A 113,436-nucleotide genomic window follows, 5' to 3' on the forward strand; every position below is an offset into this window, starting at 1 on the left:
AGCGCAAAACCGGAGGCGATCCAGAAGGTGATATTGGGGTCAATACCGAACAAAATGCCGGTGATGGACGCGCAGAGCGCCCAGCCGATGCATCCCGCCACGCGAACCTTGCCGTATTCAAAGCGGTTGGCGCGACTGACGCGTTCAATATAGGCCTCGACCGCGCCGGAACCGCTGGAAAATACGATTCCGAGATAGAGCCCGCCCACCAGCGCCCCGACGAAAATATTCAGCTGCAACAGCGGCGAGAAGACAAATATAAAGAACGGGGCGAAGAGCATTAATAAGACGGTAATGACCCACAGCAGATGTTTGCGCAGACCTAGCTTATCGGAAAGCAGGCCGAATATCGGCTGGCAGATAATAGCGAACAGTGAGATAGCAGAAAAAACAATCCCGGTTTCCGTTTTGCTTAAATGGTTAACGTCCGCCAGCCAGACCGGGAAAAAGGGGAAATAGGCTGACATAATGAAGTAGTAGAAGAAAAAGAACAGCAGGAAATAGACAAAATTATGCCGTTCGCGTGGCGCAAGTTCAGAGAATTTCATAGAGATGTTCCATTGTTATTATACTCGCCATTATTCCCGCCGCTTTGCAGCGGGCGACCTGTCGCTTCCCTGCGTGACGCCATCCGTGTGGCGGGACGGTACCCGTTGCCGCCGCGATGTATCCCGGCTAAGCGCTAAGCGGGGAACGCCGTTTGGGATGGGGGACATCCGCCCCCCGATTATTTATTGCAGATGAAGGGATATCTGATACTGCCATTGCGTATCGAGCAGCAGCCATTGCGGCAATACGCTTGGCGTCCAGGAATCATCGCCGCCGACGCCCATATGCTGGCTATCAAGGGTTATCCAGACGCCGTTTTCTGGTTTCATCCGGTGCCAGTGATCGGTCTCCATCAGCTGGGCGGTACCGTAGGGTTGTACCGAGAAGTGGAAATGGCCGGTTACATGCCAGCGGCCCCAGTCCAGCGCGGTGTTATCGCAACGCAGGCCGTTTTCGGTGGGGAAAATGTACGGCGTACTCATCTCGGCCAGCGGCAGCTGCCAGCGGGCGAAACAGGCGCTGCTCCTGCGATCGGGATAGTTTTCATGCGGACCCAAACCAAGCCAGGCAACGTCGGCATGCTGATCGGGAACCTGGAAATGGAGGCCCACTCGCGGCAGCGGCGGCAGGGTGCTCGCCCGCTCGCCGTTTACCGCCAGATGCAGACGGCCTGCGCTATCAAAGGTCATCCGCCAGCGGCTGACGATCATCACCTCGTCGCCGCGCAGGTAGTGCCAGTGGCTGTCGACGATCGTCTCATGGGCCAGGCGTTGCGCCACGCAGTGAACGCAGCGCGCTTCGAGCGTATAGTGCCCGGCGCTCTTCCAGCGCTCAACCCAGGCGTTGGGATCGATACGTTCGACTTCGCTGACCCCGATATCGTTATCCAGCGGGGCGCGGATGAACTGGTCGCGCAGCGGGGTCAGCAGCTGTTCCACGCCGTCCACCCGCCACTGGCTTAATAAACCGCTGCGCCGATCGATCGTCCACTCCTGCGGCCCCAGGCTGATACTGTAGGTTCGTTCGTCGCTGGTCAACGCTGGCGCCGGGCCGGGGGCGCTGTACGCCGGTAAGGCCAGGGGGGCGGCGAGGGCGAACTGTTCCCAGGCCACGCGGTGCCCGGCGTCTGACCACGCCGTGGCCTGCGGCTGGATAACCTCCAGCGTCAGCCAGACCTCCTTCGCGCCGGCAGGTAACGCCAGGCGATCGCAAAGCGTCAGTTCAGCGTGGCCTTGCGCCGCGAGGTTCAGCGCGACGCTCCCGCTGGCACAGGTTTCGCCGCCGGATTGCACCTGCCAGTTCAGCACTTCGTTGTCGGTGGCGCGGAACAGGTATTCGCTGCTGATGTGGATGCACAGCGGAGATTGTTCCAGCAGGGAGAACTGAAAATATTGCTGGGCATGTTTGGCTTCGAATAGCGAAGGGTGCGGGCGGCGATCCGGGAACACCAGCCCGTTCATGCAGAACTGGCGATCGTTAGGTTTATCGCCGAAATCTCCGCCGTAGGCCCAGCCCGTGCTGCCGTCAGCAAACGTCTTTTCGAGGGCCTGATCGGCCCAGTCCCAGATAAAACCGCCCTGTAGTCGGGGATATTCACGGAATGCCTGCCAGTAATCGGCAAAGTTGCCGAGGCTGTTGCCCATGGCGTGCGCATATTCACAGAGGATCAGCGGACGCTGTTCACCGGGCATGCCGATCCATTTTTTAATTCCCCATTTCGGCACGGCAGGAATGCGTTGATCGCGCTCGACGCGAGCGTACATCGGGCAGATGATATCGGTGGCGGTTGTATCGGCGCCGCCGCCTTCGTACTGGACCGGGCGCGAAGGATCCTGACGCTTCAGCCAGTGATACAGGGCTTCATGGTTGGCGCCGCCGCCGGACTCATTGCCCAGCGACCAGATAATTATCGACGGATGATTGCGGTTGGTTTGCACCATCCGCGTCACGCGGGCGCTGAACGCCGGGAGCCATGCCGGATCGTCGGAAAGGCGGTTCATCGGCACCATACCGTGGGTTTCGATGTTGGCTTCATCGACCACGTACAGGCCATAGCGGTTGCAGAGCTCATACCAGCGCGACGCGTTCGGATAGTGCGAGCAGCGCACGGCGTTGAAGTTATTCTGCTTCATCAGCAGAATGTCCTGCAGCATATCCTCTTCGGTCACCACCTGACCGCGCTGATGATGGTGCTCGTGGCGGTTCACTCCGCGGATCAGCAGCGGCTTACCGTTGAGCAGCAGCAGACCGTTGCCGATCTCGACCCGGCGGAAGCCAATATCCCAGGCTTCAGCTTCCAGCAGCGTATCCCCGCGCCACAACGCGACCACCGCCCGGTAGCAGTGCGGCGTTTCCGCGCTCCACTGCGCGGGCCGCTCCACCGGCAGGGTGATGCTGGCGCGTTCGGCGTAGTTGCCGCGCTCATCGATCGCCGGCGAGCCTGGGCGCTGACGCTGGCGGGCTATCTCCCGCTCGCCGTCCCACAGGCTGACTTCGGCCGTCAGCTCAGCCAGGCCGTCGGCGGGGGCGGCAAGGGTCAGGTTAACCTGGAGCTCACCATCGCGATACAGCGTGTCCAGCTGCGGGGTGAGCTGGACATCGCTCAGGTGTTGCGCCGGTTTATTCAGCAGCCACACCGAGCGGAAAATACCGCTCATGCGCCACATATCCTGGTCCTCAAGCCAGCTGCCCGCGCTCCAGCGCATGACCATCACGCACAGGCGGTTGTCGCCAGCCCGCAGGTGCGGAGTGAGATCGAATGCGGCGGGCAGACGGCTATCCTGGGAGTAACCCACCCATACGCCGTTGCACCACAGGTGGAAGGCGGAATTGACGCCGTCGAAAATAATCCGCGTCTGGCCTTCGGTTAGCCAGCAGCGATCGACGGAAAAGTTCAGCGAGTAGCAGCCGGTCGGGTTCTCTTCCGGCACCCGCGGCGGCGTGGTTTCGATCGGATAACGGACGTTGGTGTAAATCGGGGCGTCGTAGCCCTCCATCTGCCAGTTCGAGGGAACGGGCGTGCCGCGGCTGTCGGCAAGATCGTGGTCGAGCCAGCGGGCGTCTACCGCGAACGGACTGTGGGCATACGAGAACTGCCATTGCCCGTCCAGCGCGCGGCGCCGGTCGGAGGCGCGGTTATCCCGGGCATCGGCCAGCTTGCGCCAGCTGGCAAACGTCGGGTGCGCAGCCAGGCGATTGACGTGGGTAATGCTCTGATTTTGCCAGTCTTCGCGGGCCAGGACGTCGTGAAACGTTAACGCGCGGGCTGAGGATGAGTGAGATTGTTGCATTCGCATACCTGACGGATAAGTGAGAGAAATGTCATTCGCTAGACAAGAATGATTTCGTTATCAGATATTTTTATCCGTCCCGCAATATCGGTGAAAATGAAACCGACCCACGATCACGAAACGCCGCAATCCGAGCAGATTTTTGTCGTGAATTAGACATAAAATGTTAGCGAACGACATTTAACGGCCAGGGCTCAGTTTTAGCCGACAGGAGATAAGCATGCAGCGCCATTCGGCAACATTAGATGATGTGGCCCGTGAGGCCGGGGTTTCTCAGCAGACGGTTTCCCGGGTGCTTAATCGTCCTGAGGTGGTGTCGGCGCGAACCCGTGAGAAAGTGATTCGCGCCATGCAGGCGCTGCATTATGTCCCCAACCGCTCGGCGCAGCTGCTGGCGGGCAAAGCGGCGCCCTCGATAGGGCTGATTACCGCCTCGTTGACGCTGCATGCGCCTTCGCAAATCGCCGCGGCGGTGAAAAGTCATGCCGCTCGCCATCAGCTGGAAGTGTCTATCGCGATGCCGGAGCGTACCGACTACGCCGCCTTGCAGGCGCGGCTGGATGAGTTTCGCGCTCAGCATATTCGTGGCGCGATTGTTGGCCTGCCGCTGGAGAGCGACATCGCGGAACGCCTGGTCAGGGAAAACCCCGATATCGCCTGTCTGTTTCTTGATGTTTCGCCGGAGACGGATGTCTCCTGCGTCCGGTTCGACCATCGCGACGGCTGCGGGGCCTGCGTGCGGCATCTTTGGCAACTGGGACACCGGGAGTTTGGCCTGCTGGCCGGCCCGGAAAGCTCCGTTTCCGCCCGCATGCGGCTGGGTAGCTGGCGAGAGGCGCTGCACAGCCTGGGGGTCAGTAATGGGGTGACGGTTTTTGGCGACTGGAGCGCCGCCAGCGGCTGGCGTAAAACCTTCGAGCTGCTGCATCTCCAGCCGCGGATCAGCGCCATCGTAGTGGCTAACGACCAGATGGCCTTAGGGGTACTCAGCGCCCTGGCGCAGCTCAACCGCAGCGGCAGCCGCGCGATCTCGGTGACCGGCTACGACGATACGGCGGATAGCCTCTACTTCCAGCCCCCGTTGACCACCGTTGCGCAAAACTTCGATCTGCTGGGCAAAAGGGCGGTGGAACGGCTGGCTCAGCAGATGGCGGCGCCGCAGGTACGTATCCGCGAACTGTTGCCCACCGAACTGATCGTCCGTCAGTCAACCTGGCCGCATGAGGGCGAAGACACCCGTGGCCCCTTGATTGCCGAGCTAAAAGCGCTGGTCGATAAGCTGTAAGCCGGTTTCGGTTTAGCTTTCATTGAAGAAGAGTGTGCTAGCGTAGGGAAAGACGTAGAGGAGGCTGGAAGCCGTCTTTATGTACAATGCAAAACACAATCTATCCATGCAAGCATTTGTTCACCGCCAGCTATCTGGCGGTTTTTTTTTGCCTGCGGTGCGCAAAAAAATCGAAAATTTATTTAATTCTTTAGTATGGGGGGATTTTAACCTTTATTAAGAATAAACGATCTGTTTTTAGCGCTTATGGTGTCGCCGTCCTCGGGGGTTATCGTTTATTAACCAGCATAATATACTGGAAGACCTTCAGGGGAGGGAGTCCTGTTCCGGCTATGCTGAAAGCGACAATGCGGGAGTCAAAGGTAACGTGATAATGCGGCTGGAAGGTAGAGAGAGTCTGGATAAAGTGAACTGGCAAGCTGTGGCAGATCTCATCGCCGCCGCGGGCCTCAATCAACGTGAGATTGGCCTGGTTGAGCAAGCTTTTCGTCATAGCGCCTTCTGTTGGTTTGGCTATGAAAAAGATCGGCTGATTGCGGTCGCCCGGGCCATCAGCGATCTTACCTGGTGCAGCTACCTCGCCGATGTTGCAGTGCTCCCACATCAGCAGGGTAAGGGCTATGGCCAGCAGCTGATGCAGGCGGTACAGAATGAACTGCTGCCGTTTGGCAAAATTTTTATCTATGCGGTTGCGGATAAAATGGATTTTTACCGTCGGTTTGGTTTTGAAACGTTGGCGACCGGAATGGTTTGCGCCAGCGATGAAAGCTTATTACGCATGCGAGAACAGGGGTATATCCGTTAATCTGGCGCGAGAAAACGCCATCCCTTCGTGCCGGAGCTCAGCGCCGCCAGAACTCTCTTTTGTCAGGAGAGGCGCGCATCCCTCTTTAGCCGCCATATGCAGCGCCGGCGACTGTCAGAGGCACTACGCAGGAACAACGCCTTGCATTGCCAAACGTCGTCCACTGGCCATAATTACAGTCTATTTATAGTAGCGGCTATGGCCAAAAAGTGTGATCTTGATCAACATGAGCGGCGCCATCTTTATGAAATATGAACATGCGAAATGAATATTAATATATTGGTGGTGTTTTTATGGCAATTAAGGATTTTTTTATCCGGACAGATCCGGCAAGGAGACGTTACGGCGTTGCATTATTTGTAGGGGCCATTGCCGGAATTATGTCGGCATTTGTGAAGTGGGGGGCTGAAGTACCTTTACCGCCGCGCACATTTTCAGGCGGCAGGGATGAGTTCAATCCGCCATATCTTTTTTTACGCGACTATCTTGGGATCGATCCAACCCATACCGTATATACTTTTTCAGAGCACGTCATTAATCCGGTGATGGTCACTCATATCATATTCTCACTGGTGTTTGCGATTGGCTATTGCGTCGTCGCGGAGGTTTTTCCGAAAGTAAAATTATGGCAGGGAGTATGGGCGGGGATCGTGGCGACAATTGCCGTCCACTGGATTTCATTTCCTTTGCTGGGTCTCACGCCCTCATTATTTCATATTCCGGCCGATGAATATATTTCTGAGCTGGTCGGGCATATATTCTGGTTCTGGGCAATTGAGATGATCCGTCGCGACCTCAGAAACCGGCTGACGCGGCAACCTGATGCCGAAATCCCTCTTAGTTCTCCGTTCAGATAACGTCGGGAGTGAATAAACCGCCGATCGGCGGTTTATTCATGCATCAGACGGCAGCGAACGATAGCCTAAATCGGCCAAAGACCTTTCTCGAGGGGATACCAGCGGTTGCTGGACGCTCACTTCTTTTTGCGGGAAATGACGAAATGGTCCTCATTTCGGGTTAATTTTGAGCCGTTCGTGCAGTATTCAATCGCAAAGTTGAAAAACTCGTCGGAGTCGAGTTCGAAAGCCAGCTCGACTTTATTGGCTTCGCCGGAGTCAAGAAGCTGTTTAGCTTGCGCTAAGTTGTTAGCTTTTATTGTACCCATCACGATATCTCCTGACAGAATGATGTGGTTGTGAGTGACCGAACACAGAATATCTACCGACATATGTCAACAGCATGACAAACTAAAAAAAGGGCGGATTAACGCGGTTCCGTCATTGCGCGGGCAAACCGCGGGCATGCTCAAAGCGGTATTTGATGATTTCCAGGCGCAGCTGGCCGCCACCTCAGCGATAAGGCGTGGCGGCCGGGGGGTGGACGCTTGTCAGCATATGCATTCAGCTGACGGCCAGGCGCAGGCCTAAAGACTCAGGATAAGGGTTAAGATAGTTTTGCGTTTGCAGGTAGCGATCCGGGTGTTCAGCCAGATAGTGTTTCAGCAGCGTGAGGGGGGCGAGTATCGGCAGCAGGCCGGCGCGATAGTGCAGAATAACGTCGCGAAGCTCGCCGCGCTGACGGGGGGTCAGCTGGTGGCGGAAGTAGCCCTGAATGTGCATCAGCACGTTGGTATGATTTTTCCGCGAGGCGGGTTGCTTCAGAATGGCCATCAGTTTTTCGCGGTAAGCCACGAAGAAAGCCTCAAGGTCTTGCCATTTGTGCAGCGAAGCCACGAACGGGCCGATTTCCCGATAGCCCGCCTGGTGGTGCGCCAGCAGTTGCAGTTTGTACTGGCTGTGGAAATTCAGCAGCGCGCGGCGGGTGAGACCTTGCGCCCGCACGGTGTTCAGGGCGTGCAGGGCGAAGACGCGCTCGATAAAGCTTTCCCGCAGCAGCGGATCGTGCAGACGACCATCCTCTTCAACGGGCAACCAGGGATATTTTTCCAGCAACGCCCGCGTAAAGAGGCCACTTCCTTCTTTGTGCCCGCGGTTACCGTTTTCATCGTACAGCCGCACCCGTTCCATACCGCAGCTCGGTGATTTGGCGCAGACGATAAAACCTGACAGATTGCTCAACCCGGGGAGAGACGACGCGGTGAATTCGGTCATTTTTTCCGTTATATCGTCGTGCGGCATCTGGCTAAAGCGCAGCCGGGTATGGCCATCGGTGGTCTGAACCAGGCGCAGGGCCGGGCGGGGAACGGGCAGGCCGATGGCCATCTCCGGGCAGACGGGCTTAAAGGTCACCCACTGCGCCAGCGCATCCATGACGAAGCCCATGCGTTTATGCCCGCCGTCAAAGCGCACTGCCGAACCGGTTAAACATCCACTGATCCCGATCGTTGGTTGAGTCTTCATGATGCGAGCCTCTTTGCTGTTAAGAAGAATACGACCTGCCGCCGCCAGGCGCAGATCGAGGTGGTATCTTCGTCTAATTAAAACTTACACAAGTATTGAAGTTTGTCCATGTATGGGCGAGTATGTTTTTTATTAGTGCTGTGATTCAGCAGGTTACGTTTTTTGTTCTGTACAGACTATTTTGTGTTTTTTGCAAGGGGATGAAAAAGCGGCCGCCAAAACATTAGCGGCTGGCGGCCCGGTGGGGACATTGACGGGGTTATAAAGTGATGACCTCGAGGGAAACAACCTGCTGCTGCCAACGTGCGATCTGCTTTTTGCGCGCGACGGTGAGTTTGCCGCTGCTGACCAGCAGCCAGTTGCGATCCGGGAAGATTTCCGGCGCCAGGGTGGCGGGCGGCATCGCAAGGACGTCGATACGATGCCCCTGACCGGTGCGCTTGAGCGCTTCAAGCCAGATTTCACAAGGGTCGCTGAGGTGCCAGCCCGTAAGCAGAGAGTTATCGCCCGGCGCTTTTTTATCGCCTTCAAGGCAAAATGCGGTATAGGCGATGATAACGCCGTCGAGAATTTCACGCAGGGTCATCATTGCCGGAATATTTGCCGACACCTGGCTGCGCAGCGGGCGCAACACCTCCGTAACCAGTTCAGCACGAGGATATTCGCGGCCGGAGTCGTAAATCAGCTGGCGCAGGGCGGTGATTTTTCCCTCTTTCAGCCGCTGGAGCATGTTCTCCTGCAGGGTGAACCAGTTGTCGTTGCGACGCGCGCCGGGGCGAGCCAGCAGGGTCTTAACCTGGCTGATGGCGACCCCTTTTTTCACCCAGTCGAGAATTTTGAGCGCCTGTTGCACATCGTCGTCACTGTACAGGCGGTGCCCGCCATCGGTACGCTTCGGTTGGAGCAGGCCGTAACGCCGCTGCCAGGCGCGAAGCGTGGTCGCGTTTATCCCGCACAGCCGGGAAAATTCACCGATGGAGTAAGACATGGGGTACACCTGATGACAAAAGAGATACCCAATATACTACGAATAATTGTGGGTTGAATGAAGTGCTGGATCGCTGCACGACACGTTATTCCCTGCTGCGCAGATAGAAGGAGTTTTCATGAAAGTATGGCCCGTGGTAACCGGTGTGGCCGTCGCGTTGGCCCTGGTTGCCTGTAAGTCCCCCATGCCGCCGAAGGGCGTGCAGCCGATCGCAGGCTTTGATGGCCGCCGCTATCTGGGCAAATGGTACGAAATCGCCCGCCTGGAAAACCGCTTCGAACGCGGGCTTGAGCAGGTGACCGCCACCTACAGCACGCGTAGCGACGGGGGCATCGGGGTACTCAATCGTGGTTATGATCCGCTGAAAAATCAGTGGCAAGAGAGCCTGGGGAAAGCGTACTTCACCGGCGCGCCCAGCATCGCGGCGCTGAAGGTCTCGTTCTTTGGCCCATTTTATGGTGGCTATAACGTGATCAAGCTTGATGAGGACTATCAGTACGCGCTGGTCAGCGGCCCTGACCGCGACTATCTATGGCTCCTCGCGCGTACGCCCACCATTCCAGAAACGGTGAAACAGGATTACCTTCAAGCCGCCCGCGCGCTGGGCTTCCGGGTCGATCGGCTGGTGTGGATAAAACAGTAACATCCTGCCGGGGAGGTCCAGGCGCTGGCAACCCGGTTACCGAATACCCGCTGCCCGGCCATTCCAACGTTCAGGGGGCGATAAATGAAGCGCTTCCTGCAACCTCACACCAGCGACATCGCCGCGGCAATTTCCCTCACTCCGCCGCCAACCACATATCCGCCTCTTCGAACATCTCCTGGACCGTGCGGCTGATCTGTTCTTTTTCGTGCTTGCTGGCATCCGTATTGATGGCGGGGAGGGTCATCATGGGTTTCACGCGCACATCGGCATCAGGAAAGATCCGCTGAATGCGTTTTGTTAATTCCGCCGCAATCGTCTCTTTCGCCCCGGTCAGCCCCTCAAAATTGCGCTTGTCATAAATCAGTTCTACAAACATCCGTCATCTCCTTAAGATAATCGCTGGAGGTACTTATACTGTATCCATGTACAGTGTCAAGCGATGTCCTGAGTGTGTGCATAGATGGGATGCTGTGATGAGTGTGTTTGATGATATCTGGAGATACAGTCAGCGTAGAAGGGAATACATCAGCACAGGTAAGAAGGATAGAATTTATCTATGTGGGGTGGTCAAGGTCACCCGGTCAGGAGGGCGGCGTTAAAGCATGAATGCAATCATGAACAATTATTGTCAGATTTATGGTAATTTAGCTTACATAAAACGGCTATCAATAGTGATAGCCGTTTTACTGATTTAAACTTGTCTCATGTAAACATCTGTGACGCGCAAATCGAAATTATATGACATCTGTGAAATATCTATCAGGATGAATGCATGAGTGGCCCAATCTGGTGCTCTGTCAACACTCGGCGATTGAGCATTGTCTCCTTGCATCTGACCGGGAATGATAACTGATTTTAGTATTGAATCGCTGCCGGTAAAATTATGAGAATAGGTGTGCCCATCTTGCTGCAGCACTATCCTCGGTTCTTTATCCTGGGATGGACCATATTCAATAAGTTTTGCCCAGACGACTTTTACCTGACACTTTTGGCCCGTGCCTGCATAGGTATTGGCTTTAATATGGTGTATTACGCTGCCATAGCTTTTCAATTTTATCGTTCCAACAATTGCCTGGAATACCCCTTCTCCTGCAACGCTATTTCGGCCTATAGATATGTAGCTATTATTCCTTATAATGCTAAAGTTGGTGCTGGCATCCGTACCCCAACCATACCTTGATTTTCTAACGGTGTTAGCGCCCCCTGGAGGTAATATCCAGACCTCTTCTGTCCAGTAATATCATTAACACCATCACCTTTAGCACCGAACATATAAGGCGAAATAGTACCTGATCTTTCCAGAGAACGTATCCATATCCAATTTATTGCCGGGCGGATAGCGATAGCTCCATCATCTGCTATAGTGGAATCCTGTTGAGCTATAAATAACCCACCACCTTGTGCGGGAAGCTGACCTGAATAGTAAGACGTTACATAAATAACATCACCAGTAGAGCCTGGAGTGATGGTTCGAAGTGTTGTAATATCGGAGCAGATATCCAAGTGGCACCTCCATTATTTGATTGTCAGTAAATAGTACTTGTTGATTTGTTTGAGTTTTACGATCTTCGATTATTTAAATGTTACGTGAGTTGCAAGTGCTGAGTGATTGTTTACCTTTAAATTTCTTTTTCATCTGGTCGCCGTCATCCCATCTAAAAATCACTAAGATACGATGCGCCGGTTAATGTTAAATAGAGAGTGGTGGGTGAAGTTGTTAAAACAATGGGTGTACTGTTATCAGGCCATGTTACGGTAAATGAATTTGAACCACTATATACAGCTTCTTCAACTGTAATTACGGGTGAAGATGTGGGGTTGAGCTTAATTAGTCTACACATCATTGCGCCAATAGATGAGGAAATGTAAAGGCGATATGAACCAGTTTTACCTGCGTAATCAGGGTAAAATGTGTGAGATGAACCGCCAGCTAATTGAATACTGTAAGATGTTACACCTGTTTGGGTTGCTTTTGGTGGTCTTTCATTATAAGCAATTCCATACGTGTTCACGCTTCCAGAAACTAAAGCTGCGTATTCCAGTGTAATTGTTGAACCGGAATTACCAGCTGAGATCTTAATGTCGTGATAACGTGCTCCGGTTGCGATATAGATTGTGCAGTAGTATTTTCCGCCTTTTCTGACCCAGCTTCCTGATGATGTGGTTACGATACCATCCGCTGCTGTACTATATATTGTCACGCCACTACTTGAGGCGATTGAGGTGGCTGTGAAAATATAAGTACGGCTTCCGGTATCTTGACGAAAAGACGTACCGAATACAGCATCACTTCCTGTAGCTGTTACGCGGCGAGATATTAAAACCTCAAATGTGCAATTAGTGAAGGTCCAGCCGCGTGGCTGGCTGTGACTTGGATGACGCCAGGACCAGCTTGCGTTCGGAATTAAGTTTTCTCTGATTGGTTGAGCTGTATGACTGGTCGCAGCAGCAGTTACCGTACCATTGATTGTACAGAATACCCCTGCGCCATTATCTGTAGGCTGAGAGCATTCTACATCAGAGATGTTGATGGTATAACCCTGATTGGCCTGAAAATTAATGGCATACAATGGATGTGCAGTTTTTGGTGAGGCTGCAAGATTAAATCGGCAGTTACTAAGCGTTACTGAAGCAATGGATGTCAACGATTGTTTTCTCAATACAATGAATGCGGAATCAATTGGTGGTGTCGAGGATCCAAAATCTGCCGCTGACCCTCCTACCGCAAAGACATCATTAATGATTACAGCTCCGGAACCTGTTGGGTTATTATCGAGAACAATTCCTACTTGATCAAACGAAGCGACGTTAAGAAGAACATGACCGATATAGTTTGCCGCAGCTGCATTTTTGATGGCAATTTTTTTTGCGAAAGTAAGACAATTTTGAATATGAGTACCATCATGATTTTCAAGACTGACGAAAATACTATTATCATCGATTATACAATTGGCCAGGGCTGATTTTGCACGAATAACGCCAGGAGTACTATAGCAATTTATTATTTGATTAATATCGCGTGATTCTTTTATTTTATAATCACATTCATAGGCAAAACCAACATTTTCCTTAAAAATCTGTGTTTGCCCTGTGGCTTCTATGAAGTTACGCATTCCGTAGTATACACATGAAAGGATATTGGTATTTGTTTTGCTTTTGATGGCAGTACCATAGTCAATAAGTTGCGCTTTACTGGTAGCAGACCAATTCTGTAAAGGAGCACCTAATACTATGCCATCAAATGTAACCTGATTTTCACAATTAAACCAGGTCGTGTCAGTTGGCCCGTACCACAGAAATGCTGAGTCTTTCGGGTATGCAGGATCTATTGGAATCACAGGGCCATAACTGGTAGAACCATGTTGGAAATGTCCTGTGCGGTCGCCTAAGAAAGTTATGTTGTCTGGTACTGAATGGGATTTATAGAGAGGGTATCGTCCTCCCGATGCTAGTTTTATTACATTGCAATTATGAGTTGAACAATATGAAATTGCGAGATCTAGTGCATCATCAACATTGTTTTCTGTTTCACTCATGAAGTTTTCGATTGATGTAAAATAAATATTTTCCATTGCGTGACCTTTTTATTGGGAGGTTTCGGAATGTTTTGAAAACAATGACCTGACAAAATCTCGTTATCTTAAAATTAAAATAGAGGCCAATTTTATATGTTAAGAGTAAAAACGGGTGTTTATTCACATCCAGAACACATACTTAGCTATCCTTCCAGGTATACTGCGTATCAATATAGTGTCAAGGTCGTTTTACGAAATTGATGAAGATTTACTTTCGACGAAATGATATTGCAGGTAGAAACCTAATGTGAGTAAACGTGGGATGATGGTTGGCAATTATGCTGTATCAAGAAGATATGGATGGGTCTTGAGTTGAGATACCTCAAGTTGTCGAGCGTGGTTGCCGTATGCAGGAGAGCGGTGCAACCAGGCAGTAAGTAGCAGATGTGACAGGGTTGGAGGAAGGTTATTTATAAATATTTCCATGCAGGGTAAGGAGGCTCACCTGTGAGTTGTGTGCAGGAGCTGGCAGATGAGCAAGTTGATATCGGGCAGCGCAACAGCCACAAAACGGTGCCCTCGCACTGCTGGCTAAACCACTTATTTAGTTAAGTCTTGAAATGACTTTTGGGCCCGTCTCAGGCAATGCAGCGGCATGTTAAGCCAGTGTTATATATTAGTTGAGTGTGATATTTTTAATGGCGAGATGGTGACCGGCAACTATACTGAAATTAGATCGTATTAATACTGGTTAAAGCTAATTTAAAATAAGGTGCCATCGATATGTCATTACAGTCTACTACTATCCCTGGGAATTCAGAAAACAGTGTTTTTGATAATATCGAAAGTTTTGTGACTCCAGAAAAATTTGGTGCTGTGGGAGATGGTGTCGTAGATGATAGTTCTGCTTTTACATCTGCTTGTGCCACAGGTAAAAACATCATATGCAATTCTCAGGGGAAATATCTATTGAATAGTCAGGTAGTATTTCCAATTGGTAAAACAAAACAGATTATAGATGGTAATGGTTGCGTCATTATTTGGAATGGCGGGAATGAACAACCATTTAATCAGAGAGGAGAGGGCAATGCTCTGATAGGTTATACAAAATATAAGTCTTATCAGAATATGAAAATTATGGGTCCGGTGAAAACGACTTCCAGATTTTCATCCTTCTCTAATTGTCATGCTATAAATTTTTCGGATGGATATGTAAGGAATATTAAATTCGATGGATGGACCAACTGTTTGAGAGCTTTCGGTAATACGATGTCCACAGAAATAATTGCGGACAATGTTAGAAATGCTATTTGGTCAGAACGTAATAATAACAACCATATATCTAATGTGAAAGGAGGATGGATCGCTGGAGATGTATTAGTATTTTATAGTCAATTTTCTTCCGCGCATAATATAAATGTGGAATATGCAGGGATTATACCTGAAAATTCAGAGGAAACTGGTGGCCCGAGGTCCGGGTGGGGGTGTCTTGTTAGCACAGGGCAAGATGGTTATGCTGATGAGACAAAGTATATCAATATTTCTGACGTGATTTGTAAATACCACGGTGGTGGGGGAATCATTATAGGGGGGGAGTTCATTAATGTTCAAGGAGTTATTAATGTCGGTGATGCTTATCAACCAAGCTTTGCAAATAGACAGTGGGCTGTATGGGTTAGTGGAACTGATAATAATATAGGAGATATCCATATTGGTCAGACACAAGGTGCATGCCTGGTTCAATCTGGTTCCACCCGTTGCAGTATTGGCAGAGTTTTTGTTAGTAAACCTCTTGTTGGCATCCGGCCCTTTATATTATCCGCATATGATGATGCCGGCGCAGGGACGAAGATTGCTGAATGCCGCATTGAAGGTATTTTTATGGAAGGGCATCTTACAACAGACAATGCGATTGTTCTTTCAACAGATGGGCTTTTGATTGGTGAGATTTTTATTAGAAGTAATGGTAATCAAGGTAGTTTAAGAACTCTGTTGATAAGGGGTGGGGCAAATGTTGGGGTCTTTCGCTCTTACAATATTTCTATGTCAGCAGGTACAGCCAATGTGGTGGAACTACAGTCTAAGGATGATCGGCATCCTATAATAGGCGTAACTGAAGTACATGGGCATTTTGGTGTCTGTATCTATATAACTTCCGGTTGCATTCCTTTATTAGGCGATATCAGACTACGCATGGTAAGAAATGGAGGTCTTTCCCCAATAGTTATTGAAAACGATGGCTCAGGAAATTTTTTCTTTGGGAATGTAACAATTAATGGGGCGTTAGGGGCTCCTCCTAAGATGAATGGGACGCTGTCTTGCGCGGGATTTTATAGTCCCGCAGAGTGGCGAAAAAAAGATCCAGCACTGCCAGGTATTGTTCGGTATCCTGATCTGATAGCACACACTCTAACCTGACAATGTTTGCATATTCTCAATTGGCCGCAGATGTTATCGGAGGAGGGTATTATAAATATCTCCCATTTGGATAAGGATGTTCAGCCATGCGTCATACGCAAAAATAGCCGGGTGGGGAAGTCGCTATGGCGGTGGCATCATAGGCAGATAGTTTTTCCTCAAAAAAGCATTAGTCAGTTAGTTAGGTATAACAATCAATTCAGGATGTACATTACTTAATACATCGAAAGTTACATATGAAACCCACCCGGCAACTTTTGCATGCGGTTGCCGAGAGGGTTACTAAGCAGCAATTTTACTCATTCAGAAAGTCAGTAGATACTATTCGACAACTTATAAATAAATTACAGAGTTTTTTAAGGTGTAGGCATAACTTTGTCTTGCATTAAAATAAAATAGATAAGGTTTAGGTTAATATAAATGTTTGTTTCGGCGGAAATATAACAACGCCTGAGATTGTTTCTACCGTGCGTTTCCAGTCATTTCCGGAGTAACCCTCCATAGTAAGTGAGCCGGATATTCTTGGATTTGCTACTGAGGGGCCAGATAACGTCACATTACCCCATTGATGATTTGCGGAACCTGTACCATTTATAATAATTGGTGGTTTTGTTCCTTGCTTATTTGCCAGGGATATGCGATCGAGTTTTGGTACTATATCATTTGCAATAGTAATAGCTGTACCAAATACTCTTTCAATATATATATTTTGCACTCTAGCCGGAGCCAAAAAATGGATGATATTGCTGGTCACGGCGGATGTGGTGGAAATTAATGAAATGTTATTGATTGTTGCGGCTTTTGCAATAGTTACAGAGTCACCACCTTCTTGATTATTCATCTGGGCTACGTAAATTGAATCAATGACAACCCCCGCGGTATTTACATAAATGTCATTGTTTATTGCACTCTCACCAAAAAGATTTAAATTTCCAACATATCCTCGACTGATTTTAGTGTCTGTCGAATCACCGATTGAGAAAAATGGATGCTGGCTTATATTATACTTGCTTCTTGCAGAGAATGAACTGATATAAAAGTCTGAGCATCCTGGATTGATGCCCAGTCCGGTAAATATGTTTTCGCATTTGATATCACCAATCAGAGCATTTGTGACATTTAACCATACAGCAGCTGAACTTAGTTCTGCTTTGAAGTTTTCGGGGTAGTAGCTACCCAAATTAATCCCACCAGAAATCGTTACTTCTGAAGCGTTTATGTTTAGCGCCCCAGATCCATAAAACTCCCCAGCAATATTGTTAATTACAACAGATGAAGCTGGAACCTCATCTGCACCTGCTGAAATCGCCACGCCGCGCGTGGCATTACTTCCGTCCTTGTTATTCGCTGTAATGCATCCAGCATACTTATAATAAAACCCATCGACATATATATCACTTCCTTTAAGGATAAGCCCGTCACCGGAACACCAGTTTACAGAAGCATTAAATAATTTGTTATTTCCTCTGGATGCATCTTTTGGGTACGGGTAGCATGAATACAATGCATTGCGTAATTCATCTCCATATATGTCTTTAGTTAGGGTCTCTCCATATGCCCGTATAACATTGCATAACCCTAGACCATTAATGTTGTAAGCCTTTCCAAATCCATAGGATATTCCATGAGCCCCATTGACAGCATTATAAGAAGAGTCTTTGTTGGCAAATCCTTCAATAGAAAGATCGAAGAAATTCCATCCATAGACAATAGCACTTAAAGAAGTGTTTGTGCCGTTCGTATATTGATTGAAAGGGCTATATGCACCTGTTGTTTTTAACTTTGCGTCATTGCCATAAATAGACCTACGCTCTCCTGCCTCATAGTTTGTAATAAAAGGCAGTGCACAAGGTGATGTTAAAAGATATGTTTTTCCCGGAGTCAAATACAAATTCTTGCCAGTATTAGCAGCCTGACTAAATGCACTACTATCGTCATCCAAACCGTTTCCTTTGGCTCCATACCATTCAGGCCTAACAATATTAATACTTTGTTGAACATTCCCACCCTGTTCCAGAGCAACTAACGATGCCCCCTTACCAGAAGCGTTAGAGGACAGATCGTCGCGCAGGTTATCGTCAGTAGCTAAAGATGCCATAAATCATTCTCCTATGATGTTCTGTAATTTTAGTTATACTGTATATATAAACAGTGTCAAGGTAAAAGGATCATATTGCGACAATCAGACATACGGGCACCTTGCTACGTGCAGGTTAACGTGCTCCCGGATACCCCGGAATTGTTGGCAGTAGAAAATTTTCAATGCAGACCTTGAAAATTTTCGCGAAGGTATTATTTTATTTTACGGACAAGCAATGCTTGCCTCTATGTTGAGCTTTTGAATTGAAATTCAGGAGGTTAATTATGGCACTCAGAACCTTGTCAGCACTCCCTGTATTTGCTGATTCAATTTTTTCAGACCGCTTTAATCGTATCGACAGGTTGTTTAGTCAGTTAACGGGTGATTCGCCAGTTGGGACTCTTCCTGCTTATGACCTGAAAAGAGTGGACGAGAGCAACTATCTTTTGAGTGTAAGTGTGGCTGGCTGGAAAGATGATGAGCTCGAAATAGAGACCGTCGGTGGTAACCTGCATATATCGGGTAAACGTTCTGAGAATGAGTCGCAGAATAACCAGGACTGGATATATAAAGGAATACACCGTGCGGATTTTAATCTGAGCTTCTCACTGCCTGAGCACGCTAAAATCAAAAGCGCGAAGCTGGAGAATGGACTCTTACAAATCTCGATTCATCAGGAGATACCGGAGAGCGAAAAACCACATAAAATCGCCATTGAAAATAATCACAGAGTGATAGAGCATAAAGTTTGAGCTATACGCTGTGAGTTGATCTGCACCAGGCCCGCCTTTGCGGGCCTTTTTCGTAGAGGGCTCATGACCTGACTGGCGACATATAACTGTAAGTACCCCGCAAAAACGCAGCATTCATTTTTAGTGATTTTTCGGGATATTGTTTATGTCCCTGAGAAGGAGCAGAAGATCTTCGTTGAAATCGGGACGGCAGGCCGAACGGTGGGCTATTGTATCTACACGCGAGACATAACGGCACGATCAGGAAGCCAAAAGCAGAACGCCCCCTGGTGCAATCAGCAGCAGGGGGCGCTTACGGGTGGGGATTATCGTCGTTCATCAGTCATCCCATTTATGGCTTAGATACGCGGCAAGAAAACCAAAGAACAGAATAGTTCCCAGTACTGCCATGAATACATGCATATTTCCCAGCATGATTAACCTCCATGAGTTTTTTGGTGTGCGCTAAGTCGTCCTTATTGAACAGGGTTTACGGTTGTTGAATGAATCATAACCAGGTCAATCTAAACAATTAATTAACAAGGTAAACTTTTTCATCTGTAAATAAAGAATCGCCAGGGACCGTACGGCAAGCGACGGGCATGGTGCGGCCAGACGACCAGAATCGCGGCATGGGTTTTTCGGCCAGCAACGCTACCGCGCGGTTGGCGATGTTTTTTCAACCGCGGTGCTGGAAAACTGCTTCCGGTACTGCGACGGGCTGAGGGCGAACTGCTGGCGAAAGTGGTGCCGCAGGGTGCTGGCATCGGCAAAACCGCTGAGTTCGGCGATTTTCTCCACGCTGATGCGGCTGTGGGTAAGATGCTGTCTCGCGCGCTGCAGGCGTTCATCCAGTAGCCAGCGGGCAGGGGTTTTGCCGGTGGCGGCCTGAAAGCGGCGTAAAAAGGTGCGCGGACTCATTCCCGCCCGCTGGGCCAGAGACGCCACGGTATGGCTGGCGGCAAGGTGCTGGTGCAGAAAATCGAACACCAGCCCCAGCCGCTGGCTTTCCCGCGCCTGAGCGACGGGGCGGACAACCTGCTGCGCCTGCGCGCCATCGCGGTGGGGGGAAACCACCAGGCGTCTGGCTACCGTATTCGCGGCCTCAATGCCATAATCTTCGCGTACCAGATGCAGGCATAAATCGATCCCGGCGGCGCTGCCTGCGGAGGTCATCACTCCGTCTGCGCCGACATACAGTACATCGGCGACCACCTCGACCCCTGGAAAGCGCTGGCGCAGCTGGTCGGTATAGCGCCAGTGGGTTGTCGCCCGGCGGCCATTGAGTAACCCCGCCGCCGCCAACACAAATACGCCGGAGCAGATGGAAATAATCCGGCAGCCGCGGGCATGGGCCGCGATTAACGCGGCGCACAGGGCGGGGGGAACCGGGGAGTCAATCCCGCGCCAGCCGGGCACCACAATGGTGTCTGCTTCACTAAGCAAATCCATACCGCCATCGGTCACCAGGCGGATCCCGCCGGTGGCCCGCAGCTCGCCCCCATCCACCGCGGCTACCGCGAACCGATACCAGCGCTCGCCCATCTCCGGGCGGGTCAGGCCGAAGACCTCCACCGCAATACCAAACTCAAAGGTACATAAGCCGTCATAGGCCAGGGCAACGACGCGGTGGCCTTTTTGTGACACCGTCACGGAGTGGTTTGTCAGGATTTCAGCGTTTTCTGTCATGGTTGTCGGCAGATGAGAGGTCAGCGGATTCAGTAAATTAGTGGTACCACAGACAAGGAGAATACGCCATGAGTGTTGTAACCGCATTTGCCCCCGCCGCTGCAAATCAAGCCGCCGCCTGGTTTCGGCAAAAACTGAGTTTTGAAACCGACTGCGCGGATGTCTATAGCGCAATGCGCGACGGCGAGGTCGATTTTGTTCTGCTGCACGTTGTCGGTAGCGCGGAAACCTTTGCCCGACGCCATCTCCCCGGGGCGCTGCATCTGCCCCATCGCCAGATCGATGCCGCCAGAATGGCGCACTGGCCGCAAGAAACGCTGTTCGTGGTTTACTGCGCGGGGCCGCATTGCAACGGCGCGGACATCGCCGCTTTAAAACTGGCCGGGCTGGGGAGACCGGTGAAAATGATGCTGGGCGGTCTGACCGGCTGGCAGGATGAGGGGCTGCCGTTCGCCGAATAAGCCAACAAGCGATCGGTTTGCCGCGGGCGAGCCGATCGCTACATGAATTTATTTCACATCCCATGAATTATTCTCGTTTGCTGACCGCGCCGCCGCATGCCAGTATCTGGACATATAGACATCCAGAAGTCCAAGCATTCAAATAATGAACTATCACGGTAGGCAACTAACCCTGCTTCCCGCTAAGGAGACCCCATGCAACGTCAACAGGCCCCGTTCCGCGCGGATATCGTCGGCAGTTTTTTACGTCCGGATGCGATCAAACTCGCGCGCCAGCAGCTGGCCGAAGGCGCCATCGATGCGCAGCAGCTGCGGCAGATCGAAAATGAGGCGATCCGCCAGTTGGTACAGCAGCAGTGCGACTGCGGCCTGCACGTGGTCACCGATGGCGAGTTTCGCCGCGCGTGGTGGCACTTTGATTTCTTTGATGGTTTACAGGGCGTAGAGCGCTACGATTCCGATAAAGGCATCCAGTTCAACGGCGTGCAGACGAAAGCCCACGGCATTCGCGTCACCGGGAGGCTGGCCTTTGGCGATCACCCGATGCTGGAAGATTTCCGCTACCTGAAAAGCATCAGCGGCGACGCCCAGCCGAAAATGACCATCCCGAGCCCAAGCGTGCTGCACTTCCGCGGCGGGCGCAAAGATATTGACGCCACGGTTTACCCGGATCTGACGGACTATTTCGACGATCTGGCGACCACCTGGCGCGATGCGATCCGCGCCTTCTACGATGCCGGTTGCCGCTACCTGCAACTGGACGATACCGTCTGGGCCTATCTGTGTTCCGATGAGCAGCGCCAGCAGGTACGCGAACGCGGCGACGACCCGGACGAGCTGGCGCGGACCTATGCCCGGGTGCTGAATAAGGCTCTGGAAGGGAAGCCGGATGATTTAACCATCGGCCTGCACGTCTGTCGCGGTAACTTCCGCTCCACCTGGATCTCGGAAGGGGGTTACGAGCCGGTGGCGGAAGTCTTGTTCGGCGGCGTTAACGTCGATGCCTTCTTCCTGGAATATGATAACGACCGCTCCGGCGACTTCGCGCCGCTGCGCTTTATCCGCCCGGGCAAGCAGCAGGTGGTGCTGGGACTGATCACCACCAAAAACGGCGAACTGGAAAACCCGCAGGGGGTGAAAGCGCGTCTGCAGGAGGCGGCGCAATATGTCTCGCTGCAGCAGATCTGCCTCAGCCCGCAGTGCGGCTTTGCCTCGACGGAAGAAGGTAACGCCCTGACCGAAGCCCAGCAGTGGGATAAAGTCCGCCTGGTCACCGGGATCGCCGCCCAGGTCTGGTAACCGCTCTTCATAGCGCAGCGTTGCACCTTTTTGAGGCAACGCTGCCTGCCGGTATTTTCTCTCCTGCGCCACGCCGCGCCTTCCCGCCGCCAGACAACCTGGCACCGTTTTTGCCTTATCACTTCCGGCTAGTCGTTAATTCATTTTTTGTTTTTGCGATATTCAGGAGTGAATCATGCAGCGTCGAACATTATTAAAAGCTTTCGCACTCTCCGCCTCTGTCATCAGCATGGGCTACTCGTTCCAGGTTTACGCCGCCGACACCATTAAGGTCGGCATTATGCATTCGCTCTCCGGGACGATGGCGATCTCCGAAACGCCGTTGAAAGACGTTGCGCTGATGGCGATTGACGACATTAACGCCAGCGGCGGCGTGCTGGGGAAAAAACTCGAACCGGTGGTGGTCGACCCGGCGTCAAACTGGCCGCTGTTCGCGGAAAAGGCGCGTCAGCTGCTGACCCAGGACAAAGTGGCGGCGGTTTTTGGCTGCTGGACGTCGGTCTCGCGCAAGTCGGTCCTGCCGGTATTTGAAGAGCTCAACGGTCTGCTGTTCTATCCGGTGCAGTATGAAGGCGAAGAGATGTCGCCGAACGTCTTTTACACCGGCGCGGCACCCAACCAGCAGGCGATCCCGGCGGTGGAATATCTGCTGAGCGAAGATGGCGGCGGGGCGAAGCGTTTCTTCCTGCTGGGCACCGACTATGTCTATCCGCGTACCACCAATAAGATCCTGCGCGCCTTCCTGCATGCGAAAGGGATTCAGGATAAAGATATCGAAGAGGTGTACACCCCCTTCGGCTACAGCGACTACCAGACTATCGTCGCCAATATTAAGAAATTCTCGGCCGGCGGCAAAACCGCGGTGGTCTCCACCATCAACGGCGATTCCAACGTGCCGTTCTATAAAGAGCTGGCAAACCAGGGCCTGAAGGCGACCGATGTGCCGGTCGTGGCCTTCTCGGTGGGCGAAGAGGAGCTGCGCGGTATCGATACCAAACCGCTGGTAGGCAACCTTGCGGCGTGGAACTACTTTGAATCGGTTGATAACCCGACGAATAAACAGTTCGTTGCCGACTATCGCGCCTATGCCAAAGCCCATAAGCTGCCGAACGCCGACACCGTGGTGACCAACGATCCGATGGAAGCGACCTGGGTGGGGCTGCATATGTGGGCCCAGGCGGTGACCAAAGCCGGTACCACGGATGTTGATAAGGTGCGGGATGCGATGGCCGGGCAAACCTTCAACGCGCCGTCAGGTTTCACCCTGACGATGGACGCCACCAACCACCATCTGCATAAGCCGGTGATGATTGGTGAAATTGAAGGCAACGGCCAGTTTAACGTCGTCTGGCAGACCGATGAGCCGGTACGTGCCCAGCCGTGGAGTCCGTGGATCGCCGGTAACGATAAGAAGCCCGATCATCCGGTGAAAACCGCCGCCAATTAAGCGCATTTCTCCCGGGCGCGGCGTGAGCGCCTTGCCCGGGCTGCATCACCGTAGCCCCGGTCAGCACGACCGGGGATGTCCCGGATCCCCGCGCTATCTTCGTCAGCGTTAACGGGGAGATGACACACACAAGGAGAGACTCATGAGCACATGGCGCATGTTGGGTTATTACCTCGCGCTACTGGTGTTGATAGTGCCGTGGCGGGCGCAGGCAGCGGACGCGGATGATTTTGTGGCGGCCAACCGCACTCAGCAGGCGCGCCTGCTGGAGCAGTGGGCCGCCGCGCCGGACGCGCAGCGGCTGCCGCTGCTGCGGGCGCTGAAAGCGGAAACCCTGGTGGCGGACGAAGGCGGCCACGCCTTCAGCCAGCAGCAGGCGCTGGGGGCCGCCCCGGCGCCACAGGGCAGCACAAAACCGGTGCGTCTCACCAACCGCTTGCGTAATCTGGTCGCCGGCGCGCTGGCGACGCATCTGCTGGTCAGTGACAGTGTCACTGAAAGGGCGGCGGCGGCGAAAACATTGCAGCGGGAAGCCACCCCGGAAATGGACGGACTATTGCAGCAACGGCTGACGGTAGAAACCGACGAGGGGGTCAAAAGCCAGCTGGAAATTGCGCTGGCCCGTCTGCAGCTTGCCAGTCCGGACAGCGCCCGGCGGCTGGCCGCCGTTGAACGACTCGGGCACTCGGTGGACCCGGAAACCCAGGCTCTGCTGATCCCCTATACCGATCTGCACCATGAGCCCGATGCCCGGGTGCGCGAGGCGGCGGCGAAAAGTCTGAGCCAGATTAAACAGCGCCTGCTGCTTGGCGATATTCTCGGTCAGGCTTTTATGGGGCTATCGCTGGGTTCGGTGCTGCTGCTGGCGGCGCTGGGGCTGGCCATTACCTACGGGCTGCTGGGGGTGATCAATATGGCGCATGGCGAAATGCTGATGATCGGCGCCTACAGCTGCTGGCTGGTGCAGCAGGCGCTCGCCCAGCTGGCGCCGCAGTGGCTGGCTTTTTATCCGCTGATTGCGCTGCCGGTGGCATTTTTGGTTACCGGCGGTATCGGCATGGCGCTCGAGCGCACCATTATCCGCCACCTTTATGGTCGTCCGCTCGAGACCTTGCTGGCGACATGGGGCATCAGCCTGATGCTGATCCAGCTGGTGCGCATGCTGTTCGGCGCTCAGAACCTTGAAGTGGCGAACCCGGCGTGGCTCTCCGGCGGCCTGCAGGTTCTGCCGAACCTGATCCTGCCGTGGAACCGCCTGGCGGTACTGGGATTCGTGCTGCTGGTGCTGTTCTTTACCTGGCTGATTCTGAATAAAACCCGACTGGGGATGAACGTGCGGGCGGTGACGCAGAACCGGGCGATGGCGGCCTGCTGCGGCGTGCCGACCGGGCGCGTGGATATGCTGGCGTTTGGCCTCGGTTCCGGGATCGCCGGGCTGGGGGGCGTGGCGCTGTCGCAGCTTGGCAACGTCGGGCCGGAACTCGGCCAGGGCTATATTATCGACTCCTTCCTGGTGGTGGTGCTCGGCGGCGTTGGCCAGCTGGCGGGGAGCGTGGTGGCCGCCTTTGGCCTCGGCATCTTCAATAAAATCCTCGAACCGCAGCTGGGAGCGGTATTGGGCAAGATCCTGATCCTGGTGCTGATCATCCTGTTTATTCAGAAACGTCCGCAGGGCCTGTTTGCCTTAAAAGGGAGGGTTATTGACTGATGAGCCAACCAATTACCTTAACATTGGCGCGTAAGGCGCCGCGACCGCTGCAATGGCTCGGCGTACTCCTGGTGCTGGGGTTGTTAAGTATGCCGTTTCTGGCGCTGCTGCCGCAGTCGCATCCGCTGGCGGTCTCAAGCTGGCTGTTGACCCTCACCGGAAAGATCCTCTGCTATGCCATCGTGGCGGTGGCGCTGGACCTGGTCTGGGGCTACGCCGGGATGCTGTCGCTGGGCCACGGTATTTTCTTCGCCCTCGGCGGCTATGCGATGGGGATGTATCTGATGCGCCAGGCGGCGGGGGACGGCCTGCCGGCGTTTATGTCTTTTCTGTCATGGGATGCGCTGCCGTGGTTCTGGTGGGGGACGCAACATTTTGCCTGGGCGATGCTGCTGGTGGTGCTGGTGCCGGGGCTGCTGGCGCTGGTGTTCGGCTGGTTTGCCTTTCGCTCGAAAATCAAAGGGGTCTATTTCTCCATCATGACCCAGGCATTGACCTATGCCGGGATGCTGCTCTTCTTCCGTAACGAAACCGGCTTTGGCGGTAACAACGGTTTTACCGGATTCACCACGCTGCTCGGCTTTTCCATCACCGCCACCAGCACCCGCGCGGCGCTGTTTATGGCGACGGTGCTGCTGCTGTTGCTGACGTTATGGATCGGCTATCTGCTGGCGAAGAGTAAATTTGGCCGTATTTTAACCGCGGTGCGCGACGCGGAGAACCGTCTGATGTTCTGCGGTTACGACCCGCGCGGGTTCAAGCTGCTGGTGTGGACGCTGTCGGCGGTGCTGTGCGGACTGGCGGGGGCGCTGTACGTCCCGCAGGTCGGGATCATCAACCCCAGCGAGATGTCGCCGACTAACTCGATCGAAGCGGCAATCTGGGTAGCGCTCGGCGGTCGCGGCACCTTAATCGGCCCGGTGCTGGGCGCCGGTCTGGTCAACGGCGCGAAGAGCCTGTTTACCGTCGCCATGCCGGAGTACTGGCAACTGTTCCTCGGGCTGATTTTTATCATCGTCACGCTATTTTTACCGCGCGGGGTGATCGGCCTGCTGCGCAAAGGAGACCGCTGATGCAACCGGATGAAGGTTTGTTTACCCGCCAGCAGCCGACGGACCGCTTTCGCGAGCAGACCGACCCGGTGCTGCAACTGGAGAAGATCAACGTTAATTTCGACGGTTTTCAGGCGCTGACGGACCTCTCGCTGGAGATTGGTGTTGGCGAGCTGCGGTGCGTGATCGGGCCGAACGGCGCCGGGAAAACCACCCTGATGGATGTGATCACCGGCAAAACTCGCCCGCAGAGCGGCCGGGCGTTGTACGACCAGTCGATAGATTTAATCGCGCTGGACCCCATCGCCATCGCCCGCCAGGGGATCGGGCGTAAATTTCAGAAGCCGACGGTGTTTGAAGCGCTCAGCGTGGCGGAAAACCTCGAACTGGCGCTGAAAGGCGATAAATCGGTCTGGGCCAGCCTGCGGGCGCGGCTGAACGGCGAGCAGGAGGATCGCATCAGCGAAATCCTGCGCCTGCTGCGGCTGGATGCCGAACGCGCCCGGCCGGCGGGGCTGCTTTCGCACGGGCAAAAGCAGTTTCTCGAGATCGGCATGCTGCTGGTGCAGGAGCCGCATCTGCTGCTGCTGGACGAACCTGCCGCCGGGATGACCGATGCCGAAACCGAGTACACCGCCGAGCTGTTTCGTACCCTTGCCGGACAGCACTCCCTGATGGTGGTGGAACACGATATGGGCTTTGTTGAAACCATCGCCGACCGGGTGACGGTGCTGCATCAGGGGCAGGTGCTGGCGGAGGGTTCGCTGCGCGAGGTGCAGGCCAACGAGCAGGTGATTGAAGTTTATCTCGGGCGTTAAGGAGCGCGGATGCTACAGGTTAATGAGTTACATCAATATTATGGCGGCAGCCATATTCTGCGCGGGGTGAACTTTGCGGCTCGGCAGGGGGAAATTACCTGCCTGCTGGGGCGCAACGGAGTGGGGAAAACCACTTTACTGAAGTGCCTGATGGGGCTGCTGCCGGCGCGCAGCGGCGAGGTCATCTGGCAGGATAAACCGATCACCCAGCGTAAACCCCACCAGCGCGTCCAGGCCGGGATCGCCTACGTCCCGCAAGGGCGTGAGATCTTTCCCCGTCTGACGGTGGAAGAGAACCTGCTGATGGGCCTGTCGCGTTTTCCGGCCAAAGAGGCCAGCCAGGTACCGGAGGAGATTTACCAGCTATTTCCGGTACTGAAAACCATGAAGCAGCGCCGCGGCGGCGATCTCTCCGGCGGCCAGCAGCAGCAGTTGGCTATTGGCCGCGCGCTGGCCAGCCGCCCGCAGTTGCTGATTCTTGATGAGCCCACGGAAGGTATTCAGCCCTCGGTGATCAAAGAGATTGGCGAGGTGATTCGTCAGCTGGCGAACCGTGGCGATATGGCGATTCTGCTGGTCGAGCAGTTCTACGATTTTGCCGCCGAGCTGGCGGACCGCTATCTGGTGATGTCGCGCGGGGCGATTATTCAGCAGGGAAAGGGCGCGGATATGGAAGCGGAAGGGGTGCGCGGCATGGTGACAATCTAAAGCGCCGGAAAGCTACGGGCTTTGCCGCGGTGGCTGGCCCGTATTCCGCTGAAAAACGCATCGTTCTCCCTGGCAGCGCGGCCTGTTCGCCATGGATGCCGCAGCAGGCAAAAGACAGAATGTTTCCTTTTCGTCGGGTTAATGTCGGGTTAATCCGCTTTTCAGTCTCCCTTGCTCGGGTGACGGCACCGAGCCCTCTCTGTGTTATATCCTCGAATCTCTGGCAATAAAGCAGATTTACGTACTGCTATTGAATCTTCCAAAGTTATTTCATGCTGTTTGATGATCTTTTTCTGGTTAATTAAAAGAGGGATGATGCTATTTGGGGATTACTTTTTTAGGAATTTTCATGGTTTCGATTATTTGTTATTTATATGTGTGTTTGGCATCAATATCTCCCATATATTGTAAGCGATAAATCACTTATCCGCTCAAAGAAAGGATAGTTATGCTGCGAATTCAGGATCGAAATCAGCGCTAAATGCTGAATGTGATTTTTATCGAAAGCAATGGTTGCTGAGTTGTTTGTTTATTATGAAAACACCCGGTGCAAATAATTTCTCATCCCGGCAGCATTACGCTAAAAATATCGCTACGGAACGCCTGATTTATAAGTGATTAATGCATCTTCCTCTTTTTTCTTTGGCGCAAACGATCGGTTAAAACGATCGTTATTTGTTAAGTGATAGCTTTAAGCTATTAAGTGGCTTCAAATCGATCGATTATAAATATTAGCTGACAGCAGAATGTTCAGGCTATTCTTCTGTCGCCCGGGAATATCAATGAACGAAAGATTAATTCTTTTTGTGAATATATCTAGGGTGACATATAAATTTAAATATTGAATGATGGTTAAATAAGGAAACTGGTAATGCTAAATCGTGTTTATGATAAATATCTGGCTGCCTATACCTGTGTTGCTGGATGCATTCATGATTTCAAACGTAATGAAAAAGGCGTCACCGCCGTTGAGTACGCGATTGTCATCGCAGGCGTGGCCGCCGTTGTTGCCGTTGTTTTCGGTTCGGGCGGAACCGTAGAGACAATGTTGACCGATATTTTTGATAGTATCAAAACTAAGGTTGATAACTCTATGGCTGGCACTACCCCTGCGCCATAAGCCTTTGCACGTTCATTAGTGGTTTTAATACGGGCATAGCAGGACGCGATGTCCGTATTTGTGAATTCCGGATACATGGATACTGTCAACGCAAAGTGGAAAACAATGAATATGAAAAGAGGCGGTCTGCTGGTTTATGTGGTGATGATCGTTGTCGGTATTCTGGGGCTGTTTTTCTATTTTAACCAATCCCGCACGGCGGCCCTTCCGCAGGTCAATCAGCCAGAAAAAAAACCGCAGCAGACCATCAGCGTGGCGGTGGCCACCCGTGATTTAGATGCCAGCACGGTACTGCGGGCCGGGGACTTTCAGATTAAAACTGTGACGGTTGAGGTCGGCAGTAGCGACGCCCAGTTTAATCTCGCCGGTAAAAGCCTCGATAACTGGGCGATAAAAAGCGCGGTGTCAGCGAATTCATGGATTTTGCCAGGTTTACTGGTGCAACCGGGCAGCGATGAATACCTGACCCTGTTTTTACAGCCGGGAAATATTCTCTATACCTTCGAGCTGAATAAATCAGACAACTATTTATTGAACAACGTCAAGGCCGGGCAGGGCGTGGATATTTATCTCTCCTATCGCCGGATATACCCCAAACATGAAGATACCCTGGAAGTGGGCGCCGACCAGTCCCGGGAAAAAAATCAGCTTTATAACCGTCTGAAACCGCTGATGGGCAATAAGCGGGTGCTGGCGATTCGCCCGGCCAAAACGGTGGTCAATAACGGCGTCAGCGTGGTGGAAAAGGGTAGCCAGCTGGTTGTGGAGTTGCAGGACCGCGAGGTCAAGATGCTGAAAGGGCTGGGTGGCGAGCTGGCGAATGTTCTCCTGTTCCCGGCGGCAACCTCCCCGGAGGGGAAATCGACCATTGCGCTCCCATCGCTGGAGGCGACATGGCCGGTCAGTGACGATGTGATTTTTAATCTACCTCCCGTTCCTGCAAAGCTCGCCAGCGAAATTAACGAGCTGCGAGGTTAAACCGTCGCCTGACCTCGGGCGGCTTATATGCACCATGGAACCCCGGATACAGGGATATTTTAAAACATGACTCAACGTTTGTTCTGCATTAAAAGGCTGTTTGTGCTGCTGGTGTTTTGCGCGTTTTCCCTGGGGGTGAAGGCTGAGGTGGTCAATCTCAAACCCGGGCAATCGAAAACGCTGCGCTTTGGCAGCGCCGTTAATACGGTGTTTGTGTCAGACCCGACCGTTGCCGATTACAAAATCGTCAACGATAAAAATATCGTGCTGTATGCCCGCAAGCTGGGCAGCACCGAACTGGTGGTCTATGGCGCGCAGGCGAAAATCCTGATGAATCTCAGCGTGGATGTCGACCCTTTTCTGAGCGACATTCGCCAGCGCGTGGCGCGTGAATACCCCGGCAGTACGGTGGAGGTGAAACGCTTCCAGAATGCCGATAAAGCCACGTGGATCCTGAGCGGCACGGTGCCCGATGAAGAGACCCGCGACGGGGTCTATCAGCTGGTCGGCAGCCTGGTGGGATCCGGAGATGGCGGCGGGAAAAGCAACGGCGGCAGCGACAGCACTAAAAGCGCCCGTTTTGCGGTGGTGAAAGTCTACGACAACGTGATTAACCGCTTACAGCTCCCGTCCTCGAACCAGGTCAACGTCAAGCTGACCGTGGTGGAGGTCAGCAAAGAGTTTACCGATAACCTGGGCATCGAGTGGAGCAGCCTGACGCTGGACAGCATCATCAACGGCGGCAGCAGCGTGAATAGCCCCGGCATGTTCAACCTGCTAGGTTTCCGCCGCGGTTTTGACGCCGGAAACATCAGCACCCTGATTAACGCCGTCAAAAATGACGCTATCGCCCGGGTGCTGGCGCAGCCGAACCTCACCGTGCTCTCCGGAGAGTCCGCCAGCTTCCTGGTCGGCGGTGAAATTCCGATTATGGTGAAAGATCAGGACTCGGTCACCGTGCAGTATAAAGAGTACGGTATTCGCCTGAATATCACCGCTAAGGTCGAAAAACGGCAGAAGATACGCCTGTATGTCTCCAACGAATTAAGCAGCGTCACCGGCTCATACGCCTATAACGACTATCAGATCCCCACCATGCGCACCCGGCGTTCCAGCTCAACCATCGAGCTGGCGGATGGCGACAGTTTCGTGATCGGCGGCTTGTTAAGCGAGGCGGATAAAGAGTCGCTCACCAAAGTGCCGTTTATCGGCGATATCCCGGTTCTGGGAGCGCTGGCCCGCAGCTCCATGACCGAAAGAAGCAAAAGCGAACTGGTGGTGTTCGCCACGGTGAACCTGGTGAAGCCGCAGCCCGAAGCGACGGCCCGCAAGATGTCGCTGCCGTCCTTTCGCCGCAGCTCGGTGGAAAAACTGTTCTTCAACGTCGGTGTCGACCAGAAAATACGCGAAGAGCGTTTAAATAGTGATGCCGGACGTTTTCTGGAACAGGGCGGCTTTGCCCGCTAACCGCCTCGCGTTAGTAGAATATTCTGGAGTGAAAGATGAAGTTGTTTTCGGATCTTAAAAAGAAAAGCGAGCCAGAAGTCGCGCATAAAGCGAAAAAGGGGGCCGCACAGTCAATTATGGTCATCTCCCCCGATAAAGAGATTCTTTCTGATATTAGCAGTTTGTTATTAATCAATAACTTTAATAACGTTATTAGCCACCCGTTTGATTTTTTTGCGCTGCAGGACGACAGCATTTTACGCGGCGCCGCGACGGTGATTATTGATATCGGCAACTGCAATGACGTCACGCTGATATGTGAAACGGCTACGCTGCTGATTCCTGCCAGCGCACGTCAGGTCTTTTTAGGCCACAACGACTCCATCGCTTTCGCTCAGGCGCTGATGAGCGCCGGCGTCTGCTACCTGCATATCCAGTCCCAGCTGGCGCAGCTGGCCGGGCAGCTTCAGCAGCCTGACAGCGTGCTGGCGCCGCGCAGCATGATGAAAATCAGCCTGCTGGGCTGTAAAGGCGGCGCGGGCACCACTACCGTAGCCTGGCAGCTGTTTCAGGCCATCGGTATGCAGACATCGATCCCGTCTCTGCTGGTGCAGGGCGCCAGCGGCAGCCGGGATCTTGATTTAATGACCTCCCGCACGTTGCCCAGAGACGGGGCGATCACGGCGATGGGGCCCCATCAATCCGCGCGAATTGAACCGCTGGATGCTGCCTGGACCTATGAGGATAGTCACTTTAATCCTTTCAATCTGGTGATGTTCGATCACGGCGTCTATGCCCAACCCTATGAACACCTTGAGACGGTCTTTACGCACTCCAGCACCTTGATTCTGGTGGTCAACCGCGATCTGAGCGCGCTGCGGGTGGCGAAGTATCTGCTGGATGAGAAACAGCGTGTTGACCTGTCGCGCGGCGGCAAAGAAATGCGGGTCTTCATCTGTCTCAATGAGAATCACCCCGCGCACGGCGATGAGCTACGCAATGAAGATATTGAGCAGTATCTGGGGTACCCGCTGGCGGTAATGAATCCGTGGAACGTTAAGAAAAACCAACCGTTGTCGGCCACCCCGCTCTGGCGTTTTGCCGCGCAGAGCCTGCTGGGTAAAGCCGAACCTGAGGTGGCAAAGAGGAGGCTATTTTCATCGTTATTCACATTACGTCCCGACCGTAAGTCATAGCGGATGGCGGACTTCGCCGCACGGCGGGGACATAACTTTTAAGGATAACGAAGGCGATGGATACGGAGAGCTTTGAATCACTGCTCTATTTTCGCGAGCAGGTGCTGAAGAGCGTCGATTTGGAACGGGTTGACGCGCTGCGTCACGACCGCGAGGCGTTGTTTCGTGAGATCGGTGATGTGATAACGCGGCAGGTGACTAGCAGCGGCAGGTATTTATCCACGCGCGCCAGCCACGATCTGTGTGAGCTGGTTACCGATGAGATAACCGGCTACGGCCCGCTGCGAGAACTAATGGAAGACGACACCATCAGCGATATTTTGGTTAATGGTCCGGATCGCATTTTTGTCGAGCGCTTCGGCAAACTTGAACAGGTTGATAAACATTTTCTCAACAACGATCAGCTCACCGATATCGCCCGGCGGCTGGTGTCCAGAGTGGGGCGTCGGGTGGATGATTCCCAGCCGCTGGTGGACGCAAGGATGCCGGACGGCAGCCGTCTGAACGTGGTGATTGCGCCGGTGGCGCTGGACGGCGCGTCGATCTCCATTCGTAAGTTTGGCAAGGGAAAGAAATCGCTGGCGGACCTGGCGGAGTACGGCAGCATGAACGAAATGATGGCTAATTTTTTGGTCATCGCCAGCCGCTGCCGGGTCAACATTATCGTCTCCGGGGGGACGGGGTCGGGGAAGACCACGCTGCTTAACGCGATGTCGCAGTACATCAATGAAGACGAGCGGGTGCTAACCCTGGAGGATGCCGCGGAGCTGCGTTTGCAGCAGCCGCACGTGGTTCGCCTTGAGACGCGGATGGCCGGTTCAGAAAACCAGGGCGTGGTGAATATGCGCCATCTGGTGGTGAACGCGCTGCGTATGCGCCCGGACCGGATCATCGTCGGCGAATGCCGCGGCGAGGAGGCGTTTGAGATGCTGCAGGCCATGAACACCGGTCACGACGGTTCAATGTCCACCCTGCATGCCAACTCGCCGCGCGACGCGCTGGCGCGTCTGGAAAGCATGATCATGATGTCCAGCGCCTCGCTGCCGCTGGCGGCTATACGCCGCAATATCGCCTCGGCGGTCAACATCATCGTCCAGGTATCGCGCCTGCCGGATGGTTCGCGCAAGGTTATCAATATCGCCGAGGTGATGGGCATGGAAGGGGACAATATTATCCTGCAGGACATTTTCAGCTTCGGCGCCGAAGCGGATCGCAACGAGTACGGGAAGATTCAGGGGACGTTTACCTGTTTTGGGCTGCTGCAGCGTTCGGCGGTTTACCGGCAGGCGCTGGTACACGGCCTGCTTGAGCCTTTAAAACAACTGTTCGGGAACCGGATGCCATGATGATGATCATTTTTAGCTTTCTGCTGCTGGCAGGGGTTATCCAGCTGGGGCTGTGGTATCGCCAGCAGAAGCGCATGCAGCGTTTGCAGCAGGCAGACGCTGCCCGTAACCGGGTGGAACTGACGAGGCGGCTGCTGCGCCATCCGCTGGGCGGCTGGTTATCGCGCATTATAGGCGATATGCGTCTTCATCTGCTGGGCAAGCAGCGCAGTACCGCCTTGCGCCACGGGCTGATTCTGCTGCTGGTTCAGGCCGTCAGCCTGTACATTAACCAGAATTACCTGAACCTGAGTCCGGCCATTATCCATCCCGCATTCCTGGTACTGACGCTGTACGCCCTCTATCTCAGCAGCAAGAAAAAAATGCGCCTGCAATTTGATACGCAGTTTTCGGAAGCGCTGAATATTATTAACAGCTCAATCCGCGCCGGCAACTCCGTTATTCAGGGGATTGAGCAGTGCGGGCAAAAGATTGACGGCGCGCTCGGCGATGAATTCAGACAGATAGCGCAACGCCAGGAAATTGGTGAAGATGCGGAAAGCGTTTTTATGGCCTCGTGGCGGCGCCTGCCGTTTAGTGAATACTACTTTTTCATCATTACCGTACAGCTGAACATGAAAGGCGGGGGGCAGGTCAAAGAGGTGATGTCGCGTCTGGGCACGCTGATCTCGAACGCCCGGGTGCTGGAGAAGAAAAAGTATGCCATGACGTCGGAAGTCCGCATGTCGATTAAGATCCTGACGGCTATTCCCATTTTTTTCTTTTTCTTCCTGAAATATCAGTCGCCGGCTAATTTCGACATTTTACTGCACCACCCGACGGGCCAGCTGATGCTCTATTACGCCATTTGCAGCATTTTGCTGGGGCTGCTGATTGTCTGGATGATGATGAATAAAATATAGGTGGCATATGTTTTATATAATTGCGCTGACGCTGCTGGTTTTGGGCGCCGGAGGGTTAACGCGGGCCTGGCTGCTAAAACGGCGCCGGGAGCGTCTTTATCACCTGCTCGAGCAGAGTAGCCAGCAGTTCGCTTTTATCCCGCCGGATAATACGACACCCGTTGAGCGAATAATGAGGAAAACCAGTCGTCTGGTCTCCTGGACCGCGATGCTGGATAAGAACATTGTCGCTAAAGTATTAACCGTCGTCGGCGCGACGTTACTGCTGGTGTTAATTGATGCGTCCGGGATATATATATTTTCCCGCGAGGTTCTATTTCTCTGCATTTTAGCCTGTGTGGTGGTGGTTATTTTGTTACCGAATCTGGTAAAGGAAATGACTATTAAAAAGCATATGAAAAGGATTTCTGACGACCTGCCGTTTGTTATCGATATGCTGGCGGTTTGCGTACAGTCCGGAATGACCATTGAAAAAGCCTTACGCTATATCGCCGATAATACCTATGCCATTAATCCCAATATCGCCACCCTGTTCGACAGGGCGATGCTCAAAACGGAGGTGAACGGTATTAACGCCGCCCTCGAGCAGCTCTATGAGGAGGTGCCGGGGACCGAAGTCAGAATGCTGTGCTCGACCTTACAGCAGAGTATTAAATACGGCTCTTCGATATATCAGGTACTGATCGCTCTCTCTAAAGAGATGCGCGAGCTGCAACTGCTGAATACGGAGGAGAAGGTGGCCAGCCTCTCGGCAAAAATGACGTTGCCGATGATCGCTTTCATCATGTTTCCACTGTTGGTCATCGTTGCGGGACCAGGGTTTATAGGGATGGTGTCAATGTGGTCAAATTAATCTATCGTGCGGCGTTTCTGGCGCTCTTTGTGCTGAGCGGCTGCCAGAATCAAACCGGCAGCGGCGAACTGAATGATAGTCAGCGTGAATATATTCTCAGTAAGGTCAATAACTATAACGGCTTGATCAAGCTCTACCGTGAAAAGCTCAGCCGCAAGGAAGATCAGGATACCCGTTACCGGCTGGCGGAATACTATTATCTGGCGGAAGATTTCGACTCTTCCCGCCAGTATCTGCAGCCGCTCATCGCTAACAATCCTGATGAGCGGGCGTTATTGCTGGAAAGTAAAAATCTGATGGAGCTCGGGAGTTATAGCGAAGCGCAGGCGGTGGTCTCCCGTGTGATCGGGCAGAACCCTAAAAGCGGTGAAGCCTGGAATATGCAGGGTATCCTGTTGGCGCAGGATGGCGATTTTACCGGCGCCGCCCGGGCGTTTAATCAAGCGCGGCAGCGCTTTGTTGATGACGATATCGTGATTAACAATCTGGCGATGCTGGCCATCATGCAAAACGATTACGCCACTGCCAGAGATTATCTTTTTTCTCTCTATAGCAGGGGGCATGCGAGCCAGAAAGTTCTGCATAACCTCGTCTACGTGCTGGTGAAGCTCCAGGATTTCAATGCTGCCGAAAGTATCCTGCAGCAGGAAAAGATGGCCGACCGTAGCGAAGGGCTGATGGAAGCCCTGGCGAAAGTGAATCCGCGTCCGCAGGTGCGGTCCGCTGCGCCGTCGACCCCAGCCCCGGTGTCGGTAGCGAAAAGCGCTGCGCTGCCGCTGAAGACTGCCGCGCAGACTGCTTTCGTGCCGTCGCCGGCGCGCATGACGGGCGCTGAACGTACGCCGGTCCCCGCTGAGGATGAGATCGCCCGGCTGCTGAATAATCAGCCGGCGGCGAAGCCGGCAGGGCTGCCGGAAAAGGCCTCCCTGTCGTTAACCCGCGGTCTGAAAGACGTTTCTGCGGTTCGCTCCGGGCGCCATCCCGGCTATTTCCGCCTGACGCTGGAGTCGCGGCAGGCGATTAATTTCCGCGAGCTGCCCAGCGCGGATAAAAATAAGCGTATTTTTGAATTACACAATGTCAGACTGGGGCCCGCGTTGCTGCGGGCGGCTAATGATATTCCCAGAGAATATCCTGACATCAATAAATTGACGTTTTATCAGAACCAGGCGGATGCTGTTTTAATTGAGTTTGAATTCACCCATTCGCTGGCAAAAACGAAAGTATTCCGCCTGGCCGCCAACAGGGTCCCCGGGGAACGACTGATATTTGATATTTATTATGGCTGAACCGCGTAGCCTGTTTTTATACGGAAATCATTATTATGAAAATTTATGAATACCAGAATCTGCTGGTGCAGGTACCGGCGGGCGTTTCGCATCTGATGATTGGCGCGGACGGCGTGCTGCGCGGCTACCGCACCAGGCCGGATACGTCGCTATCCCGGCCGTGGGAGAGCGGTGAAAGTATTATTCCGGCCGTGCTTAACTGGGAGAAATCACTCTCTGAGATTGCCGCGCTGCGGGAATATTCGCCGATTATTATCCACGAGTTTGCGCCGCCCGGTACCGAACGTTTCCGCGCCGGCGATAAATATACGCTGCATGCGGCCATCAATGAAGAACTCTGTTTAACCTCAGAGGTTCATGCGGTGGTCAGCTGCTATACGCCGGGCATGAAGCCGTGGTGCCAGATATTAAAACTGAAAGTCGAAGGGCTCTCTATCGACAATATCTTACTGGCAAATGTTAAAGAAGTTCTTCATGACCTGAAAGTCACAGATAAATCATAACGGGATAAAACCACAGGAGAAAATAATGGCTGAAATGGAAAAGTTGCTGGATGGGCTGGTCAACCTCGATGGCGCGCTGGGGGCCGCGCTGGTGGATGCGCGTAATGGCATGCTGTTGCACGGCGTGGGTTCCGCCGGTCTGGATATCGAAATTGCCGCGGCGGCCATTACCGATGTCCTGCGTGCCAATATCAAAATGCTGAAGTTAATGGCCAGCGGGGATGAGGTGGAAGACGTCCTGATTACGCTGGGCAAGCAGTATCACATACTGCGGCCGGTGAAGGCGGTGGACGGCGTGTTCGTTTATACCATTCTCGATCGCCGCAATGGCAATCTGGCGCTGGCCAGACGCAAAGTGACGGATGTCGAAGAGGCGATCGTCATTTTATAAGTCGCTCCGCCTGCGCCAAGCGGGCGGAGGAGATAAGGTTCGGGATGATGAAAGACTATAAGGTGATCCTGGTAGGGCGCAGCGGTTCGGGTAAGACCACGGCTATCCGCAGCGTCAGTGAAATCAACGTCGTGTCAACGGACGTGCGGGCAACCGACCGCATCGTCACGGCGAAAGAAACCACCACCGTGGGGTTTGACTACGGCGAGCTGACTATTCCCGGAGGGCAAAACCGGATGCGGCTTTATGGCGCCCCGGGGCAGGAACGCTTCACGTTTATGCGCGAGATCCTCGAACGTGGCAGCGTGGGTATCCTGCTGCTGGCCGATAATCAGCGGCCAGCAGCGCTGGAAGAGACTCGCGGCTGGCTGCGGGCGCTGAAATCCGGCCCGCTGGCGGGGAATGCGACCGTGCTGCTGGGCATTGTGAAGTGTGATTTATCCCCTTTACCCGATATTGAACAATACCAGCGGCTGCTGCGGGAAGAGGGGCTGCGCTTTCCCGTCGCTACGCTGGATGCACGCAGCCCGGAAAGGGTCTTACTCCTGCTGAAGGTGCTGTTTTGCCAGCTTGAGCGTGCCAGAAATAATGAAGAGGTGTATTCCTGATGACAAGCATACTTCCTTTTGCCATTGAAGATGCCGGTACCCTGTCTACTGAACTCAGTCAGCGAATTCAGCAACTGCTGCTGGAGTTTGCCCAGGCCCATCCCATCATGGGGGAGCTGCTGGTGGCGACCGCCGATGGTTACGAAGTCGCGGCGGTTCTCAAAGAAGAGGATCCCGGGCGGCTACATAAAATCGCGGCGATGACCAGCTCTCTGCTGGGGGTTGGCGCCGCCATGCTGAATGAAATTGACGCCGGGGAGCAGAAGGCCATTACCATCGAGGGTGCGCGGGACAATATTCTGCTCTGGCAGCTTGCCACGCAGCATTTTCCCTTGTGTCTGACCGTCGTGGCCTCCGCGCAGGAGCCCCTCGGGCAGCTTTTCTGGCTGCTGCGTCAGCTGGCGGCGGGCATTGCTGACATTTGCCAGACGCAGCCAGATCGCCAGCCGCCACAGGAATATTATTATGAGTGATCCGTTAACGATGTCCCTGGCCGTCAGATTATGTTGTGCGGATATGAGCTGTGGGTTTATTTCCGTTGCGCCGGTGCTGGGTAACCGGGAGGAGTTAATTCAGCTGCGCCTGATCTGGTATCACCAATGGCTGTTTCCTCTGAGTCGCCATTTGCAGAAAGAGACGCAAATCCCCGACGATATTTTTGCCCATCGGCTGATGCAGGCGGTGGAATTAACGGCCGCGGATATTCTCAGCGATGCAATTGCGTTGGCACCGGTACTTTACGATCGCGACAGCCGAATTATGGACAGCGTAACCCATTATTTTTCCTGGCTACCGGCGTGCGCCGTGTCGGGCTCTAACACTAATGAACTGACGGCACCAGATAAGCGCTCAGCGGAATAAAACGTTTCTCTGTTAAATAGCGTGAGGTGAGCGAGGGATTATCGTGGATATCGTATGGCTATTGACCGCCGGAATCAGCGGAGTGCTTATCTATATCTGCTATATGGATATACGCTGGCGTCGGATACCTAACCGGGCCACGCTGCTGATACTGCTGCTCTCATGTCTCGCAGGATTTGCTCATATGCCTTATCCGGCGTTCATTCTCCCCGGCATACTGCTGGCGCTGGGGTTTATCGCCGCGACGGCGAAGCTGGTAGGCGCCGGCGATATTAAGCTGGTCTGTGCGCTGGCGGTGGCGTTGTCAGCCTCGGAGACCGGGGATTTTTTACTGCTGACCGCCATCGCCGGCATTCCGCTCTCGGTTGCCAGCCTGCTGTATTTTTATTTCTTCGCCCGCGACAAACGCGCGACGGTGCCATATGCGCTGGCCATCAGCTGCGGCTACTGGCTCCAGGTATGGGTATAACGATTGGTGAATGTATGTCAAAGAAGACGAAAAGCAACCTGCGCCATTATTTATGCGGTGAGCAGGGCATTGCCGCGATGGAATTTTCGATGGTGTTTATTCCGTTTATTGTTTCGATCCTTTTTATTGCCGAGATGTGTCGGGTGGTCTTTATCTCCTCGGCGCTGGATCTGATTATCGCCGAGTCGGGGCACATTGCCGCTATTACCCGGGCGCCGGAAAACTATCAGCACTATTTTAATGATGAAATCAATAAACGGATGGCGGACTGGCCGCTGATTTCACGCGATGTCCATGTCGAGCTGTCGGTGGCCTGGTGTGACAATATTTCCGCGGTGATTCACCATACCTGCACCACAGCGGATGCGAGCCATAAGCCGTTAGCCTTTTATCAGCTGACCACCGACTATCAGCCGCTGTTTTTTTTCTTTCCTGTCCAAAGCGTCATTCGTGAATTGAGCCGCAAAATTTTACTGGTGCAGGAATTTCAGCGCGAGACGGAAAATGATGAGTAAAACGATGGGCGATATACAACGCTATCTGCGCGGCGATCGTGGATCTGTCGCGATCGAGGCCGGTCTGTACTTCGTGGTTTTTTTTCTGCTGTGCGCGCTGCTGGTGGATTTCAGCGCTGTCTTTCTGAATAAAAGCTACCTGCAGCGGGTAACCCATTCGCTGGCCAGCGTTGTGCGCGAACGGAGCGCCTTCTACGGTGAAAAAGAGGAGCTAAGCCAGCAGGATGTCAGCGACCTTTACGATCTGGCCGGCGTTTTACTGGAGGAGAGCCGCCTGGCCGGTAGCCCCTATCAGCTGGTGGTGGAGGCCGTCTTTTTTCAACCCAGCGGCAGCAAGGCGCAAAAAAACGTATTGAATACCCAGTCTTTCACCCGCGGAACCGGGAGCTGTCGCAGCAGGCTGGCGATAACCGGTACGCAAATTGCGGCGCTGTCGCCGTGGGATGCGAAAGGGCGCTGGCTACCGGTTTATCAGGTGACGATATGCGTCCCGGGGGGCGAGAGCTGGTTTAAACGCGCGTTGAACCGCGCCGGAATTCAGATCGGCGATATCTCTATCAGCAATGCGGTTATCCCGCGTTAATACCGTTCCTTATGGACGAGGTGAAAATTATGCGAAGCCTGTTTTTACGCTTTATCGTACGTCCTTTACGCCAGGAGTACGGCGCGATAACCGTGATGTTTGCCATTATGTTCCCGCTGCTGATGATGTTTTATTCCGTCGCCTGGGACGGCGCGAATTTACAAAGCAGCCGCGCCAGGCTGGCGGATGGTCTGAATCAGGGCGTGCTGGCGGTGGCCATGGCCGATAACCGCAATACCACCGCGGCGGATAAAGCGGAGAATATTACCCTGTTGCATAATTACCTTAGCTACTATGTGCCAGACGCGACGATCGCCAAAAACGATCTGCTCGTAACAGTGGCGGTGAATTACAGCAAGACGGAAACGAGTAAACTGGATTCCGTGGATTATACCGCCAGCGGTAAGATCAGCGTTAGCCCGATGATCGGCGCTCAGGAAGAGGTGGGTTTTGACTCCGCGGTGGATATCCGCGCCGACGGCGGGGCGGGTGTGGTCAGGCGCACAATCGAAGAGATAAAATACCCGACGGACTACGCGCTGGTACTGGATTTTTCAGGGTCGATGTTAAGTTCGTCATCAGAGCCCGGCCTGACCAGGATCGAATTGTTACGTAAAGTCGTCACGGAGTTTATTGGCGAGGTTTTAAATGATGACGCGGTGACGAATACCGTAGGGATTATTCCCTTTACTGCAGGGGTATCCGTTATTCTTCCTGGTGAGAATATCGCCGGAGGAAAGAGGTTTGGTTGTTCTTATGTAGGGAAATTTCTTCCGAAATATTCAAAAATAGACCTCGATTTTTGGTATAATAAAATGAGATTTACAACCACAATAGATACTCCCACGGAATTAATGCAATCATATTATTATGATTCATTACTCTACGCCTGGTATCAAAATGTCGTTTCTCCGGCGACCGGATATACTATAAACAACATGGTTAGTAGAGGCTGGTGCGTTCAAAACGATCAGTTCGGTAGTGGTGTTGGAAAAGCCAAACATAGTTGTGATGCTGATCCCCGAGCTAATCTTTTTAATCATTATTCTGAATTTAAGGAAAACCGCGCAACGGCGCATGAGCTTATGTATTATGCGTATTCACAACGGACAATCTTCAATACTGTAACGACGGATTTTGACGGTTTAGTTGCGGACGGTTATATGTTTTCAGAAGAATCTGTAAAAACTTTTGAATATGTCGTTAATATCATTAATAATCGGCCGTTTCTTTATGATTGTTATTCGACGTTTGGTAGTATTAGTGCCAGTGCAGCCAGCGATATTCTGAAGAGTAAGACGGCGAAGCCAGCCTCTTATCTTATTGAGTTAACCAGCGATCGCCAGATAATCGATAAATTCAGGGAGATGAATGTCACTGATGGCACAACCTATGTCACTTCAGGACTACTGCGCGCGCTTCCCGTTATCGCCAAAGGAAATAACCCAAGGAAAGCAATCATTGTCATATCAGATGGTATTGATATTGATGGCGGCACTCTGACCCGAAAACTATTTGATCAATATGATTTGTGCAAACGCATCAGAGAAGGGCTGCTGCGCTATCCTGATGGGACGTCTACGCAACTGGCGGATATATTCTTTATTTTCACCGTCAATAGCTCAGAAACGGCCACCGCTCTCGATCTGTGGCGCAACCACTGCGCGGGCGATAACGTGTTTCTCGCCACTAACTACCAGGACATTATTAACGTCCTGACGGGAATCGCTAAGAAATCCTCGGTGAAATTTATCAATAAAAACGAGCCGGAATAACCACCGGGCAGACAGGGAGGTCAGAATGTTGGATTTGGCTGTTTTGGCCGATCGGTGCGCGCCAGACGTCGCGCCCCAGGTACTGGAACGTTTAATGAAAGTGGAGTCGTCGTTTAATCCTTACGCCATTGGCGTGGTGGGCGGACGGCTGGCGCGCCAGCCCCGGCATAAGGAAGAGGCTATCGCTACCGCACAATACCTCGCACAGGCGGGCTGGAATTTTTCGCTGGGGCTGGGCCAGGTGAATCGCCATAACCTCGATAAATACGGACTGGATTATGAAACCGTCTTCGATCCCTGCCATAACGCTCGCGCCGCTGCCGCTATTTTTAATGCATGTCTGCGGCGCGCATCGGTAAAGTTTTCCCCGCAGCAGGCGCAGCTGGCGGCCTTTTCCTGTTACTACAGCGGCAACTTCCGGCGGGGATTTCTCCCCGAAGGTCAGGCGCAGACCAGCTACGTTGAGCGGATCATGGCGGTAAAACCGACGCTTACGGCAGGTGGCGCGGTGCCGATTGCGGTCATTGCGGACGGTAAACCTCGCCCAACGGCGAAAACCCCCGCGGTTAAAAAAAACCGGCAAACGTCTTCCGGGGCGAAGCTATCCCAGGTCGCTGGCGCTTCATCACCCCGGGGCGTGAAAGCTTTGCGGGGCGACTAGCCGGGGTATGCTATGCCAGCGGGGGATGGCGGCAGGGCAAAACAACTATTTGCGCAATAGCCGCTGCAGCCGCGTCTGGCGCCAGCTGCGGATAACGCTGCCAAAAACAAACAGGCGCAGACCTCTTACCAGCAACAAGGTTCCCCAGATCGCGGCTACCCACGCAGACCAGTAATAGCCCGGGTCGGTGAACCGGTTAAGGAGCGCCAGCAGCAGGCAAATCACCACCGCGGTCGCCAGCGAGCGGAAAAAGCGGCTTTCCTGCTGCACGCGCGCTTTCGCCTCTTCGATGCGCAGATCGAGGGACTCTTCATGACCCGCCGGCGAATGGCCGGTAATATCGGCAACGTTAACGTTAAAAACGGCGGCGAGGGCGCTGAGGGTTTCCAGCCCCGGGCGGTCGCCGTTCTCAATGCGTTGAATGGTGCGTACGCTGACGCCGGCCATCTCGGCTAACTGTTCCTGGGACCAGGCGTGCTGCAGACGTAATTGTTTAACCTGAGTGCTGCTGTTCATCTTGTCTATCTCCGGGTGAAAACCTGAGATGGAGTGTGGCGTACGCCGCCGGCGGGCGCCACGATCCGTACCCGACAGCGACCCGACATTAACCTGACAGCCGCATGCCGCCTGGGCTTACGCGTTGACGGCGCAACAATCTATTCAGAAATAACATGCCCTCAGACGCTTGTATAGGGATGCCAGGGGTCAGAGTGTGCGCCGTACCCCTGCCAAGAATAATGATCTATCCGGCGGCCGTTTTTTTCGGTACTTTGATTTTGTTCACAAAAATTCGCATAACTACAGAGGCAGGGTATGACACGTAAAGACGGGCTGCTGGCGCTGCTGGTGGTCGTGGTATGGGGGCTTAATTTTGTGGTGATTAAGCTCGGGCTTCATCATATGCCGCCGCTGATGCTGGCGGGGCTGCGTTTTTTACTGGTGGCCTTTCCGGCGCTGCTGTTTGTCGCCCGGCCTAAAATACCGCTGCGTCTGCTGCTCGGCTATGGCCTGACCATCAGTTTTGGTCAGTTTGCCTTTCTGTTCTGCGCCATCAGTCTTGGCATGCCGGCTGGACTGGCCTCGCTGGTGCTCCAGGCGCAGGCGTTCTTCACCATTATTCTCGGCGTTTTTGCCTTCGGCGAACGTTTACAGGGAAAACAGCTGGCGGGGATCGCGCTGGCTATTTTTGGCGTGCTGGTTCTGGTGGAGGCCAGCCTCGGCGGCCAGCACGTGCCGGTGGTTGGCTTTATGCTGACTCTGGCGGCGGCGCTCAGCTGGGCCTGCGGTAATATCTTTAATAAGAAGATCATGTCCCACCAACAGCAGCCGCAGATCATGTCGCTGGTGGTCTGGAGCGCGTTAATTCCCGTGCTGCCGTTTATGCTCGCGTCGTGGCTGATTGACGGCCCGCAGGCGATGGCGGAAAGCCTGCTGCATATTGATACGCTGACCGTGTTTTCGTTGCTGTATCTGGCGTTCATCGCCACCATTGTCGGCTACGGGATCTGGGGAGCGCTGCTCGGACGCTATGAAACCTGGCGGGTGGCGCCGCTGTCGTTACTGGTGCCGGTCGTCGGGATGGCGAGCGCGGCGCTGCTACTCGGCGAAACGCTAAACGGCCTGCAGCTGCTGGGGGCGGTGCTGATTATGGCCGGGCTGTATATCAACGTTTTCGGTCTGCGGATACGGCGGCCAGGGGCGGTAGTGAGATAAAAAAAGCCCCGTAAACGGGGCTAAATGCTCGGGTAGTGCAGTTAATTGTAATACGGTACGCCTAATTCATCCGATTTGTCGCTACCGGCAGCCATATGATTGAAATCAAATGGAGAATCATTATGTTCGGAAGGCATAATCATCGCATCGCGGTGGTTGTGACGAACCGGCGTGGTGGTTTGCTCCGCATAGCTCTGGCTGGAAGCCAGTGCGGCCAGAACAATGGCAGCGGCAGCGAATAGTTTCATGATTTCCTCAATACGTCTTTTTGCAGGCGGTTAACAACAGTTGTTCAGTGGCATCAGGTAGCGGGATTCACCCGGCATATTGGTCATGCGATATTTATGCGGCGGAACGTCAAAATAGTTTTTAAAGGTTCGCGTCAGCGTTTGTTGCGATTCAAACCCGTAGCGCTCGGCGAGGTACAAAATCGGCTCATCGCTCTGCTTGAGCTTTTGCGCGATTTCCGTCAGCTTGCGGCTGCGGATGTACTGGCCTAAAGAGTGACCGGTCTCTTTTTTAAACATTCTTTGCAGGTGCCATTTGGAGTAACCAGAACGCTCGGACACTTTTTCCAGTGACAGGGGCGATTCCAGGTTATCTTCAATCCACGACAAAATACTATGGATAGTGATGGCGTCATTATTGCGTCTGGACATCATCTTACCTCTTCTTATTACGGCAGAACTTTCTTGAGTAGATGCTCTAGGGTGACCACTTCATCCGCCGACAGATTTTTTGTTAATTCCTGGTGCAATTTCTGACCCACAACCTGATGACACTGCTCACAAAGCGCCGCGCCGTCCGGTGTTAATTGCACCAGTACGCCGCGTTTGTCATTGGGGTTGGGTAACCGTTCAATCCAGCCTTTACAGACCAGCCGGTCAAGCATGCGCGTCATTGCGCCTGGATCGACCGAAAGCACGGTTTTCAGCTCAACGGGGGTAATACATACTTCGCAACGAATGGAACAGAGCACCCGGAACTGGGTGGAAGTAATATCCATCGGTGAGAGGTACTCGTTGAGCAGGCGATCTTTTTTCTGGTTAACCATCTGGATCAAGCGACCAAGGGGGATCATTTCGTTAAACAGGTCACTTGTGCTTTTCACAATGGTTGCCCAGGCAATTATTTAATTGCTGAGGATATTATTGCCCAGGCAACAATAAGTCAACCTGATGGATGGAACGATCACACGATTTGCTAAAGCGCGTCTGCGCAGACCCGGCGAGGGGCGTGCGGCGCGAATATCGGCGCTGGTACGAGGCGGGCAAGCAACGCTATACTCTGGGGGTAAAGTTTTTAATTATTAATATTAACAGGGGCTTAATTAATCATGATGGAACTTTTTCAAGCGATAGGGCTGGGGCTGGTGGTCATTTTACCGTTGGCAAACCCGCTAACCACCGTCGCGTTGTTCCTTGGGCTGGCCGGCAACATGAACAACGCCGAGCGCAACCGACAATCGCTGATGGCCTCGGTATATGTCTTTATTATTCTGGCGGTGGCGTGGTATGCCGGCCAGGTGGTGATGAATACCTTTGGGATCTCAATCCCCGGTCTGCGTATCGCCGGCGGGCTGATCGTGGCCTTTATTGGTTTCCGGATGCTGTTCCCGCAGCAGAAAGCGCATGACTCGATGGAAGCCAAAATGAAATCGGAAGAGCTGCAGGACGAACCCACGGCCAATATCGCCTTCGTTCCGCTGGCGATGCCGAGTACCGCCGGGCCGGGGACTATCGCGATGATCATCAGTACGGCGTCGACGGTGAAGCACGGCGTTGATTTTCCCGGCTGGGTGGTGCTGGCGGCGCCGCCGATGACTTTTGCGCTGGTTGCGCTGATTCTGTGGGCCTGCCTGCGCAGCTCCGGGGCGATTATGCGCCTGGTCGGTAAGGGCGGTATCGAGGCGATTTCCCGTCTGATGGGCTTCCTGCTGGTTTGTATGGGCGTGCAGTTTATTATCAACGGGGTGCTGGAAATTATCACCACCTACCACGTCTGATACCGCCCGCGAGGGGGTAAAAAAAAGCCTGCCGTGAGGACTCCGGCAGGCTTTTTTATCCGCGATTGACGCACGCAGTCAGGAGTGATGCGGCTGATGATCGTCCAGCGATACCGGCCAGCGGCGGAAGATCATCACCGCCCACACCAGCGCCACCAGCGCCGGGATGGCGCCGACGTAGCCGATCGAGGCCATAGAGAGATGAGTGCTGACCTGGCTGCCGACTAACGCGCCGGCGCCAATCCCGATGTTAAAGATCCCCGAGAACAGCGACATCGCCACATCGGTGGCATCCGGCGCCAGCGCCAGGACCTTAACCTGCATCCCCAGGCCGATAATCATAATGGCGACGCCCCAGAAGATGCTCAGCAGCAGCAGATGGTTGGGGTTGTGCGATGCCGGCAGCAGCAGCAACAGGCTCGCCAGCAGCAGGCCAATGGCGATGCTAATCAGCCCGGAAGCGTGCTGGTTGCCCAGCTTACCGAACAAAATGCTGCCGATGATCCCCGCGCCGCCCAGCACCAGCAGCAGCACGGTGGCAAAATTACCGCTCATGCCGGCGACCGTCTGGACAAACGGCTCGATGTAGCTGTAGGCGGTGTAGTGCGCGGTCACCACGATGACGGTCAACAGATAGATGCTCAGCAGGGCCGGACGGCGAAACAGCAGCGGCAAACTTTTTAACGAACCCGAATGTTCGCTCGGCAGTTTTGGCAGCAGTTTGTACAGGCACACCAGGGTCACCAGCGCCCCCAGGCCAATCGCCAGGAAGGTGGTCCGCCAGCCGAAATACTGGCCGACAATACGCCCAATCGGAATACCAAAGACCATCGCCAACGCGGTACCGGTGGCAATCAGACTCAGCGCCTGCGCGCGTTTGCCCGGCGGCGCCATACGGATAGCCAGCGCCGAGGTAATAGACCAGAACACCGCGTGAGCGAAGGCGATACCGATACGGCTAATCACCAGCACGTTAAAGTTCCAGGCAAAGAACGACAGCACGTGGCTGGCAATAAACAGGATGAACAGGCCGATCAGCAGGCGACGGCGCTCCATCTGGCTGGTCAGCAGCATAAACGGCAGCGACATCAGCGCGACCACCCACGCGTAGATAGTCAGCATCATGCCGACCTGGGCCGTTTCCATGTCGAAGCTGTCGGCGATATCGGACAGCAGGCCGACCGGAGCGAATTCGGTGGTATTAAAAATAAAAGCAGCGATCGCAAGCGTGACAACCCGAAGCCACGCGACCTTGCGTGAAACCGTGTTTGTAATCATAGATTCTGAGCTGGCTACTAAAGAGGAAGAAGAGGTAGCGATCTTAAAACGATTACTGATGAAAATACAATCGTTTTGTGATCTGGATCTCATATTGCCGTTCGCGCCGGTTCATAAGCTAAAGGATTAATTTTTATATAGATCGTGTGCATGCCACGCTTTTATGGCATGTTGAAGGTAAGGAAAAAAGGAAGGGCCCTATTATGCAGGATATTGATTTTTACCTGGTGGATGCGTTTAGCGACCGCAATTTTGGCGGCAATGCCGCCGCGGTGTGTCCGCTCACCGAATGGTTGCCGGATGAAACGCTGCTTAAAATGGCGCAGCAGCACAACCAGTCCGAAACCGCCTTTTTCGTGCGCACCGATGAGGGGTTTGAACTGCGCTGGTTCACAACCCTGGACGAAATTAACCTCTGCGGCCACGCCACGCTTGCCGCGGCGCACGTGATTTTTGAGTATCTCGATCATCCTTCTGCCACTATCGTTTTCAGCACCCGCTTTGTCGGGGAGCTGAAGGTGACGCGTAACGGCGACTGGCTGACGCTGGATTTCCCGGCGTGGTCCACTGACCCGGTCAGCGCTCCGCCGGCAGAGCTGCTGGCCGGGCTCGGGCTAAGCGAGGCGCTGGAGGTGCGCGCAGGGCGGGACTATCTGGTGATCCTCAACGATCGCCAGCAGGTGCAAGCGGTCCGCCCGGATATGCAACAGCTGCAGCGCCTCGGCAAAATGATTTGCGTCAGCGCGGCGGACGATGAGTATGACTTCGTCAGCCGTTTCTTCTGCCCGGGTGAGGCGGTGCCCGAAGATCCGGTGACCGGCTCGGCGCACAGCATGTTGATTCCCTACTGGGGCGCCAAACTGGGTAAAACCATCATGCAGGCGCGGCAGGTGTCGGCGCGGGGGGGCGATCTGCGCTGTCAGTGGTTGGGTGAGCGGGTGCTGATTGGTGGCCAGGCGACAACTTATATGATTGGCACCATCACGCTACGTTGAGGTAAAGCGGCGAAAGCGATTCCCATGTAGCGGCTCCCGACCTTCAGCGAACGGTCTTTTGCCGGTAACCCGGCGGCGCTTCGCGCTGTGAACTGCCGGGCGGCCAGGCGGTGACCTGGCTGCAGGGGAAAATCTTTCTACGCTGAACGTGTTCCCGCCCGCTAAACACCGCTGGCGGGGAAAACGGCCCGCTTAGCGGCCGAAAGCGCGGACGCTAAGCCGCGATCTTATCCGAGGCGGGCGATATTGGCCTTAATCACCGCCACCGAATGGCGGAATTTCTCGCTTTCCTCCGGCGCTAATTGCAGTTCGATAATTTGCTGCACGCCGTTTTGCGCCAGCACGGCCGGGACGCCGACCGCCGCGCCTTGGACGCCGTACTCACCGTCGAGAATGCAGGAGATGGCGAGAGCGCGATGGCTGCCGGTAAAGATATTGCGGCAAATTTCAGCGATGGTTCCGGCGACGCCATATTCGGTGCAGCCTTTACCGGCGTAGATCTCAAACCCGAGTTTGCGCACCCGGTCGGCGATTTGCTGACGGTCCAGCGCCTTACCGGTATGTTTTTGGTAAACCTCGGCAATCGGTGAGCCGTACACCGACGAGTGGGACCACACCGGAAACTGGGTATCGCCGTGTTCACCGAGAATGAAAGCATCGATACTCTGGGCGCCAATATCCAGCGCCTGCGCCAGCACCCGGCGCAGGCGGGTGGTATCCAGCCAGACGCCGGTACCGATCACCTGGCCGCGCGGCAAGCCGGAAAGCTGCCACACCTGCCAGGTAATAATATCGCAGGGGTTGGTGGCAATCAGGAAGATACCGTTGAAACCGTTGGCCATCATCTGCGGGACGATGCTGTTAACGATTTTCGCCGTACGGGTCAGCTCGTCCAGCCGGCTCTCTCCCTCTTTCAGCGCGCCGCCGGAGACGGTGATCACCGCGATATCCACGTCCGCGCAGTCGCTGACCTCCCGCACTGAAATGGCCATCATTCCCGGCATATAGGCGGCGGCGTCGCTCAGGTCCTGAGCATGCGCCTGGGCCCGCGTTGTATCGAGATCGACGAGGATCAGCTCTTCGCAGATATTCTGGTTTAATAAGGCATAGGCCGCCGAAGTGCCGACGTTGCCTGCACCGATGATCATCACCTTGCGCGCTTTGTTATTCATAGTCCTTTCCCGCTATCAACCGTCATGGCATAAAATTACTGCGGTTCAATCGCTTAGCGCAAGAGGATGCGGCGGGTATAAGTTAATGCTATGAGAAACGGCCGGATACGCTGCGCTACAGTGGGCGAAAAAAGGAGCTCGCCTATGTACACCATCGCCCCGACATCACTCACCGATCCGCATCTGACGGCGCTGATTGCCCAACTGGATGCTTACCAGCAATCTCTTTATCCCGCCGGAAGTAACCACCTGATCGATCTCAGCCAGCTGGCGGCCGAATCGGTGATTGCGCTGCTGATCAGCGATGAGCAGCAGCGGGCCGTCGGCTGCGGAGCGATTGTGCTGGGTGAAGAGGGGTACGGTGAAATGAAGCGGGTGTTCATCGATCCCACGCATCGTGGGCAGAGGCTTGGTGAGAAGCTGCTGCAGGCGCTGGAAAGCGCAGCCCTGCGCCGGGACTGCCATACGCTGCGCCTGGAGACCGGGATCCATCAGCATGCGGCGATCGGCCTGTATACCCGCAGCGGGTATCAGACCCGCTCTGCCTTTGCGCCTTACCAGCCCGACCCGCTGAGCGTGTTTATGGAGAAACTGCTCGTTGCCGATCTTCGTTCAGCTGTTCTATAAACGCCTCCAGCTGACGGGTTTTCGCCCCGCGCCGCCATACCAGCCAGGTGGTTAGCCAGCGCCACTCTTCGGCCAGCGGCCACGCGGAAATCTGCTGGTGGCCGGGCATGCTCTCCAGCATGCTGCGGGGGATCAGCGCCAGCCCGGCGCCGGCAATCACGCAGGCCAGCATACCGTGGTAGGACTCCATTTCATGGATCCGTCCCGGCGTTGCGCGATCGGCATGGAACCAGCTCTCAAAATGGCGGCGGTAGGAGCAGTTGGCGCGAAATGCATAGACATTGCTGCCGTTGACTTCGCTGGCGCGGGTTATCCGCGGGTGGCCGAATGGCGCAACGATCATCATCTCTTCCGGAAACACCGGTAACCCTTCAAGCCCGGGATGCACCAGCGGCCCGTCAACAAACGCCGCGCTCAGCGTCCCCTCAAGGACCCCGTCAATCATCGTGCCGGAGGGGCCGGTAGAAAGCGCCAGATGAATTTTCGGGTAACGCTGGTTATACAGCGCCAGCGTCGAGGGGATACGTACCGCGGCGGTGCTTTCCAGCGAACCCAGCGAAAACAGACCCTGCGGCTCATCACCGGCCACCACCATCCGCGCCTCATCGACCAGCGCGAGGATCTGCTGGCTATAGCGCAAGAAACTATGGCCCGCGGGCGACAGGCGCAGGCGTTGGTTCTCGCGAATAAACAGCTCGACGCCGAGATCGGCCTCCAGCTGGCGAATCCGCGTCGTCAGGTTTGACGGAACGCGGTGCACCTTTTGCGCGGCCTGGGTAATGCTGCCGGTGCTGGCGACGGCGTTAAACATTTCAAGCTGGGTCAGATCCATGGTTTTCTTCTTTTGTGAATAGGTTGCTTAATATTATTCATTTTCAATGAATGGAAGGGTAAGCCAGAATGAGGTTAATTCGCAATCAACAGAGAGAGCAAAACGATGAATTTATCTGCAACTCACGCGGTTTCCGTCAATCCGGCCACGGGAGAAAAGGTGTCGTCTCTGCCGTGGGCTAGCGAACAACAGGTCGATGCGGCGATTGCCCTTGCTGAACAAGGCTACCGCCAGTGGCGCGCGGTGAGCGTCGCCGCACGCGCTGACGCCTTACGCCAGGTCGGGTGTGCGCTACGCGCCCGTGCGGAAGAGATGGCGCAAATGATCAGCCTTGAAATGGGGAAACCGATCGCTCAGGCGCGCGGTGAAGTCAGCAAATCGGCCAATCTTTGTGACTGGTATGCCGAACACGGTCCGGCCATGCTGGCGAGCGAAGCCACCCAGGTAGAAAACAACAATGCGGTAATTGAGTATCGTCCGCTGGGGCCGATCCTCGCCATTATGCCGTGGAATTTCCCGCTGTGGCAGGTGCTGCGCGGCGCGGTGCCGATTCTGCTGGCGGGGAACAGCTACCTGCTGAAACATGCACCAAACGTGCTGGGGTGCGCGGCGCTGATTGGCGAGATCTTCGCTCAGGCCGGGCTGCCAGCCGGCGTGTTCGGCTGGGTGAATGCCAGCAACGACGGCGTCTCGCAGACGATTAACGACCCGCGTATTGCCGCGGTGACAGTCACCGGCAGCGTGCGCGCCGGTAAGGCGATTGGCGCGCAGGCCGGGGCCGCGCTGAAAAAATGCGTCCTTGAGCTGGGCGGGTCCGATCCGTTTATCGTTCTTAACGACGCCGATCTTGATGAAGCGGTGAAAGCGGCGGTTATCGGCCGCTATCAGAATACCGGGCAGGTTTGCGCGGCAGCGAAGCGTTTTATCGTCGAGGCCGGGATTGCCGATGCCTTCAGCACCCGGTTTGTCGCCGCGGTTGAAGCGCTGAAGATGGGCGACCCGCGCGATGAGGCCAACTACCTCGGGCCGATGGCGCGCTTCGATCTGCGTGATGAGCTGCATCAGCAGGTGACGGCGACGCTGGCGGAAGGGGCGACCCTGCTGCTCGGAGCGGAGAAAATCGCCGGGGCGGGAAACTACTATGCGCCAACGGTGCTGGGCAACGTCACGCCGGAGATGACCGGATTCCGCCAGGAGCTGTTTGGCCCGGTGGCGACCATTACCGTAGCTCGCGATGCGTCCCACGCCCTGGCGCTGGCTAACGACAGCGAATTCGGCCTGTCGGCGACCGTGTTTACCACCGATGTCGATGAAGCGGAGCGTTTCTCGCGCGAACTCGAGTGCGGTGGCGTGTTTATCAACGGTTATAGCGCCAGCGACGCGCGCGTCGCCTTCGGCGGGGTGAAGAAGAGCGGCTTTGGTCGTGAACTGTCACACTTTGGCCTGCATGAGTTCTGTAACGTGCAGACCGTATGGAAAGACCGCCGCTAACTGACGTAGCGCCTGACGACCGTCGCCGCGCTCTGCTATACTCGCAGCCCGAATTTGACTGAGCAAGGATCCGGGTGTGGCGACGGTCATCAATAATACGATGCTGGAGACGATTCTGGCAGACATCAGGCCGCTGATTGGGCGCGGTAAAGTGGCGGATTATATTCCGGCGCTGGCCGGCGTTAGCGGCAATAAACTTGGCGTGGCGATTTGTACGGTAGAGGGGCAGCACTATTGCGCCGGCGACGCCCACGAACGCTTCTCTATTCAATCTATCTCTAAAGTGCTCAGTCTGGTGGTGGCGATGAACCACTATCAGGAAGACGAGATCTGGCAGCGGGTAGGGAAAGATCCCTCCGGACAGCCGTTTAACTCCTTATTGCAGCTGGAAATCGAGCAGGGTAAACCGCGAAATCCGTTTATTAACGCCGGGGCGCTGGTCGTTTGCGACATGTTGCAAAGTCGACTGAGCGCACCGAGGCAGAGAATGCTGGAGATTGTCCGCCGGCTGAGCGGCGTCCCCGATATCGCTTACGATCCGCTGGTGGCGCGTTCGGAGTTTGAGCATTCGGCCCGCAATGCCGCCATCGCCTGGCTGATGAAATCGTTCGGCAACTTTGATAATGACGTGGCGACGGTGCTGCAAAACTATTTCCACTACTGTTCGCTGGAGATGAACTGCGTCGAGCTGGCGCGGACCTTTCTGTTTCTCGCCGACCGCGGGGTCGCTGCGCATCTCGCTAAGCCGGTGATCGCGCCAATGCAGTCGCGGCAGGTCAACGCCCTGATGATGACCAGCGGGATGTACCAGAACGCCGGCGAGTTTGCCTGGCGCGTCGGGCTGCCGGCCAAATCCGGCGTCGGCGGGGGGATCGTCGCGATCGTGCCACAGGAAATGGCCATCGCCGTGTGGAGCCCGGAGCTGGATGAGGCGGGTAACTCGCTGGCGGGAACGGCGGTGCTGGAAAAACTCACCCAGCGGTTGGGGAGGTCGGTGTTCTGATGGTGCCGATGGACAGTTTATTTGCCCGCCTGCAGCGCTCGACCTTTCGTTCCCGTTTCCACCTTGGGGCCAAAGAGCGGCAGTACTGTATGGAGAAAGGGCCAGAGATCATTGACCAGCATGCGGCCGATTTTATTGCCCGTCGGCTGGCGCCGGCACAGATTGCCAACGATGGCAAACAGACCCCGATGCGCGGGCATCCGGTGTTTATCGCTCAGCATGCCACCGCCACCTGCTGCCGCGGCTGTCTGGCGAAGTGGCACGCGATTGCGCCAGGGCGCGAGCTGAGCGCCGAAGAGCAGGAGTATGTGGTGCAGGTGATCCACCGCTGGCTGGTCGCGCAGATGAATTCACCGCCTCGTCATTAATGCGCAATTATCAGGCATGGGGATGCCTGATAATTATTCTCATGCTATGATAATCCGCTAACTAATTATTAACATAATAATTGCCTGAAACAATTAGACGGATAATTACTGAATGTCTTCACTGTCGATTCGGTTATTCACGCTGTTTCGTGAGGAACACCCCGTGCGTGATGCACTGGTGTTATTCACCTTAACTTTACTGCTCCATTTCTTCGGCGCCATGCTGCGTCTGGTGCAGGAGCTGTCATTCTTCTGGCCGCTTAACGCCGTGATGGCCGGGATTTTCGCCCGCTATGTCTGGCTTAATCGCAGTTATTTTTATGCCACCTGTTTTGCCGCGATGCTGGTCTATGACGGCTTAACGTCGCGCTGGGGAATGGGCTTCGCCTCGCTGCTGATCAACTTCTCGAATATCGTCTTCATCGTGACTTTGGCGCAGCTGGTGCTGTGGGATAAGCGGCGCACGGATTCGATGCCGGGGCCGATCAATGCGCTGAATTTATTCTGCTACTGCCTGCTGGCGGCGTTGCTGTGCGCTGCCGTGGGGGCGCTGGGCTCGGTGGACGTTGAACGGGCGACCTTTATTCCGCAGCTGGCGGACTGGTTTAGCGAGCAGTTCTCCACCGCCGTGCTGATCCTGCCGTTTATATTAACGCTGACCATTCCGTCGGCGCTTTGCGGCTTTCGTCTCAGCCAGCTTCTGCCGGTTATCGCCCTGGTGCTGTCGATTATTCTTGGGGTGGCCGTTGGCGGGGCCGGGAGTATCACCTTTCCGCTACCGGCGCTTATCTGGTGCGCGATTCGTTATCCGCTGCCGCTGACCTGTCTGCTGACCTTTATGACCGGGATCAGCGAAATTCTGCTGGTGGCAAACTCGCTGATACATCTCTCGCCCGATGCGCGAATGCAGCCATGGCAGCTGTTTTCAACGCGTCTCGGCATTGCCGCCATGTTGATTAGCCCGGTGATTGTCGCCTCCAGCGTCGAAGCGATTAATAATCTGGTGAAACAGCTGGCGCTGCGGGCCGATTTTGATTTCCAGACGCGGGTCTATTCGCGCTCCGGATTGAGCGAGGCGCTGAAACGCCAGCCGGTGTCGCCCGCGCAGCTGTTGACGGTGATGGTGCTGGATATCGACGGCTTTAAACGCGTTAACGATAGCTGGGGCCACGAGTGCGGGGATTGCGTATTGGCCCAGTTCGCGCAGCAGGTGCGGCTGTTGGCCGGCGAGCAGGGAATGGTGGCGCGTATCGGCGGAGAAGAGTTCGCTGTCGCTACCCTCAGCGCTACGCCGCAGGAAGGGCAGCAGCTGGCGGAGAAGATCCGTCAGGGCGTAGAGGCGCAAACCTTTATCTGGGGGCAACAGCAGATTAAGCTGACCGTCAGTATGGGACTGGAGTGTCGTCAGGTAGGGAGCGGACGGATCACCGAACTCTTTAATCAACTGCTGATGGCCGCCGACGATTATCTTATTAGCGCCAAACAGGCGGGGCGCAATCGTATTTGTACGCCGGCTCAGGACGGCGCGCGGTAATAAGAAAATACGATGGCTATTCTGCTTGTGTTAAATATAAGTTAAAAAGATAGTGATGTGGTCAATTTCAGGGAGCGACCCATGACCACATCCATTTCTCTGCGCACGCTGTCGCGTGACGATATTCTCGCAAACCTTTGCCAACTCAGCGATATTCTGACCAGCTGCGTCAACGGCGGCGCGTCGGTCAGCTTTATGCAGCCATTTTCCCCCGGGACGGCGACTGCCTTCTGGCAGCGAACGGCCGCGAGCGTGGCCGCCGGAGAGCGCCTGGTGCTGGTCGCGGAAAATGAGCAGCAGATTGTCGGTACCGTCCAGCTGGTTATCGATCAGCCGGAAAATCAACCGCATCGTGCTGACGTGGCCAAACTTTTGGTTCACCAAAATGCCCGGCGTCAGGGGCTGGCCAATGCCCTGATGAGCTATCTGGAACAGATTGCCCGCGAACAGGGCAAGTCGGTTCTGGTGCTGGACACGGCTACCGGCAGCGGCGCGGAGCGCTTCTATGTCCAGTGCGGCTGGGAGAAAGCCGGAGAAATCCCGCGCTACGCCCTCATGCCGGACGGCACGATGACCGCCACTTCACTGTTCTATAAGTTCCTGCAGTAACCGCAGCAGGTTTGATCAAAACACGGTTTTACTCTTAGAAAAGCTGATAAGTTATTACACCAATTACTCAGGTTGTATGACGACTCTAAGAGGGAACCTATTGTGAACACATTAAATCGTCGTGATTTTCCCGGCGCGCAGTACCCTGAACGTATCATTCAGTTTGGTGAAGGCAACTTTCTTCGGGCATTTGTCGACTGGCAGCTTGATCTGCTGAATGAGCATACCGACCTGAACGCCGGCGTGGTGATTGTTCGTCCGATTGACAGCGCCTTCCCGCCGTCTCTCAGCACTCAGGATGGGCTATATACCACCATTATTCGTGGCCTTAACGAGCAGGGCGAGGCGGTCAGCGACGCGCGTTTGATTCGCTCCGTTAACCGGGAAATCAGCGTTTATGCGGAGTACGACGAATTTCTGCGGCTGGCCCATAACCCGGACATCCGCTTTGTGTTTTCCAACACCACCGAAGCGGGCATCAGCTACCACGCGGGCGATCGTTTTGACGATGCGCCGGCGGTCAGCTATCCGGCAAAACTGACCCGTTTGTTGTATGAGCGCTACACGTTTTTCGGCGGCGCGCTGGATAAGGGCTGGCTGATTATTCCCTGTGAACTCATCGACTATAATGGCGAGGCGCTGCGTGAGCTGGTGCTGCGCTATGCGCACGAGTGGGCGCTACCGGCGGCGTTTATCCGCTGGCTGGGTGAGGCTAACGCCTTCTGTTCCACGCTGGTGGATCGGATTGTGACCGGTTATCCCCGGGATGAAGCCGGGGCAATCGAAGCCCGGCTGGGTTACAAAGATGCTTTCCTCGCCACCGCTGAGCATTTCTATCTGTTCGTTATTCAGGGGCCGAAATCGCTGGCCGCTGAACTGCGGCTGGATAAATTACCGCTCAACGTCCTGATTGTTGACGATATTAAACCGTATAAAGAGCGCAAGGTCGCCATTCTTAACGGCGCGCATACGGCGCTGGTGCCGGTTGCCTTCCTGGCGGGGCTGGATACCGTGGGTGAAGCCATGAATGACGCGGAGATCTGTTCATTCGTGGAGAAGGCCATCTTTCAAGAGATCATTCCGGTACTCGATCTCCCGCACGAGGAGCTGGAATCGTTTGCCCGGGCGGTGACCGGCCGTTTTCGCAATCCGTATATCAAACATCAGCTGCTATCCATCGCGCTAAACGGCATGACCAAATACCGGACCCGTATTCTGCCGCAGCTGCTGGCAGGGCAGGAGAAAGGTGGTAAACTACCGCCACGCCTGACCTTTGCGCTGGCGGCGCTGATTGCGTTCTATCGCGCAGAGCGCGACGGGGAGAGCTATCCGGTGCAGGATGATGCCGAATGGATGACGCGTTATCAGGCGCTGTGGGCACAGCATCGTGACGGGCAGCTGAGCACCCGTGAACTGGTGACAGCGGTGCTGGCGGTTGAGTCCCATTGGGGACAGGACCTGACGCAGGTGGCTGGCCTTGTTGAACTGACAGCCCGCGATCTGCAAGCGATCCTGCAAAACGGGATGCGTGCCGCCGTTAAGCCGCTGTGTTGATTGAAATGTAACCCGGCCACTGCCGGGTTATTTATTACCTAATTATAGTTACAACATACATAAGCTTCACCCTACAATAGACCGCGCCGGTCTGCAACGCCAGCGCCAGGTCGTCTGCCAGAGGCAACGCGGAGACGACAGATAAAGGCCAATAAGGGTAAATTATGTCCGCATCGCTTGAAGAAATTTTCTGACAGGAAAATAATGGTTTATCTCATGTATCACCATCGACAGAATGGCGAGATCGAAACCCGTGCCGGAGTTCCCTGCAGGATCCGGGGTAAAGAGAGGAAAATCAATGGTCATTGATATTCGTGATATCCATGCGCAGGACAAAGCGCAGTGGCTAACGCTGTGGCAAGGCTACACCTCTTTTTATGACTGCCCGCAGCCGGAAGATGTGACCGAATACACCTGGCAGCGTTTACTGGATAGCGCATCCCCGGTTTTCGCACGGGTGGCCGTTGCTGGGGAGCGGGTGGTGGGGTTTGCCATTTGTGTGCTCCATGAAGGAACGTGGGTCAAGACTCCCGTATGCTATCTGGAAGATCTGTTCGTCGACCCACAGATGCGCGGCCAGGGTATTGCCAGGCGACTGATGCAGGCGCTGCAGACGGAGGCGAAACAACAGGGATGGTCTCGTCTTTACTGGCATACGCGAGCGGACAACCCGGCCCGGCGCTTATATGACGAATTTACCCCCGCGGATGACTACGTGCGTTATCGCGTGATGTTTTAAACCGTTCACGGCGGACGGTGTTGAGTAGTGCCAGACTATCCGCGGCAAACGACTCAGGAGAAGCAAAATGGAAAAACGTATCGAGACGGCCATTAACCTGATTATGTTTCTTTCGCTGCTGGCCACCGCGTGGGATCTTTCCCTCGTACACTCTCTTTCCTTGTAGAGCCGGTGCCGCAGGTCCCGCTGGCTTTTCGGCTCTCGCCAGCGGGGCGGGCAATCCCCGCATTTATGCGGGGATGACCTGTTTCGCGCGGCCGGAGATCAGGATGCGTAATCGGCAAGATACTCCTCAATCATCCCGGTAAAGTCTTCATTGGCGGTAAATCCTAGCTCGTGCGCATAGCGCGTATCGAAGTCACCAGGCCAGGAGTTAACAATTCGCTCAATGGTCGCGTCCGGGGCAAACTCGATATGTTTCCCGGCGTCGGGGCCAACAACCTGAGCCAGCGCCGTCACCATCTGTTCAACCGTGACCGACAAACCGGCAAGATTTATCACCCGACCTGCGGTGAAGCGTGAGTCTTCAATATCGTGCCCATGGATGAGCGCTTCAATTGCTTTTCGCGGCGAGAGTAGCCACAGGAGGGTATCCCGCGTAACCGGACAAATGGCATGCTCCCCGTTAATGGGTTCGCGAATGATCCCGCTGGCGAAGCTTGACGCCGCCTTGTTCGGCCGCCCCGGCCGCACAACGATGGTCGGCATCCTCAGGCTTCTGCCGTTGACCCAGCCGCGGCGGGTATAGTCGGCGAGGAGCAGGTCGCAGATCGCCTTTTGCGTACCGTACGAACTTTGCGGCATCCAGACCTCCCGGTCGCTGACCTTCGCGGGAAGGTTTCCACCAAATACCGCTACTGAGCTGGTCGTGACCAGCTTGACAGGACGGTTAAGCTGGCGAAGCTGCTCAAGCAGCTGGCGGAAGGCATCGACGTTGATTTGCATACCGGTGTCGAACTCCTGCTCAGCCTGACCCGAAACAATAGCGGCCAGGTGAAAAACGCTATCCACCGCGGCGGGCAGGACTGATTTTAACCTGCTGCTGTCGCTGATATCACCGGTCACGACTTCCAGACGGCTATCGTCGATGCCTTCCAGCGCGCACCTGTCAAAGGCGATGAGCCGGCCAATTTCCCGCTGGATGCCGTGATTATCTGCCAACGTTTCCCGCTGCAGGAGCGCTTTTACCAGCAGACTTCCCAGAAATCCCGCGGCGCCGGTGACAACAATAGTAAGCTTCTTATTCATATATTCATTCTCAATGTGATTAGTGGTTAACCATGCGGGCTGGTATACGAAATATCGCGGCGGCACCAATAAATAACGTTGCCGAAATTATTAACGTCCCGGTCAGCGTTGAGTGCGTCATATCGGTTAAAAGCCCCATCACCCAGGGGGCGACAAAGCCAGCAAGGTTACCGAATGAGTTGATAATCGCGATACCGACCGCCGCCGATGCGCCGCCAAGGAATGCCGTCGGCAGGCTCCAGAAAAGCGGGAGGGTACTCAGCCCACCGGCCGCGCCAATCGTCAGACCGATCATCGCGATGACTAAATCATGGCTGAACAGCGCGGCAATAATCATTCCGGTGCCGCTCATTATCGCAATGAGCGCCAGGTGCCAGCGCCGTTCCCGGCGCTTATCCGCACTGCGGGAAACGATTATCATGGTAAAAATTGCCGCCGCGTACGGAATGGCCGTTAATAACCCCACTTTCAGCACATCACCTTCTCCCGCATTATGAATGAGCGTCGGCATCCAGAAACTGACGGTATAAAATCCTGCGATTAAACAAAAATAGATAAATGTTAATAGCCACACTTTGGGATTTGAAATAACGGCCCGCATCCCGCTGTGATCGGCGTTTTTAACGGTACCATCGGAATGGATCCTTGCTTCCAGAAGCGCTTTTTCATCGGCGGTTAACCATTTCGCCTGCGCTATACGGTCGGTCAGTAAGAAAATAACCAGAATACCAACCAGAAACGAAGGTACCCCTTCAATGATATAAAGCCATTTCCACCCGGCCAGTCCGCCGTACTCGTGAAAATGTCCCATGATCCAACCCGATAACGGCGCGCCTAAAATTCCCGATAGCGGTACCGCGGTGGCAAAGAGGGCAAACATCCGTCCTCGGCGATAGCTTGGAAACCAGAAGGAGAGATATAAAATAACGCCGGGATAAAAACCGGATTCGGCGACACCTAAGAAAAAGCGGACGGTATAAAATTCAAAGGGTGTCGTTACGAATGCGGTGAGCGGTGCGATGAGCGCCCATGAAATCAACAGCCCGCCCAGAAGACGCCGAGCGCCAAAACGGTGGAGGATCATATTGCTGGGAACTTCAAAAAAGAAAAATCCCACAAAGAAGATGCCCGCACCAATGCCGTATACCGTATCGGAGAAAGAAAGATCGCTCGACATCTGTAGCTTAGCAATGCTGACGTTCACCCGATCAAGATAGGCGAGGATATAGCAGATCATTAATAACGGAAGCGTACGTCTGACGACTTTTCTCCAGATAAACTCCTCGTTTAATGAACGAGCAGGCGTCTCCAGACTCAGGGTTGAGTGATTGGACATAGTTCTATCTCCAGAATGATGAAGGAGTGATTTCCTCATCGGGGTATAATTAAAAAAGCTAATTTTTAGTTATTCAGCCACCGCTGCGCCCATGCTAAACCGGCTGATGTCGTGCCTCGCGGACTATATTCGGCGGCGACATAGCCCGTGTAATTTACTTTTTCCAGTATTGAGAAAATCCATGCGTAATCCACCTCGCCATCGATGGGTTCATGGCGCTCCGGCACCGAGGCAATTTGCACGTGGCCGATATATTCTTTCAATTCTTTAATTAAATGAGTGAGGTTACCATCGACCTGCTGGGCGTGAAAAACATCGAACTGCAGGCGAACGTTATTCATTCCTGTGCGTCTGAGATATTCCACGGCTTGATATTGGCTGGAGAATAAATAACCTGGACGGGTGGCCGGTGCCAGGCCTTCAAGCAGAATGGTTATTCCGCTCTCTTGCGCGTTCTCTGCCGCATACCTGACGTTGTCAATAAACGTATTATCGCATTGCGATTTATCCAGACCATGGGTGACGCCGGCCATGACGTGGACCGCCGGGCAGTTGAGATGTCTGGCATAGCTCAGGGCCAAATCAATGGCTTTGCGCGCCTCTTTTTCCCGACCTGGCAGGGCGGACAATCCCCATTCCCCGCGTGAGATATCACCCGCAGGCGTGTTAATGCCCACCAGTTGCAGATGATTTTTGTTCAGTTCAGCGGCAATCATTTCCGCCGGGTATTCATACGGAAACCAGACTTCAACGGCCGAAAATCCGGCCCTGGCGGCCAGAGTAAACCGCTCGGGCAAGGGGCATTCGGTAAAGAGCATGGATAAATTTGCGGCGAGTTTCATCATGACATTCCTCTTAAAACGGCAATTTGTTCATCATCCAGATAGTTCACCGCGCTGTTCCGCAAGGTGAAAAATAAGCGCGCAGAGGCCTCCATTTCTTCGAGATTATCTGCGGCATCGCGAAGTGAAGAGCCCGTGACCACCGGGCCATGGTTGGCCAGTAAAAACGCCTTATGTTTCATTGCGCGATGGGCAAGCCAGTGGCCAATTTCCGGATCGCCCGGACGAAAATAGGGCGCTAACGGCACCTCGCCGACCCGCATGACGACGTAGGGCGTACACGCCGGCAGCGTATTTCCCGGATCGACGCCCTGCAGACAGGAAATCGCGGTGAGGTAGTGGCAATGGAGATGAACGACCGCGCGACACTGTGGGTTATTGCGGTAAAGCATCAAATGGAATCCGACTTCTTTCGAGGGCTTATCGCCGGACAGCAGCACGCCATCCATGTTCACATGCGATAACGTTTCAGGGCAGAGGTCCCCCAGACAGGAACCGGTCGGGGTGGCCAGAATGGTTCCGTCATCCAGCAACACGGAAAGATTTCCCGCCGACCCGGTGGCATAGCCGCGCTGAAAAAAAGAGCGGGCGATAGCGACCATCTGGTCGCGCAGTAAAGATTCTGTCATAACGTAGCCTCTGGCTGCTGGGCGCGGGAAAAAAATGCCGGATCGCCAAAATTGCCTGATTTCAGTAACAAATAGAGCTGACGGTCATCGGCTTTGATCCACGGCACGCCAGGAGAGACGGCCTTACCGATATGAAAACAACGAATATGGAGTGACTCCGTCACGGCGCCGGAGGTTTCGCCCCCCGCCACGATAAAGTAGGTGACACCCGCTTCAGCAAGACGCCGGGCCAGCATCGCGAACAGCTTTTCGATCATTACGCGGCTGGTTTCCGCGCCGTATTGCCTCTGGATCTCTTGCAACGCCCCGACCGACGTAGTGGCATAAATCAGGGGGGCCAGGGATGTTGGCGGCAGGGCCTGCCGCCAGGCGATAATCGTCGCAACGTAGTCGGCCAAATCCGCTTCTTTTTCCAGTAATCCCGCAACGTCAATGGCCATCGACGGGCCTGTTTTTACGTAATGTGCTACCTGCTGCTGGGTTTGCTCGGAGCACGATCCTGAAAGAATCACGGTATTGGCAGCATCGGGGACGACCGTAAAAGGAGGCGAATGGATAGCCGTATCCTCAGACCAGGCTTTAGCCAGTCCCGCCGCCAGACCCGATCCGCCGGTCACGAATTTCATTTCCCGCAGGGCGCGCCCCTGCAGGTCAAGATGCGCATCGGTGAGGGCATCAAGAACGACGTAGCGATAACCCGCGGCGGAGAGTTCCGTAATGCGTCGGGTCAGCCGCGCGGGCCCTTCCTCGAGCAGCTGCGCGCTGATAAGCGCACATTTCCCCTCGGCTTGCCGCTCCATCAGGCGACGCAGATCGCTATCCTGCATCGGGTTGACCGGATGATTGCGCATGCCAGACTCTTGCAGCAGGCGATCCCCGACGAACAAATGTCCTTGATATACCGTCCGACCGTTTACCGGCAGCGCCGGTGAAATCACCGTCACGGCGCAATTTAATGCCGCCAGCAGGGCATCCGTCACGGGCCCGATATTACCTTGTGCGGTACTATCGAAGGTGGAACAGTACTTGAAGTAAAAGCGGTCGCAACGCTGGCGCTGTAACCATTGCAGGGCGTTAAGCGACAGGCTAACGGCTTCTGCCGCCGGGACAGCGCGTGATTTTAGGCTAATAACCAATGCTTTTGCCTCACCGGCATAGTCTTCGTCGGGAACGCCGCTGAAGAGGCGGGTCTCGATCCCGTTATTCGCCAGAAAACTGGCGATATCCGTTGCGCCGGTAAAGTCATCGGCAATGATGCCTGCTTTCATAAACAATCCTCTATATGGGCTATGAGTGTTAATTTTCGATATTTTGTGGTGTTAAATGTTAATATCCTTGAATGGAAGGGGAAAAAAAGAGAGTTTAATCACATAAAATAACATTAATTACCTAATATTCACATTACCGACGCTACCAGGCGGATGGACAGGACAAAGCGGTGTGATAAAATGTGAAAAAGTGAGCAGTTAGTTGATGCCAGGAGAGAAAGATGCTGCCTCTGGAAAGACAAGAAAAAATACTCGGGATAATTAAGGATAAAGGCGTTGTCAGCGTCGGGGAGCTGGTTGATGCGCTGGGCGTATCGCACATGACCATCCGCCGGGATATTCAGCGGCTGGAGCAGCTCAATGCCTTAGCCAGCGTCTCCGGCGGCGTTGCGTTGCCGCAAAGAACACGGCTGCTGAATGAACCTTCTCATCGGGATAAGACCCTGATGTTTCCTCAGGAAAAAGAAGCGATTGGCCTGGCCGCCATGAGCCACATTCCGCAGAACAGCACGATCTACCTCGATGCCGGCACCACGACGCTGGCGCTCGCCCGAAAATTAGTCGACCGCAAGGATTTGCTGATCGTAACTAATGACTTTGCGATCGCCAATCTGATGATTGAGCAGGGTCAGGGGGAGCTGATTCATACCGGCGGCAGGCTTTGTCGTGAAAATCAGTCCACCGTCGGGCATTTGACCGCCGTCATGCTGGAAAATCTGTTTATCGACGTTGCGTTTATTTCCGCCTCATCGTGGAATCTGCGTGGACTATCTACGCCGAATGAAGATAAAGCCATTGTTAAACAGTCAGTTGCAAGGGTTAGTGAGAAATGTATTTTGCTCAGTGATTCATCGAAATATGGCAAAATGGCCAATTTTCTCGTACTGCCTCTAAGCGAACTCGACCTTATTATCAGCGACGTTGGGCTAAGCGGCGCTGTCGCGCAGCTTGCCGACCTGAAGGTCGCGGTTGAGCTAGCCCCGTAGGCCGGTGCTTCCCCGGCACTGAACACCGGGGAATCAACGCGGTTCACCGCGGCAGGCGACGTGCGACAATAAACAGGCGTGGAAACAGAAGCAGCACCTTTCCGTTACACTGTAACGGATAGTGTTGCTGTAATAGCGCCAGATAGCGTTCCAGAAAGGCCTCCCGCTGCGTATCATCAAGCGCTTGCAGGAACGGGCGGAGCCCGGTGGATTGCAGCCAGTCGATAATGGCCTGATGCGAGGCTAAAGGGTGGTAATAGGTGGTACGCCAGATATCAACCTCACAGCCGCTGCGGGTCAGGATATCGTAATATTCCTGCACGCCGGGCAGCGGATGACGCCCGCTTTCCGGGTAGCCCTGCTCCTGCGCAACCTGGCGCATCAACGTATGCGACGGCTCCTGCCAGTTATCCGGCATCTGTACCGCCAGCACCCCGCTGTCCGTCAGCAGGCTGACGAGGTGTGGGAACAGCGTTTGATGGTCCGTCAGCCATTGCAACGAGGCATTGGCATAGATCAGATCGGCCGGGCGCTCGGGGTGATACGCCCGGATATCGGCGGCGACGAAGCGGCAGGACGGTAAGGTGCGCGCAGCGTCCTCCAGCATGGCCGGGGAGTTATCGACGCCAACGATCGTCGCCTCCGGCCAGGCCTGGTGCAGGAGAGCGGTGCTGTTGCCAGGCCCACAGCCCAGATCGATGGCCAGCTTTACCGGGTGATGCGCGATTCGGGCTGACTAATTCAGCGGCGGGGCGCGTACGTTCTGCGCCAAACTGCAGATATAACGAGGGATTCCAGTCTGCCATAGATGACTCCGGATGAAATAAACTCGTTCATCAGCATAGATGGCAATGCCGGCAGGTAAAATGTTTTTTGTCTGGTCCGGCTATTTTTTTGCTCTCTTTTCGTGACAACGTCACGTATACAGCGCGGTGCGGGGCGCAAAATCGGCTGATGGTGGCGGAGCCGGGCAATCCGGCTTCCCTGGCCGCTTAGTCGCTGTTTTTGAGGGCTTCGGCGCGGCTGGCCGTGGCGTAGACGAAATCAAGCATTGGCTCCAGATCGGTATCATATCCGGCCTGAATAATTTTACCGCGCAGCCATTCAATTTCGCTGGTGATATCCGGGTGGAAAATATTGTTATCCTGGGCGCGGCGTAGCCATTTCAGCAGAAAGTTATTCTTTCCTCTGATGCCGCCTGCTTTTTTGGATTTTCCATGTATTTTCAGCGCGACTAAAATGCAGTAGTAGAAATGAACGCGCTGATTAAAACTTTGATGCATTTGTCTATTTCCCGCCAGACTCAGGAACTCACCGGCCAGGCCGGTGACTCGGATTGGGCGACGTGACGGGCCTGGATCTTTTGTCATCCGATCTCTGTTATTTCACCCGTCCTGCCAGTACGTCTGTTACCAGACGTAACAAGGATGTTGGCATGGATGCCGAATCACAGTCAATTATTGATTAGTTTTTTACCGCTTTCCGGCACCCCGTGGCTACCGGAAAGCACGCTTTAGCCATGAGGTAAACTGGCGCGTTGTTGCAGGTAAACACGCAAAATCAAGATAAATGCCGCAACGACAACCGCAGCCGCCAGCAGATAAAGGGTGTCCAGATCGTAATAACCGGCGACCCAGCCGGCAACGGGGCCGGTTAGTCCAAGGGCTAAATCAAGAAACGCCGAATAGGTACCGAGCGCGGTACCCTGATTTTGTTCTTCAACCTGCCTGACCGCTTCAACGCCCAGCGCCGGGAACACCAGCGAAAAACCGGCCCCGGTCAAAAACGCGCCGAGACCGGCAACCCAGGCGGAAGGGGCCAGCCAGATAATCACCAGCCCCAGGCACTCCACGGCGAAGCACACCAAAGAGACAGCGATGCCGCCATAGCGGGTAATCACGTTGCCTAACACCAGACGAATGCAGATAAAACCGACGCTGAACAGCGAGAGCGTGAATGCCGCGCCCTGCCAGCCGTGCGCGGAAAAGTAGAGGGTAATAAACGTCGCGATGACCCCAAATCCTACGGTACCCAGCGCGAGACCGAGACCGTACGGCCAGATCTTACGCACCACCGCATGAAACGGGGCTCTGACCCCGGCGACCACGCTGACATCCTGCCGCGTGCGGGCAAAGAGCAGGCCGATGGCGGCGACCGCCACCACCACGGCGGCAAAACCGCTAATGCCAAAATAACTATTCAGCAGGACCCCCAGCGGGGCGCCGACCGCCATGGCGACGTAGGTTGCGACCCCGTTCCATGAGATCACCCGCGAGGTATGGATGGCGCCGACGGTCTTAATCCCCCACAGGGTGGCTCCGGTAGCGGTAAAGCTTTCGCCGACGCCGAGAAAAATACGTCCGATCAGCAACGCGCTAATCGCCAGCAGCGGCACAGACTGCAGGAGGACGGCGACAAGGGTAAACAGACCGCTCAGCAGACAGCAGACGATCCCGAGGCTGACGACCTTTTTCGGCCCCCAGATATCCGTATAGCGCCCCGCGTGCGGGCGGCTGACCAACGTCGAGATATACTGCAGGCTGATGACGACGCCGGCAATAAACGTACTGTATCCCAGCTGATAATGGATATAGCCGGGTAAAACGGCCAGCGGCAGGCCGATGGACAGATAGCAGATACAGGTAAAAACGACGATCGAAATAATGCGCAGATTAAGCTGAGTATGGCTGACTGAAGTGCTCATAACGTCATGGTATTTAAAACGAAGGAGCGATCAGCATACCGCAGACCCGGCCGTATGGACGAGTCCAGGATGCATTTTCTCGCCGTTTTAGCCAAACCCACCAAAATTAGCGTCAGGGTAAGACGAATCTGTGTACGTCAGCCTGTGGTGCGGTGCGGCCTATCTATGCTGGCGGGGTATCCAGCTCCTGTTTCGCCCGCGCCGGGCCTTTGACTCCCGGCCTGCCACGACACGGGCAATCGGCGGCTGGGATGTCAAAGGGCTGTTCGGTGTCGCCGCCAGCCCTCCCGGGGGCTGAGAACCGCTGAGATATCCGCCCGTCGCCGCCATATTTCGTTCCCTGACGAAGCATCTTCGTCCGTCTGCGCTTAGCTTTCTCGTCAGAGGGCAGACCCGCAGCGCGCGATCGGCGTCGCTTGCTTGTCTGTCGATTCCTGACAATAATAAAAAGAGAATTAAATATATAAATGATTCTTTTTTTTGAGATTTAAAGGCGGGGTACTGAGTGAAGGCAACCGAACACCGGCCAGAACGGCGGGCTTTTTTGCTGGCGTTAGCTGTCTCAGTCGTGCTGATTATTGGCATGGGATATGGCCGTTTTGCCTATACCGGCATTCTCCCGCTGATGCTCAATGAACAGGTGCTATCCCTGCACCAGGGCAACCTGGCGGCGTCGGTCAACTACGCGGGCTACCTGCTGGGGGCGCTCCTGCTGGCGAAAGCCAGGCCGGCCGACAGTACGCGCTTAAATCTTATTTCGGTATTGTTAACGCTGCTATGCCTGGCGCTACTGGCCTGGGTAACTTCGCCGCTGGCGATCGTCATGGTCCGTGGTATCGCCGGGATGCTCAGCGCCGTAACGCTGATTGCCGCCTCGCTGTGGCTGCTCCAGCACATGAAACACCATCATGGCGCGCCGGTGCTCTATTCCGGGGTGGGGATGGGGATATTTCTCTCCGCTGAGGTTATCTCCCTCGCTAAGGCCTGGGCGCTGACCAGCCCGCAAATCTGGCTCCTGTGCGCCTGCAGCGGCGCGGTTCTGTTTTTAGGCGTGCTGCGCCTGCTGTTGACGCCGGCGCAGGAAGCCATCGTCTGGCCGTCGCAGGCGCAAACGCCCCCTGCGGCCGAAGAAGGCCGCCCCGGCGATGCCTGGCGTCTGTTAATGGTGTACGGCTTCTCCGGGTTTGGTTACATCATTACGGCGACCTACCTGCCGCTGTTTTTATCGGCTTCGCTGGCGCATATCGACCCGGTACAAATCTGGGCGCTTTTTGGCCTCGCGGCGGTGCCATCGTGCTTTATCTGGCACAAACTGGTAGCCAGATTCGGCTACCGTCGGGCCTTTACCGCTAACCTGGTGGTACAGGCGATCGGCGTGATCCTTCCGGCATGGAGCCACTCCTTACTCTTTTGTTTACTGAGCGCCATTCTGGTCGGTTTTACCTTTATGGGCACCGTCACCATTGCGCTCCCGGCAGCGAGGAGGCTCAATCATCTGGTGAAATTCAATATGATCGCCGCGATGACCGCCATTTACGGCATTGGACAAATCATCGGGCCGCTGGTCGCCGGGACGCTGTATAACCTCACGGGGTCATTTAATTCTTCGCTGGCGGCCGCCGCGCTGGCGCTGCTGTTGGCTGCCGGGCTGGTGAGGCTCAGAACAGGGTGCTAAAGCGGGCCAGCCGATGACAGATTCGAGGCCGTCGCCAGCAGCTGACGCAGTTCACTGAGCGCCGGTGATGTATATCCCCGTCGCCAGATCAGCTGCGTCAACGCCTGGCCGATCGGTCGGGTGTGGCTATTTTCCGGCAGGGTCATAATGTCAATGACGCTTTGCGGCAGGATACCGGCATAGCCGCCGGAAGCGATGCAGGCGACCATCGCGTGGTACGAGCCGACATCCTGGACGTCAATCGGCTGGTTGGCAAAAAACGCCTCCCCCCGCGCCCGGTAGGTACAGCCGATGGGAAAAGCCGCGAGCCTGCAGGCGGGCCGATCTGCGGGGGTCACCAGCATCAGCTGTTCGGCAAAAACGCCGAGGTATTCGATATCCGTGGGGCAGGCGGGCTCGCCAGCGACAACCGGCAGGCACACCAGCGCGCAATCGAGGGCGGCGTTCTGAACGCGTTCGGTTAACTGCTGCGTGGGCAGGGTTTGCAATGTCAGCGCCACCGCCGGGCACGCTTCGCGAAACTGCGCCAGCAGCGGGATAAGCCGACTGGCCGCGGTGGCCTCCATCGCCCCCAGCCGCAGGTTGCCGCCGGGCGTCGTCGGGTGCAGCGCCTGTCTGGCCTCTTCGCCGAGGCTCAGAATGCGGGTTGCATAGTCGAGGAACTGCCTGCCGGCAGCGGAGAGCACCATTTTTTTATTGCCGCGGACGAAGAGCTCGACGTCGAGTTCTTCTTCCAGCTGCTGGATGCGGGTGGTGATGTTGGATTGCGCCCGGCCCAGCGCCTTCGCCGCCCGGGTGATACTTTGCTCCTGCGCCACCCTTTGAAAGATCAGCAATGTGGTGTGGTTCATATTTTTTCTTCTACATATAGGAATAATATTGATCTTAACATCTCAAAAAGAGATGTTAAGCCTTGGGTATCACAAATTTAAGCAGGTTTTGCATGACCCGTAGCCTTACGCAGCGACTCGACATCGCTTATCCCATTATCCAGGCGCCGATGGCCGGCGTCGCCACCCCCGCACTGGCAGCGGCAGTGAGCAATGCCGGGGCCTTAGGCTCGCTGGGGTTAGGGGCGTCATCGGTGGCTCAGGCGGAAACGTTGATCGACAACACCCGTCGTCTGACGGCGCAGCCCTTCAACGTCAACCTGTTTTGCCATGCGCCGGCGCAGAGGGACTCCGACCGCGAAGCGCAGTGGATAGCCGCGCTGCGTCCACTTTTCGCCCGTTTTGGCTGCGAGCCGCCGGAAGAGCTCGCGGAAATCTATCCGCCTTTTTCCGCCAATCCGCAGATGGCAGACCTGCTGCTTGACCTGAAGCCAGCGGTGGTCAGTTTTCATTTCGGCGTGGCCGATAAGACCTTTATTCGTCGTCTGCGCGAGCGGGGGGTGGTAACGATGGCCAGCGCCACCTGCGTGGCTGAGGCGCAGCAGATAGCCGCGCAGGGGATCGATATCATCATCGCGCAAGGTTATGAGGCCGGCGGCCATCGCGGGATCTTCGATCCGCAGGCCGACGATCGGCAGATGAGTACCGCAACCCTGGTTCAGGCGCTGCAGCGCGTCGTGTCGCTGCCGGTTGTTGCCGCGGGCGGCATTATGGATGGCGCAGGGATTAGTCGCGTCATGCGGTGCGGCGCGGCGGGGGCACAGCTGGGGACAGCGTTCCTGCTCTGCCCGGAATCGGCTACCGATGCCGGATATCGTCAGGCGCTGACCTGCGCTCGCGATCCGCAAACCGTGATGACCGCGGCGATTTCCGGCCGCCCGGCGCGCTGCGTCGATAATGCCTTCTGCGAGATCGGGCGACGCAACCCCGCCTGTCGGCCTCCGGACTATCCGGTGGCGTATGATATCGGTAAAGCGCTGGCCGCGGCGGCAAAAGCGCAGGGGGATTATCGTTTTGGCGCCCACTGGGCAGGACAGGGCGTCGGCGCGATCCGTGAGCTTCCCGCGGCGGAACTGATACAAAGATTCGTCGATGAATGCGGGTTTTAAACGGCAGAAGACCGACGGGATGTCGCCATGCCGCCGGCCCTCAGGGATTAACGCCGGTGGGCCAGTCGCCGTACCAGCCGGTCGCCGATCATCTGTACGCCTTGCACCAGCGCCACCAGGATCAGCACCGTGCCGACCATGACTTCGTTGTTAAAGCGCTGATAGCCGTAGCGAATCGCCAGGTCGCCCAGACCGCCGCCGCCGATAACCCCCGCCATCGAGGAAAAGCCAATCAGCATGACGATGGTCAGGGTAACGCCGGCCAGCAGCGTCGGTAGCGCCTCCGGCAGCAGGGATTTAAAGATCACATGCCAGATATTGCCGCCCATCGAGAGGATCGCTTCAATACGCCCGTAATCCACTTCGTCGAGCGCATTTTCCGTTAGCCGGGCGAAAAAAGGGAAGGCGCCGATGGTGATCGGCACTACCGCTGCGGTACTGCCGAGCGTCGTGCCGATGATCAAACGGGTAAACGGGATCAGGGCAATAAGCAGGACAATAAACGGCAGCGAGCGGCCAAAGTTAATCACGCCCCCCAGCAGGGCGTTGAGTTTCGGCATCGGCGCCAGGCCGTTTTTGCGGGAAATAAACAGCACCACGCCGGTCGGTAGCCCCAGCAACACGGTAAATAACGCCGCCAGGCCAACCATATACATCGTGTCCAGCGTGCCACCTGCCAACAGCGGCCAAAGATCGTCCCAGCTCATGCGACTGTACATAATGGCCTCCGGTGAAAACCGTGACGGGCGAGAAAATCACGTTCCGTTTGCGGATCGTGCAGCAGCGACTGGCGCAGCCTGGACCACGGCGCCACCAGCAGATCGGCGATTCTTCCGCTTTCAACGATTTCGCCATTCTCCAGCAGCGCGGCGTGGTCACACAGGGTTTTGACCACCTCGAGCTCATGGGTGATCAACACAATCGTCAGGTTCAGACGCTGGTTAATATCGGCGAGCAGCGCCAGCACCGAGGCGGTGGTCTCGGGGTCCAGCGCGCTGGTTGCTTCGTCGCACAGCAGCACCTCCGGTTTTGCCGCCAGCGCCCGGGCAATGCCGACGCGCTGCTTTTGCCCGCCGGAAAGCTGGGAGGGGAACGCCTGCGCTTTATCGCCAAGCCCCACCAGTTCGAGCAGCTCCGCCACCCGCTGCCGACGCGCGCTTTTTGCCACTCCGGCAATCTCCAGCGGCACCGCAACGTTGTCGGCGACGCTGCGCGCATGCAGCAGGTTAAAATGCTGAAAGATCATCCCGGTACGCAGCCGGTAGTCGCGCAGCGCGGATTTATCCATCCGGGTAATATCATTCCCGTTCACAATAATGCGGCCCGCCGTGGGCCGCTCCAGTAAATTCAGACAGCGTATCAGCGTACTTTTTCCCGCGCCGCTGCGCCCAAGGATGCCGTAAATGGCGCCTTTCGGCACATGCAGGGAGACATCGTTCAGCGCCGGTCGGCCCGTTCCGGCATAGGTTTTACTCAGCCCGATCACCTCAATCATGACTGCGGGGCAACCGGTATCACCGAGCCGTTATAGTGCTGACGAATAAAATCCGCCACCTGCGGCGAGGTCAGGTCTTTCGCCAGCTGCTTGATTCGCGGATCGTCGGCCAGCGACGGGTTGGTGACCAGAATATTGGCGTACGGGTTGTTGCTGGCGCTCTCCAGGCCGAGGGCATCTTTTGCCGGCGTTAAGCCCGCTTCCAGCGCATAGTTGCCGTTGATCACCGCCAGGTCGACATCATCGAGCGAGCGCGGGATCTGCGGTGACTCAATTTCGAGAATCTTCAGATGTTTCGGGTTTTCCACGATATCTTTGGGCGTCGCCAGGGTGGTGGCCGGGTCGGTGAATTTAGCATCCAGCTTGATCAGCCCCTGGCTTTGCAACAGAAACAGCGCGCGGCTCAGGTTGGTGGTGTTATTCGGCACCGCGACGGTGGCGTTTTCCGGCAGCGAGGCAAAGTCCTTGTGCTTACGCGAATAGATGCCCAGCGGTTCGATATGCACCGTCGCGGCAACGGTAAAGGTTTTGCCCAGCGCCTTCTCCTGATCTTTCAGATAGGGAACATGCTGGAAATAGTTGGCGTCAACGTCGCCGTTGGCCAGCAGCTCATTGGCGTTGACCCCGCTGGTCAGTTCCACCACTTTCAGATCGAGGCCCGGATCGATTTTTTTGATGTAATTGAGGATTTCCGCATGGGGAACCGGGTCAGCGGCAACGCGTAATGCGGCAGCCTGCGCGGACGTCCATGCCAGAGAAAGAGACAGTGCGACCCCTGCCAGTTTAAAAGCGGCATTTTTCATGATGTTTTCCTTTATTTTTATGGTTAAACGGTCGGTTGTTCAGCACGTTCGCGAAACAGGTCCTGGTAGTAACGTTCGGCGACATCCGGGTGCGAGCGTAAACGGCCTTTCAGGTAATTCCAGCCCACTTCACGCAGCAGCGGATTTTGCGGGTCGCTATCCGGCCCGAGCGCTTCTCGCGCGAGGTCAGGCGGCAGGGTGTAGACCGGCACGGTGGCATCGAGCTGCGCCCCGAGGAAAAAGGCAATAGAGAGTCGCTCTTGATTCGCCGGCGGGGAGATCACGCGGTGTACCGTGGCCCGCAGGTAACCGTTGGTCGCCAGCTCAAGCAGCTCGCCAATATTGACCACAAAGCTGCCGGCCAGCGGGGTGGCGTCGATCCAGCGATCCGGAGCCACTTCAACCTGCAGCCCTTTTTGCTCATCCTGGAGCAAGAAGCTGAGAAAGCCGGAGTCTTTATGCGCGCCGACGCCCTGGCTGCTCTGCGTCTCCTGCTGACCGGGGTAGCGGATCAGTTTGATATGCTCATTGGGTTTATTGCCATACAGGTTATCAAAGGCGTCCCGGGGCAGCTGCAGCGCTTCGGCAAAGGCGCGTAATAAGGTGATGCCGACCTGCGTCATGGCGCGCTGCCAGCTCAGCAGAGTGGGCTTCAGCGCGGGCAATGCTTCCGGCCATAAGTTGGGTCCCTGCAGACGCTGCCAGCGCGGCGCGTCGTCGTCCAGCAGCAGGGCCGGGCGCTCGGCGCCGATATCGAACTGTTCGCGCCAGTCGGGTTGCCCGCGGGTCAGCTCCGATGCGGCCCGGTTGTAGCCGCGAAAATGTGGAGAGTGGATCATCGCCACCGGCTGTTTTTGCTGCTCAGAAAGGGCAAAAAAGCGGCGGGATTGCAGCTGGACAGCATCTTGTAATGCGTCGTCGACACCGTGATTAATCAGATAGAAGAAGCCGATGTCCCGGGCGGCATGGCGCAGGTCGGCGAGGAAGGCGGCTTTCTCAGCGGGATCTGCGTAGCGGGCCAGATCGAGAATAGGCAAAGTGGTTGCGTTCATTGTGTTCTCCGAAGACGGCGTTCAGGTGATATCGTTGATTCAGGTTCAGGGTTCGGGGACAACAACAGCGCATGGTGATTTCCTCAGTCAGGTGGTTAAACCCAGCTTGCCTGAATGGAAAATTCTCAACCAATAACGTTCTTTTATAATTTATGACCGCGGCAGGTTCTGTGCTTTTGCGATTTTCGGATATAGACGAGCAGGGCAAGGGGGGGGCAGGTTATGGCTTAACCTGGGGCAAACGCGAAGTCCGGGCAAAATAAATGACAAAACACAGGGATGGATAAATAGAAATTAAAATCATTCTCATCTAAGCTATTGTCGCCCGACGATGTGCCGGGTGGTCCGCAACGGTAGCCGCGGGCGGTGACGACCGCAGCCGACATAGCTCCTGACATGGCCTCTGCGGCTTAATACTTACAAGGAGTTGTCAGATGGATAAAAAAATAGTGCTGGCGCTAGCCGTGACCTTTAGTACACCGGCGTTGGCTGAGACGGATTATGATAAAGCGGTGAACGCCTACCTCGAATATATCTGTGATTACAATACCAAATCCTTAATTAAAGAGGGCTCGAAAACTCCGTATAAAGAGTTGATTATCGCCTGTAAAAAAGGGGCGGATGATATCAGGAAATTTATCACCGACTGGCCAGATTTCGGCACTAATGAAGGCATCATCACCTTTCAGCGTACCGTCGCCCCCTATGCCCACGAAGGCACCGCGGAAAGCGCTTATAAAGATCAGATTTATCAATACGGCGCGGGCTCCTGGGGCATTGGCTATATCCAGAGTCCGGCAGCCAAAGCCAATACCATCAGGCAATGGAAACAAGGAAAGTTTAAGGTCAAATAACAGACCCGCAGCGCCCGCAGCGCCCGCAGCGGATTATTTTTCAACCACAGGGATGATAAATGAATACCAGTAGCAACATAAACGGATGGTTATATTTCCCGGCTCTCGGCCTGATCATTGCCTGCATCACCGGCACCTTCAACCTGTTCGCTATTGCCAGGTTATTTTTATTCAAACTCCTCAATGGCGAGCCCATTTCAATTCCGCTTGCCGGCTATCTCTTAACCGGGGGCGTTATTTACCTCGGGCTGCTCTATTTCGCGACATTTTGCTTTTTCAGCCACAAGAAAGCCGCGAAGAGGGCCATTACTGCTGGAGTTTTCTGCTTAATGGCAGCCTTATCCTGTTTTCCTGGTTTTATCTCGGGATGGCGGCTGAAATCAAAGAGATCGGATTGCTTCTTTCAATCTGCGTCGGCCTTTTCATCTGGGTGCCTTATTTCCTGTTCTCTAAAAGGATTGCGCGGGTGTTTTACAAGGAGTAGCCCGACGTTCGTCTTTAGTCTTGCGCCGGGCCGGGCGAGTCAGTATGGTGTGCGAAATTTCTCAGGTATTTCAGGATTCAACATGGCAATGCAGCCTTCAAAAGATCCTCTTCATGGCGTCCCCCTTGAGGCGTTGCTCAACGCCCTGGTGGCGAAGTATGGCTGGGCCGGGCTGGCGAAACGGATCAAGATTAACTGTTTTAAGAGCGACCCGAGCATTAAGTCGAGCCTCAAGTTTCTGCGCCGTACGCCATGGGCGCGCAAGGAAGTCGAAGCCCTGTATGTCGACTCCCTTGATGACGACGCGGCCAGCGGGTCGCAGACTGAGGCCGATAGCCCATGGGCAAACTGGCGCAATAAGCAACAGTAGCGTGAATGCTCTCAGGGATCGCGCGCCAGGACTGCGGTGGGCTACAGCACCGTTTCGCCGCGGGGTATATCGCGTAGCGAGCCTGGCGCCTTGCCGGTGATACGTTTAAAGGCCCGGCTGAAGGCGGCCAGTGAGCTGTAACCCAGTCTGAACGCCACCTTCTCCAGGCTCTGCCCCTCGTCAGAAATATACTGAACCGCCAGCCGCATGCGCAGCTCCGTCAGATAACGCGCGGGCGTGGTGCCGGTGGCGGAAAGAAAGCGCTCGGCGAAGACGGAACGCGATGTCCCGGCCTCGCGGGCCAGCTCTTCGACTTTCCAGTTCACTCCGGGCTGTTGATGCATGGCGTAAATCGCCCTGGCAAGTTTCGGATCGCGTAGCACCTGTACCCAGCCCGTCGCGTTGCCGCAGCCGCACTCCACCCAACCGCGGACAATCAGCGCCGCCACCACATCGGCGAGTCGCGCCAGAATCCCGGCATAGCCTGCCTGGCGGGTGAGGGATTCACGCTCCATCGCCAGCAGCAGAGGGTGAATTTCCGGCCAGGTTTTCAGCAGGCGACTCACCAGCATCACTTCCGGCATCGCCTGGACCAGCGGCTGCAGGCCCCCCAGTTCAAAATCCATGCAGCCGCTGAAAATCACGGCATTGTCCTGGGCGCTCTCCGCGCCGTCATTCTTGACGCAGCGCACCGTGTTACATACCGGTTCGCTGGGAAGTTGCATCACGTTGATAACCTGTGCGCGGTCGTCTGACAGCAGCGCGTGGCTCTCGCCGTTGGGAATAAACAGCGCGTCGCCACTTTCCAGATTCAGCTGCTGGCCGCTGGCCATCCGCAGCAGCACCGGCCCACGACTGATGAAGTGGAATTGCGCCTTGCCGGGAACATAGCTGAACTCCACCCCGAACGGGCGGACGGTTTCAATGCGGCGGTAGTTGACTCCCGACAGGCGCATGCCGCGCAGGAGTTCACTGGTAAGGTCGAGAGTCTGGCGGGTCATAAACGTAATCCCGGACGAATAATCAATAATTGCAGAGTATGCATCATAGATCGTCCGAACGGAAATCCCTAAGCTGACGAAATGTTAATTATTGTGGAGAGATGTATATGAGTTCTTGCATAGCAGCCGAAGAGGGTCTGGCGAATGCAAAACCCGCGTGGCGAGCCGTTTATGCGCTGGCGTTGGGCGTATTCGGCCTTATTGTTGCAGAGTTTCTTCCCGCCAGCCTGTTAACACCGATGGCCGCCAGTTTGCACGTGAGCGAAGGCATGGCGGGGCAGGCGGTAACCGCCACGGCCCTGGTGGCGCTGGTCACCGGGTTGCTGATTACCCCTGCCACCAAAAATATCGACCGTCGTTGGGTGCTGATGTTTTTTTCCCTGCTGCAGATTATCTCCAGCCTGATGGTGGCATTCGCCACCTCCCTGGAATTTCTGTTGCTGGGGCGCCTGCTGCTGGGGATTGCGATCGGCGGATTCTGGTCGATGTCCACCGCCACCGCCATGCGTCTGGTTCCTCCCGCCCTGGTACCGAAAGCGCTGGCGGTGATCTTCTCCGCCGTGTCTATTGCGACGGTAGTTGCCGCGCCGCTGGGTAGCTATACCGGCGCCCTGATCGGCTGGCGTAACGTCTTTATTCTCTGTACGGTGCCAAGCTTTATCGCGCTGCTGTGGCAATTGTGGGTCCTGCCGTCAATGCGCCCGGAAAGCGTAGGCAGTTTTGCCACCTTGTTTAAAGTCCTGCGCCGTCCCGGCATGGTGGGGGGAATGCTGGCCACCATCTTGATTTTCAGCGGCCATTTTGCCTTTTTCACCTATCTGCGTCCGTTCCTTGAGACCGTGGCACAGGCCAGCGTCGAAGGGGTCTCGTTGATTCTGCTGGGCTTCGGGGTGGCGAACTTTGTCGGGACCTCTATCGCCGGACATCTGCTGAGCAGAAGCCTGCGTTTGACTCTGGCGCTGGTTCCTTTTGCCATGAGCGTGCTGGCGTTGATGATGGTCACCTTCGGCCATATCGCGATGCTGGACGGCCTGTTGGTGGCGATGTGGGGCTTTGCCTTCGGCCTGGTGCCGGTCGGCTGGTCAACGTGGCTGGCGACAACGGTGCCGGATGAAGCCGAAAGCGCGGGCGGACTGCTGGTTGCGTCCATTCAGCTGGCCATCAGCGCCGGCGCGGCCGGCGGCGGGGCGGTGTTCGATCTTAACGGCGCCAGCGGAGTTTTTACCGGCAGCGGCCTGCTTCTGCTGAGCGCAATGATTATTGTCTTCACCAGCGTGCGGGTAAAATCCACGGTCAGCGAAGAGTGAACGATGCGCCTGCGGGCGCATTTTTTATCGCCTGCCGGGCTACCATCCCCCCCTTGCGCTCCAGCAGGCGATACTCTCCCTCGTCACGTTCTCTCCTTATAGGTCTCTGCTGATTCGCCAGTATAGCGGATCTCACTTTCTCTCTGCACATACGCACATACCCGGAACATGGCCGCGCACATCGGGGGTGCAAGGCGCGCCACGCAGTCAATGTCTTCGCAGCATGCTTTCATATAACCCACTGATAAATAAATGATACAAATCATGGCACGCTTAATGCTTAGCAGTATAAGTATTGGCGCAGACAGGGGAAATACAGTGGCGAAAAACAGACTAAGCGACAGCAGACCGGGGAGCGTGATGGCCGCGGGGACTCTTCACCAGGGGCAATTAACGGATGACAGGAGCTGCCGATGACCGTTCTCAGAGAACCTTTAGTTGTTCCGAAATGGGGTAAATGGACACAGCTTTCACTCGGCCTGATCTGTATGGCCTCGATTTCCAGTCCGCAATATGTCTGGACGCTGCTGACCCGACCGTTGACCGAGAAGCTGGGGGTGGGGTTAGCAGAATTGCAGGTGACTTTCTCGCTATTAATTATCCTGCAGACTTTCTTTTCCCCGTTCCAGGGGAAACTGGTTGAGAAATTTGGCCCGCGGTTGCTGATCTCCATCGGCACGGTGATGGCGGGACTTAGCTGGGTGCTGTCTGCGCAGGTCACTGGCCTGGCGGCGCTGTATCTGGTTTACGGCTGTCTGGGCGGGCTGGGGACCGGGATCGTCTACATCGGCGTGGTTGGGTTGATGGTGAAATGGTTTCCGCAGCACCGGGGCTTTGCCGCAGGTGCCGTCGCCGCGGGATATGGCATGGGGGCGATTATGACCACCTTTCCCATTTCGCTGTCGCTGGGCAGCTACGGTCTCGAACGGACCATGACCGTCTTCGGCATTATTTTTGCCGCCGTCGGTTTGCTGGCGAGCCAGGGGCTGAGACTTCCTCCCGCCCGGGGAACGCTGCCCGCCAGTCACCGCGTGGCGCAAAGCAGCCGCCAGTTCACCTCCCGCGAAATGCTGCGCCAGCCGCTGTTCTGGCTGATGTTTGCGATGATGGCGATGATGTCCACCTCCGGGTTGATGGTGACCTCGCAAATGGCGGTCTTTGCGGAAGATTTTGGCATCAGCAAGGCGGTGATGTTCGGTATGGCGGCGTTGCCGCTAGCGCTGACCATCGATCGTTTTACCAATGGTCTGACGCGACCGCTGTTTGGTTTGATCTCCGATCGCTATGGCCGGGAACAGACGATGTTTATCGCCTTTGCCCTGGAAGGCGTGGCGATGATGTTATGGCTGGCGTGCCGCGACGATCCGCTGCTGTTTGTGCTGCTGTCCGGGGTGGTGTTTTTCGGCTGGGGCGAAATTTTCTCATTATTCCCTTCGACGCTGACTGACACTTTCGGTAGCGAATATGCGGCCGCAAACTATGGCTGGCTGTATATCTCGCAGGGGATTGGTTCGATATTCGGCGGCCCGCTGGCGGCCCTGCTGTATCAGCATACTCACGGCTGGCACGTGGTCTTCAGCTGCGCGATCGGGCTTGATTTTCTGACCGCCGCGCTGGCCATTGGCCTGTTAAAACCGTGGCGCGCGCGGTTTATCAATCAACATAGCGCTCAAACAGCGATCCGCTAACGGCTACCCCGACGGCGCTCGCCGTCGGGACAAACCGGGTGCATGATTATGCCAGCGCGCCGCGATGTGACTGAGAGCAGAGCAGGTAGAAACCGACAATTTGACCTGAATAAACACCCCTACCGTCGGCCAGAAATGAGACACGCTCCGGGGCAGAGCGTGCTTTTTATTGCGCAGTTCAGTCTTTTAGCCGCAAGGCAGCGCGTTTTTCGCTTAACAGGAATAGTGAATTGACGACGATTGCGGTCAGGGTGCCGGCCGCCATGCCGTTTCCCAGCACCATCTGTATCGCGGCGGGGAAATTCTGGTACAGGCCCGGCACGAGGATCGGCAGCATGCCCATTGCCAGACCAATGGCTAAGGCATAGGTTTTACCCGGGGCGTGGAGCGGTTCACGGGCAATCATATCGATGCCGATGACCCCGATAATACTGAAGACAATCACCGCCGTACCGCAGACCACCGGGCCGGGAAGAGCGGCGGCAAGGCGCACCAGCGGGGAAAACAGGGCAATCAGGATCAGCAGCACCCCGGCGAGCGCGGTGACGTGGCGTGATTTGACGTTAGTGGTCCGCACCACGCCGATATTCTCGCCGGAGGTGATGATCAGCGAGGTACCGAAAATCCCCCCCAGCAGCGAGATGATGGCATCGCCGCGGATCGTGCGCGGAATCAGCTGATGGACGCGCTGCGGCGATTTGACTATTTCCGCGGTGGCGATCGTTTGCCCGGCTGCTTCAGCCATCGAAATCACCGCGTAAATCAGTAACGGCAGCGACGCGGAAAGATTGAAGACCGGCCAGCCGAATGGGAACAGCTGCGGCAGGCTGAACAGCGGCCCGTGGCTGACGTTGCTAAAATCGGCGCTACCCAGCAGTATCCCGAGCAAGGTGCCGGCCAGCAGGCCGAACATCACCGCCAGCTGCCGCAGAATACCGCGGAAGACCAGCGCGAAGAGCAGCGTAATCAGAATGGTGGCCAGTGCCAGGATAATGTTTGTCGGCTGGGCAAAATGGCTACTGGTCGGTTGGCCGCTAATGAGTCCACCGTACAGGCGAATCAGGTTAATCGAGACCAACAGCAGCATTATCCCGATGATAAACGGCGGGAAATGATGCAGAAAGCGGCGAAAAACGGGCAGGGCAAGAAAGTAAAACAGCGATGTTAAGATCACCGCGCCAATTGCCGTCTGAATATTGGTCTGCAACGCGATAGCAATAAAGATCGCGACCGGCGCGCCGCCCGGAACCATAATAAACGGCAGACGCGCACCGAAGCCGCCGATGCCGAGGCTTTGCAGGATAGCCCCCAGCCCGCACATCAAAAAGGTGGCGCTCAGCAGCGAGGTGGTGACGCTATCGCTGAAGTGAAGCGCCTGGGCAATGAGAAAAACGGCGGTGATCGGCGTGGCGGCAACCACCAGAACATGCTGAAGCGCCAGCAGCAGCCTGGTTTGCCAGGGCAAGGCTTCATTATCCGGCACAACATCCGGCACAACGGAGTCAGAATGCGGCATAAATGCCTCCCAACGAGGTGAGAAAATCCCCGCCAGCCGCGGCCGGCGGAGCACGGTTATTTCAGCCACGGTACCGCATCGGCCGCGTAGCGGTGCGCGCGGAAGGCGCTGTTTTGCTTACCGGGAATAATCCCCTTGCTGAGATGCTCCGGGTATTCATTGAAGTAAGGAATAATGTATTCCCACACCGTTTCTCCCTGCGGAGTCACTTCAAACAGGCGGCCAAAGGCCGACTCGCAGATAAACGTGTTGCCGTTAGCCAACCGCTGGGCGCTTCCCATATAGGGGGAGAAAAAGGCCGGCGGGAAAATATCGCGATATTGCCAGCGAATGGCCTGGGTGTGGGGGTCGAACTCCAGCACCGTGGAGTGTGGTGAGGTCACGCCGGGGCGCAGGTTGCCGTTATCGAATACCAGAATCGCACCGTCTGCCATCTCGACCGGGGTGTGCTGCTGGGCGACGACATCCGGACCCGCGTGCCAGACCACGCTGCCGGTCGCTTTATCGACGGCAATCACCCCCGAGGTGGTGCGCAGGCTCATCAGCACCAGGCCGTCGCGGGTTAGCGACAGGCCGTTGATCATCGGCCAGTGTCGGCGGTCGAAGATCTCATGAACCGGGAAATCTTCCGGGGCCAGGTGTTCCCAGGCGCGCCATTCCCACACCACTTCCCCCTCGCGATTGACCTCTTTGACCACGTCGCTCTGAATGACGCCGTCCGGCGCATCGCGGCGCGGGTCGCCGCCGGTGACGCGGGCGGCAATTTCCGCCGGCAGCGGTGCCGCGGCGGTATACAGCAGATTACCGTTCGCCAGCCACTGCGCGTCGTGGTGATGGAAAATATCTTCGTAATGCCAGACCACTTCGTTATCCGGGGTGACTTCATAGAAATCGCCGCCGTGCCAGAGATCCCACGCCGGGTAGAGGTTGGCCGACGTGCGGTGGCTACCGTTATAGCCCAGGTTACCGTTAGGCAGCAGCACCGCATCGCGCCCGGCACGAACCGGGAGCTGCCACTGGTGCGCCACCTCTCCTTGCTCATCAACCAGATAGACCCGGCCTTCGGCAGTTTGCGGGGCGAAAAGGGTATAGCCGCCGAAGCTTTTCTCTTTATTGGCGATAGTCAGCCCGCTCGGACGGCGTCCGAGGGTAAAAGCAGGGTCCTGAGACAAGTGTGCCACGTAGCCTCCTGAAGGGTAATTTGCCGCTAAATATGTCATTAAAACGTTTTAATGAAACAGCATTAGATAGGAATGCTTGTCTGAGAGCTACGCTAAACGGCCACTTTTTTAATATGATTTTGTTATGTAATAGTGCCGAAATTCATACCCCGGAAATGTGCTACCCTGTGCGTAAACTCTCAGGGATCGCCATCCAGATGACTGCTCAAGATAAAAAACGCGCCAGACTCATTGATGTTGCTCGCTATGCCGGCGTATCGCCTGGCACCGTATCCAATGCGTTACATCACACCCGTTTTGTCGAACCTGAGACCCGACAACGCATTGAAGAGGCCATTCAGGCGCTGAACTACACGCCGAATATTCGCGCCCGCCAGCTGCGCACCGGGAAAACCAACACCATTGCGCTCCTTTCCTCTTTGCCGCTGACCATCGCTTCCGGGGCATCGAAACTGGGATTTATGATGGAGGTCGCGCTCACGGCGGCGATTATGGCGCTGGAGAAGCAGCATGCGCTGATCCTGGTCCCGCCCGGAAAGAACCCGCTGGATATGGTGACCTTTGATGCCGCCATTCTGCTGGAACCCGCCGAAAACGATCCGCAGCTGCAGGCTCTGCAACAGGCGGGGATCCCCTGTATCACCATTGGCCGCACGCCGGGTTCGTTAACGCCGGTGCCGTGGGTGGATCTGCACTCGGCGGCGACGGCGAAACTATTGCTGACGCACCTGCAGACAGAAGGCGCCGAATGTTGCGCACTCTTCGTCGGGCGTACGCCGCGGACTTCCACGCTGGAAACGGAGGCCGCCTATCGCCTCTGGTGCGAGGGGCGGCAGGCGCCGGTGATCTATTACCTCGATGAGCAGGAGGGGGAAACGGCCGGCTATCAGGCGGCGCGGCAGATGTTGCAGGCCCATCCCCAGGTGGACGGCGTGCTGGTGCTGGTCGATACCTTTGCCAGCGGGGCCGTGCGCGCCTTTCACGACGCGGAGATCGCCATCCCGCAGCGGATGCGCTTAGCCACCCGTTATGACGGTATCCGCGCCCGGGAATCCCTGCCGCCGCTGACGGCGGTGAATATGCACCTGGACGAGGTCGCCCGTCAGGCCGTGACGCTGCTGTTTGAAGTCCTGGCCGGGCATAACGTGCTCGGCAGCCGCGGGCAGATGCCGGAACTGGTGGTCAGAGCCTCGAGCAGATCGTCGTAAGGATCGTCAAACGCGCCGCGCCGCCTGAAACTGACCGGGAGTCTGGCCAAAGCGTTGCCGGAAGGCGTCGATATAGGCGCTGACGTTGCCGTAACCGCTGCGCGCGGCCGCCTCGCTGACCGTTTCTCCGGCCAGCAACCACTGTAGCGAAACCACGATCTTTGCCTGCTGCCGCCACTGGCTAAAGCTCAGCCCGGTTTGTTGACGAAACAGGCGGCTCAGGGTGCGTACGCTGAGGCCCCAGCGCTGCGCCAGCTGCTGCTGAGGCTGAGCCGTTGCCGGATTGTTGAGCAGTTCATCCGCGACGTTTCGCGCCCGCCGGTCGCCAGGTAGCGGCAGGTGCAGAGGGATCTCGGCGCTGCGCGCCAGCTCATAGCCGATGAGCATCAGCAGGTGTTGCGAATAATCAGCCGCAAAATCGGCCTGGCTAAGCTGTTCGGCCCGCTGCAGAAGAGCCTGAACAAAACGCTCAGCGCCATAGATACCCGGCTGCGCGGGGAAGTGCGCCGCGGCCGACGGCGTGAAATAGAGGCTGCTCCCCTGTAGCGCGCCGGGAGCCCAGGCGCGATGTGGCAGGCCCGCAGGAAACCAGCCCAGCGACCCGGGGGTGACCGTCCACTGCGCGCACGCCGTCTCAATGACAATGACGCCGTGTTTCAGCCAGTATAACTGCCCCGACTCATGTTGGTGCCAGGGCGTCCGGTGGTGAGGTGGATACTCAAAGGCGTGGGTACGCATCATCATGGCCGATTAACCGTATATCATGTCCAGATACGGATAATATACCTTTCCGCACCCTCTGTAGACTGAAGGTTTTCACCGAGGGTAAAACAGATGAAACCGTCAAAGCAGATAGTTATCAACGCACTACAGGATATTATCAACCATCCCCAGCATGACGAACGGCGGATCGCCGACTATTTTTCCGCAGATTATCAGCAGCAGGTGGACGGCAAACGGCTGGATTACACCGGGTTTATTCAACATATGGCGCTGCTTAAAGCACATACCCGGCGCATGCGCATTATATTTCTGGCGGTTGTCGGCGAGGGAGAGACCGTTTTCACTCACCATCAGGTGCAGGTGACAAAAGACCAGGGCGCAGAGAGCGTATTTGAGGTTTTGGCCCGCTTTACGCTGGCAGACGGGCGAATTGTCCGCTGTGAGGAGCTCACCCGTCAGATCGATGGCGAGCCCGAGGATCGCGATCTGGGAAGCAGGCAGTAATGTTCATCACCGATCTAAACCAGCAAGCGGCGGAGGTTTCGTTGAACCAAAAATCCAGTATGGTCCGGGCATGCAGCGTATTTTCAACCGGCATCGTCAGCTTCTGATTACGTGACATGGTCACTTTAGTGAAGGGGGACGCCAGGCGCAGCGTCCCTGCATGGCCGGCGAAAGGGTCGGCTAAGCGCAAGCGTGCAGCGGCGGAAAGCGCGCCGGGATCGACGCTATTTCAGCCAGCGTTGCCCGTTGGCTTTCATCTCCGCTTCCAGCTTGCTACCGCGGGTGGCAAACACTCTGCCCAGCGGGAAACCGCTCTGTTCGAGTAAATAGGCCAGGGCGGCATATTCACGCGGGTACTTCATGACGACCGTCTTATCGATCTCAACGGGGCCGAGTGGAAAGGTGAAGGTGCCCATATCGTAAACGCTCTGGCGGTGAAAAAACTTCCAGACGCCCGCTCTTTTTTCAGCCAAATCGTAAAACCGGTTGTGGCATTCACAACCGACGTTGAGTGTGACGTTCTCGGCGATAATCATCGCATTGGTCTCAAGAATCGCTTTGTTGCCGCTGGCGTTAAAGGTGATGACCGGCGTGCCGATAAGATGTTTGGTACGTAAATCCGATGCCCCCATACGCATTGAACCATCGACAAAGTCGCTGGCTAACCCCTCGAACCAGGTGATCTCAATCGTGCCATCGGGATGGAACAGATCGCGTAACCGATCCCATTCGCCGAGGTCGCGGTGTATCCAGCCGTTAACCAGATCATTAAGTTGTTGGCGGTCTTGCGGTTGATTGTGCATAGCGTGAACTCCCGTTAATTGACGGCATTCAGTTTGTGGGCAAAGAGGATTAAACTCTAATAGATAGATTTGACTGAACAATCATTTGAAGTGATTGATGGAGCATGTTATGGAGTTACGCCACCTGCGATATTTCATGGCGGTCGCCGAAGAAGGGCATTTCGGGCGCGCTGCCGAGCGGCTGAATATCGTGCAGCCGGCGCTCAGTATGCAGATTAAGGCCCTCGAAGCTGAGCTGGGCGGCGCCTTATTTATGCGTACCAGCCGCCGCGTCGAGCTCACCGAGGCTGGTTTGCTTCTGCAGGCCGAGGCGCGGCGGACTCTGGAACAGGTTGAACATACTCGCCTCGCCGTCGAGCGGGCTATCCGCGGTGAAACGGGCCGCGTACGGGTCGGTTTTGCTGGCAATGCCATCTTCAGCGGCAAGATGATCGCCGACCTGCGTCATTTCCGTAAAACCTATCCGGATGCGGAGGTGGTTATCGAGGAGATCGCCCCGCAGCGCCAGGTGGCGGCGATTCTCGCCGGCCAGTTAGATATTGGCTACACACCTGATAATAGCACCACCCGTTCACCCGCCATCAGGGTACATCAGGTCGGGCGTTGGGAGATGATGGTGGCGCTGCCTGACGATCACCCTTTTACCGCACACTCGCGGATCGCGGTGCCGATGCTCGCCGACGCGCCATTGATTCTCTACGAGGCCCACGATAGCCATGAGCCGCTTTATCTCATGCTGGCCCGGATGCTGGGAACCCGGTTCCACGTTGCCCATCGTTCCGCCAGCACCCTGAGCGTGCTGGCCATGGCGGCGGCAGGGCTGGGGGTGGCGTTGATACCGGCCCCGCTGCAGCAGGTCAGTATCCCCGGTCTGGTTTATCGTCGCCTCGACGCTCCGGAGGTGATGGCGAACCTGGTGATTATCGGCCGCGCTGAAGAGCCGGGAAATGCGGTAACGGCCTGGCTTGAACTGGCCACCTCGTCTAAAGCGCCGCCTTCTGCTGCCACAGCCAGAACAGCAAAGCCAGCGCGCTGAAGGCGGCACCCGCAAGACATACCGCATACCAGCCCCACAGGGCGTAGCATTGCGTTGCCACCACGGCGCCGAGCGCGCTGCCCGTGGAATAAAAGCACATGTAAGCGCCCACCAGACGGCTTTGGGCATCCGGTCTGGCGGCAAAGATCAGGCTCTGGTTGGTCACGTGTACCGCCTGGACGGCGAAATCCAGCATAATGATGCCGACAATTAACAGTAGCAGGGAGGTCTGCGCGTAGGCGATCGGCAGCCAGGCGAAGAACAGCAGCGCCAGCGACAGGCCGGTAGTACGTTGCCCGGCCCCGCGGTCCGCCCACCGTCCGGCTTTTGAGGCGGCGAGGGCACCGGCGATGCCCGCGAGGCCAAATAGCCCAATCCGGGTATGGCTGAGTCCCTGTGCGCTCAGCGGTAATACCATCGAGGTCCACAATACGCTGAAGGCGGCAAAAATCAGCAGAGCGAATACCCCGCGGATCCTCAGCGTGGGTTCAGTGATAAAAAGCCGCAGCACCGAGCGCATCAGCGTCGGATAAGAGGCGTTCAGCGGCGGGCGGGAAAGGGAAGGGAGCGCCCGGCTCAGCACGCCGGCCATCAGCAGCATCAGGCCGGCTGAGCTCAGATAAACCGCTCGCCACCCGGCGAGATCGGCAATGACGCCGGAGGTCAAACGGGCCAGCAGGATCCCCAGCACCACGCCGCTGGTGACCATACCTACCGCTTTGCCTCTCTGCTGCACCGGCGCCAGCGCCGCGGCGTAGGCCACCACAATTTGCACCACCACCGCCATCAGTCCGATAAAAAGCAGTGCGATGAGCAAGATTATCCAGCGGTTTGCGAAACCGACAAGGATCAAGGCTGCCGCCAACAGCAGCAGCTGAGCGATCGCCAGATGTTTGCGGTTAACCACATCGCCAAGCGGCACAAGGAACAGCAAACCGGCGGCATAGCCGACCTGGGTCATCGTCACCACCATTCCGATAGCGGCTGGCTGGACCTGCAGACTGCTTGCCATGGCGTCGAGCAGAGGCTGGGCAAAGGCGATCGGCGAGCGTTGGTGCATGATGATCATTCGCGAAGCCTTTGATGATGTCCGGCGCTTCAGCGAGTTCCAGAAAAACCTTGGGCTGGCTAAAAACATCCTTACTTTACGCCTGAAACAGCTGGTCGCGCTTGGCGTATTAGAGATACGCCCGGCCTCTGACGGCAGCGCTTACAGCGAATATGTCCTCACCGAGCGTGGTCGCGCGGCGTTCCCGATAGTGGTCGCCATGCGGCAGTGGGGCGAGCGCTATCTGTTCGCGCAAGGTGAAGTGCATTCGGTCCTGCTGGATAACGAGACCGGACAGCCGGTTCTGCCACTTGAGGTTCACTCGGCCGCCGGGAAAAAGCTGACGCCGCAGGAGTGCCATCGTCGTCGGGTCGTCAAGGGGGCATAGCGCCCCTCAAGGCCCATCAATCCATGGTTGAGGGCGATGATCGCTATTGCCGTGGTTTATGTTAAATCGAGGGGCGGCAGCGGACTCTCCAGAGGAGTCCGCATTCAGTATCAGTTGTTCAGCTTCAGGTTTCACGCAGCGTGCCTCGTGGCGAAGGGATCAATCCCGGAAACGACGATGATAAAAAATAATCACAATTGCATGACCGGGCATCATTATGCTATGCCCGGTAGCGGCAGCCGACGTCGGCGAATCGATCGCCTTCAGTTCGTTAGCGCCGTTTGCGCTTTGCCAGCGAGGCGTTTTACGCGCAAAGGTTGAGTTGCCAGCGTCATACGCGATTAGGCAGGTAGAAAGCAGAAGTTTTGAAAACAGGTAAACAGTTTCTAACGCATTGGCTACGGCTGACTGTGAAATGGGATCCGCCATTAAGTACGGTTGTTCATTTTTTATATGATGCTGAGTCCAGAAATTCACGCCGTCTCACACGTCGTGGAAAATTGTGGCAGGGAGTATTGATGTGGTTGGACGTTCGTTGCCGGATGTTCGTACGGGGTTTGGTTATTGACGCTGGTGAGCGCCATAGCAGAGGCCGGAATGTGATTGTAACTACCAGAATCATCATGACCGTAAAATGCCAGTTCCTGCCTGCGGCTCCTTTGGTGCGCATAATGTATATTATGTTAAATGGTATGGACAGGTAAGTCGCTTCATAAGCCCAACCCCTCCTTTATAAAGTCAGTATGCTTGACCTGTTTCATGCATTAGGTCCTCCACATGAGATGAAAGTAAAAAGTCTGATACTTTTTCTTCGTGCCCTATACGAATCATGCCGGGTGCAGCTTCAGTACCCGGATAAAGTTTTAAAACAGCCTGAACAGCATTACTAACAGCTTCATGTGATTGACTGGCTATCAAAACGTTGCGAACGAGGTTTTGCCCGGCCAGCGTACTTCGCCAGTTTTCCCGTATGCTGATTACGGCGAATCCGACTATTGCCTCTTGACGCTCATAGAAAAGCCGCCCCCTGTTTTGTTCGTCGTATTCTTTCCTGAAGGATTCCTACTGATTTAACCTTAGACGTACTATCAAATTATCGCTTATAGCGATTTGAACGTAACAGTCTTTGCGTTCTATTGAGGGAGCCTAAGGAACAATGTTCGCTGCTGAGTTTGTGATGATTTGAAACCATGATGAATGTAGAAATTTTTGGCTTCTTCGGTAAGTGCATGAACCATGATTGCACGTACACCAATATTCTCGGCAACCCGATAGCAACGAAGTACTGCATCATGAAGTAAATCAGCACCAAGCCCTTTTCCATGGAATGAGAGATCGACAGCAAGACGGGCAAGTATAATGACAGGGATGGGATCTGGCATGTTACGCCGAAGATTGCCTGTCGCTTCTGTATGGTTGACGCTGCCGGTGGCCAGAGAGTAAAAACCGGCTACTTGCTTCGTGTCTTTCTTGCACACCACAAATGTTCTGGCCGCTCCGAGAGCCTGATTTTTGAGGCCCTTTTGCTTCAACCAGTCATCGAGCACAGCCTCACCGCTGACGAACTCAGCCACCTGATGAAACGCGGACAAAGGTTCTGGTGCTGTTACACGTCCCACTGAGGTTTCCTTGCCAGCAGTTTTTCGATAACGGGATCATCTGCGACCGGTGCATCAAGCATATCGATGAACTCCGCATATTGCTCATCGTTAAAGTTAAATACACGGCGGTCAAGGATCACATTCTCGGCAGCCTGACAGGCCATTTCCAGAATGAAATCTGTACGTGACTTGTGGAGGATTTCCGCAGCTGCATCAATGAGCGCCCGCTGCGATTCCTTAGCTCTAAGGTTAAGTTGAACATCTGATTTCATGAGACACCTCTTGTATAGCATTTGCTTTACAAGCATAGCATAACCACCCTGTATAGCAAACGCTATACGTCAAGTTGTCGTTTTTCATTTTTTGACTACTGATGTCCGCTTTGTGCCAGAAGCAGACGTAAGAAATAATCAACAAGCGCAGTTTCGTAAATCTAAGGTAATTTAAAAATCAGACGCGGGCCGTTATAGTTCATGCACTCTCTGACAGTGCTACATACATTACGGATTTAAGCCTTCACAAAAACAGGAAAGAACCCTTTTTTGCGGCTCCGATCGTTATTTAGGCAATGACCATAAAATCACGCCCTTCTTTACTGGAAGGAAAGGACTTAGGTGCGAGTTATCCGTCTTAACTGGCGCCCTCAGGCGTCCACGCGAATCGCTGAAATCAATGCTTTGAACGCCGCTGACATTTGCCGGTGCCCGGGGAAATAGAGGTAGAAACCGGGAACGGTCGGCGACCAGTCTGCAAGGACGCGCACCAGCCGGCCAGCAGCAACATGCTGCTGATTCTCTTCGTTGTCAGGGGCATACACTAACCCGATCCCCTGGAGTGCGACGTCGATCATCATCTCTACCGTATCCAGCACCAACGGCCCGCTTACCGGTATCGAGAGGTGTTTACCCTCTTTGTTAAACTCCCAGCGATACAGGTTACCGCTGGAAATTTGACGTCTGCCAATACACAAATGTTGTGGCAAATCCTGCGGCGTTTTCGGCGCCGGGAAACGGCGGAAATAATCGGGGGAACCATACACGGCCGCGGTGAAATCCTGTGTGACCCGCACCGCGTTCATATCCTGCGGAATATCAGAGCGCAGACGAATACCGGCATCAAAGCCCTCTTTGACGATATCCACAAAGCTATCATTGAGCGATATTTCCAGCGTTATATCGGGGAAATTGCGCGAAAACTGCCGAAAAACGGGCGCGAAGACCATCTGGTATGCAATGCGCGGCGCGTTGATCCGCAGGCTACCGTGCGGATGCTGGCGAAAGGCGTTCACGTCTTCCACCGCTTGCGCAATGGTTGAAAAGGCAGGCGCAATTTTCTCCAGCAATGCCATTCCTGCTGCAGTGGGCAAGACGGTGCGGGTGGTGCGATTAAGTAGCCTGACGCCGAGGCGATCTTCCAGTGAGCGCAAAGAATGACTGAGCGTCGAAGCGGTCAGGTTAAGTCGCGCGGCGGCCCGGCGAAAACTCCGCTCTTCGGCGACGGCAACAAAAGCGGTCAGTTCCCCCAGTTCATTGGTACGCATGACGGCTATCCTGTTGATGAATGTGAGCCACTAAAACTATAGTCAGGAAATGGGTCTTTGCCGTTAAACCAACAAAAAATCACGTATCGTTATTTACAACAGTCTTCCCCTCGTTTTATCAACATTAATAAAATGCTCACCCTGGAGAGCGAAAGCTTTTATCTGGCGATAAAAAAAATGCTGAGCCTGGCCGGCCAATTTCACGGCGGCGTTATCGCTGAAAGCGTGGAGGAAGAGGCGCAGCCCGTACGGTTGCAAGAGATGGGGTGAAAACCGGCCAGGGATATTTCTCTCTAAGGCTATTAACGTGCAGGAATTTATCACCACGGTCGACATTGAACCGCATTAACTCAAGAACGGGAAACGGAACAACAAAAATACCCTCACGCTCTGATGATGCCCTGCTCGCTCTCTTCCCGACGTAACGTTGCGCCGCACCGAAGTGCGGCTGGTGCGCATTTATCACCGGGCCAGTAGCCGCTGCGGGTGAGTGTAAACCGTGGCTTTTCCGCTCCGGCAGAAGCCAACCAGGGTTAAATGACAGCGCTCGGCCACTTCCACGGCGAGCGTCGTGGCTGCGGAGACCGCGAACAGGATTTCAACCCCACACATCGCTGATTTCTGCACCATCTCGTAACTGGCCCGGCTCGATACCAGAGCTGCCCCATTTGTCCACTCCGGGTTGCCGCTCCGGCTCCCGAGGAGCTTGTCCAGCGCGACGTGACGGCCAATATCTTCATATCCGCCAGGGAGCTCGCCCGCGGCGTTGATCCACGCCGCAGCATGGGTACAGCCGGTCAGCTGCCCCACCGGCTGATAGCGGGTGAGCTGGCTCAGGGCGCGATCCACCGCCGTCAGATTGATGGTCTGCGTAAAAGGTAATGGCCGTACGGGCTTTCCGATATCGGTCAGCTGTTCCACCCCGCATACTCCGCAGCCGGTTCGGCCAGCCAGCGCGCGCCGACGTTTCTTGAGCGCCATAAAACGCCGGCTCGACAGCTCAATCTGTACCTCAATCCCCCGGCAACCCGGGAGAATATCAATGCCGTAGATTTCAGTACGATTTTCGATAATCCCTTCAGACAGCGAAAAGCCGATGGCAAAATGTTCAAGATCCTTTGGCGTAGCCATCATCACCACATGCGAAATACCGTTATAGACGAGCGCAACCGGCACTTCCGCCGCCAGCACATCAGCCTGCGGCGTTTGCAGATTAGCGCCTCTCCATAGCGAGACTTCGCGATATTCGGCGGTATTATCGAGAACGTCGGGACGGGCAGTATTCATTTGCGGTTAACCAGGTAACTAAAATTAGTATAGCGTTGGCAAAGATATGGCCCTCTCCAGCTTAAGCCGAAGAAGGCCAGCGTATTATTTCACATTGCGATGCGGAGTCTTGAGGATCTCCTTAGAACGCAATGTGATCTTCACCGGGACGGACTTATACGAAGGTGTCCCGCTCTCTTGATCGATATAATCTAAAGGAACCAGCACGTTGGCTTCCGGATAGTAAGCGCCGACCGAACCCGGGGCAATTTTATAAGCCACCACCGTAATATCCTCCAGGCGGGCGGCAACCGTTTGACCCGCAAGGGCGGTTTCAATATCGACGCGGTCGCCATGTTCCAGACCGTGCTGCGCCATATCCTGTTCATTCATAAACATCACGTCACGACGGCCAAAGATTCCCCGATAGCGGTCGTCCATCGCATAGATCGTGGTGTTGTACTGATCGTGACTGCGTAAGGTAATTAGCCTGAAAATATCCTCGCCGGGGACGGTTATGTTTTCATGCACGCCCTTATAGACGGAAAACATCGCTTTACCGGTCGACGTTGGCCAGATCCTCTCCGTCGGCGGGAGCGGCATTCTGAAACCGCCAGGGTGGCGGATCCGCTCGTTATACTCTTCAAACCCGGGTATCGTCTGCTCGATCAGGAAACGGATCCGGTCATAATCCGCCACCAAATGTGTCCAGTCTATTTTGCTATCAGGCAGGGTTGCCTCAGCAATTCCGGCAATTATCGCCGGCTCTGAGCGTAAAAACGCCGAAGCCGGCTTCAGCTTCCCGGATGAGGCATGCACCATCGACATGGAGTCTTCCACGGTGATCGCCTGGCGACCGCTCTCCTGAATGTCCAGCTCTGTTCGCCCCAGGCACGGCAAGATGAAGGTTTCCCTGGCCGTCAGAAGATGGGTCCGGTTGAGCTTCGTCCCGATATGGACACTCAGATCCAGCCCCTTCATCGCCGGATAGCCTCGCTGGTGATCCGGTAACGCCACCGCGAAATTGCCACCCAGGCACAGCAGCGCCTTTGAGCGGCCGTCAATCATCGCCTGCATCGCCTGAACGGCATCGTGGCCATGCTGTTTTGGCGGAACAAACCCGAAGACCTTTTCTAACTTCGCCAGAAACTCAGCGGACGGTTTTTCGGTAATGCCGACGGTACGGTTGCCCTGAACATTAGAGTGCCCACGTAATGGACAAACGCCGGCGCCGGGCTTGCCAATATTGCCCTTCATCAGCAGCAGGTCGACGATCAGTCTGACGTTTGCGGTGCCTTTATTATGCTGGGTGATTCCCATTCCGTAGGTAATAATGGTGGCATTGGATTTTGCATAAGCGATGGCCACATGGGCCAGCTCTTCCTGCCTGAGACCCGATTCAGCCTCAATGGCCGCCCACGGCGTGGCGTTGAGATCGTCGGCAAATGCCTGGAACCCTTCGGTGTGCTGGGCAATAAATTCCATGTCCAGAACATCGCCCTGCGCTTCCTGCATCTCCAGCAGCGTTTTGGCGATCCCTTTTAATGCTGCCGCATCCCCGCCCGCCTTCACCAGATAGTACGACGAGGCGATATCCGTGGAGCTGTAGGTCGCCATTTCAATCACGCTTTGCGGGTCGGCAAAGCGTTCCAGCGCCCTTTCGCGCAACGGGTTGAAGACAATAATGGGCACTCCTTTTCTGGCGAGCTCGTGCAACGTCCCCATCATCCGCGGATGGTTCGTCCCCGGGTTATGACCAATCGAGATAATCATCTCGGCGCTGTCAAAGTCTTCTAATGAAACGGTGCCTTTCCCGATGCCAATGGACTGCGGCAGGCCCACGCTCGTTGGTTCGTGGCACATATTTGAACAGTCAGGGAAGTTATTGGTGCCGTACTCCCTGGCCAGCAGCTGAAACAGCCAGGCGGCTTCATTCGATGCGCGACCGGAGGTGTAAAACTCCACTTCGTCAGGTGGCAGGTTCCGCAGGATCTCGCCGATGCGGGTAAAGGCGGCCTCCCAGGAGACCGGGCGAAGCGTATCGCTGGCGGCGTCATAAGCCAGCGGGTGGGTCAAACGCCCGTATCCCTCGAGTTCATAATCGCTTTTCGCCAGCAGCGAAGAGACCGTATTCGCCGCCAGAAATTCGGCGGTCACTCGTTTACTGGTGGCTTCCCAGGTCACGGCCTTGGCGCCGTTTTCACAAAACTGGAACGTCGACTTATGCTCTTTATCCGGCCATGCGCAGCCCGGGCAGTCAAAACCATCAGGCTGGTTGGTACGCATCAGCGTTACCGGCGCCTCCAGCGTATCCATCTGCGTGCGCACCGCAATGGCGGTCGCCTTCAGCGCCCCCCAGCCGCCCGCCGGCCCATCGTATGGGTGAACCCCAGGCACTGCTCGTTTTTTTATCGCCATAATAAATACTCCAGTATGTGATCAATGGCCGTGGCGCGTTAAATCACGCCGCAACCCGGGGTGAAATGTTCAGAGAACATTTAAGGGAAAGAGTTAAATATATTTCGCGACTTAGGCTTCATTCCGGGTGATGAATAATTAAATACCCACTCTGTTATTATGGATTAGCGCATGCGTTATATATTTAAATACACAACGATCTATTTGAATTAACCCGCGCAAGCATCTACGCTAATGATTACAACCTTACAATAAAATAATAACTCACAATTCACTTTTGTGTAATCAATTCGCTTTATTGGCTGATAGATACAACTTATTGGACTTATATAATTAACAACTTACTATTATCCGGCACGAGTGTTAATTTTGCGTTACAATTCATACTGGTTGTTTTTAAACAAATTCAATTCTTGATGCTTTGCACCACGTTCTCTTATTTATTGATTTAGATAAGGGTTTTCCTGGTACCTGTTAGTTTGATTAGGGGTAAAGGTGAGCTATGTTCGGATTAGATGCCTTCCATTTAGCGAGGATACAGTTTGCATTCACTGTCTCCTTTCATATTCTTTTTCCAGCAATTACTATCGGGCTCGCCAGTTTTCTGGCCGTTCTCGAAGGACTATGGCTTAAAACACGCAATGACACCTATAAGGAGCTCTATCATTTCTGGTCGAAAATATTCGCCGTAAACTTTGGTATGGGGGTGGTATCAGGGCTGGTGATGGCTTACCAGTTTGGTACCAACTGGAGCGGATTCTCGCAATTTGCCGGCAGTATTACCGGTCCTTTACTGACCTATGAAGTGCTCACCGCCTTCTTCCTTGAGGCTGGCTTCCTCGGCGTGATGCTTTTTGGCTGGCATCGCGTGGGACGCGGCTTACATTTCTTCGCCACCTGTATGGTCGCGCTGGGCACGCTGTTTTCCACCTTCTGGATCCTCGCATCCAATAGCTGGATGCACACGCCGCAGGGCTACGCGATTGAAAACGGGGTTGTCGTCCCGGTCGACTGGCTGAAAATCATCTTCAATCCGTCCTTCCCGTTCCGCTTGCTTCACATGTCGACGGCCGCCTTCCTGGCCAGCGCCTTCTTTGTTGGCGCATCCGCGGCCTGGCATCTGCTGAAAGGCAACGATACGCCCGCGATCCGCAAAATGTTCTCTATGGCGCTGTGGATGGCGCTGCTCGTCTCGCCGATTCAGGCCATGCTCGGCGATGCGCACGGACTGAATACCCTTGAGCATCAGCCGGCCAAAATCGCCGCCATCGAGGGACACTGGGAGAACAAACCCGGAGAAGCCACCCCGCTGGTACTGTTCGGCCTGCCGGATATGGATGCCGAAGAGACCAAATATAAGGTCGAAATTCCTTATCTGGGGAGCATTATCCTGACGCACAGTCTGGATAAACAGGTTCCTGCGCTGAAGAGTTTCCCGAAAGAAGATCGCCCCAACTCCACCATTATCTTCTGGTCCTTCCGCGTGATGGCCGGACTGGGGATGTTAATGGTTCTGCTCGGGGTGGTCAGCGCCTGGCTGCGCTGGCGCGGGCGGCTCTACAGCTCGAAGCCGTTCCTCTATTTCGCGCTGTGTATGGGCCCTTCCGGTTTGATTGCCATTCTGGCGGGCTGGTTCACCACGGAAATCGGGCGTCAACCGTGGGTAGTCTATGGCGTGCAGCGAACGCGTGATGCGGTTTCCGCGCACGGCGATTTGCATATGTCGCTGAGCCTGATTGCCTTTATTGTGGTGTATAGCTCCGTCTTTGGCGTGGGATATATGTATCTGGTGCGCCTGATTAAAAAAGGTCCGGTGCATGCCGACGAACACCAGGTTACGCCGGTTGGCACGCCTGCACGACCGCTCTCGGCGGTCAGTGAGTCCATGGCTACGCGTGGGAGAAACAAATAATGGGTATCGATCTGTCAATTATCTGGTTCGTCATCATTGTCTTCGCCACGTTGATGTATATCGTGATGGACGGCTTCGACCTCGGGATTGGTATTCTCTTCCCGTTTAATAAAGATGAAACCGACCGCGATATGATGATGAATACCGTCGCCCCGGTGTGGGATGGTAACGAAACCTGGATGGTGCTGGGCGGCGCGGCGCTGTTTGGCGCCTTCCCGCTGGCTTATGCCGTGATTATCGACGCGCTGAGTATTCCGTTAACCGCGATGCTGCTGGGCCTGATCTTCCGCGGCGTGGCCTTTGAGTTTCGCTTTAAAGCGACGCCTGAACATCGGCATATCTGGGATAAAGCGTTTATCGCCGGCTCCATCATTGCCACCTTCAGCCAGGGCATTGCCGTCGGCACCTTGCTGAACGGGTTGAGCGTTACCGGGCGGGAATATAGCGGCTCTGCGCTGGTGTGGCTGGCGCCCTTCCCGCTGTTCTGCGGGGTCGGTCTGGTTGCGGCTTACGCCTTGCTTGGCTGTACCTGGCTCATTATGAAAACCGAAGGGGCGCTGCATCGCCGGATGTCCGAACTGGCGATCCCGTTGACGCTGGGGCTGCTGGCCATTATCGCCATTATCAGCATCTGGACGCCGTTAACCCATTCGGACATCGCCAGCCGCTGGTTCAGCCTGCCGAATATCATCCTGTTCCTGCCGGTACCGTTGCTGGTCCTCGTTTGCTGCTGGGGTATTGTCCGCAGCGCCTATAACCGCCGGGCAAGCTATGGTCCCTTTATGCTGACCCTCGGACTGATCTTCCTTGGCTTTACCGGCCTCGGGATTAGCATCTGGCCAAATATTATTCCGCCGTCGATCTCTATCTGGCAGGCCGCCTCTCCGCCGCAGAGCCAGGGCTTTATGCTGGTGGGGGGATTGCTGATTATCCCGGTCATTCTGATGTACACCTGCTGGAGCTATTATGTTTTCCGCGGCAAAATCAAACCTGATGAGGGCTATCATTGATGCATACGTCAACGGAGAACACGGCTATGAACAGCGAAAACGAAACGCCTCGCCCGTTCTGGAAAAAGCTGATGTGGATGGTCATTATCTGGGCGGCCAGCGTGCTGGCGCTGGGAGTGGTGGCGACGCTGTTTAAGCTGCTGATGGCCGCCGCCGGCATGAGAACACACTAAGAACAGACCGGGCTACCCAGGTAGCCCGGTTTTTTACCCGCCGCGCTTAACTGCGTTTAAACAGGCTGGCGGCCTGGAACAAGCCGAAAGAACTCACCAGCATCTCAATCCCCACAATCGCGGTGACCAGCGTCACCGAAGCTTCCGGCCCTGAACCGGTCAGCGTCCAGGCAATGACCAGATCGAGAATACCGATGACAAACTGCAGCCAGTTTCCCGGCAGCCCGCGATGTACATACCCCGCGACCAGGCGCGCGATACCGCCAAAAGCAAACAGCACCACCAGATACACCGCTAGCGCCAGAATCCCCGCCAGCGGGCTGGTGATAAAAACATAGCCAAAGAGTAGATAGGCGATACCAAGCAGAATACCGCCGATCGTAGGCCAGGTGTTTTGCGCGCGGTTGGCAAACATGCCAACGATCAATCCCGCGCCGCTCAACATCAGCAGAACGCCGACGAAAATGCTCAATACGGTCCCGGTGGCAAACGGATTGACCAGGCACATAAGTCCGCCAACCAGTAACAGGAAGGCAACCACCAGCAAAACGCCGCGCTGTTTTTTGAGTATCTCTTCACTCAGAAGTTGAGGAGTACGACGGTCAAAATTTAGCATAATGTATCTCCATGATTGGCTCTCCCTACCCGCTGGCCGCCTCGGAATGAGGGGCCGGAGAGCGTGGTTATGTCAGATTAAAATAACGATCGGGTTGATGTATCGGTGGTAGAGGTTTCTGTCGGGTCATATCCACAAGGTTACGTTCGATGGTGTTGCAGATAGCGTTGAGCGGCAGGTCGTTGGGATCGGTGCCAAAAGGCCGTTCAAGCTGTTCCGCCAGGGCATCCCACGATAGAAAGGCGTAGGAAATAAATACGGAAACAAAGGGCGTCATATAATGGAGGTCGCTTACCAGCGCAAAGGGCAAGAGCGTGCAAAAAAGATAGACCGTACGCTGCAGAATCAGCGTGTAGGCGAAAGGGACCGGGGTGTTGGCAATTCGTTCACAGCCGCCCTGCACATGAGCCAGTTCGTTAATGCTGTCATTGAGCAGATTGAAATTGATATCGCTGATCGCCCCCTTCCGGCGCAGCTCGCCAATCTCATTTCCCAGCAGCCACAGGATTTTATTGGTCGGGAACGGGCTGTACATTACCTGCATAAACACGCTTTTGGGGAGAATGCGGTAAACCTCATAAGAGGCTTCATTATTGCGCAGCTGGTTCTTAAGACTCCAGCTGAAGGCTATCAGATAATCCGCAATGATGTTATGCAGCGCCTTTTCCTCCGGGAGTAAATTCATAAACTGCCGCATAATGTTGCGCTGAGAAATAACCAGCGAGCCCCATAATGCCCGAGCCTCAACAAAACGACTGTAGGTGGCGTTATTGCGGAAACCCAAAAAGATGGCAATGGCAATCCCTAACAGGCTGAACGGCGCGACCGTCAGGTGAATGCCGAGCTGTTCGTACCATTGAAACAAAATAATGGCGATGATGGACATGCCAACATTGAGGCACAGGCGGAAAATAATATTTGAGAGTACGGAGCCATGCCAGGTAAACAGGCGAATAAACCAGTGTTGCGGTGGGCGCACAATCATTTTATAACGTCCTTAAATAAGACATCTGCTCATATTACTGACCCGCTTACCGGTGCGCCGGGCCTGTTTTGCGCGCCAGCAATCAGGCGTTTCCCCCTCCTGACTTGCCGCGGGTGAAATCCGCTTTAAGCGTAGCAGAAGGTGTAATAACGGGATGCTATGTGCTCATGAAAGCTGATGGATCTTCAGATCAAACAACGAGATGACGCCCATCAGATGAGAAAAGATCGCACTCTGTAGTTTCTCAAAGGCGATCCACTCGGTTTGGCTGGCAAAGGCATAAAACTCGACCGGCAAACCGTAGGTGGTGGACTGCAGCTGTCTGACCATCAGCGTCATGTCCGTTCTGATAGCGGGATGCTGCGCCAGCCAGGCTTTAGCGTATTCCTGAAACAGTTCGATATTGGTTTCCGCCGCTGAGTCAGCGGCCATCAGCGGCGCTAATGCGTCATGATTAACGATCGCCTGTTTCCCCTCAGGGCTCAGGATGCGTACCGTGGCGATATCGACATTAATCGTGCGCTGGATGCGTCTGGCGCCATGCTCCACCATATAGCGCCAGTTTTTAAACGAGCCGGAAACCAGGGTATAGGTCGGGATCGTGGTGATGGTATTGTCAAAATTTAGCACCTTGACCGTCGTCAGCCCGATATCCTGGACGGAGCCATTGGCGCCAGGGGAATCCAGTTCAATCCAGTCTCCCGGCTGCAGCATATCATTTGCGGCAAGCTGTATCCCGGCGACCAGCCCCAGGAGCGGGTCTTTAAAGACTAATAAAAGCACCGCCGCAATGGCGCTTAAGCCACTGAACAGAATGAGCGGCGATTTATCCACCAGCAGCGAAATAAGTAAAATAATATAGATCACCGCCCCCACCAGCTTGAGGCTTTGCTGAAGGCCATGATAAGGCAAGCCCTTAAACTGCAGGTTCGTTTTGAGTAAATCGCAGATAACATCAATAAAGGCATAAAACGCGAGCAGCGCAAATGTCAGGGTCCAGATCCGCGCGCCGGTCAGGATCCACGCCAGTATTTCATGGTGTGGGTTGACAATGAATGACAGCTGGGCGGCCAGCACTGCCCCTTGCAGGGTTAAGACCATGCGATGAAAGAAGTGATGATGGGTAATTATCGTCAGTTTTGATGTTTTTTTCCTGGCGACTTTGCGATCGAGATACGGCAAAACCAGGTAGTGGGCCACGCAGTGTAAAAGAATAAAGATTGCAATCACCCGCAGCACCGGTATATCGCTATTCCATACCATGTCGTGCAAATGCTGGTATAAATCATTATCCCTAAAATAGTGCATCATATTTTTCTGCTTATTTCCGGCTATATATTCTGCTAGTGGCGTGATTTTAGCGCAAGCCCTCGCCCGGCGAAACCGGCCCGTTTCCTCGGCCATTGCGGATGGCAAACGATACAGCGCTCCCCTCCGCCCACCTCTCCGGTAGTTATAAGGAAATAAATTTATACATATCAAATAGTTGATATGTGTATAAAATATTCACATAAACAAGGTGAACTTGTGGATAAGATGTTTGTCTTAGATCCGACACGCCCTACAATCCCAATACCCTATCGACTTAGACACCGCAGTTCGTCAGACGGACTGCGCTATCCCTGACTGTGAGGATCTGCATGACGAAAGAAATGTCTAACTTAGCGTTAGTTCCGGTTGGCAACCTCGATGCCTATATTCGGGCGGCCCACGCCTGCCCAATGTTATCGCTCGATGAAGAGCAAAATCTCGCGCGTAATCTGCGGGATAATAACGACCTCGATGCGGCGAAAAGCCTGATTTTGTCACACCTGCGCTTCGTGATTCACGTTGCGCGGCATTATTCCGGATACGGGTTACCGCAGGCCGATCTGATCCAGGAAGGCAACATCGGGCTGATGAAAGCCGTACGCCGTTTCGACCCTGACGTCGGAGTCAGGCTGGTGTCGTTCGCCGTACACTGGATCAAGTCCGAGATCCACGAGTACGTGCTGCGTAACTGGCGCATCGTTAAAGTGGCGACGACTAAAGCCCAGCGCAAGCTTTTCTTTAATCTGAGAAAGGCTAAGCAGCGTTCTGGCTGGTTCAATCATGATGAAATAGAGATGGTCGCCCGGGAGCTGGGTGTATCAGCGAAAGATGTCCAGGAGATGGAATCACGTCTGGCGGCACAGGATATGGCTTTCGATCGGGAGCCCGATGATGATGCGCAGAGCCATGCCACGGCCCCTGCTCTCTATCTGCAGGATACGTCTTCCGATTTTGCCGAAGCGCTCGAAGAGCACAGCTGGGAAGATCGGGCGAGCCACCGTCTGGAAGATGCCCTGCAGAATCTGGATCCGCGCAGCCAGGAGATTATCCGCGCGCGCTGGCTGGATGAAGACAGTAAAGCCACGCTGCACGAACTGGCGGAACGCTACGGGATATCGGCGGAACGGGTGCGTCAGCTGGAGCAAAATGCGATGAAAAAGTTACGCATCGCCGTTGAAGCATAACGGGCGGGACAGGCGCGCCAGCCTTGCCCGTCGTTGAGGCACCGGCCGCCGCGGAAAATCGGCGGCAGGCGCCTGTTCAGCCAGCGGCGACTAAAACCCCGGCGCGGATTGCCCCTCAAGCCGGCGGATTATTTAAAGTGAAAACTCTCCGGATGGGTATCCAGACTGCCGCTCAGCGCGGCAAAAAGCACCGTTTTACCGTCTATCGAAAGCTCATCGGGAACATTCAGCCAGCTGAGTTTCTGCTCAGCGCCGTCCTCAGCGCTCACGGAAAAGACGCCGGTCATTTTTTGCGCCTCCTGAGAATAGAGCACCGCAATACTTTGTGACGCACAGTCATGCGGCTTGCAGGACTGGAGAACGACATAGCGGACGCCGCCAATGGTCACGTTCTGCGCCTGCGATGAAGTGCCCCCCTGGACAACCCAATCTGGTAGCGTGTGGTGTTGCGTCATCTGCGCAAACAGGGCGTGAGTCTGTCTATTTTTCGCCAGATCGCTGACCGTTAATTCACTCCCGGCGCAGGCTGAAAAAGCCATGACGGACAGCAACGAGATAATCAGGGTTTTCTTCATTTAATGAACTCCTTTTCGGTTCAACATGATGCGGAAATCGCAGTCAGGGTAATTAAAGCATATCCCGCGCCGGGGACAAGTCCGCGCAACCTTCGTATCAACAGCGGCGCAAACGAACAGACGTCATATCCCCTCTTCCGCTGTTGTGATCCCGCAGACGCCATCTGCGGACCATTCGGTTAACTGACGCTGGTTTCAGGTTTTCCTCCCGCTGTTCAGATCGTTTTAAAAGGGTATTTTAACGACGATTGTACAAATTTGTTAAAAAAATGGTTTAAAAAGCATGGGTAGTTAACACTCAAACGAACCAAGTGGTACAATGCCGTGCTGAATGATTATGCTGAGGTCGTTGTTCTTGTTTCTACAGAAGACACCGGCCGGCATGACCTTGTAACAACTATCACGCTTTTTTCGGAGAGTTCCTGCATGTCTGGATTACACGACCGGCCGAGCCCTGTGCTCAGGATATGGTGCTGTATATTAGGGGTGGCGCTAAGTCTTAGCGGCCTGTTCTTTGCCATTGAAGGGGGAAAACTGATCTCTCTCGGCGGTAGCGGGTATTTTCTTATTGCCGGCATAGTGATGCTCTTCTCTGCCGTCCAGTATTTCCGCAGTAAATCCTCTGCTGTGGTGTGGTTCATTCTGGTTTTTCTGGGGACGCTGATTTGGGCGTTATTTGATGCCGGCTGGGATTTCTGGCCGCTGGTCTCCCGTCTGATGGTTCCCACCGGCTTTATGCTGTTTGGTTTTGCCACCTGGCCTGCGCTGCGTCAGCGCGAAGGCAAAAGCAGCTTCAGCAAGCTGTCTTATACCCTCGCGGTTGTCTTAGCCGCCGGCATGCTTGGCGCCTTCGTACAAATGTTCCAGCCGCACCCGACCGTCGCCTTCAAAGGGGAAGAGCTGCCGCTGATCCCGGTTGAGCAAAATAAAGCGCAAAAAAACTGGGAAAACTACGGTAATACCCCCGGCGGTGACCGCTTCGTCGCACTCGATCAGATTAACCGTAACAACGTCAAAGACCTGAAGGTCGCCTGGACTTTCCATACCGGCGATATTCCGATCAGCCCTGGCGGGAACGGCGCGGAAGATCAGCAAACGCCGCTGCAGGTGGGGGATAAAGTTTTCCTCTGTACTCCGCATAACAACGTGATTGCCGTTGACGCCAACAGCGGTAAGCAGATCTGGAAACGTGAAATCAACGCCCAATCCCAGGTATGGAACCGCTGCCGCGGTCTGGCTTATTTCGATGCCACCCAGCCCATCGTTCAGCCTACCGTGCCGGATTCTACCCCGGTACCGCTGCCGACGCTGGCCGCCGGTGACACCTGTCAGCGCCGTATCCTGATGAACACCATCGATGCCCGCCTGGTCGCCATCAACGCTGATAACGGTGAGTTTTGCTCCGCCTTTGGTCATAACGGCATCGTTGACCTGAAAGCCGGTCTGGGTGACGCCAGCGATCCGAAATATCAGCTGACCTCTGCCCCGACTCTCGCCGGAACCACCGTTGTGGTCGGCGGCCGTGTCGCCGATAACGTGCAAACCGATATGCCTGGCGGCGTCATTCGTGGCTTCGACGTCATTACCGGTCAGATGCGCTGGGCCTTCGACCCGGGTAACCAGGATCCTACGGCCAAACTGCAGGAGGGACAGACCTACGTCCGCAGTACGCCTAACTCATGGGCCCCGATGTCTTACGATCCGGCGATGAATACCGTGTTCATGCCGATGGGTAGCTCATCCGTTGACCTGTGGGGGGCCAACCGTACCGCGCTCAACCACAAATATGGCGCGTCCGTGCTGGCCGTCGATGCGACCACCGGTAAAGAGAAGTGGGTTTACCAGACGGTTCATAACGACCTGTGGGACTTCGACCTGCCGATGCAGCCCAGCCTCATCGACTTCCCGATGAAGGATGGCACCAGCAAACCGGCGGTGGTGATTGGCGCTAAAACCGGACAGATCTTTGTGCTCGACCGTCTGACCGGCAAGCCGCTGACCGAAGTCAAAGAACTGCCGGTCAAAACCCGAACGATTCCGCACGAGCAGTATTCTAAAACGCAGCCGTTCTCTGTCGGCATGCCATCGATTGGCAATGAAAAGCTGACCGAATCGGATATGTGGGGCGCAACGCCGTTCGACCAGCTGATGTGCCGTATCAGCTTCAAATCGATGCGTTATGATGGTCTGTTCACCGCGCCGGATACCGATAAGTCCCTGAGCTTCCCGGGCTCATTGGGTGGCATGAACTGGGGCAGTATGTCCATTGACCCCAATAATCAGTACCTGTTCGTCAACGACATGCGTCTTGGCCTGTGGGTACAGATGATCAAGCAGGACAACAATCAGGCGGCAGCCAGCAACGGCGGCGAGTCGGTCAACACCGGAATGGGGGCCGTACCGCTGAAAGGCACGCCGTATGGCGTTAATAAAGATCGTTTCATGTCTCCGCTGGGTATCCCATGCCAGAAACCGCCTTTCGGTACGCTGTCGGCTATCGATCTGAAGACCCAGAAAATCGTCTGGCAGGTTCCGGCCGGTACGGTACAGGATACCGGACCGTTTGGTATCAAGATGCGTGTTCAGATGCCGGTTGGCATGCCCACGCTGGGCGGTACGCTGGCTACTCAGGGCGGACTGGTGTTCATCGCCGGGACACAGGACTATTATCTGCGCGCCTTCGATACCTCAAGCGGCAAAGAAGTGTGGAAAGCCCGTCTGCCGGTTGGCAGCGGCGGTACGCCGATGAGCTATGTCTCGCCGACAACCGGTAAACAGTACATTCTGATCTCGGCAGGCGGCGCCCGCCAGTCTCCGGACCGTGGGGATTACGTGATTGCCTACGCGCTGGACAATAAATAAGTTTCAGTCTGGCGTAAATTGATACCCGCTCCGGCGCTATCCGCCGGAGCTTTTTTTTACCCGTCTCACCGTATGCGTCCCGTTAGTTGTGGCATTTCGCCGGGTGGAAAATAAATCAGGCAGGTTTTTTAACCTGCCTGAATGCTTTGCCAGGAAGTCAGCAGACTTACGGTAACGCGTAGGCGATCACGTAGTCGCCGCGATTGGCGTTGGTACCGGTGCGCGTAGCGCCACCTGCCACCACCACGACATATTGTTTGCCATCCTTGCCGACATAGGTCATCGGTGCGCCCTGCCCACCAACCGGTAGACGACCGCGCCACAGCTCTTTACCCGTATTGTTATCAAAGGCGCGTACGTAGTAATCGAGCGAGCCATGGAAGAACGTCAGCCCCCCTTTCGTCACCAGCGGACCGCCCATGGTTGGCATCCCCAGTGGAATATAGACGCCCGGAGCGACGCCGCCGACCGGCGCATCCTGAATACTGCCGACCGGAACCTGCCAGCGGGTTTTCCCGGTGGTGAGGTCGATAGCGGTCATCGATCCAAACGGCGGTTTAAAACACGGTACCCCAAGCGGTGACATGAACATTGAGCGTTGTACGCCCCATGGCGTGCCCAGCTGCTTCGAGTATTCACCTTCGGTGCTGGCCTTGAGCCCTTCCCGTTCCGCATCTTCACGTTTAATGAATTGGCCCCATTGCGCCATGCGGATGTCATTGACGATAAGCGTCCCCGTAGACATATCCAGCGCGCCGCCGCCCCAGTTGAAACCGCCGTAGTAGCCCGGATAGATCAGCGTACGCTTTTTATCTGACAGCGGCGTAAACGGCCCTTCCCAGCGCATCTCTTTAAACTGAATACGGCAATACAGCTGATCGAAAATGGAGGCCCCCCACATATCGCTCTCTTTCAACGGCGTCGTGCCCACTGAAATGGCGGAGAACGGCTGGCGATCTGCAACCTTCATCCCGGGCATCGCGTCAGTTGGCACCTTGCGATACTCCACCGGATAAACCGGTTCCCCCGTGCGTCTGTCGAGGACGAACACTTCACCGCGTTTGGTCAACTGGATGACCACGGGGGTCACCTTGCCATCTTTACCCGGCAGGTCGAACAGAATCGGCTGAGAGGAAACATCATAGTCATACTGGTCGGTATTCGCGGTGCGGAAATGCCAGCGCTCTTTACCGGTTTTCAGCTCAATAGCCACAATCGCGTCATTGTATTCATCTGAATAACCATGACGATTCCCGGTCCAGAAGTCAGGCGTCTGGTTCCCGGTCGGGAAATAGGCCAACCCCAGCTTCGGATCGTAAGAGGCCGTTCCCCAAAAGTTAGGCGATTCGATGGCATAGGTTTGACCGTCTGGCAGCGGCGAACTGTCCTTCGCCCCACGGGATGGATCCCATGCCCACAGCAGTTTACCGCTCTGAACGTCGTAGCCACGCACCACGCCCGACGGTTCGCCGGTTTCGAGGTTATCATTCAGCTTGCCGCCCACCATCACAACGCCGTCGGCTACCAGCGGCGCAGAGGTCGGATAGTAATCGCCCGGCGCTCTTGGCCCCAGACCATCCAGCAGATTGACGAAACCATGGTCGCCAAAGTCTTCACACAGTTTACCGGTTTCGGCATCAACGTTGAAAAGGCGCGCGTCGATAGTCGTACCGACAATACGTTTACGGCAGGCCGCTGGCGGCAGGCTTTGGCCCTGACCTTCGGCATTTGCCGCCGGCGCGGCGATCTCGGCGTAGCCAATCCCGCGGCAGCGTTTCCACTGCTTGTTGCCGTCAGTGATCTGCACATGCGGATCGTAGCGCCACTTTTCTTTACCGCTATCCGGATCCAGCGCGATAATTTTATTAAACGGCGTACACATGTACATCGTATCACCGACCTTAAGCGGCGTGGTTTGGTACTCTGCGCCGTCGATGGCTAAATCGCCTGTGCGGTAGGTCCAGGCCACCTTCAGATCTTTAACGTTTGCGGTGTTGATCTGCTTATATTGCGCAAAGCGCTGCCCGAGCGTATTTCGCCCCCAGGCGGTCCAGTCATCACCGCTATTCTCTTCCGCCTGCGGGTCAATCACCTTCGACGGCGTATTATCTGCTGCTATTTCAGGATGAACACGGAACATATTCGCGAAAATAGCGACTATTGCGATCAGCAACCCTACAGACAATAGCGTGGAGACTTTGTTGCTCAGCGCTAATTTAGCGTCGCTCTGCAATACCGGTGAGAACAGCGTAGCGAATAGCGCCACCACCAGGAAAGTAATGGTTCGCGGCACCAGTTGCCAAAAATCGCTACCGACTTCGGCGAAAGCCCATATTAAGCTAATAAGCAATAGTCCCCAGGCGATATATAGCGCCCAGGTTCTGCGCTTAAATAAGCCTGCCCCGACCGCCGCCATCGCCAGACCCGCCGGCAGGTAGAACCACGAACCGCCGAGCGTGATCAGGTATACCCCGCCACCGGCAAGCAACAACCCCAGTATAATCAGTAAACTACCAATTAACCTGGATAACAGGAGAACGCTTTTTTTCATTTCAATAATTTCCTTGCTAAAACGATTGCCCTGAAGTTCAGGGACTGCTACAGATTTTTTTGTGGTTAAAAAAATAACCTATCGCAATAATTAACATGCGAAACTTTATTTTTTTGGCAATAGTCCCCCGCTCCTGTTGCCAACGCAAAGGAGGGAAAATATTAACCAGATTAATGAAGGGGGGAATTCAGGTGCTGATATACGATGATTGGAAATAATGCTTATACATGTCTCTTATCCCTGCGATAAATAGTGGTAAACCAGGCCGGTAGTCGACGACGACATATACTCCAGCATTTATATTTTTATTAAATTAAGTAACTACTTAAATACATTATCATGTACATTTGAGTAACAAAAGATTCAGATGACCTCAAAAAAACCTCAAAATGAAGTTTACCATCAAACAAATTGCGGCTCAGGCGGGTGTAAGTAAAGCGACTGTGGATCGAGCATTGCATAAACGCGGGGCGGTTCATGCGCAAACGCAGCGACGCATACGCCAGGCAATTAACGATCTCGAGCTACAGGAGCGGACTAACCTGGCATCGGGCAGAACCGTTGCCGTTGATGTGATATTACATACCCCGCAACGCTTCAGCCGTCTTGTTTGCGATGCCTTGATCGACGAAATTCATCGTTTCGCGCCGTTTCGTTTAAACCTGCGCTTCCACTGTTTCGAAACCATCAGCGTGCGCGAGATGCGCAAGCTGATGCTGCGCTGCGCCAATGACAGCTATGGCATTGTGCTGAAAGCCGAGAACCACCCACTACTCGCCCGTACTATTGATGAGCTGCAAAAACATCGCGTCCCGGTGGTCACCCTGGTTACCGATATTCCACAAAGCAAACGGCTGCGCTACATTGGGATCGATAACCTCTCGGCAGGCAGGACCGCCGCCTATCTCATGTCGCAATGGCTGCGCAATGCTGCACTGGATGTTGCGGTGGTACTGAGCAGCCAAAACTTTTTGGGTGAGGAAGAGCGTGTCTCAGGTTTCAGTGCGGCGTTAAGGACCATGGCGCCGACGCTGAGCCCTATCCGCATCAGTGAAGGCTATGGTATGGATGACCCCACGTTTGAGGTGATGTGTCGGGCGCTGCGCGCGAACCCCAGATTGCAAGCGGTCTATTGCGTTGGCGGGGGAAATGCGGCCATCCTGCGCGCTTTCGCCGCATGCAACCGGGAGATCGCCACTTACCTTGGGCATGATGTTGATGAGGAAAATCGGCGCCTGCTGCTGGAGGGTAAAATCAATGCGGTCATTCAACACGACCTCCATCAGGATGCCCGCGCCGTTTTCCAGACGCTGTTGGTATTTCATGGCTTTCTCGCACCACGCGATCTGACCAGCCCATGGTCGGTCGTTAATGTCATCACCCCTTATAACGTGTAGTACCCGCGGCCGGCGCCTGGGATTCCCGGCGGCGAAGCGCTGCTGATAGAGCGCGCTCAGCCAGTCGATAAACACCCGCACCCGGGGGGAGAGCTGCCGGTGCTGTGGATAAAGTGCGGAAAGCGGCATCCCGGGGCTTGCCCATTCGCTCAGAACTTCGACTAAACGCCCCTCTGCCAGCTCCTCCTCGACGTGGTAGCGAGGCAACTGGATAAGACCCGCGCCGCGAAGGGCGCAGCTGACATAGTTTTCCGCATCGTTCACCGTGACCCATCCTTTGAGGTAGAAGGCCTGGACTTTGCCATTCACCATCAGTTCAAGCGGGTAGTTCGTCCCCCTGCTGGTAGAGAAAAAATTCACGCATTGATGGGACGGAAGATCGTTTGGCGAGCGCGGCCAACCGTGGCGGTGCAGGTATTCCGGGCTGGCGCAGATCGCCTGCGGCATGGTCGCTAAATAGCGCGCCACCAGCGAGGAATCCTCTAACTTGCCCGCGCGAACGGCGCAATCAATCCCCTCGCGCACCAGATCAACCAGCCGATCGCCGCTGCTGATGACCAGCTCAATGTCCGGATAACGGGAGTGAAACTCGTCAATCCGCGGCAGAACAATGCGCGTCGCGTGGGCGCCATGAAGATCCACCCGCAGGGTCCCCCGCGGGCGCACTAGCGCGTGGCGCAGCGAAGACTCAGCGTCATCCAGCTCTGAGAGGATATGCACACATCGTTCGTAAAAGGCCTTGCCATCCAACGACGGGCGCACATGTCGCGTCGTGCGCTCCAGGAGTCGACACTCTAAGCTTTTTTCCAGCGCTTTTATTGCATTGCTGGCCGTCGCTCTGGGTATCCCCAGCCGATCCGCTGCCAGGCTGAAACTTTCCAGCTCCACAATGCGGGTAAAGAGAACGAGGGTATCAAACTTATCCATCGGCCACCTTTCAGCTCAATCAATTGTTAATCTATATGGAATTATCATATCAAATTCTCCCCATTTATCTCTCCGGGAAAAACACTAATATCTCTGGCAACCCGTAAATAAACGGATAATGCTTAGCCCCCCGGAGAGAACTATGAATGTTACACACAAAACGGCGCTGGTGACCGGAGCATCCCGCGGTATTGGGCGCGCCATTGCCGAACGTCTGGCGCAGGAAGGGTTCACCGTCATCGTTAACTACGCGGGCAACGCGCAGGCCGCGCAGCAGACCGTGGATGAGATCACGGCCAAAGGCGGTCACGCCGTGGCTATCCAGGCGGATGTTGCCAGCGAGAGCGATGTCAGCCGCCTGTTCAGCGAGGCCAAAGCGGTGACCGGCAGTCTGGATGTCGTGGTGCATAGCGCCGGGATCATGCCGATGGCAAAGATCACTCCTGCGGGCCTCGCCGATTTCGACAAGGTGATTCATACCAATCTGCGCGGCGCCTTCCTTGTACTGGCGAACGCCGCGGAAGCGGTCAGTGAAGGCGGGCGTATTATCGCCCTCTCCACCAGTGTGATTGCCAAATCATTCCCGGCCTATGGTCCCTATATCGCCTCGAAAGCCGGCGTCGAAGGCCTGGTGCACGTGCTGGCAAATGAACTGCGCGGGCGCAATATCACCGTCAATGCCGTTGCCCCGGGGCCAACCGGCACCGATCTGTTCTTCAACGGCAAAAGTTCCGAACAGATTGACGCCATCGCCAGACTGGCGCCGTTGGAGCGGATCGGCGCGCCGGAAGAGATCGCCAGCGTGGTCGCGACCCTCGCCGGCCCGGACGGTAGCTGGGTCAACTCGCAGGTCATTCGGGTTAACGGCGGTTTTGCCTAAGTTCAGCGTTTTCACTCTGTGCGGATAGTTTCGCTATCCGCTATTCAGGAGCACATCATGCAACACGTTATTCTGATTACCGGTGCCTCCAGCGGGTTCGGGGCGCTGGCGGCCCGGGCTTTTGCTGACGCCGGCCATATTGTCTATGCCAGTATGCGTGACACCGCCGGACGGAACGCGCCGCAGGTGCAGCACGCCCTGGATTATGCCGCCCGGCGCGGTGTCGATTTGCGCACCGTTGAACTGGATGTTCAGTCCGGGGATTCCGCCGAGGCGGCGATAGCGCACATTATTGCCCGCGAAGGACGCCTGGATGTGGTAGTGCACAACGCGGGCCATATGGTCTACGGACCGACGGAAGCTTTCCTGCCGGAACAGTTCACTCAGCTTTACGATATTAATGTGCTGGGCACCCAGCGGGTGAACCGCGCCGCCCTGCCGCAGCTGCGTAAACAGGGGCATGGGCTCTTATTGTGGGTGGGCAGCAGCAGCACCCGCGGCGGGACGCCTCCGTATCTGGCGCCCTACTTTGCGGCAAAGGCAGCAATGGATGCGGTGGCCGTCAGCTATGCCGCGGAACTGGCGCGTTGGGGCATTGAGAGCTCGATTATCGTTCCCGGCGCCTTTACCAAAGGTACCAACCATTTTCTGCACTCTGGCAAACCGGCGGACAGCGCACGCGAACGGGAATATACCCTAAGCGGGCCTACCGCCGGCCTGGGCGAAGAAGCGCTGCGCGGCCTGGCCGCCTGCGAACCCGAAGAGGCGGATGTGGAGGAGGTTGCCGCGGCGATGGTCAATATTGTCAATGCCCC

The 113,436-nt window shown here is 55.2% G+C and carries 111 protein-coding genes and 2 pseudogenes (2 of these 113 running past the window's edge); 63 read left to right on the forward strand and 50 right to left on the reverse strand.

Annotation, left to right across the window (positions count from 1 at the left end):
• Together ACI2JR_RS02395 and ACI2JR_RS02400 are read right to left on the reverse strand one after the other, a co-directional pair.
• Positions 1-548: the 5' end (the start) of an MFS transporter gene (locus ACI2JR_RS02395; protein ID WP_462477765.1), read on the reverse strand. 718 nt of this gene lie to the left of the window's left edge; the window shows 548 of its 1,266 coding nt (coding positions 1-548); the start codon lies at positions 546-548; its stop codon lies off the left edge, out of view.
• A 183-nt stretch (positions 549-731) separates the two neighbouring features.
• Positions 732-3,839, reverse strand: a complete 3,108-nt coding sequence (locus ACI2JR_RS02400) for a beta-galactosidase (RefSeq protein ID WP_462477766.1) — start codon at positions 3,837-3,839, stop codon at positions 732-734.
• 220 nt (positions 3,840-4,059) lie between these two features.
• Here ACI2JR_RS02400 and ACI2JR_RS02405 point away from each other — a divergent pair, with 220 nt between their 5' ends.
• From ACI2JR_RS02405 to ACI2JR_RS02420, 4 genes are all read left to right on the forward strand, one after another.
• Entirely contained in the window at positions 4,060-5,124 is a 1,065-nt protein-coding gene (locus ACI2JR_RS02405) for a LacI family DNA-binding transcriptional regulator (protein WP_132731126.1), read from the forward strand.
• Positions 5,125-5,203: 79 nt separating this feature from the next.
• The gene (locus ACI2JR_RS02410; RefSeq protein WP_462477767.1) at positions 5,204-5,344 is read left to right on the forward strand and encodes a hypothetical protein; all 141 of its coding nucleotides are present in this window, start codon (positions 5,204-5,206) and stop codon (positions 5,342-5,344) included.
• Positions 5,345-5,494: 150 nt separating this feature from the next.
• Entirely contained in the window at positions 5,495-5,929 is a 435-nt protein-coding gene (locus ACI2JR_RS02415) for a GNAT family N-acetyltransferase (RefSeq protein ID WP_462477842.1), read from the forward strand.
• A gap of 293 nt (positions 5,930-6,222) precedes the next feature.
• Positions 6,223-6,786 carry a YagU family protein gene (locus ACI2JR_RS02420; RefSeq protein ID WP_132731125.1) on the forward strand — a complete coding sequence of 188 codons (564 nt, stop codon included), beginning with the start codon at positions 6,223-6,225 and terminating at the stop codon, positions 6,784-6,786.
• A 116-nt stretch (positions 6,787-6,902) separates the two neighbouring features.
• On the opposite strand, the gene ACI2JR_RS02425 is transcribed toward ACI2JR_RS02420, so the two are convergent.
• The 3 genes from ACI2JR_RS02425 to ACI2JR_RS02435 all read right to left on the reverse strand — a co-directional run bounded on the left by ACI2JR_RS02425 (position 6,903) and on the right by ACI2JR_RS02435 (position 9,277).
• Complete coding sequence (locus ACI2JR_RS02425; protein ID WP_132731191.1) at positions 6,903-7,094, reverse strand: hypothetical protein; 192 nt, start codon at positions 7,092-7,094, stop codon at positions 6,903-6,905.
• A gap of 235 nt (positions 7,095-7,329) precedes the next feature.
• The gene (locus tag ACI2JR_RS02430) at positions 7,330-8,289 is read right to left on the reverse strand and encodes a YbgA family protein (protein ID WP_462477768.1); all 960 of its coding nucleotides are present in this window, start codon (positions 8,287-8,289) and stop codon (positions 7,330-7,332) included.
• Positions 8,290-8,548: 259 nt separating this feature from the next.
• A complete protein-coding gene (locus ACI2JR_RS02435) occupies positions 8,549-9,277 on the reverse strand; it encodes a MerR family transcriptional regulator (protein ID WP_132731123.1) in 729 nt (242 codons plus the stop codon).
• Positions 9,278-9,395: 118 nt separating this feature from the next.
• Between ACI2JR_RS02435 and blc the strand changes: the two genes are divergently transcribed.
• Complete coding sequence (gene blc / locus ACI2JR_RS02440; protein WP_462477769.1) at positions 9,396-9,920, forward strand: outer membrane lipoprotein Blc; 525 nt, start codon at positions 9,396-9,398, stop codon at positions 9,918-9,920.
• Between the two features lie 136 nt (positions 9,921-10,056).
• Here the strand turns inward: blc and ACI2JR_RS02445 are convergent, their stop codons facing one another.
• The 4 genes from ACI2JR_RS02445 to ACI2JR_RS02460 form a co-directional block, all read right to left on the reverse strand.
• Complete coding sequence (locus ACI2JR_RS02445; protein ID WP_132731121.1) at positions 10,057-10,299, reverse strand: DinI family protein; 243 nt, start codon at positions 10,297-10,299, stop codon at positions 10,057-10,059.
• 315 nt (positions 10,300-10,614) lie between these two features.
• Complete coding sequence (locus ACI2JR_RS02450; protein WP_462477770.1) at positions 10,615-10,974, reverse strand: hypothetical protein; 360 nt, start codon at positions 10,972-10,974, stop codon at positions 10,615-10,617.
• Between the two features lie 80 nt (positions 10,975-11,054).
• Positions 11,055-11,426 carry a hypothetical protein gene (locus tag ACI2JR_RS02455; protein ID WP_462477771.1) on the reverse strand — a complete coding sequence of 124 codons (372 nt, stop codon included), beginning with the start codon at positions 11,424-11,426 and terminating at the stop codon, positions 11,055-11,057.
• 152 nt (positions 11,427-11,578) lie between these two features.
• The gene (locus ACI2JR_RS02460; protein WP_462477772.1) at positions 11,579-13,495 is read right to left on the reverse strand and encodes a hypothetical protein; all 1,917 of its coding nucleotides are present in this window, start codon (positions 13,493-13,495) and stop codon (positions 11,579-11,581) included.
• A 726-nt stretch (positions 13,496-14,221) separates the two neighbouring features.
• Between ACI2JR_RS02460 and ACI2JR_RS02465 the strand changes: the two genes are divergently transcribed.
• Positions 14,222-15,856: a hypothetical protein gene (locus tag ACI2JR_RS02465; RefSeq protein ID WP_462477773.1), complete on the forward strand. Its 1,635-nt coding sequence runs from the start codon at positions 14,222-14,224 to the stop codon at positions 15,854-15,856.
• A 406-nt stretch (positions 15,857-16,262) separates the two neighbouring features.
• On the opposite strand, the gene ACI2JR_RS02470 is transcribed toward ACI2JR_RS02465, so the two are convergent.
• A complete protein-coding gene (locus ACI2JR_RS02470; protein ID WP_462477774.1) occupies positions 16,263-17,954 on the reverse strand; it encodes a hypothetical protein in 1,692 nt (563 codons plus the stop codon).
• A gap of 266 nt (positions 17,955-18,220) precedes the next feature.
• Between ACI2JR_RS02470 and ACI2JR_RS02475 the strand changes: the two genes are divergently transcribed.
• Positions 18,221-18,688 (forward strand): Hsp20 family protein, encoded by a 468-nt coding sequence (locus ACI2JR_RS02475; RefSeq protein WP_132731120.1) that lies wholly within the window; start codon positions 18,221-18,223, stop codon positions 18,686-18,688.
• A gap of 318 nt (positions 18,689-19,006) precedes the next feature.
• Here ACI2JR_RS02475 and mgtS read toward each other — a convergent pair whose 3' ends face one another.
• Entirely contained in the window at positions 19,007-19,102 is a 96-nt protein-coding gene (gene mgtS / locus ACI2JR_RS02480; RefSeq protein ID WP_004102377.1) for a protein MgtS, read from the reverse strand.
• A gap of 219 nt (positions 19,103-19,321) precedes the next feature.
• Complete coding sequence (gene ftrA / locus ACI2JR_RS02485) at positions 19,322-20,356, reverse strand: transcriptional regulator FtrA (protein WP_462477843.1); 1,035 nt, start codon at positions 20,354-20,356, stop codon at positions 19,322-19,324.
• Between the two features lie 68 nt (positions 20,357-20,424).
• Between ftrA and ACI2JR_RS02490 the strand changes: the two genes are divergently transcribed.
• From ACI2JR_RS02490 to ACI2JR_RS02610, 25 genes are all read left to right on the forward strand, one after another.
• A complete protein-coding gene (locus tag ACI2JR_RS02490; protein WP_462477775.1) occupies positions 20,425-20,817 on the forward strand; it encodes a rhodanese-like domain-containing protein in 393 nt (130 codons plus the stop codon).
• 195 nt (positions 20,818-21,012) lie between these two features.
• Complete coding sequence (locus ACI2JR_RS02495; protein ID WP_132731118.1) at positions 21,013-22,116, forward strand: cobalamin-independent methionine synthase II family protein; 1,104 nt, start codon at positions 21,013-21,015, stop codon at positions 22,114-22,116.
• A 175-nt stretch (positions 22,117-22,291) separates the two neighbouring features.
• Positions 22,292-23,563, forward strand: a complete 1,272-nt coding sequence (urtA, locus tag ACI2JR_RS02500; RefSeq protein WP_132731117.1) for an urea ABC transporter substrate-binding protein — start codon at positions 22,292-22,294, stop codon at positions 23,561-23,563.
• A gap of 142 nt (positions 23,564-23,705) precedes the next feature.
• Positions 23,706-25,271: an urea ABC transporter permease subunit UrtB gene (gene urtB / locus ACI2JR_RS02505; RefSeq protein WP_132731116.1), complete on the forward strand. Its 1,566-nt coding sequence runs from the start codon at positions 23,706-23,708 to the stop codon at positions 25,269-25,271.
• Positions 25,271-26,344 carry an urea ABC transporter permease subunit UrtC gene (gene urtC / locus ACI2JR_RS02510; protein WP_132731115.1) on the forward strand — a complete coding sequence of 358 codons (1,074 nt, stop codon included), beginning with the start codon at positions 25,271-25,273 and terminating at the stop codon, positions 26,342-26,344. The genes urtB and urtC overlap by 1 nt, the downstream gene beginning before the upstream one ends.
• Positions 26,344-27,141, forward strand: a complete 798-nt coding sequence (gene urtD / locus ACI2JR_RS02515; RefSeq protein ID WP_462477776.1) for an urea ABC transporter ATP-binding protein UrtD — start codon at positions 26,344-26,346, stop codon at positions 27,139-27,141. The genes urtC and urtD overlap by 1 nt, the downstream gene beginning before the upstream one ends.
• 9 nt (positions 27,142-27,150) lie before the next feature.
• Positions 27,151-27,849, forward strand: a complete 699-nt coding sequence (gene urtE / locus ACI2JR_RS02520) for an urea ABC transporter ATP-binding subunit UrtE (RefSeq protein ID WP_132468062.1) — start codon at positions 27,151-27,153, stop codon at positions 27,847-27,849.
• Positions 27,850-28,720: 871 nt separating this feature from the next.
• Positions 28,721-28,969: a Flp family type IVb pilin gene (locus ACI2JR_RS02525; RefSeq protein WP_462477777.1), complete on the forward strand. Its 249-nt coding sequence runs from the start codon at positions 28,721-28,723 to the stop codon at positions 28,967-28,969.
• 105 nt (positions 28,970-29,074) lie between these two features.
• Positions 29,075-29,947, forward strand: coding sequence for a hypothetical protein (locus ACI2JR_RS02530; RefSeq protein WP_462477778.1), 873 nt, complete (start codon positions 29,075-29,077; stop codon positions 29,945-29,947).
• Between the two features lie 66 nt (positions 29,948-30,013).
• Positions 30,014-31,414: a type II and III secretion system protein family protein gene (locus ACI2JR_RS02535; protein WP_462477779.1), complete on the forward strand. Its 1,401-nt coding sequence runs from the start codon at positions 30,014-30,016 to the stop codon at positions 31,412-31,414.
• A gap of 35 nt (positions 31,415-31,449) precedes the next feature.
• Positions 31,450-32,589, forward strand: coding sequence for a hypothetical protein (locus ACI2JR_RS02540; RefSeq protein ID WP_462477780.1), 1,140 nt, complete (start codon positions 31,450-31,452; stop codon positions 32,587-32,589).
• Positions 32,590-32,645: 56 nt separating this feature from the next.
• Positions 32,646-33,935, forward strand: coding sequence for a CpaF family protein (locus ACI2JR_RS02545; protein ID WP_462477781.1), 1,290 nt, complete (start codon positions 32,646-32,648; stop codon positions 33,933-33,935).
• Positions 33,932-34,837, forward strand: coding sequence for a type II secretion system F family protein (locus tag ACI2JR_RS02550; protein WP_462477782.1), 906 nt, complete (start codon positions 33,932-33,934; stop codon positions 34,835-34,837). Before ACI2JR_RS02545 ends, ACI2JR_RS02550 begins: the two co-directional genes overlap by 4 nt.
• A gap of 7 nt (positions 34,838-34,844) precedes the next feature.
• Positions 34,845-35,690: a type II secretion system F family protein gene (locus ACI2JR_RS02555; RefSeq protein WP_462477783.1), complete on the forward strand. Its 846-nt coding sequence runs from the start codon at positions 34,845-34,847 to the stop codon at positions 35,688-35,690.
• Complete coding sequence (locus ACI2JR_RS02560; protein WP_462477784.1) at positions 35,678-36,979, forward strand: tetratricopeptide repeat protein; 1,302 nt, start codon at positions 35,678-35,680, stop codon at positions 36,977-36,979. Before ACI2JR_RS02555 ends, ACI2JR_RS02560 begins: the two co-directional genes overlap by 13 nt.
• Positions 36,980-37,014: 35 nt before the next feature.
• The gene (locus ACI2JR_RS02565) at positions 37,015-37,482 is read left to right on the forward strand and encodes a hypothetical protein (RefSeq protein ID WP_462477785.1); all 468 of its coding nucleotides are present in this window, start codon (positions 37,015-37,017) and stop codon (positions 37,480-37,482) included.
• Positions 37,483-37,507: 25 nt separating this feature from the next.
• Entirely contained in the window at positions 37,508-37,873 is a 366-nt protein-coding gene (locus ACI2JR_RS02570; protein WP_462477786.1) for a roadblock/LC7 domain-containing protein, read from the forward strand.
• A gap of 44 nt (positions 37,874-37,917) precedes the next feature.
• Entirely contained in the window at positions 37,918-38,481 is a 564-nt protein-coding gene (locus tag ACI2JR_RS02575) for a GTP-binding protein (protein ID WP_243655245.1), read from the forward strand.
• Positions 38,481-38,954 carry a roadblock/LC7 domain-containing protein gene (locus tag ACI2JR_RS02580; RefSeq protein WP_462477787.1) on the forward strand — a complete coding sequence of 158 codons (474 nt, stop codon included), beginning with the start codon at positions 38,481-38,483 and terminating at the stop codon, positions 38,952-38,954. The genes ACI2JR_RS02575 and ACI2JR_RS02580 overlap by 1 nt, the downstream gene beginning before the upstream one ends.
• Entirely contained in the window at positions 38,947-39,342 is a 396-nt protein-coding gene (locus ACI2JR_RS02585; protein ID WP_462477788.1) for a hypothetical protein, read from the forward strand. The genes ACI2JR_RS02580 and ACI2JR_RS02585 overlap by 8 nt, the downstream gene beginning before the upstream one ends.
• A gap of 43 nt (positions 39,343-39,385) precedes the next feature.
• Positions 39,386-39,811, forward strand: a complete 426-nt coding sequence (locus tag ACI2JR_RS02590) for a prepilin peptidase (RefSeq protein ID WP_462477789.1) — start codon at positions 39,386-39,388, stop codon at positions 39,809-39,811.
• A gap of 14 nt (positions 39,812-39,825) precedes the next feature.
• Entirely contained in the window at positions 39,826-40,326 is a 501-nt protein-coding gene (locus ACI2JR_RS02595) for a TadE/TadG family type IV pilus assembly protein (RefSeq protein ID WP_132731102.1), read from the forward strand.
• A gap of 4 nt (positions 40,327-40,330) precedes the next feature.
• The gene (gene tadF, locus ACI2JR_RS02600) at positions 40,331-40,909 is read left to right on the forward strand and encodes a tight adherence pilus pseudopilin TadF (RefSeq protein WP_165905766.1); all 579 of its coding nucleotides are present in this window, start codon (positions 40,331-40,333) and stop codon (positions 40,907-40,909) included.
• A 29-nt stretch (positions 40,910-40,938) separates the two neighbouring features.
• Positions 40,939-42,684, forward strand: a complete 1,746-nt coding sequence (locus ACI2JR_RS02605) for a TadE/TadG family type IV pilus assembly protein (RefSeq protein WP_462477790.1) — start codon at positions 40,939-40,941, stop codon at positions 42,682-42,684.
• 25 nt (positions 42,685-42,709) lie between these two features.
• Positions 42,710-43,345, forward strand: a complete 636-nt coding sequence (locus ACI2JR_RS02610) for a lytic transglycosylase domain-containing protein (protein ID WP_462477791.1) — start codon at positions 42,710-42,712, stop codon at positions 43,343-43,345.
• 45 nt (positions 43,346-43,390) lie between these two features.
• Here ACI2JR_RS02610 and ACI2JR_RS02615 read toward each other — a convergent pair whose 3' ends face one another.
• On the reverse strand, positions 43,391-43,861 hold the full coding sequence (locus tag ACI2JR_RS02615; protein WP_462477792.1) for a helix-turn-helix domain-containing protein: 471 nt from the start codon (positions 43,859-43,861) through the stop codon (positions 43,391-43,393).
• A gap of 297 nt (positions 43,862-44,158) precedes the next feature.
• Here ACI2JR_RS02615 and eamA point away from each other — a divergent pair, with 297 nt between their 5' ends.
• Positions 44,159-45,058 carry an O-acetylserine/cysteine exporter gene (gene eamA / locus ACI2JR_RS02620; protein WP_462477793.1) on the forward strand — a complete coding sequence of 300 codons (900 nt, stop codon included), beginning with the start codon at positions 44,159-44,161 and terminating at the stop codon, positions 45,056-45,058.
• Positions 45,059-45,099: 41 nt separating this feature from the next.
• Here the strand turns inward: eamA and marB are convergent, their stop codons facing one another.
• Genes marB through marR form a run of 3 tightly spaced genes read right to left on the reverse strand, consistent with a single transcriptional unit; the run spans position 45,100 to position 46,169 of the window.
• Positions 45,100-45,306 (reverse strand): multiple antibiotic resistance protein MarB, encoded by a 207-nt coding sequence (gene marB / locus ACI2JR_RS02625; protein ID WP_132731096.1) that lies wholly within the window; start codon positions 45,304-45,306, stop codon positions 45,100-45,102.
• Positions 45,307-45,336: 30 nt separating this feature from the next.
• The gene (gene marA / locus ACI2JR_RS02630) at positions 45,337-45,717 is read right to left on the reverse strand and encodes an MDR efflux pump AcrAB transcriptional activator MarA (RefSeq protein WP_132731187.1); all 381 of its coding nucleotides are present in this window, start codon (positions 45,715-45,717) and stop codon (positions 45,337-45,339) included.
• Between the two features lie 17 nt (positions 45,718-45,734).
• The gene (gene marR / locus ACI2JR_RS02635; RefSeq protein WP_132731095.1) at positions 45,735-46,169 is read right to left on the reverse strand and encodes a multiple antibiotic resistance transcriptional regulator MarR; all 435 of its coding nucleotides are present in this window, start codon (positions 46,167-46,169) and stop codon (positions 45,735-45,737) included.
• Positions 46,170-46,394: 225 nt separating this feature from the next.
• On the opposite strand from marR, the gene ACI2JR_RS02640 reads away from it, so the two are divergent.
• On the forward strand, positions 46,395-47,063 hold the full coding sequence (locus tag ACI2JR_RS02640) for a MarC family NAAT transporter (RefSeq protein WP_132731094.1): 669 nt from the start codon (positions 46,395-46,397) through the stop codon (positions 47,061-47,063).
• A 78-nt stretch (positions 47,064-47,141) separates the two neighbouring features.
• Here the strand turns inward: ACI2JR_RS02640 and ACI2JR_RS02645 are convergent, their stop codons facing one another.
• Positions 47,142-48,341 carry a sugar transporter gene (locus ACI2JR_RS02645; protein ID WP_132731093.1) on the reverse strand — a complete coding sequence of 400 codons (1,200 nt, stop codon included), beginning with the start codon at positions 48,339-48,341 and terminating at the stop codon, positions 47,142-47,144.
• 203 nt (positions 48,342-48,544) lie between these two features.
• Between ACI2JR_RS02645 and ACI2JR_RS02650 the strand changes: the two genes are divergently transcribed.
• On the forward strand, positions 48,545-49,336 hold the full coding sequence (locus ACI2JR_RS02650; RefSeq protein WP_462477794.1) for a PhzF family phenazine biosynthesis protein: 792 nt from the start codon (positions 48,545-48,547) through the stop codon (positions 49,334-49,336).
• Positions 49,337-49,563: 227 nt separating this feature from the next.
• On the opposite strand, the gene ACI2JR_RS02655 is transcribed toward ACI2JR_RS02650, so the two are convergent.
• Positions 49,564-50,508, reverse strand: a complete 945-nt coding sequence (locus tag ACI2JR_RS02655) for an L-lactate dehydrogenase (RefSeq protein WP_462477795.1) — start codon at positions 50,506-50,508, stop codon at positions 49,564-49,566.
• 144 nt (positions 50,509-50,652) lie between these two features.
• Here ACI2JR_RS02655 and ACI2JR_RS02660 point away from each other — a divergent pair, with 144 nt between their 5' ends.
• Positions 50,653-51,135 (forward strand): GNAT family N-acetyltransferase, encoded by a 483-nt coding sequence (locus tag ACI2JR_RS02660; RefSeq protein ID WP_462477796.1) that lies wholly within the window; start codon positions 50,653-50,655, stop codon positions 51,133-51,135.
• Here the strand turns inward: ACI2JR_RS02660 and ACI2JR_RS02665 are convergent.
• A complete protein-coding gene (locus ACI2JR_RS02665; RefSeq protein WP_462477797.1) occupies positions 51,089-51,967 on the reverse strand; it encodes a LysR substrate-binding domain-containing protein in 879 nt (292 codons plus the stop codon). The two genes, ACI2JR_RS02660 and ACI2JR_RS02665, sit on opposite strands and share 47 nt — an antisense overlap.
• 105 nt (positions 51,968-52,072) lie before the next feature.
• Here ACI2JR_RS02665 and sad point away from each other — a divergent pair, with 105 nt between their 5' ends.
• The 7 genes from sad (at position 52,073) to ACI2JR_RS02700 (ending at position 59,265) form a co-directional block, all read left to right on the forward strand.
• Positions 52,073-53,458, forward strand: a complete 1,386-nt coding sequence (gene sad / locus ACI2JR_RS02670; protein ID WP_462477798.1) for a succinate-semialdehyde dehydrogenase — start codon at positions 52,073-52,075, stop codon at positions 53,456-53,458.
• A 76-nt stretch (positions 53,459-53,534) separates the two neighbouring features.
• A complete protein-coding gene (gene glsB / locus ACI2JR_RS02675) occupies positions 53,535-54,461 on the forward strand; it encodes a glutaminase B (RefSeq protein ID WP_132731088.1) in 927 nt (308 codons plus the stop codon).
• The gene (locus ACI2JR_RS02680; protein ID WP_462477799.1) at positions 54,461-54,829 is read left to right on the forward strand and encodes a DUF4186 domain-containing protein; all 369 of its coding nucleotides are present in this window, start codon (positions 54,461-54,463) and stop codon (positions 54,827-54,829) included. Before glsB ends, ACI2JR_RS02680 begins: the two co-directional genes overlap by 1 nt.
• A gap of 112 nt (positions 54,830-54,941) precedes the next feature.
• The gene (locus ACI2JR_RS02685) at positions 54,942-56,363 is read left to right on the forward strand and encodes a GGDEF domain-containing protein (protein ID WP_165905765.1); all 1,422 of its coding nucleotides are present in this window, start codon (positions 54,942-54,944) and stop codon (positions 56,361-56,363) included.
• Between the two features lie 81 nt (positions 56,364-56,444).
• Complete coding sequence (locus ACI2JR_RS02690; protein ID WP_132731085.1) at positions 56,445-56,972, forward strand: GNAT family N-acetyltransferase; 528 nt, start codon at positions 56,445-56,447, stop codon at positions 56,970-56,972.
• Between the two features lie 102 nt (positions 56,973-57,074).
• A complete protein-coding gene (locus ACI2JR_RS02695; RefSeq protein WP_462477800.1) occupies positions 57,075-58,526 on the forward strand; it encodes a tagaturonate reductase in 1,452 nt (483 codons plus the stop codon).
• 298 nt (positions 58,527-58,824) lie between these two features.
• Positions 58,825-59,265, forward strand: coding sequence for a GNAT family N-acetyltransferase (locus ACI2JR_RS02700; RefSeq protein WP_462477801.1), 441 nt, complete (start codon positions 58,825-58,827; stop codon positions 59,263-59,265).
• A 264-nt stretch (positions 59,266-59,529) separates the two neighbouring features.
• Here the strand turns inward: ACI2JR_RS02700 and denD are convergent, their stop codons facing one another.
• The 5 genes from denD to otnK form a co-directional block, all read right to left on the reverse strand.
• Positions 59,530-60,513, reverse strand: a complete 984-nt coding sequence (gene denD / locus ACI2JR_RS02705) for a D-erythronate dehydrogenase (protein ID WP_132731081.1) — start codon at positions 60,511-60,513, stop codon at positions 59,530-59,532.
• 19 nt (positions 60,514-60,532) lie between these two features.
• Positions 60,533-61,849 (reverse strand): MFS transporter, encoded by a 1,317-nt coding sequence (locus tag ACI2JR_RS02710; protein ID WP_462477844.1) that lies wholly within the window; start codon positions 61,847-61,849, stop codon positions 60,533-60,535.
• Positions 61,850-61,914: 65 nt separating this feature from the next.
• Entirely contained in the window at positions 61,915-62,694 is a 780-nt protein-coding gene (gene otnI, locus ACI2JR_RS02715; protein WP_132731080.1) for a 2-oxo-tetronate isomerase, read from the reverse strand.
• The gene (locus tag ACI2JR_RS02720) at positions 62,691-63,320 is read right to left on the reverse strand and encodes an aldolase (RefSeq protein WP_462477802.1); all 630 of its coding nucleotides are present in this window, start codon (positions 63,318-63,320) and stop codon (positions 62,691-62,693) included. Before ACI2JR_RS02720 ends, otnI begins: the two co-directional genes overlap by 4 nt.
• Entirely contained in the window at positions 63,317-64,588 is a 1,272-nt protein-coding gene (otnK, locus tag ACI2JR_RS02725) for a 3-oxo-tetronate kinase (protein ID WP_462477803.1), read from the reverse strand. Before otnK ends, ACI2JR_RS02720 begins: the two co-directional genes overlap by 4 nt.
• A 221-nt stretch (positions 64,589-64,809) precedes the next feature.
• Here otnK and ACI2JR_RS02730 point away from each other — a divergent pair, with 221 nt between their 5' ends.
• On the forward strand, positions 64,810-65,574 hold the full coding sequence (locus ACI2JR_RS02730; protein WP_132731077.1) for a DeoR/GlpR family DNA-binding transcription regulator: 765 nt from the start codon (positions 64,810-64,812) through the stop codon (positions 65,572-65,574).
• Positions 65,575-65,617: 43 nt separating this feature from the next.
• On the opposite strand, the pseudogene tam reads toward ACI2JR_RS02730, so the two are convergent.
• The 3 genes and pseudogenes from tam to ACI2JR_RS02745 form a co-directional block, all read right to left on the reverse strand.
• A pseudogene (gene tam, locus ACI2JR_RS02735) lies at positions 65,618-66,380 on the reverse strand (trans-aconitate 2-methyltransferase).
• A 186-nt stretch (positions 66,381-66,566) separates the two neighbouring features.
• Positions 66,567-66,857, reverse strand: a complete 291-nt coding sequence (locus tag ACI2JR_RS02740; RefSeq protein ID WP_462477804.1) for a hypothetical protein — start codon at positions 66,855-66,857, stop codon at positions 66,567-66,569.
• Positions 66,858-67,087: 230 nt separating this feature from the next.
• The gene (locus ACI2JR_RS02745; protein ID WP_132731074.1) at positions 67,088-68,278 is read right to left on the reverse strand and encodes an MFS transporter; all 1,191 of its coding nucleotides are present in this window, start codon (positions 68,276-68,278) and stop codon (positions 67,088-67,090) included.
• A 583-nt stretch (positions 68,279-68,861) separates the two neighbouring features.
• Between ACI2JR_RS02745 and ACI2JR_RS02750 the strand changes: the two genes are divergently transcribed.
• Positions 68,862-69,953, forward strand: coding sequence for a YbfB/YjiJ family MFS transporter (locus ACI2JR_RS02750; protein WP_462477845.1), 1,092 nt, complete (start codon positions 68,862-68,864; stop codon positions 69,951-69,953).
• Here the strand turns inward: ACI2JR_RS02750 and ACI2JR_RS02755 are convergent.
• The gene (locus ACI2JR_RS02755; protein ID WP_132731073.1) at positions 69,950-70,804 is read right to left on the reverse strand and encodes a LysR family transcriptional regulator; all 855 of its coding nucleotides are present in this window, start codon (positions 70,802-70,804) and stop codon (positions 69,950-69,952) included. The genes ACI2JR_RS02750 and ACI2JR_RS02755 overlap by 4 nt on opposite strands.
• A 92-nt stretch (positions 70,805-70,896) precedes the next feature.
• Here ACI2JR_RS02755 and ACI2JR_RS02760 point away from each other — a divergent pair, with 92 nt between their 5' ends.
• Positions 70,897-71,952 carry an NAD(P)H-dependent flavin oxidoreductase gene (locus ACI2JR_RS02760; RefSeq protein ID WP_462477805.1) on the forward strand — a complete coding sequence of 352 codons (1,056 nt, stop codon included), beginning with the start codon at positions 70,897-70,899 and terminating at the stop codon, positions 71,950-71,952.
• A gap of 47 nt (positions 71,953-71,999) precedes the next feature.
• On the opposite strand, the gene ACI2JR_RS02765 is transcribed toward ACI2JR_RS02760, so the two are convergent.
• Genes ACI2JR_RS02765 through ACI2JR_RS02780 form a run of 4 tightly spaced genes read right to left on the reverse strand, consistent with a single transcriptional unit; the run spans position 72,000 to position 75,302 of the window.
• The gene (locus ACI2JR_RS02765) at positions 72,000-72,659 is read right to left on the reverse strand and encodes a methionine ABC transporter permease (RefSeq protein ID WP_165905770.1); all 660 of its coding nucleotides are present in this window, start codon (positions 72,657-72,659) and stop codon (positions 72,000-72,002) included.
• The gene (locus tag ACI2JR_RS02770; RefSeq protein ID WP_132731070.1) at positions 72,656-73,447 is read right to left on the reverse strand and encodes a methionine ABC transporter ATP-binding protein; all 792 of its coding nucleotides are present in this window, start codon (positions 73,445-73,447) and stop codon (positions 72,656-72,658) included. The genes ACI2JR_RS02765 and ACI2JR_RS02770 overlap by 4 nt, the downstream gene beginning before the upstream one ends.
• Positions 73,444-74,250 carry a MetQ/NlpA family ABC transporter substrate-binding protein gene (locus tag ACI2JR_RS02775; RefSeq protein WP_132731069.1) on the reverse strand — a complete coding sequence of 269 codons (807 nt, stop codon included), beginning with the start codon at positions 74,248-74,250 and terminating at the stop codon, positions 73,444-73,446. The genes ACI2JR_RS02770 and ACI2JR_RS02775 overlap by 4 nt, the downstream gene beginning before the upstream one ends.
• Positions 74,251-74,273: 23 nt before the next feature.
• Entirely contained in the window at positions 74,274-75,302 is a 1,029-nt protein-coding gene (locus tag ACI2JR_RS02780) for an isopenicillin N synthase family dioxygenase (RefSeq protein ID WP_132731068.1), read from the reverse strand.
• A 434-nt stretch (positions 75,303-75,736) separates the two neighbouring features.
• On the opposite strand from ACI2JR_RS02780, the gene ACI2JR_RS02785 reads away from it, so the two are divergent.
• Together ACI2JR_RS02785 and ACI2JR_RS02790 are read left to right on the forward strand one after the other, a co-directional pair.
• Complete coding sequence (locus ACI2JR_RS02785) at positions 75,737-76,156, forward strand: hypothetical protein (protein ID WP_132731067.1); 420 nt, start codon at positions 75,737-75,739, stop codon at positions 76,154-76,156.
• Between the two features lie 572 nt (positions 76,157-76,728).
• The gene (locus tag ACI2JR_RS02790; protein WP_462477846.1) at positions 76,729-77,010 is read left to right on the forward strand and encodes a VF530 family DNA-binding protein; all 282 of its coding nucleotides are present in this window, start codon (positions 76,729-76,731) and stop codon (positions 77,008-77,010) included.
• Positions 77,011-77,051: 41 nt separating this feature from the next.
• On the opposite strand, the gene ACI2JR_RS02795 is transcribed toward ACI2JR_RS02790, so the two are convergent.
• The gene (locus tag ACI2JR_RS02795; protein ID WP_132731065.1) at positions 77,052-78,011 is read right to left on the reverse strand and encodes an AraC family transcriptional regulator; all 960 of its coding nucleotides are present in this window, start codon (positions 78,009-78,011) and stop codon (positions 77,052-77,054) included.
• A 107-nt stretch (positions 78,012-78,118) separates the two neighbouring features.
• Here ACI2JR_RS02795 and ACI2JR_RS02800 point away from each other — a divergent pair, with 107 nt between their 5' ends.
• Both ACI2JR_RS02800 and oxlT read left to right on the forward strand, forming a co-directional pair.
• Positions 78,119-79,318, forward strand: a complete 1,200-nt coding sequence (locus tag ACI2JR_RS02800; protein ID WP_462477806.1) for an MFS transporter — start codon at positions 78,119-78,121, stop codon at positions 79,316-79,318.
• Positions 79,319-79,731: 413 nt separating this feature from the next.
• Entirely contained in the window at positions 79,732-81,006 is a 1,275-nt protein-coding gene (gene oxlT / locus ACI2JR_RS02805; RefSeq protein ID WP_462477807.1) for an oxalate/formate MFS antiporter, read from the forward strand.
• A 178-nt stretch (positions 81,007-81,184) separates the two neighbouring features.
• Here oxlT and ACI2JR_RS02810 read toward each other — a convergent pair whose 3' ends face one another.
• Positions 81,185-82,522 (reverse strand): uracil-xanthine permease family protein, encoded by a 1,338-nt coding sequence (locus ACI2JR_RS02810; protein ID WP_462477808.1) that lies wholly within the window; start codon positions 82,520-82,522, stop codon positions 81,185-81,187.
• A 56-nt stretch (positions 82,523-82,578) separates the two neighbouring features.
• Positions 82,579-83,703, reverse strand: a complete 1,125-nt coding sequence (locus tag ACI2JR_RS02815) for an aryl-sulfate sulfotransferase (protein WP_462477809.1) — start codon at positions 83,701-83,703, stop codon at positions 82,579-82,581.
• Between the two features lie 197 nt (positions 83,704-83,900).
• Between ACI2JR_RS02815 and ACI2JR_RS02820 the strand changes: the two genes are divergently transcribed.
• Positions 83,901-84,911 carry a LacI family DNA-binding transcriptional regulator gene (locus ACI2JR_RS02820; RefSeq protein ID WP_132731183.1) on the forward strand — a complete coding sequence of 337 codons (1,011 nt, stop codon included), beginning with the start codon at positions 83,901-83,903 and terminating at the stop codon, positions 84,909-84,911.
• A gap of 6 nt (positions 84,912-84,917) precedes the next feature.
• Here the strand turns inward: ACI2JR_RS02820 and ACI2JR_RS02825 are convergent, their stop codons facing one another.
• On the reverse strand, positions 84,918-85,655 hold the full coding sequence (locus ACI2JR_RS02825; RefSeq protein ID WP_462477810.1) for an AraC family transcriptional regulator: 738 nt from the start codon (positions 85,653-85,655) through the stop codon (positions 84,918-84,920).
• Between the two features lie 90 nt (positions 85,656-85,745).
• Between ACI2JR_RS02825 and ACI2JR_RS02830 the strand changes: the two genes are divergently transcribed.
• Positions 85,746-86,138, forward strand: a complete 393-nt coding sequence (locus ACI2JR_RS02830) for a nuclear transport factor 2 family protein (RefSeq protein ID WP_462477811.1) — start codon at positions 85,746-85,748, stop codon at positions 86,136-86,138.
• 224 nt (positions 86,139-86,362) lie between these two features.
• Here the strand turns inward: ACI2JR_RS02830 and ACI2JR_RS02835 are convergent, their stop codons facing one another.
• Positions 86,363-86,941, reverse strand: a complete 579-nt coding sequence (locus tag ACI2JR_RS02835; RefSeq protein WP_462477812.1) for a nuclear transport factor 2 family protein — start codon at positions 86,939-86,941, stop codon at positions 86,363-86,365.
• A 109-nt stretch (positions 86,942-87,050) separates the two neighbouring features.
• Between ACI2JR_RS02835 and ACI2JR_RS02840 the strand changes: the two genes are divergently transcribed.
• Positions 87,051-87,977, forward strand: coding sequence for a LysR substrate-binding domain-containing protein (locus tag ACI2JR_RS02840; protein ID WP_132731058.1), 927 nt, complete (start codon positions 87,051-87,053; stop codon positions 87,975-87,977).
• Here ACI2JR_RS02840 and ACI2JR_RS02845 read toward each other — a convergent pair.
• A complete protein-coding gene (locus ACI2JR_RS02845; RefSeq protein ID WP_462477813.1) occupies positions 87,925-89,046 on the reverse strand; it encodes an MFS transporter in 1,122 nt (373 codons plus the stop codon). The two genes, ACI2JR_RS02840 and ACI2JR_RS02845, sit on opposite strands and share 53 nt — an antisense overlap.
• Between ACI2JR_RS02845 and ACI2JR_RS02850 the strand changes: the two genes are divergently transcribed.
• Positions 89,039-89,413, forward strand: a complete 375-nt coding sequence (locus ACI2JR_RS02850; RefSeq protein ID WP_462477847.1) for a winged helix-turn-helix transcriptional regulator — start codon at positions 89,039-89,041, stop codon at positions 89,411-89,413. The two genes, ACI2JR_RS02845 and ACI2JR_RS02850, sit on opposite strands and share 8 nt — an antisense overlap.
• Before the next feature lie 159 nt (positions 89,414-89,572).
• Here ACI2JR_RS02850 and ACI2JR_RS02855 read toward each other — a convergent pair whose 3' ends face one another.
• From ACI2JR_RS02855 to ACI2JR_RS02870, 4 genes are all read right to left on the reverse strand, one after another.
• On the reverse strand, positions 89,573-89,890 hold the full coding sequence (locus ACI2JR_RS02855; RefSeq protein WP_462477814.1) for a hypothetical protein: 318 nt from the start codon (positions 89,888-89,890) through the stop codon (positions 89,573-89,575).
• Between the two features lie 656 nt (positions 89,891-90,546).
• A complete protein-coding gene (locus ACI2JR_RS02860) occupies positions 90,547-91,032 on the reverse strand; it encodes a GNAT family N-acetyltransferase (protein WP_000533909.1) in 486 nt (161 codons plus the stop codon).
• Positions 91,020-91,307 carry a type II toxin-antitoxin system TacA family antitoxin gene (locus ACI2JR_RS02865; RefSeq protein WP_132731181.1) on the reverse strand — a complete coding sequence of 96 codons (288 nt, stop codon included), beginning with the start codon at positions 91,305-91,307 and terminating at the stop codon, positions 91,020-91,022. Before ACI2JR_RS02865 ends, ACI2JR_RS02860 begins: the two co-directional genes overlap by 13 nt.
• A 350-nt stretch (positions 91,308-91,657) precedes the next feature.
• A complete protein-coding gene (locus tag ACI2JR_RS02870) occupies positions 91,658-92,554 on the reverse strand; it encodes a LysR substrate-binding domain-containing protein (protein WP_462477815.1) in 897 nt (298 codons plus the stop codon).
• Between the two features lie 57 nt (positions 92,555-92,611).
• On the opposite strand from ACI2JR_RS02870, the gene ACI2JR_RS02875 reads away from it, so the two are divergent.
• Complete coding sequence (locus tag ACI2JR_RS02875) at positions 92,612-92,824, forward strand: hypothetical protein (RefSeq protein ID WP_132731052.1); 213 nt, start codon at positions 92,612-92,614, stop codon at positions 92,822-92,824.
• 192 nt (positions 92,825-93,016) lie between these two features.
• On the opposite strand, the gene fdhD is transcribed toward ACI2JR_RS02875, so the two are convergent.
• On the reverse strand, positions 93,017-93,841 hold the full coding sequence (fdhD, locus tag ACI2JR_RS02880) for a formate dehydrogenase accessory sulfurtransferase FdhD (protein WP_462477816.1): 825 nt from the start codon (positions 93,839-93,841) through the stop codon (positions 93,017-93,019).
• An 84-nt stretch (positions 93,842-93,925) separates the two neighbouring features.
• On the reverse strand, positions 93,926-96,238 hold the full coding sequence (locus ACI2JR_RS02885) for an FdhF/YdeP family oxidoreductase (RefSeq protein WP_462477817.1): 2,313 nt from the start codon (positions 96,236-96,238) through the stop codon (positions 93,926-93,928).
• A gap of 502 nt (positions 96,239-96,740) precedes the next feature.
• On the opposite strand from ACI2JR_RS02885, the gene ACI2JR_RS02890 reads away from it, so the two are divergent.
• From ACI2JR_RS02890 to ACI2JR_RS02900, 3 genes are read left to right on the forward strand one after another with little or no spacing between them, the layout of a single operon-like run.
• On the forward strand, positions 96,741-98,150 hold the full coding sequence (locus ACI2JR_RS02890; protein ID WP_132731049.1) for a cytochrome ubiquinol oxidase subunit I: 1,410 nt from the start codon (positions 96,741-96,743) through the stop codon (positions 98,148-98,150).
• On the forward strand, positions 98,150-99,160 hold the full coding sequence (gene cydB / locus ACI2JR_RS02895; protein ID WP_132731048.1) for a cytochrome d ubiquinol oxidase subunit II: 1,011 nt from the start codon (positions 98,150-98,152) through the stop codon (positions 99,158-99,160). The genes ACI2JR_RS02890 and cydB overlap by 1 nt, the downstream gene beginning before the upstream one ends.
• Positions 99,161-99,186: 26 nt before the next feature.
• Positions 99,187-99,333 carry a DUF2474 domain-containing protein gene (locus tag ACI2JR_RS02900; RefSeq protein WP_132731047.1) on the forward strand — a complete coding sequence of 49 codons (147 nt, stop codon included), beginning with the start codon at positions 99,187-99,189 and terminating at the stop codon, positions 99,331-99,333.
• Between the two features lie 46 nt (positions 99,334-99,379).
• Here ACI2JR_RS02900 and ACI2JR_RS02905 read toward each other — a convergent pair whose 3' ends face one another.
• The 3 genes from ACI2JR_RS02905 to ACI2JR_RS02915 form a co-directional block, all read right to left on the reverse strand.
• Positions 99,380-99,949, reverse strand: a complete 570-nt coding sequence (locus ACI2JR_RS02905; RefSeq protein WP_462477818.1) for an HdeD family acid-resistance protein — start codon at positions 99,947-99,949, stop codon at positions 99,380-99,382.
• A 67-nt stretch (positions 99,950-100,016) separates the two neighbouring features.
• Positions 100,017-100,934, reverse strand: a complete 918-nt coding sequence (locus ACI2JR_RS02910) for a bestrophin family protein (RefSeq protein WP_132731045.1) — start codon at positions 100,932-100,934, stop codon at positions 100,017-100,019.
• Positions 100,935-101,099: 165 nt separating this feature from the next.
• The gene (locus tag ACI2JR_RS02915) at positions 101,100-102,245 is read right to left on the reverse strand and encodes a mechanosensitive ion channel family protein (protein ID WP_462477819.1); all 1,146 of its coding nucleotides are present in this window, start codon (positions 102,243-102,245) and stop codon (positions 101,100-101,102) included.
• A gap of 329 nt (positions 102,246-102,574) precedes the next feature.
• On the opposite strand from ACI2JR_RS02915, the gene rpoH reads away from it, so the two are divergent.
• Entirely contained in the window at positions 102,575-103,429 is an 855-nt protein-coding gene (gene rpoH / locus ACI2JR_RS02920; RefSeq protein WP_462477820.1) for an RNA polymerase sigma factor RpoH, read from the forward strand.
• Positions 103,430-103,557: 128 nt separating this feature from the next.
• On the opposite strand, the gene ivy is transcribed toward rpoH, so the two are convergent.
• On the reverse strand, positions 103,558-104,004 hold the full coding sequence (gene ivy, locus ACI2JR_RS02925) for an Ivy family C-type lysozyme inhibitor (RefSeq protein WP_462477821.1): 447 nt from the start codon (positions 104,002-104,004) through the stop codon (positions 103,558-103,560).
• Positions 104,005-104,430: 426 nt separating this feature from the next.
• Here ivy and ACI2JR_RS02930 point away from each other — a divergent pair, with 426 nt between their 5' ends.
• Entirely contained in the window at positions 104,431-106,866 is a 2,436-nt protein-coding gene (locus ACI2JR_RS02930; protein ID WP_462477822.1) for a glucose/quinate/shikimate family membrane-bound PQQ-dependent dehydrogenase, read from the forward strand.
• Positions 106,867-107,032: 166 nt separating this feature from the next.
• On the opposite strand, the gene ACI2JR_RS02935 is transcribed toward ACI2JR_RS02930, so the two are convergent.
• The gene (locus ACI2JR_RS02935) at positions 107,033-109,417 is read right to left on the reverse strand and encodes a membrane-bound PQQ-dependent dehydrogenase, glucose/quinate/shikimate family (RefSeq protein WP_462477823.1); all 2,385 of its coding nucleotides are present in this window, start codon (positions 109,415-109,417) and stop codon (positions 107,033-107,035) included.
• A gap of 389 nt (positions 109,418-109,806) precedes the next feature.
• Here ACI2JR_RS02935 and ACI2JR_RS02940 point away from each other — a divergent pair, with 389 nt between their 5' ends.
• Positions 109,807-110,814 carry a LacI family DNA-binding transcriptional regulator gene (locus ACI2JR_RS02940; protein ID WP_263075233.1) on the forward strand — a complete coding sequence of 336 codons (1,008 nt, stop codon included), beginning with the start codon at positions 109,807-109,809 and terminating at the stop codon, positions 110,812-110,814.
• Between the two features lie 63 nt (positions 110,815-110,877).
• On the opposite strand, the pseudogene ACI2JR_RS02945 reads toward ACI2JR_RS02940, so the two are convergent.
• Positions 110,878-111,741: pseudogene (locus ACI2JR_RS02945) on the reverse strand (LysR family transcriptional regulator); the annotation flags it as partial.
• A 142-nt stretch (positions 111,742-111,883) separates the two neighbouring features.
• Here ACI2JR_RS02945 and ACI2JR_RS02950 point away from each other — a divergent pair.
• Positions 111,884-112,621, forward strand: coding sequence for an SDR family oxidoreductase (locus ACI2JR_RS02950; RefSeq protein ID WP_462477824.1), 738 nt, complete (start codon positions 111,884-111,886; stop codon positions 112,619-112,621).
• Between the two features lie 57 nt (positions 112,622-112,678).
• Positions 112,679-113,436, forward strand: the 5' portion of a protein-coding gene (locus ACI2JR_RS02955) for an SDR family NAD(P)-dependent oxidoreductase (protein ID WP_462477825.1). 145 nt of this gene lie beyond the right edge of the window; only the first 758 of its 903 coding nucleotides appear in the window; the start codon lies at positions 112,679-112,681; the stop codon falls past the right edge of the window.

Source organism: Klebsiella sp. NPDC088457, from assembly GCF_044900465.1.
In the GTDB taxonomy this organism is placed as follows: Bacteria; Pseudomonadota; Gammaproteobacteria; order Enterobacterales; family Enterobacteriaceae; genus Klebsiella.

Coding starts and splice junctions, on each gene's coding strand:
- ACI2JR_RS02400 (WP_462477766.1), bottom strand. CDS start 3,839: ATGCAACAATCTCACTCATCCTCAGCCCGCGCGTTAACGTTTCACGAC.
- ACI2JR_RS02405 (WP_132731126.1), top strand. CDS start 4,060: ATGCAGCGCCATTCGGCAACATTAGATGATGTGGCCCGTGAGGCCGGG.
- ACI2JR_RS02410 (WP_462477767.1), top strand. CDS start 5,204: ATGTACAATGCAAAACACAATCTATCCATGCAAGCATTTGTTCACCGC.
- ACI2JR_RS02420 (WP_132731125.1), top strand. CDS start 6,223: ATGGCAATTAAGGATTTTTTTATCCGGACAGATCCGGCAAGGAGACGT.
- ACI2JR_RS02425 (WP_132731191.1), bottom strand. CDS start 7,094: ATGGGTACAATAAAAGCTAACAACTTAGCGCAAGCTAAACAGCTTCTT.
- ACI2JR_RS02430 (WP_462477768.1), bottom strand. CDS start 8,289: ATGAAGACTCAACCAACGATCGGGATCAGTGGATGTTTAACCGGTTCG.
- ACI2JR_RS02435 (WP_132731123.1), bottom strand. CDS start 9,277: ATGTCTTACTCCATCGGTGAATTTTCCCGGCTGTGCGGGATAAACGCG.
- blc (WP_462477769.1), top strand. CDS start 9,396: ATGAAAGTATGGCCCGTGGTAACCGGTGTGGCCGTCGCGTTGGCCCTG.
- ACI2JR_RS02445 (WP_132731121.1), bottom strand. CDS start 10,299: ATGTTTGTAGAACTGATTTATGACAAGCGCAATTTTGAGGGGCTGACC.
- ACI2JR_RS02460 (WP_462477772.1), bottom strand. CDS start 13,495: ATGGAAAATATTTATTTTACATCAATCGAAAACTTCATGAGTGAAACA.
- ACI2JR_RS02465 (WP_462477773.1), top strand. CDS start 14,222: ATGTCATTACAGTCTACTACTATCCCTGGGAATTCAGAAAACAGTGTT.
- ACI2JR_RS02470 (WP_462477774.1), bottom strand. CDS start 17,954: ATGGCATCTTTAGCTACTGACGATAACCTGCGCGACGATCTGTCCTCT.
- ACI2JR_RS02475 (WP_132731120.1), top strand. CDS start 18,221: ATGGCACTCAGAACCTTGTCAGCACTCCCTGTATTTGCTGATTCAATT.
- mgtS (WP_004102377.1), bottom strand. CDS start 19,102: ATGCTGGGAAATATGCATGTATTCATGGCAGTACTGGGAACTATTCTG.
- ftrA (WP_462477843.1), bottom strand. CDS start 20,356: ATGACAGAAAACGCTGAAATCCTGACAAACCACTCCGTGACGGTGTCA.
- ACI2JR_RS02490 (WP_462477775.1), top strand. CDS start 20,425: ATGAGTGTTGTAACCGCATTTGCCCCCGCCGCTGCAAATCAAGCCGCC.
- ACI2JR_RS02495 (WP_132731118.1), top strand. CDS start 21,013: ATGCAACGTCAACAGGCCCCGTTCCGCGCGGATATCGTCGGCAGTTTT.
- urtA (WP_132731117.1), top strand. CDS start 22,292: ATGCAGCGTCGAACATTATTAAAAGCTTTCGCACTCTCCGCCTCTGTC.
- urtB (WP_132731116.1), top strand. CDS start 23,706: ATGAGCACATGGCGCATGTTGGGTTATTACCTCGCGCTACTGGTGTTG.
- urtC (WP_132731115.1), top strand. CDS start 25,271: ATGAGCCAACCAATTACCTTAACATTGGCGCGTAAGGCGCCGCGACCG.
- urtD (WP_462477776.1), top strand. CDS start 26,344: ATGCAACCGGATGAAGGTTTGTTTACCCGCCAGCAGCCGACGGACCGC.
- urtE (WP_132468062.1), top strand. CDS start 27,151: ATGCTACAGGTTAATGAGTTACATCAATATTATGGCGGCAGCCATATT.
- ACI2JR_RS02525 (WP_462477777.1), top strand. CDS start 28,721: ATGCTAAATCGTGTTTATGATAAATATCTGGCTGCCTATACCTGTGTT.
- ACI2JR_RS02530 (WP_462477778.1), top strand. CDS start 29,075: ATGAATATGAAAAGAGGCGGTCTGCTGGTTTATGTGGTGATGATCGTT.
- ACI2JR_RS02535 (WP_462477779.1), top strand. CDS start 30,014: ATGACTCAACGTTTGTTCTGCATTAAAAGGCTGTTTGTGCTGCTGGTG.
- ACI2JR_RS02540 (WP_462477780.1), top strand. CDS start 31,450: ATGAAGTTGTTTTCGGATCTTAAAAAGAAAAGCGAGCCAGAAGTCGCG.
- ACI2JR_RS02545 (WP_462477781.1), top strand. CDS start 32,646: ATGGATACGGAGAGCTTTGAATCACTGCTCTATTTTCGCGAGCAGGTG.
- ACI2JR_RS02550 (WP_462477782.1), top strand. CDS start 33,932: ATGATGATGATCATTTTTAGCTTTCTGCTGCTGGCAGGGGTTATCCAG.
- ACI2JR_RS02555 (WP_462477783.1), top strand. CDS start 34,845: ATGTTTTATATAATTGCGCTGACGCTGCTGGTTTTGGGCGCCGGAGGG.
- ACI2JR_RS02565 (WP_462477785.1), top strand. CDS start 37,015: ATGAAAATTTATGAATACCAGAATCTGCTGGTGCAGGTACCGGCGGGC.
- ACI2JR_RS02570 (WP_462477786.1), top strand. CDS start 37,508: ATGGCTGAAATGGAAAAGTTGCTGGATGGGCTGGTCAACCTCGATGGC.
- ACI2JR_RS02575 (WP_243655245.1), top strand. CDS start 37,918: ATGATGAAAGACTATAAGGTGATCCTGGTAGGGCGCAGCGGTTCGGGT.
- ACI2JR_RS02580 (WP_462477787.1), top strand. CDS start 38,481: ATGACAAGCATACTTCCTTTTGCCATTGAAGATGCCGGTACCCTGTCT.
- ACI2JR_RS02585 (WP_462477788.1), top strand. CDS start 38,947: ATGAGTGATCCGTTAACGATGTCCCTGGCCGTCAGATTATGTTGTGCG.
- ACI2JR_RS02595 (WP_132731102.1), top strand. CDS start 39,826: ATGTCAAAGAAGACGAAAAGCAACCTGCGCCATTATTTATGCGGTGAG.
- tadF (WP_165905766.1), top strand. CDS start 40,331: ATGGGCGATATACAACGCTATCTGCGCGGCGATCGTGGATCTGTCGCG.
- ACI2JR_RS02605 (WP_462477790.1), top strand. CDS start 40,939: ATGCGAAGCCTGTTTTTACGCTTTATCGTACGTCCTTTACGCCAGGAG.
- ACI2JR_RS02610 (WP_462477791.1), top strand. CDS start 42,710: ATGTTGGATTTGGCTGTTTTGGCCGATCGGTGCGCGCCAGACGTCGCG.
- ACI2JR_RS02615 (WP_462477792.1), bottom strand. CDS start 43,861: ATGAACAGCAGCACTCAGGTTAAACAATTACGTCTGCAGCACGCCTGG.
- eamA (WP_462477793.1), top strand. CDS start 44,159: ATGACACGTAAAGACGGGCTGCTGGCGCTGCTGGTGGTCGTGGTATGG.
- marB (WP_132731096.1), bottom strand. CDS start 45,306: ATGAAACTATTCGCTGCCGCTGCCATTGTTCTGGCCGCACTGGCTTCC.
- marA (WP_132731187.1), bottom strand. CDS start 45,717: ATGTCCAGACGCAATAATGACGCCATCACTATCCATAGTATTTTGTCG.
- ACI2JR_RS02640 (WP_132731094.1), top strand. CDS start 46,395: ATGATGGAACTTTTTCAAGCGATAGGGCTGGGGCTGGTGGTCATTTTA.
- ACI2JR_RS02645 (WP_132731093.1), bottom strand. CDS start 48,341: ATGATTACAAACACGGTTTCACGCAAGGTCGCGTGGCTTCGGGTTGTC.
- ACI2JR_RS02650 (WP_462477794.1), top strand. CDS start 48,545: ATGCAGGATATTGATTTTTACCTGGTGGATGCGTTTAGCGACCGCAAT.
- ACI2JR_RS02655 (WP_462477795.1), bottom strand. CDS start 50,508: ATGAATAACAAAGCGCGCAAGGTGATGATCATCGGTGCAGGCAACGTC.
- ACI2JR_RS02660 (WP_462477796.1), top strand. CDS start 50,653: ATGTACACCATCGCCCCGACATCACTCACCGATCCGCATCTGACGGCG.
- ACI2JR_RS02665 (WP_462477797.1), bottom strand. CDS start 51,967: ATGGATCTGACCCAGCTTGAAATGTTTAACGCCGTCGCCAGCACCGGC.
- sad (WP_462477798.1), top strand. CDS start 52,073: ATGAATTTATCTGCAACTCACGCGGTTTCCGTCAATCCGGCCACGGGA.
- ACI2JR_RS02680 (WP_462477799.1), top strand. CDS start 54,461: ATGGTGCCGATGGACAGTTTATTTGCCCGCCTGCAGCGCTCGACCTTT.
- ACI2JR_RS02685 (WP_165905765.1), top strand. CDS start 54,942: ATGTCTTCACTGTCGATTCGGTTATTCACGCTGTTTCGTGAGGAACAC.
- ACI2JR_RS02690 (WP_132731085.1), top strand. CDS start 56,445: ATGACCACATCCATTTCTCTGCGCACGCTGTCGCGTGACGATATTCTC.
- ACI2JR_RS02700 (WP_462477801.1), top strand. CDS start 58,825: ATGGTCATTGATATTCGTGATATCCATGCGCAGGACAAAGCGCAGTGG.
- denD (WP_132731081.1), bottom strand. CDS start 60,513: ATGAATAAGAAGCTTACTATTGTTGTCACCGGCGCCGCGGGATTTCTG.
- ACI2JR_RS02710 (WP_462477844.1), bottom strand. CDS start 61,849: ATGTCCAATCACTCAACCCTGAGTCTGGAGACGCCTGCTCGTTCATTA.
- otnI (WP_132731080.1), bottom strand. CDS start 62,694: ATGATGAAACTCGCCGCAAATTTATCCATGCTCTTTACCGAATGCCCC.
- ACI2JR_RS02720 (WP_462477802.1), bottom strand. CDS start 63,320: ATGACAGAATCTTTACTGCGCGACCAGATGGTCGCTATCGCCCGCTCT.
- otnK (WP_462477803.1), bottom strand. CDS start 64,588: ATGAAAGCAGGCATCATTGCCGATGACTTTACCGGCGCAACGGATATC.
- ACI2JR_RS02730 (WP_132731077.1), top strand. CDS start 64,810: ATGCTGCCTCTGGAAAGACAAGAAAAAATACTCGGGATAATTAAGGAT.
- ACI2JR_RS02740 (WP_462477804.1), bottom strand. CDS start 66,857: ATGCATCAAAGTTTTAATCAGCGCGTTCATTTCTACTACTGCATTTTA.
- ACI2JR_RS02745 (WP_132731074.1), bottom strand. CDS start 68,278: ATGAGCACTTCAGTCAGCCATACTCAGCTTAATCTGCGCATTATTTCG.
- ACI2JR_RS02750 (WP_462477845.1), top strand. CDS start 68,862: ATGGGATATGGCCGTTTTGCCTATACCGGCATTCTCCCGCTGATGCTC.
- ACI2JR_RS02755 (WP_132731073.1), bottom strand. CDS start 70,804: ATGAACCACACCACATTGCTGATCTTTCAAAGGGTGGCGCAGGAGCAA.
- ACI2JR_RS02760 (WP_462477805.1), top strand. CDS start 70,897: ATGACCCGTAGCCTTACGCAGCGACTCGACATCGCTTATCCCATTATC.
- ACI2JR_RS02765 (WP_165905770.1), bottom strand. CDS start 72,659: ATGAGCTGGGACGATCTTTGGCCGCTGTTGGCAGGTGGCACGCTGGAC.
- ACI2JR_RS02770 (WP_132731070.1), bottom strand. CDS start 73,447: ATGATTGAGGTGATCGGGCTGAGTAAAACCTATGCCGGAACGGGCCGA.
- ACI2JR_RS02775 (WP_132731069.1), bottom strand. CDS start 74,250: ATGAAAAATGCCGCTTTTAAACTGGCAGGGGTCGCACTGTCTCTTTCT.
- ACI2JR_RS02780 (WP_132731068.1), bottom strand. CDS start 75,302: ATGAACGCAACCACTTTGCCTATTCTCGATCTGGCCCGCTACGCAGAT.
- ACI2JR_RS02785 (WP_132731067.1), top strand. CDS start 75,737: ATGGATAAAAAAATAGTGCTGGCGCTAGCCGTGACCTTTAGTACACCG.
- ACI2JR_RS02790 (WP_462477846.1), top strand. CDS start 76,729: ATGCAGCCTTCAAAAGATCCTCTTCATGGCGTCCCCCTTGAGGCGTTG.
- ACI2JR_RS02795 (WP_132731065.1), bottom strand. CDS start 78,011: ATGACCCGCCAGACTCTCGACCTTACCAGTGAACTCCTGCGCGGCATG.
- ACI2JR_RS02800 (WP_462477806.1), top strand. CDS start 78,119: ATGAGTTCTTGCATAGCAGCCGAAGAGGGTCTGGCGAATGCAAAACCC.
- oxlT (WP_462477807.1), top strand. CDS start 79,732: ATGACCGTTCTCAGAGAACCTTTAGTTGTTCCGAAATGGGGTAAATGG.
- ACI2JR_RS02810 (WP_462477808.1), bottom strand. CDS start 82,522: ATGCCGCATTCTGACTCCGTTGTGCCGGATGTTGTGCCGGATAATGAA.
- ACI2JR_RS02820 (WP_132731183.1), top strand. CDS start 83,901: ATGACTGCTCAAGATAAAAAACGCGCCAGACTCATTGATGTTGCTCGC.
- ACI2JR_RS02825 (WP_462477810.1), bottom strand. CDS start 85,655: ATGATGATGCGTACCCACGCCTTTGAGTATCCACCTCACCACCGGACG.
- ACI2JR_RS02830 (WP_462477811.1), top strand. CDS start 85,746: ATGAAACCGTCAAAGCAGATAGTTATCAACGCACTACAGGATATTATC.
- ACI2JR_RS02835 (WP_462477812.1), bottom strand. CDS start 86,941: ATGCACAATCAACCGCAAGACCGCCAACAACTTAATGATCTGGTTAAC.
- ACI2JR_RS02840 (WP_132731058.1), top strand. CDS start 87,051: ATGGAGTTACGCCACCTGCGATATTTCATGGCGGTCGCCGAAGAAGGG.
- ACI2JR_RS02850 (WP_462477847.1), top strand. CDS start 89,039: ATGATCATTCGCGAAGCCTTTGATGATGTCCGGCGCTTCAGCGAGTTC.
- ACI2JR_RS02845 (WP_462477813.1), bottom strand. CDS start 89,046: ATGATCATCATGCACCAACGCTCGCCGATCGCCTTTGCCCAGCCTCTG.
- ACI2JR_RS02865 (WP_132731181.1), bottom strand. CDS start 91,307: ATGCTATACAAGAGGTGTCTCATGAAATCAGATGTTCAACTTAACCTT.
- ACI2JR_RS02870 (WP_462477815.1), bottom strand. CDS start 92,554: ATGCGTACCAATGAACTGGGGGAACTGACCGCTTTTGTTGCCGTCGCC.
- fdhD (WP_462477816.1), bottom strand. CDS start 93,841: ATGAATACTGCCCGTCCCGACGTTCTCGATAATACCGCCGAATATCGC.
- ACI2JR_RS02885 (WP_462477817.1), bottom strand. CDS start 96,238: ATGGCGATAAAAAAACGAGCAGTGCCTGGGGTTCACCCATACGATGGG.
- ACI2JR_RS02890 (WP_132731049.1), top strand. CDS start 96,741: ATGTTCGGATTAGATGCCTTCCATTTAGCGAGGATACAGTTTGCATTC.
- cydB (WP_132731048.1), top strand. CDS start 98,150: ATGGGTATCGATCTGTCAATTATCTGGTTCGTCATCATTGTCTTCGCC.
- ACI2JR_RS02900 (WP_132731047.1), top strand. CDS start 99,187: ATGAACAGCGAAAACGAAACGCCTCGCCCGTTCTGGAAAAAGCTGATG.
- ACI2JR_RS02905 (WP_462477818.1), bottom strand. CDS start 99,949: ATGCTAAATTTTGACCGTCGTACTCCTCAACTTCTGAGTGAAGAGATA.
- ACI2JR_RS02910 (WP_132731045.1), bottom strand. CDS start 100,934: ATGATTGTGCGCCCACCGCAACACTGGTTTATTCGCCTGTTTACCTGG.
- ACI2JR_RS02915 (WP_462477819.1), bottom strand. CDS start 102,245: ATGATGCACTATTTTAGGGATAATGATTTATACCAGCATTTGCACGAC.
- rpoH (WP_462477820.1), top strand. CDS start 102,575: ATGACGAAAGAAATGTCTAACTTAGCGTTAGTTCCGGTTGGCAACCTC.
- ivy (WP_462477821.1), bottom strand. CDS start 104,004: ATGAAGAAAACCCTGATTATCTCGTTGCTGTCCGTCATGGCTTTTTCA.
- ACI2JR_RS02930 (WP_462477822.1), top strand. CDS start 104,431: ATGTCTGGATTACACGACCGGCCGAGCCCTGTGCTCAGGATATGGTGC.
- ACI2JR_RS02935 (WP_462477823.1), bottom strand. CDS start 109,417: ATGAAAAAAAGCGTTCTCCTGTTATCCAGGTTAATTGGTAGTTTACTG.
- ACI2JR_RS02940 (WP_263075233.1), top strand. CDS start 109,807: ATGAAGTTTACCATCAAACAAATTGCGGCTCAGGCGGGTGTAAGTAAA.
- ACI2JR_RS02950 (WP_462477824.1), top strand. CDS start 111,884: ATGAATGTTACACACAAAACGGCGCTGGTGACCGGAGCATCCCGCGGT.